The organism is Pseudomonas sp. 22189 (genome assembly GCF_052045635.1).
Lineage (GTDB): Bacteria > Pseudomonadota > Gammaproteobacteria > Pseudomonadales > Pseudomonadaceae > Aquipseudomonas > Aquipseudomonas parakoreensis.
The window spans coordinates 1-115,343 of the sequence record NZ_JBQEPG010000008.1 but is presented as its reverse complement, the minus strand read 5'-3'; the positions used below and the strand labels follow the sequence as shown (position 1 = coordinate 115,343).

The 115,343-nt window shown below is 60.7% G+C and carries 97 protein-coding genes and 1 tRNA gene (1 of these 98 running past the window's edge); 42 read left to right on the top strand and 56 right to left on the bottom strand.

The features are described from left to right. The 7 genes from dgcA to ACTJKS_RS10715 all read left to right on the top strand — a co-directional run. Window positions 1-613: the end of a dimethylglycine demethylation protein DgcA gene (gene dgcA, locus ACTJKS_RS10745; protein WP_047297072.1), read on the top strand. 1,448 nt of this gene lie to the left of the window's left edge; 613 of the gene's 2,061 nt are visible here — the last part of the coding sequence; the start codon falls outside the window, past its left edge; its stop codon occupies window positions 611-613. A gap of 145 nt (window positions 614-758) precedes the next feature. After that, window positions 759-2,708 (top strand): dimethylglycine demethylation protein DgcB, encoded by a 1,950-nt coding sequence (gene dgcB / locus ACTJKS_RS10740; protein WP_262948165.1) that lies wholly within the window; start codon window positions 759-761, stop codon window positions 2,706-2,708. Beyond that, window positions 2,708-3,928: an electron transfer flavoprotein subunit alpha gene (gene etfA, locus ACTJKS_RS10735; protein ID WP_262948166.1), complete on the top strand. Its 1,221-nt coding sequence runs from the start codon at window positions 2,708-2,710 to the stop codon at window positions 3,926-3,928. Before dgcB ends, etfA begins: the two co-directional genes overlap by 1 nt. A gap of 15 nt (window positions 3,929-3,943) precedes the next feature. Continuing rightward, window positions 3,944-4,714, top strand: a complete 771-nt coding sequence (gene etfB / locus ACTJKS_RS10730; RefSeq protein WP_198759139.1) for an electron transfer flavoprotein subunit beta — start codon at window positions 3,944-3,946, stop codon at window positions 4,712-4,714. A gap of 1,040 nt (window positions 4,715-5,754) precedes the next feature. Beyond that, a complete protein-coding gene (locus ACTJKS_RS10725; protein ID WP_262948167.1) occupies window positions 5,755-9,207 on the top strand; it encodes a GMC family oxidoreductase N-terminal domain-containing protein in 3,453 nt (1,150 codons plus the stop codon). A gap of 208 nt (window positions 9,208-9,415) precedes the next feature. After that, the gene (locus ACTJKS_RS10720) at window positions 9,416-11,284 is read left to right on the top strand and encodes a hypothetical protein (RefSeq protein WP_262948168.1); all 1,869 of its coding nucleotides are present in this window, start codon (window positions 9,416-9,418) and stop codon (window positions 11,282-11,284) included. A 25-nt stretch (window positions 11,285-11,309) separates the two neighbouring features. Further along, window positions 11,310-12,554 carry a metallophosphoesterase family protein gene (locus ACTJKS_RS10715; protein ID WP_108184029.1) on the top strand — a complete coding sequence of 415 codons (1,245 nt, stop codon included), beginning with the start codon at window positions 11,310-11,312 and terminating at the stop codon, window positions 12,552-12,554. A 115-nt stretch (window positions 12,555-12,669) separates the two neighbouring features. On the opposite strand, the gene gbcA is transcribed toward ACTJKS_RS10715, so the two are convergent. After that, a complete protein-coding gene (gene gbcA / locus ACTJKS_RS10710) occupies window positions 12,670-13,962 on the bottom strand; it encodes a glycine-betaine demethylase subunit GbcA (protein WP_047297065.1) in 1,293 nt (430 codons plus the stop codon). A gap of 282 nt (window positions 13,963-14,244) precedes the next feature. Here gbcA and gbcB point away from each other — a divergent pair, with 282 nt between their 5' ends. Beyond that, window positions 14,245-15,345 carry a glycine-betaine demethylase subunit GbcB gene (gene gbcB, locus ACTJKS_RS10705; RefSeq protein ID WP_041069889.1) on the top strand — a complete coding sequence of 367 codons (1,101 nt, stop codon included), beginning with the start codon at window positions 14,245-14,247 and terminating at the stop codon, window positions 15,343-15,345. Window positions 15,346-15,409: 64 nt separating this feature from the next. Here gbcB and ACTJKS_RS10700 read toward each other — a convergent pair whose 3' ends face one another. Both ACTJKS_RS10700 and ACTJKS_RS10695 read right to left on the bottom strand, forming a co-directional pair. Further along, window positions 15,410-16,234 (bottom strand): SDR family oxidoreductase, encoded by an 825-nt coding sequence (locus ACTJKS_RS10700; RefSeq protein ID WP_108184027.1) that lies wholly within the window; start codon window positions 16,232-16,234, stop codon window positions 15,410-15,412. Window positions 16,235-16,396: 162 nt separating this feature from the next. Beyond that, the gene (locus ACTJKS_RS10695) at window positions 16,397-17,437 is read right to left on the bottom strand and encodes a threonine aldolase family protein (protein WP_016772826.1); all 1,041 of its coding nucleotides are present in this window, start codon (window positions 17,435-17,437) and stop codon (window positions 16,397-16,399) included. Between the two features lie 126 nt (window positions 17,438-17,563). Between ACTJKS_RS10695 and ACTJKS_RS10690 the strand changes: the two genes are divergently transcribed. The 8 genes from ACTJKS_RS10690 to fdhA all read left to right on the top strand — a co-directional run bounded on the left by ACTJKS_RS10690 (window position 17,564) and on the right by fdhA (window position 27,586). Further along, window positions 17,564-18,274, top strand: a complete 711-nt coding sequence (locus tag ACTJKS_RS10690; RefSeq protein WP_262948169.1) for a conjugal transfer protein TraX — start codon at window positions 17,564-17,566, stop codon at window positions 18,272-18,274. Between the two features lie 273 nt (window positions 18,275-18,547). Then, window positions 18,548-19,801: a serine hydroxymethyltransferase gene (gene glyA / locus ACTJKS_RS10685; protein WP_041069902.1), complete on the top strand. Its 1,254-nt coding sequence runs from the start codon at window positions 18,548-18,550 to the stop codon at window positions 19,799-19,801. A gap of 20 nt (window positions 19,802-19,821) precedes the next feature. Further along, on the top strand, window positions 19,822-21,072 hold the full coding sequence (locus tag ACTJKS_RS10680) for a sarcosine oxidase subunit beta (protein ID WP_003206307.1): 1,251 nt from the start codon (window positions 19,822-19,824) through the stop codon (window positions 21,070-21,072). Between the two features lie 14 nt (window positions 21,073-21,086). After that, entirely contained in the window at window positions 21,087-21,416 is a 330-nt protein-coding gene (locus ACTJKS_RS10675; protein ID WP_003228964.1) for a sarcosine oxidase subunit delta, read from the top strand. Next, window positions 21,413-24,430 carry a sarcosine oxidase subunit alpha gene (locus ACTJKS_RS10670; protein ID WP_142579971.1) on the top strand — a complete coding sequence of 1,006 codons (3,018 nt, stop codon included), beginning with the start codon at window positions 21,413-21,415 and terminating at the stop codon, window positions 24,428-24,430. Before ACTJKS_RS10675 ends, ACTJKS_RS10670 begins: the two co-directional genes overlap by 4 nt. 143 nt (window positions 24,431-24,573) lie before the next feature. Beyond that, the gene (locus tag ACTJKS_RS10665; RefSeq protein ID WP_108184024.1) at window positions 24,574-25,206 is read left to right on the top strand and encodes a sarcosine oxidase subunit gamma; all 633 of its coding nucleotides are present in this window, start codon (window positions 24,574-24,576) and stop codon (window positions 25,204-25,206) included. 122 nt (window positions 25,207-25,328) lie between these two features. Continuing rightward, a complete protein-coding gene (gene purU, locus ACTJKS_RS10660; protein WP_064589552.1) occupies window positions 25,329-26,186 on the top strand; it encodes a formyltetrahydrofolate deformylase in 858 nt (285 codons plus the stop codon). A gap of 200 nt (window positions 26,187-26,386) precedes the next feature. Beyond that, on the top strand, window positions 26,387-27,586 hold the full coding sequence (gene fdhA, locus ACTJKS_RS10655) for a formaldehyde dehydrogenase, glutathione-independent (protein ID WP_027610665.1): 1,200 nt from the start codon (window positions 26,387-26,389) through the stop codon (window positions 27,584-27,586). Window positions 27,587-27,640: 54 nt separating this feature from the next. Here fdhA and ACTJKS_RS10650 read toward each other — a convergent pair whose 3' ends face one another. From ACTJKS_RS10650 to ACTJKS_RS10640, 3 genes are all read right to left on the bottom strand, one after another. Next, on the bottom strand, window positions 27,641-27,949 hold the full coding sequence (locus ACTJKS_RS10650; protein ID WP_430292057.1) for a hypothetical protein: 309 nt from the start codon (window positions 27,947-27,949) through the stop codon (window positions 27,641-27,643). Window positions 27,950-28,159: 210 nt separating this feature from the next. Beyond that, window positions 28,160-28,834: an anti-sigma factor gene (locus ACTJKS_RS10645; RefSeq protein WP_108184022.1), complete on the bottom strand. Its 675-nt coding sequence runs from the start codon at window positions 28,832-28,834 to the stop codon at window positions 28,160-28,162. Continuing rightward, window positions 28,831-29,466 carry an RNA polymerase sigma factor gene (locus ACTJKS_RS10640; protein WP_041069918.1) on the bottom strand — a complete coding sequence of 212 codons (636 nt, stop codon included), beginning with the start codon at window positions 29,464-29,466 and terminating at the stop codon, window positions 28,831-28,833. Before ACTJKS_RS10640 ends, ACTJKS_RS10645 begins: the two co-directional genes overlap by 4 nt. A gap of 148 nt (window positions 29,467-29,614) precedes the next feature. Between ACTJKS_RS10640 and ACTJKS_RS10635 the strand changes: the two genes are divergently transcribed. Further along, entirely contained in the window at window positions 29,615-30,172 is a 558-nt protein-coding gene (locus tag ACTJKS_RS10635) for a DUF2780 domain-containing protein (RefSeq protein WP_041069921.1), read from the top strand. A 1-nt stretch (window position 30,173) separates the two neighbouring features. On the opposite strand, the gene ACTJKS_RS10630 is transcribed toward ACTJKS_RS10635, so the two are convergent. Continuing rightward, window positions 30,174-31,061 (bottom strand): acyltransferase, encoded by an 888-nt coding sequence (locus ACTJKS_RS10630; RefSeq protein ID WP_041069925.1) that lies wholly within the window; start codon window positions 31,059-31,061, stop codon window positions 30,174-30,176. Window positions 31,062-31,306: 245 nt separating this feature from the next. Between ACTJKS_RS10630 and rloA2 the strand changes: the two genes are divergently transcribed. From rloA2 to creD, 4 genes are all read left to right on the top strand, one after another. Next, on the top strand, window positions 31,307-31,810 hold the full coding sequence (gene rloA2 / locus ACTJKS_RS10625) for a retropepsin-like aspartic peptidase RloA2 (RefSeq protein ID WP_041069928.1): 504 nt from the start codon (window positions 31,307-31,309) through the stop codon (window positions 31,808-31,810). 68 nt (window positions 31,811-31,878) lie between these two features. Continuing rightward, complete coding sequence (creB, locus tag ACTJKS_RS10620) at window positions 31,879-32,559, top strand: two-component system response regulator CreB (RefSeq protein ID WP_041070160.1); 681 nt, start codon at window positions 31,879-31,881, stop codon at window positions 32,557-32,559. After that, window positions 32,559-33,977, top strand: coding sequence for a two-component system sensor histidine kinase CreC (creC, locus tag ACTJKS_RS10615; RefSeq protein WP_108184021.1), 1,419 nt, complete (start codon window positions 32,559-32,561; stop codon window positions 33,975-33,977). The genes creB and creC overlap by 1 nt, the downstream gene beginning before the upstream one ends. 171 nt (window positions 33,978-34,148) lie before the next feature. Beyond that, on the top strand, window positions 34,149-35,519 hold the full coding sequence (gene creD, locus ACTJKS_RS10610) for a cell envelope integrity protein CreD (RefSeq protein WP_108184020.1): 1,371 nt from the start codon (window positions 34,149-34,151) through the stop codon (window positions 35,517-35,519). 205 nt (window positions 35,520-35,724) lie between these two features. Here creD and ACTJKS_RS10605 read toward each other — a convergent pair whose 3' ends face one another. The 8 genes from ACTJKS_RS10605 to ACTJKS_RS10570 all read right to left on the bottom strand — a co-directional run bounded on the left by ACTJKS_RS10605 (window position 35,725) and on the right by ACTJKS_RS10570 (window position 44,812). Next, on the bottom strand, window positions 35,725-36,354 hold the full coding sequence (locus ACTJKS_RS10605; RefSeq protein WP_108184018.1) for a glutathione S-transferase: 630 nt from the start codon (window positions 36,352-36,354) through the stop codon (window positions 35,725-35,727). Window positions 36,355-36,487: 133 nt separating this feature from the next. After that, window positions 36,488-36,667: a hypothetical protein gene (locus ACTJKS_RS10600; RefSeq protein ID WP_108184017.1), complete on the bottom strand. Its 180-nt coding sequence runs from the start codon at window positions 36,665-36,667 to the stop codon at window positions 36,488-36,490. After that, entirely contained in the window at window positions 36,664-37,788 is a 1,125-nt protein-coding gene (locus tag ACTJKS_RS10595) for a PepSY-associated TM helix domain-containing protein (RefSeq protein ID WP_047297144.1), read from the bottom strand. The genes ACTJKS_RS10600 and ACTJKS_RS10595 overlap by 4 nt, the downstream gene beginning before the upstream one ends. Before the next feature lie 74 nt (window positions 37,789-37,862). Next, a complete protein-coding gene (locus tag ACTJKS_RS10590) occupies window positions 37,863-40,289 on the bottom strand; it encodes a TonB-dependent siderophore receptor (protein ID WP_108184016.1) in 2,427 nt (808 codons plus the stop codon). Window positions 40,290-40,537: 248 nt separating this feature from the next. After that, entirely contained in the window at window positions 40,538-41,509 is a 972-nt protein-coding gene (locus ACTJKS_RS10585) for a FecR domain-containing protein (protein WP_108184015.1), read from the bottom strand. Further along, a complete protein-coding gene (locus ACTJKS_RS10580; protein ID WP_108184444.1) occupies window positions 41,506-42,024 on the bottom strand; it encodes an RNA polymerase sigma factor in 519 nt (172 codons plus the stop codon). The genes ACTJKS_RS10585 and ACTJKS_RS10580 overlap by 4 nt, the downstream gene beginning before the upstream one ends. Before the next feature lie 149 nt (window positions 42,025-42,173). After that, window positions 42,174-42,881, bottom strand: a complete 708-nt coding sequence (locus ACTJKS_RS10575) for a 3'-5' exonuclease (RefSeq protein ID WP_108184014.1) — start codon at window positions 42,879-42,881, stop codon at window positions 42,174-42,176. Next, the gene (locus tag ACTJKS_RS10570) at window positions 42,878-44,812 is read right to left on the bottom strand and encodes a putative nucleotidyltransferase substrate binding domain-containing protein (RefSeq protein WP_317453244.1); all 1,935 of its coding nucleotides are present in this window, start codon (window positions 44,810-44,812) and stop codon (window positions 42,878-42,880) included. The genes ACTJKS_RS10575 and ACTJKS_RS10570 overlap by 4 nt, the downstream gene beginning before the upstream one ends. A 259-nt stretch (window positions 44,813-45,071) precedes the next feature. On the opposite strand from ACTJKS_RS10570, the gene ACTJKS_RS10565 reads away from it, so the two are divergent. Continuing rightward, window positions 45,072-45,518, top strand: a complete 447-nt coding sequence (locus ACTJKS_RS10565; RefSeq protein ID WP_041069952.1) for a response regulator — start codon at window positions 45,072-45,074, stop codon at window positions 45,516-45,518. 147 nt (window positions 45,519-45,665) lie between these two features. Here the strand turns inward: ACTJKS_RS10565 and ACTJKS_RS10560 are convergent, their stop codons facing one another. After that, window positions 45,666-47,843 (bottom strand): malate synthase G, encoded by a 2,178-nt coding sequence (locus ACTJKS_RS10560; RefSeq protein WP_440828829.1) that lies wholly within the window; start codon window positions 47,841-47,843, stop codon window positions 45,666-45,668. Between the two features lie 636 nt (window positions 47,844-48,479). On the opposite strand from ACTJKS_RS10560, the gene ACTJKS_RS10555 reads away from it, so the two are divergent. Continuing rightward, complete coding sequence (locus tag ACTJKS_RS10555) at window positions 48,480-48,998, top strand: glycine cleavage system protein R (protein WP_007966538.1); 519 nt, start codon at window positions 48,480-48,482, stop codon at window positions 48,996-48,998. 223 nt (window positions 48,999-49,221) lie between these two features. Here ACTJKS_RS10555 and rarD read toward each other — a convergent pair whose 3' ends face one another. From rarD to ACTJKS_RS10530, 5 genes are all read right to left on the bottom strand, one after another. Continuing rightward, entirely contained in the window at window positions 49,222-50,109 is an 888-nt protein-coding gene (rarD, locus tag ACTJKS_RS10550) for an EamA family transporter RarD (protein ID WP_041069958.1), read from the bottom strand. Window positions 50,110-50,314: 205 nt separating this feature from the next. Beyond that, complete coding sequence (locus ACTJKS_RS10545) at window positions 50,315-51,289, bottom strand: serine/threonine protein kinase (protein WP_027610685.1); 975 nt, start codon at window positions 51,287-51,289, stop codon at window positions 50,315-50,317. A 166-nt stretch (window positions 51,290-51,455) separates the two neighbouring features. Continuing rightward, window positions 51,456-53,357 (bottom strand): PhoX family protein, encoded by a 1,902-nt coding sequence (locus ACTJKS_RS10540; protein WP_108184011.1) that lies wholly within the window; start codon window positions 53,355-53,357, stop codon window positions 51,456-51,458. A 70-nt stretch (window positions 53,358-53,427) separates the two neighbouring features. Continuing rightward, window positions 53,428-54,192: a TOBE domain-containing protein gene (locus tag ACTJKS_RS10535; RefSeq protein ID WP_108184010.1), complete on the bottom strand. Its 765-nt coding sequence runs from the start codon at window positions 54,190-54,192 to the stop codon at window positions 53,428-53,430. Between the two features lie 185 nt (window positions 54,193-54,377). Beyond that, window positions 54,378-55,112 carry a ComF family protein gene (locus ACTJKS_RS10530; protein ID WP_108184009.1) on the bottom strand — a complete coding sequence of 245 codons (735 nt, stop codon included), beginning with the start codon at window positions 55,110-55,112 and terminating at the stop codon, window positions 54,378-54,380. A gap of 91 nt (window positions 55,113-55,203) precedes the next feature. On the opposite strand from ACTJKS_RS10530, the gene bioB reads away from it, so the two are divergent. The 9 genes from bioB to ACTJKS_RS10485 all read left to right on the top strand — a co-directional run bounded on the left by bioB (window position 55,204) and on the right by ACTJKS_RS10485 (window position 65,710). Beyond that, window positions 55,204-56,259 carry a biotin synthase BioB gene (gene bioB, locus ACTJKS_RS10525; protein ID WP_027610689.1) on the top strand — a complete coding sequence of 352 codons (1,056 nt, stop codon included), beginning with the start codon at window positions 55,204-55,206 and terminating at the stop codon, window positions 56,257-56,259. A gap of 128 nt (window positions 56,260-56,387) precedes the next feature. Beyond that, window positions 56,388-57,566 carry an 8-amino-7-oxononanoate synthase gene (bioF, locus tag ACTJKS_RS10520; RefSeq protein ID WP_108184008.1) on the top strand — a complete coding sequence of 393 codons (1,179 nt, stop codon included), beginning with the start codon at window positions 56,388-56,390 and terminating at the stop codon, window positions 57,564-57,566. Beyond that, window positions 57,559-58,290 (top strand): alpha/beta fold hydrolase, encoded by a 732-nt coding sequence (locus ACTJKS_RS10515; protein ID WP_108184007.1) that lies wholly within the window; start codon window positions 57,559-57,561, stop codon window positions 58,288-58,290. The genes bioF and ACTJKS_RS10515 overlap by 8 nt, the downstream gene beginning before the upstream one ends. Then, window positions 58,283-59,095, top strand: a complete 813-nt coding sequence (gene bioC / locus ACTJKS_RS10510; protein ID WP_108184006.1) for a malonyl-ACP O-methyltransferase BioC — start codon at window positions 58,283-58,285, stop codon at window positions 59,093-59,095. Before ACTJKS_RS10515 ends, bioC begins: the two co-directional genes overlap by 8 nt. Beyond that, window positions 59,092-59,772, top strand: a complete 681-nt coding sequence (bioD, locus tag ACTJKS_RS10505; protein ID WP_108184005.1) for a dethiobiotin synthase — start codon at window positions 59,092-59,094, stop codon at window positions 59,770-59,772. The genes bioC and bioD overlap by 4 nt, the downstream gene beginning before the upstream one ends. Before the next feature lie 108 nt (window positions 59,773-59,880). Then, on the top strand, window positions 59,881-60,177 hold the full coding sequence (locus ACTJKS_RS10500; RefSeq protein ID WP_047297018.1) for a hypothetical protein: 297 nt from the start codon (window positions 59,881-59,883) through the stop codon (window positions 60,175-60,177). Window positions 60,178-60,453: 276 nt separating this feature from the next. Further along, complete coding sequence (locus ACTJKS_RS10495) at window positions 60,454-62,259, top strand: phenylacyl-CoA dehydrogenase (RefSeq protein WP_108184004.1); 1,806 nt, start codon at window positions 60,454-60,456, stop codon at window positions 62,257-62,259. Window positions 62,260-62,452: 193 nt separating this feature from the next. Beyond that, complete coding sequence (locus ACTJKS_RS10490) at window positions 62,453-63,742, top strand: GGDEF domain-containing protein (RefSeq protein WP_041069989.1); 1,290 nt, start codon at window positions 62,453-62,455, stop codon at window positions 63,740-63,742. Window positions 63,743-63,931: 189 nt separating this feature from the next. Then, window positions 63,932-65,710 (top strand): acyl-CoA dehydrogenase C-terminal domain-containing protein, encoded by a 1,779-nt coding sequence (locus ACTJKS_RS10485; protein ID WP_108184003.1) that lies wholly within the window; start codon window positions 63,932-63,934, stop codon window positions 65,708-65,710. A 227-nt stretch (window positions 65,711-65,937) separates the two neighbouring features. Here ACTJKS_RS10485 and ACTJKS_RS10480 read toward each other — a convergent pair whose 3' ends face one another. Then, window positions 65,938-66,867 carry a LysR family transcriptional regulator gene (locus tag ACTJKS_RS10480; RefSeq protein WP_108184002.1) on the bottom strand — a complete coding sequence of 310 codons (930 nt, stop codon included), beginning with the start codon at window positions 66,865-66,867 and terminating at the stop codon, window positions 65,938-65,940. 169 nt (window positions 66,868-67,036) lie between these two features. Here ACTJKS_RS10480 and ACTJKS_RS10475 point away from each other — a divergent pair, with 169 nt between their 5' ends. After that, the gene (locus tag ACTJKS_RS10475; RefSeq protein ID WP_108184001.1) at window positions 67,037-68,320 is read left to right on the top strand and encodes an aspartate aminotransferase family protein; all 1,284 of its coding nucleotides are present in this window, start codon (window positions 67,037-67,039) and stop codon (window positions 68,318-68,320) included. 196 nt (window positions 68,321-68,516) lie between these two features. Next, window positions 68,517-68,675: a YqaE/Pmp3 family membrane protein gene (locus ACTJKS_RS10470; RefSeq protein WP_003228885.1), complete on the top strand. Its 159-nt coding sequence runs from the start codon at window positions 68,517-68,519 to the stop codon at window positions 68,673-68,675. 148 nt (window positions 68,676-68,823) lie between these two features. Here the strand turns inward: ACTJKS_RS10470 and ACTJKS_RS10465 are convergent, their stop codons facing one another. From ACTJKS_RS10465 to rpsU, 20 genes are all read right to left on the bottom strand, one after another. Continuing rightward, window positions 68,824-70,635, bottom strand: a complete 1,812-nt coding sequence (locus tag ACTJKS_RS10465) for a S9 family peptidase (RefSeq protein ID WP_108184000.1) — start codon at window positions 70,633-70,635, stop codon at window positions 68,824-68,826. Beyond that, window positions 70,601-71,761 carry a pyrroloquinoline quinone biosynthesis protein PqqE gene (pqqE, locus tag ACTJKS_RS10460; protein ID WP_108183999.1) on the bottom strand — a complete coding sequence of 387 codons (1,161 nt, stop codon included), beginning with the start codon at window positions 71,759-71,761 and terminating at the stop codon, window positions 70,601-70,603. The genes ACTJKS_RS10465 and pqqE overlap by 35 nt, the downstream gene beginning before the upstream one ends. Continuing rightward, a complete protein-coding gene (pqqD, locus tag ACTJKS_RS10455) occupies window positions 71,733-72,008 on the bottom strand; it encodes a pyrroloquinoline quinone biosynthesis peptide chaperone PqqD (RefSeq protein WP_108183998.1) in 276 nt (91 codons plus the stop codon). The genes pqqE and pqqD overlap by 29 nt, the downstream gene beginning before the upstream one ends. Continuing rightward, the gene (pqqC, locus tag ACTJKS_RS10450; RefSeq protein WP_108183997.1) at window positions 72,005-72,757 is read right to left on the bottom strand and encodes a pyrroloquinoline-quinone synthase PqqC; all 753 of its coding nucleotides are present in this window, start codon (window positions 72,755-72,757) and stop codon (window positions 72,005-72,007) included. Before pqqC ends, pqqD begins: the two co-directional genes overlap by 4 nt. Before the next feature lie 135 nt (window positions 72,758-72,892). Continuing rightward, on the bottom strand, window positions 72,893-73,804 hold the full coding sequence (gene pqqB / locus ACTJKS_RS10445; protein ID WP_041070011.1) for a pyrroloquinoline quinone biosynthesis protein PqqB: 912 nt from the start codon (window positions 73,802-73,804) through the stop codon (window positions 72,893-72,895). Window positions 73,805-73,885: 81 nt separating this feature from the next. Beyond that, on the bottom strand, window positions 73,886-73,960 hold the full coding sequence (pqqA, locus tag ACTJKS_RS10440; RefSeq protein ID WP_003422658.1) for a pyrroloquinoline quinone precursor peptide PqqA: 75 nt from the start codon (window positions 73,958-73,960) through the stop codon (window positions 73,886-73,888). Between the two features lie 156 nt (window positions 73,961-74,116). Continuing rightward, on the bottom strand, window positions 74,117-76,534 hold the full coding sequence (gene pqqF, locus ACTJKS_RS10435; protein WP_262948172.1) for a pyrroloquinoline quinone biosynthesis protein PqqF: 2,418 nt from the start codon (window positions 76,532-76,534) through the stop codon (window positions 74,117-74,119). Between the two features lie 48 nt (window positions 76,535-76,582). Next, window positions 76,583-77,377, bottom strand: a complete 795-nt coding sequence (locus ACTJKS_RS10430) for a carbon-nitrogen hydrolase family protein (RefSeq protein ID WP_108183995.1) — start codon at window positions 77,375-77,377, stop codon at window positions 76,583-76,585. Between the two features lie 12 nt (window positions 77,378-77,389). Further along, on the bottom strand, window positions 77,390-79,072 hold the full coding sequence (locus tag ACTJKS_RS10425; protein WP_108183994.1) for a flavin monoamine oxidase family protein: 1,683 nt from the start codon (window positions 79,070-79,072) through the stop codon (window positions 77,390-77,392). Window positions 79,073-79,348: 276 nt separating this feature from the next. Further along, window positions 79,349-79,810, bottom strand: a complete 462-nt coding sequence (locus ACTJKS_RS10420; RefSeq protein ID WP_108183993.1) for an Lrp/AsnC family transcriptional regulator — start codon at window positions 79,808-79,810, stop codon at window positions 79,349-79,351. Window positions 79,811-79,934: 124 nt separating this feature from the next. Continuing rightward, window positions 79,935-80,744: a DUF3037 domain-containing protein gene (locus ACTJKS_RS10415; protein WP_108183992.1), complete on the bottom strand. Its 810-nt coding sequence runs from the start codon at window positions 80,742-80,744 to the stop codon at window positions 79,935-79,937. Next, window positions 80,741-80,899: a HipA family kinase gene (locus ACTJKS_RS10410; protein ID WP_332874469.1), complete on the bottom strand. Its 159-nt coding sequence runs from the start codon at window positions 80,897-80,899 to the stop codon at window positions 80,741-80,743. Before ACTJKS_RS10410 ends, ACTJKS_RS10415 begins: the two co-directional genes overlap by 4 nt. Beyond that, the gene (locus ACTJKS_RS10405) at window positions 80,892-81,485 is read right to left on the bottom strand and encodes a HipA family kinase (RefSeq protein WP_262948173.1); all 594 of its coding nucleotides are present in this window, start codon (window positions 81,483-81,485) and stop codon (window positions 80,892-80,894) included. The genes ACTJKS_RS10410 and ACTJKS_RS10405 overlap by 8 nt, the downstream gene beginning before the upstream one ends. An 86-nt stretch (window positions 81,486-81,571) precedes the next feature. After that, entirely contained in the window at window positions 81,572-81,721 is a 150-nt protein-coding gene (locus tag ACTJKS_RS10400; protein WP_411157858.1) for a hypothetical protein, read from the bottom strand. Further along, on the bottom strand, window positions 81,718-81,942 hold the full coding sequence (locus ACTJKS_RS10395) for a DUF3077 domain-containing protein (RefSeq protein WP_411157859.1): 225 nt from the start codon (window positions 81,940-81,942) through the stop codon (window positions 81,718-81,720). The genes ACTJKS_RS10400 and ACTJKS_RS10395 overlap by 4 nt, the downstream gene beginning before the upstream one ends. Before the next feature lie 366 nt (window positions 81,943-82,308). Continuing rightward, a tRNA-Ile gene (locus ACTJKS_RS10390) sits at window positions 82,309-82,385 on the bottom strand. A gap of 15 nt (window positions 82,386-82,400) precedes the next feature. Further along, window positions 82,401-86,147, bottom strand: coding sequence for a bifunctional diguanylate cyclase/phosphodiesterase (locus tag ACTJKS_RS10385; protein WP_262948206.1), 3,747 nt, complete (start codon window positions 86,145-86,147; stop codon window positions 82,401-82,403). A gap of 126 nt (window positions 86,148-86,273) precedes the next feature. After that, complete coding sequence (gene rpoD, locus ACTJKS_RS10380; RefSeq protein ID WP_041070030.1) at window positions 86,274-88,121, bottom strand: RNA polymerase sigma factor RpoD; 1,848 nt, start codon at window positions 88,119-88,121, stop codon at window positions 86,274-86,276. Window positions 88,122-88,188: 67 nt separating this feature from the next. Continuing rightward, window positions 88,189-90,153: a DNA primase gene (gene dnaG / locus ACTJKS_RS10375; protein WP_108183989.1), complete on the bottom strand. Its 1,965-nt coding sequence runs from the start codon at window positions 90,151-90,153 to the stop codon at window positions 88,189-88,191. A 478-nt stretch (window positions 90,154-90,631) separates the two neighbouring features. Then, the gene (gene rpsU / locus ACTJKS_RS10370; RefSeq protein ID WP_002551877.1) at window positions 90,632-90,847 is read right to left on the bottom strand and encodes a 30S ribosomal protein S21; all 216 of its coding nucleotides are present in this window, start codon (window positions 90,845-90,847) and stop codon (window positions 90,632-90,634) included. A gap of 199 nt (window positions 90,848-91,046) precedes the next feature. Between rpsU and tsaD the strand changes: the two genes are divergently transcribed. Further along, complete coding sequence (gene tsaD / locus ACTJKS_RS10365; RefSeq protein WP_041070038.1) at window positions 91,047-92,072, top strand: tRNA (adenosine(37)-N6)-threonylcarbamoyltransferase complex transferase subunit TsaD; 1,026 nt, start codon at window positions 91,047-91,049, stop codon at window positions 92,070-92,072. A gap of 23 nt (window positions 92,073-92,095) precedes the next feature. On the opposite strand, the gene plsY is transcribed toward tsaD, so the two are convergent. After that, window positions 92,096-92,665 (bottom strand): glycerol-3-phosphate 1-O-acyltransferase PlsY, encoded by a 570-nt coding sequence (plsY, locus tag ACTJKS_RS10360; protein WP_041070041.1) that lies wholly within the window; start codon window positions 92,663-92,665, stop codon window positions 92,096-92,098. 74 nt (window positions 92,666-92,739) lie between these two features. Between plsY and folB the strand changes: the two genes are divergently transcribed. Both folB and folK read left to right on the top strand, forming a co-directional pair. Continuing rightward, window positions 92,740-93,096 carry a dihydroneopterin aldolase gene (folB, locus tag ACTJKS_RS10355; protein WP_041070044.1) on the top strand — a complete coding sequence of 119 codons (357 nt, stop codon included), beginning with the start codon at window positions 92,740-92,742 and terminating at the stop codon, window positions 93,094-93,096. Next, entirely contained in the window at window positions 93,087-93,602 is a 516-nt protein-coding gene (folK, locus tag ACTJKS_RS10350) for a 2-amino-4-hydroxy-6-hydroxymethyldihydropteridine diphosphokinase (protein WP_108183988.1), read from the top strand. Before folB ends, folK begins: the two co-directional genes overlap by 10 nt. 91 nt (window positions 93,603-93,693) lie before the next feature. Here the strand turns inward: folK and ACTJKS_RS10345 are convergent, their stop codons facing one another. From ACTJKS_RS10345 to ACTJKS_RS10295, 11 genes are all read right to left on the bottom strand, one after another. Then, window positions 93,694-94,917 (bottom strand): multifunctional CCA addition/repair protein, encoded by a 1,224-nt coding sequence (locus ACTJKS_RS10345; RefSeq protein WP_108183987.1) that lies wholly within the window; start codon window positions 94,915-94,917, stop codon window positions 93,694-93,696. 64 nt (window positions 94,918-94,981) lie between these two features. Then, complete coding sequence (locus tag ACTJKS_RS10340) at window positions 94,982-96,544, bottom strand: SpoVR family protein (protein WP_041070053.1); 1,563 nt, start codon at window positions 96,542-96,544, stop codon at window positions 94,982-94,984. Continuing rightward, window positions 96,541-97,812: a YeaH/YhbH family protein gene (locus ACTJKS_RS10335; protein WP_041070055.1), complete on the bottom strand. Its 1,272-nt coding sequence runs from the start codon at window positions 97,810-97,812 to the stop codon at window positions 96,541-96,543. The genes ACTJKS_RS10340 and ACTJKS_RS10335 overlap by 4 nt, the downstream gene beginning before the upstream one ends. Before the next feature lie 205 nt (window positions 97,813-98,017). Further along, entirely contained in the window at window positions 98,018-99,940 is a 1,923-nt protein-coding gene (locus ACTJKS_RS10330) for a PrkA family serine protein kinase (protein ID WP_003228848.1), read from the bottom strand. A gap of 294 nt (window positions 99,941-100,234) precedes the next feature. Continuing rightward, entirely contained in the window at window positions 100,235-100,564 is a 330-nt protein-coding gene (gene glpE, locus ACTJKS_RS10325; protein WP_041070058.1) for a thiosulfate sulfurtransferase GlpE, read from the bottom strand. A gap of 33 nt (window positions 100,565-100,597) precedes the next feature. Then, window positions 100,598-101,479 (bottom strand): symmetrical bis(5'-nucleosyl)-tetraphosphatase, encoded by an 882-nt coding sequence (locus ACTJKS_RS10320; RefSeq protein ID WP_108183986.1) that lies wholly within the window; start codon window positions 101,477-101,479, stop codon window positions 100,598-100,600. Further along, entirely contained in the window at window positions 101,479-101,859 is a 381-nt protein-coding gene (apaG, locus tag ACTJKS_RS10315) for a Co2+/Mg2+ efflux protein ApaG (protein WP_108183985.1), read from the bottom strand. Before apaG ends, ACTJKS_RS10320 begins: the two co-directional genes overlap by 1 nt. Window positions 101,860-101,973: 114 nt before the next feature. Next, on the bottom strand, window positions 101,974-102,792 hold the full coding sequence (gene rsmA / locus ACTJKS_RS10310) for a 16S rRNA (adenine(1518)-N(6)/adenine(1519)-N(6))-dimethyltransferase RsmA (protein ID WP_108183984.1): 819 nt from the start codon (window positions 102,790-102,792) through the stop codon (window positions 101,974-101,976). Further along, a complete protein-coding gene (gene pdxA / locus ACTJKS_RS10305) occupies window positions 102,789-103,778 on the bottom strand; it encodes a 4-hydroxythreonine-4-phosphate dehydrogenase PdxA (RefSeq protein WP_108183983.1) in 990 nt (329 codons plus the stop codon). The genes rsmA and pdxA overlap by 4 nt, the downstream gene beginning before the upstream one ends. Next, entirely contained in the window at window positions 103,775-105,091 is a 1,317-nt protein-coding gene (surA, locus tag ACTJKS_RS10300) for a peptidylprolyl isomerase SurA (protein WP_108183982.1), read from the bottom strand. Before surA ends, pdxA begins: the two co-directional genes overlap by 4 nt. Beyond that, window positions 105,072-107,867, bottom strand: a complete 2,796-nt coding sequence (locus ACTJKS_RS10295; protein WP_108183981.1) for an LPS-assembly protein LptD — start codon at window positions 107,865-107,867, stop codon at window positions 105,072-105,074. The genes surA and ACTJKS_RS10295 overlap by 20 nt, the downstream gene beginning before the upstream one ends. A 130-nt stretch (window positions 107,868-107,997) precedes the next feature. Between ACTJKS_RS10295 and ACTJKS_RS10290 the strand changes: the two genes are divergently transcribed. Genes ACTJKS_RS10290 through ACTJKS_RS10280 form a run of 3 tightly spaced genes read left to right on the top strand, consistent with a single transcriptional unit; the run spans window position 107,998 to window position 110,454 of the window. After that, a complete protein-coding gene (locus ACTJKS_RS10290) occupies window positions 107,998-109,017 on the top strand; it encodes an aminoglycoside phosphotransferase family protein (protein ID WP_108183980.1) in 1,020 nt (339 codons plus the stop codon). Next, window positions 109,014-109,685 carry an N-acetylmuramate alpha-1-phosphate uridylyltransferase MurU gene (murU, locus tag ACTJKS_RS10285; protein WP_108183979.1) on the top strand — a complete coding sequence of 224 codons (672 nt, stop codon included), beginning with the start codon at window positions 109,014-109,016 and terminating at the stop codon, window positions 109,683-109,685. Before ACTJKS_RS10290 ends, murU begins: the two co-directional genes overlap by 4 nt. A 1-nt stretch (window position 109,686) precedes the next feature. After that, window positions 109,687-110,454, top strand: coding sequence for a TerB family tellurite resistance protein (locus tag ACTJKS_RS10280; RefSeq protein ID WP_108183978.1), 768 nt, complete (start codon window positions 109,687-109,689; stop codon window positions 110,452-110,454). 101 nt (window positions 110,455-110,555) lie between these two features. On the opposite strand, the gene ACTJKS_RS10275 is transcribed toward ACTJKS_RS10280, so the two are convergent. Then, complete coding sequence (locus tag ACTJKS_RS10275) at window positions 110,556-111,545, bottom strand: alpha/beta hydrolase family protein (RefSeq protein WP_041070089.1); 990 nt, start codon at window positions 111,543-111,545, stop codon at window positions 110,556-110,558. A 74-nt stretch (window positions 111,546-111,619) separates the two neighbouring features. Here ACTJKS_RS10275 and ACTJKS_RS10270 point away from each other — a divergent pair, with 74 nt between their 5' ends. Both ACTJKS_RS10270 and ACTJKS_RS10265 read left to right on the top strand, forming a co-directional pair. After that, window positions 111,620-114,016, top strand: coding sequence for a PAS domain-containing sensor histidine kinase (locus ACTJKS_RS10270; RefSeq protein ID WP_108183977.1), 2,397 nt, complete (start codon window positions 111,620-111,622; stop codon window positions 114,014-114,016). A gap of 85 nt (window positions 114,017-114,101) precedes the next feature. Further along, window positions 114,102-114,731, top strand: coding sequence for a response regulator (locus ACTJKS_RS10265; RefSeq protein WP_003228820.1), 630 nt, complete (start codon window positions 114,102-114,104; stop codon window positions 114,729-114,731). Window positions 114,732-114,767: 36 nt separating this feature from the next. Here the strand turns inward: ACTJKS_RS10265 and ACTJKS_RS10260 are convergent. Continuing rightward, a partial coding sequence (locus ACTJKS_RS10260; RefSeq protein ID WP_440828800.1) for a transposase occupies window positions 114,768-115,343 on the bottom strand: 576 nt, incomplete at its 5' end.

Here is a 115,343-nt window from a genome sequence, read left to right as displayed (position 1 = left end):
CGGTCACCCGTACCTGGAACAGAACGAACACTGGGGCGCCGCTGAAGGGCTGGTCGTCAGCAGCTGGGACGTGCTCGACGGCAAGGTCGCGCCGGGCAAGAACGTGCTGGTCTACGACACCATTTGCGAGTTCACCGGGATGTCGGTCGCCGACTTCCTCGCCGACAAGGGCAGCCAGGTCGAGATCGTCACCGACGACATCAAACCGGGCGTGGCCATCGGCGGTACGTCGTTCCCGACCTACTACCGCAGCATGTACCCGAAAGAAGTGATCATGACCGGCGACATGATGCTGGAAAAGGTCTACCGCGAAGGCGACAAGTTGGTGGCGGTGCTGGAGAACGAATACACCGGCGCCAAAGAGGAGCGGGTGGTCGATCAGGTGGTGGTGGAAAACGGCGTGCGTCCGGACGAGGAAATCTACTACGCGCTCAAAGAGGGTTCGCGCAACAAGGGCCAGATCGACGTCGAAGCGTTGTTCGCGATCCAGCCACAACCTTCGCTGAGCAGCACCGGTGACGGCTACTTGCTGTTCCGCATCGGCGACTGCGTGGCGCAGCGTAATACCCATGCTGCGATCTATGACGCCCTGCGGCTCTGCAAAGACTTCTGACGGCTTGCACACAACCCTGTAGGAGCTGCCGAAGGCTGCGATCTTTTGACTTTTGTTGTTCAAAGCAAGATCAAAAGATCGCAGCCTGCGGCAGCTCCTACGCAAAGACCGTGTTTCTCCAGGCTGTACTGGTGGGAGCTTCACCATGTTGAACACCCTTCTTCCAATCCTGTTGTTCGCAGCCCTGGCCCTTGCGGTGCTGGGCGCGTTGCGGCGGGTGGCCATGTGGCGTCGGGGCCGGGCCTCGAAGGTCGATCTGATCGGCGGCCTGTTCGCCATGCCCAAGCGTTACATGGTCGACCTGCACCACGTGGTGGCGCGGGACAAATACATCGCCAACACCCACGTGGCCACGGCCGGTGGTGCGGTGGCGTCAATCGTGCTGGCGATTCTGGTGCACGGTTTCGGCCTGCATAACCGCATCCTCGGCTATGCGTTGCTGCTGATGACGGCGGTGATGTTCGTCGGGGCAATCTTCGTTTATCGGCGTCGACTCAACCCGCCGTCGCGGCTGTCGAAAGGCCCGTGGATGCGTCTGCCGAAAAGTCTGCTGGCGTTCTCGGCGTCGTTCTTTCTGGTGACCTTGCCGGTGGCCGGGATCCTCCCGGAGAACTTCGGCGGCTGGCTGCTGGCGGCGATTCTCGGGATCGGCGTTTTGTGGGGCGTGTCGGAATTGTTCTTCGGCATGACCTGGGGCGGGCCGATGAAGCACGCCTTCGCCGGCGCCCTGCACCTGGCCTGGCACCGTCGCGCCGAGCGCTTTGGCGGCGGTCGTTCCACCGGTTTGAAACCGCTGGATCTCAACGATCCATCGGCGCCACTGGGCGTGGAAAAACCCAAGGATTTCACCTGGAACCAGTTGCTCGGTTTTGACGCCTGCGTGCAGTGCGGCAAGTGCGAAGCCGCGTGCCCGGCCTTTGCTGCGGGCCAGCCGCTGAACCCGAAGAAGCTGATTCAGGATATGGTCGTCGGCCTGGCTGGCGGCACTGACGCGAAGTTTGCCGGTAGCCCTTATCCGGGCAAGCCAATCGGTGAACACAGCGGCAATCCGCATCAACCGATCGTCAACGGTCTGGTCGATGCCGAAACCCTGTGGTCGTGCACCACTTGCCGTGCCTGCGTCGAGGAATGCCCGATGATGATCGAGCACGTCGACGCCATCGTCGACATGCGCCGCCACCTGACGCTGGAAAAAGGCGCGACCCCGAACAAAGGGGCCGAAGTCCTGGAAAACCTGATCGCCACCGACAACCCCGGCGGTTTCGCCCCGGGCGGGCGGATGAACTGGGCGGCGGATCTGAACCTCAATCTGCTCAGCGAGAAGAAATCCACCGACGTGCTGTTCTGGGTCGGCGACGGTGCCTTCGACATGCGCAACCAGCGCACCTTGCGCGCGTTTGTCAAAGTGCTGAAAGCCGCGAAAATCGACTTCGCCGTGCTCGGCCTCGAAGAGCGCGACAGCGGCGACGTGGCCCGACGTCTCGGTGACGAAGCGACGTTCCAGTTGCTCGCCAAACGCAATATCCAGACCCTGGCCAAATACCGCTTCAACCGCATCGTCACCTGCGATCCGCACAGTTTCCATGTGCTGAAAAACGAGTACGGCGCGTTCGACGGCAACTACCTGGTGCAGCACCACAGCACCTACATGGCAGAAATCATTCAGGCCGGTGCGCTGAACCTCGGTCAGCACAAAGGCAACAGTGTGACCTATCACGACCCGTGCTACCTCGGTCGCTACAACGGCGAATACGAGGCGCCGCGTGAAGTGCTGCGCGCCCTCGGCATCGAGGTCAAAGAGATGCAACGTTCCGGCTTCCGCTCGCGCTGCTGCGGCGGTGGTGGCGGTGCGCCGATCACTGACATTCCGGGCAAGCAGCGGATTCCCGACATGCGCATGGACGACATACGCGAGACCGGCGCCGAGCTGGTGGCGGTGGGTTGTCCACAGTGCACGGCGATGCTCGAAGGCGTGGTCGAACCGCGTCCGCTGATCAAGGACATCGCCGAACTGGTGGCCGACGCGCTGCTTGAAGATGCCGCGCCAGACAAGCCTGCCACGCCGGCCAAACGTGAACCTGCGGAGGCCCACTGATGAGCGACATTATCCGCCGCGACCCACGCGCCGAATGGATTGCGCGTAACCGTTTGCATCCGCTGCACGCGGCGATGCAACCGGCGCAACACAGCTGGATGGGCCCCAACGGGATTATCCGCAAGAACCTGCACGGCATCGGTTTCATCGGCCCCAACGGCATCAAGCGTATCGACCGCAGCGGCGCGCAACAGGGCGGGGCGGTGAAACGCTCGGCCACGGTTGAAGTGCAACTGCCGCTGCATCAGGTACCGGCCCCGGCGTTCTACATCAGCGTGGTGCCGGACATGGTCGGCGGCCGCTTGAGCAGTCACGACCGCGACTTGCTGGGCCTGGCGCATCAACTGGCCGGCAGCGACGGCGCGGTGCTGGCGGTGGTATTCGCAGAGCACAAGGAAAACGCTTTCGCCACGGCGGGCGTTGACCGCTTGCTGGTGCTGGAAGGCGAAGAGTTCAGCGGTTATGCACCGGAGCAACGAATCCAGGGCCTGCGGGCTGTGGATAACCAGTTCAACCCGCGCCACTGGCTGCTGCCGGACAGCCGCAGCGGTGGCGGCGAACTCGGTCGGCGTTTTGCTGCTGCGCTGGGCGAACGCCCAGCCACACGGGTTTGGCAAGTCAAGGAACAGGAGTGCATCGGCCGCGCCGGTGCCGGCTTGCAGGATCTTGCCCGTCCGGTCGCTCGGCTGATTCTGGCCTCGGCCGAATGCGCCGAACCGGTCAGCGAAACCCGTCACGAAGCGCTGCCGGTGGAGTTATCCACACCAGTGGCGCGCAGCCTGTCGCGGATCGAAGATCTGGGCGCGGTGGCGGTGGACCCGGCGGCGATTCCGATGGCCGAAGCCGAGTTCATTTTCTCCGGCGGCAACGGGGTCAAGGACTGGGATCTTTTCCACAGGACCGCCGCCGCTCTCGGCGCCACCGAAGGCGCCTCGCGGGTGGCGGTGGACGACGGCTTCATGACCCGCGACCGGCAGGTCGGCGCGTCCGGTACCTGGGTCACCGCACGGGTTTATGTGGCTGTGGGTATCTCCGGGGCGATCCAGCACCTGCAGGGCATCGGTGCCTGCGACAAGGTGGTGGCGATCAACCTCGACCCGGGATGCGACATGATCAAACGCGCCGACCTGTCGGTGATCGGCGAGAGCGCGGAGATTCTTCAAGCCTTGATCGCGGCGGTAGCGGCTTACCGCAACGACGCCAAGCGCGATGCGGCTTAAGGGAAGGACACAGTTATGAACACCAATGTCATCAGCCTGGTCTCCATCGGCGCCCACCCGACCTCGGGCCGGCCACGCCGTGCCGAACAGGACGCGCGCGCCGTGGAACTGGGCCTGCAGCTGGCTGGGGATAACCTGCAAGTGCTGCACGCCGGGGACGTTGCCGAACCGGCGCTGCGCGCCTATCTGGGCATGGGACTCGCGCAGATGCACGTGCTGGAGCAACCCGCTGGCGCCGACGCCTTGCCGGCGCTGACTGCGTATCTGCGCGATGCCGGCGCCCAGGTGGTGCTGACCGGTACACAGGCGGAAACCGGCGAAGGCTCGGGCATGTTGCCGTTCCTGCTCGCCGAAGGACTGGGCTGGCCGCTGGTGGTAGGACTGGCGCAGGTCGAATCGATCAGCGACGGCTCGGCGCTGGTGCTGCAAGCCTTGCCCCGTGGGCAGCGACGGCGGTTGAAGGTGAAGCTGCCGTTTCTGGCGACTGTGGATAACGCCGCACCCAAGCCACGGCAGAGCGCCTACGGCCCGGCGCGGCGTGGTGTGCTCAATGCCGAAGATGTGGCAGTGCTGGACGATGAACTGCTGGCGGTTGCCACGCTGCAACCGGCCAAGCCACGGCCGAAACGTCTGAAGGTGATCAAGGCCAAGAGCGGGGCGGACCGGATGAAAGCGGCGACGGCCAAGGCCAGTGGCGGTGGGGGGCAAGTGCTCAAAGGCTTGACCCCGCAGGCTGGCGCCGAGGCGATCCTCAAACTGCTGATTGAAGAAGGCGTCGTGCGCTGACCCCTGTAGGAGCTGTCGAGTGAAACGAGGCTGCGATCTTTAGATCTTCAAGATCAAGATCAAAAGATCGCAGCGTGCCGCAGCTCCTACAGGATGTGGTTCGACGATTTGGTGCTGTTTACCCACAATCCCTGTTGGCGGATCTGTGGATAACGTGTTCGCCCATCCCTGTACCCCACGCCAATCAAGCCCTCCAGGCCCCAGCTCAAAAAACAACCAGCCTAAGTCACGGTTTTACCGGGCTTTTTCTCCTGAATAACTTCAAGAGTTGCCCCCAATCTCTGTTGGCGCTTCTGTGGACAAGATGTTCGCTGTCCGCTGCAAGGTATATAAACCGTGGCTTTCAGGGATTTGATCAATAAATGATCGATTAAGCGTTTCAGGCTGATAATCCCTGCGCAACGCCCGATTTCCCACAGCCCTCAGCACTTTTCCACAGCAGCCACAAAGTTACCCCCGAACTCTGTTGGCGCTTCTGTGGATAACGTGTTCGCCATCCTCTGCAGCCCATGTGAAACGTGACGTGTAGATATTTGATCAAAAAACAGTCAATCACTCCTGCAAACTATCCTTCTGGATAAGTCACGATTTTTCTTCACAAATCAGGCAGTTATTTTTCCATTCATCCACAGTTACCCCCATTTGCTGTGCATGGCTATGTGGATAACTTGTTCGCTGAACTGCACAGGCCCCGGCCGGCTTAGTCCAAACCGCAATTGATCAGATTTCATACAGTTCTAAATCGTTGCCTTGACTTCGATTCCTGCGCTGTCTTCACTGCAATGGCACAAGGACAGCCGTCACTTATCCACATCAGGTTCTGGGAGAACGCATGATGGATAGCCGCCCACACCGCCATCCCCCCACGCCCCGCAAGCGCACGTTACGTCGTGCGGCCAATCAACACGCTCGCCTGTAGCGACCTTCTGCTCTGACCGTTGTGCTGTCGCCGGGCTCGCCCCGGAGGCCAGGTGCCCGTTCGCCCATTGATTGCAGGCAACCGCAGAGTTGCCCTATCTGCCTGAGAGAGGAACACCCTCATGACACGCATCGCAACGCCCATCAGCGAGATCAAGGAACACTACGACGTCATTGTCATCGGCTCCGGTTATGGCGGCGGCATTGCTGCGTCGCGCCTGTCCCGGGCCGGCAAGCAGGTGTGCCTGCTTGAACGCGGGCGGGAAATTCAGCCCGGTGAATACCCCAACACCATGATTGCCGCGACTGAAGAGTTGCAGGTGCATGACCCGGACGGCCACATTGGCTCGCGCACCGGCCTGTTCGATCTGCACGTGAATGCCCAGCAGAATGTGGTGGTCGGTTGTGGCCTCGGCGGTACGTCGTTGATCAACGCCAACGTGGCACTGGAGCCAGAGCCCGGGGTGTTTGACGACCCGCGCTGGCCGCAAGCGGTACGCGAACACCGCGATACCTTGCTCAAGGACGGTTACGCCCGCGCCCGGGAAATGCTCAAGCCCAATCCGTACCCGAACAGCGCACCGAACCTGCCCAAGCTCGACGCCAACAAAAAGTCCGCGGACTACCTCAAGCAAGGCGCGCATTTCTACAAGCCACCGATCAACGTGACCTTCGACAAACTGCCGAACAATCTCAACCATGTCGGCGTCGAACAGTTGCCGTGCAACCAGTGTGGCGACTGCGTCTCGGGCTGTAACAACAAGGCCAAGAACACCACGCTGATGAACTATCTGCCGGATGCCTGGAACCACGGCGCGGAGATTTTCTGTCAGGCCGAAGTGCGTCATCTTGAGCGCGACGGCGATGGCTGGATCGTGCACTTCCAGTACCTCGACAGCGGTCGCGAGAAATTCGACGCACCGACGCTGTTCGTGAAAGCCGACATCGTGGTGGTGTCTGCCGGCACCCTGGGTTCCACCGAGATTCTGTTGCGTTCGCGGGACAAAGGCCTGGTGATGTCCGGTCAGCTCGGCGAGAACATGAGCGGTAACGGTGACATTCTCGGCTTCGGCCACAACTGCGAGCAGACCATCAACGGCATCGGCTTCGGCGCGCATTCGGCCAAGGAGCTGCAACCGGTTGGCCCGTGCATCACCTCGGTCATCGACATGCGCACCGAAGGTGACTGGCGCAGCCGCATGGTCATCGAGGAAGGTTCAATCCCCGGCGCGCTAGGCCGGCCAATGGTGCCGGCGATGGCCGGGTTTGCCGAGATGATCGGCAAGGCCACCGACGACAGTTTCAGTGGCAAGCTTGGCTACAAGGAGCGCGAGGCCGAAAGCTTCTTGCGCGGCCCGTATTACGGCGCGCTGCACAACATGCAGACCTACCTGATCATGAGCCACGACAGTGGCCAGGGCCGGATGCTGCTCGACAACAAGGACCAGTTGCGCATCGACTGGCCGGGCGTCGGCGAGCAGGAAAACTTCAAGCTCGGCAACGAACGGCTGTACCAGAGCACCAAGGCACTGGGTGGGGTCTGGGTCGAGAATCCGATCTGGACCCAGCTGCTCAAGCACAGCATTGTCTCGGTGCATCCGCTGGGCGGTTGCGTGATGGGTGAAGACGCGGCGCAAGGCGTGGTCAATCACAAGGGCCAGGTGTTCAGCGGCGCGGCCGGCACCGATGTCTACGCCAGTCTTTACGTGACGGACGGCGCGGTGATCCCGACCTCGCTGGCGGTCAATCCGCTGCTGACCATCTCCGCCGTGAGCGAGCGCAACATGGGCCTGCTCGCCGCTGACCGGGGTTGGCACATCGACTACACACTGCCCTCGGCACCGCGCAAACAGGTGGCCCCGCCGACCCTCGGCGTGCAGTTCACCGAGACCATGAAGGGCTATTTCTCCCGCGCTTTCACCGCCGCACAAAGCACCGATCTGAAAGTCTACGAAGCGGCAGCCAAACGCGGTGAGGCGGACAACTCGCCCATCGACTTCACCCTGACCATCACCGCCAACGACCTCAACCGGATGATCAAGGAGCCGGAGCACGCCGCGACCATCGTCGGTACGGTCAATGCCCCGGCGCTGTCGCCGCAACCGCTGACCGCCAGCAATGGCGTGTTCAACCTGTTCGAGCAATTCGAGCAGCAGGTCGACACGCGGCACATGAAATACGACATGAAACTGACCGCCGAGGACGGCACCGACTATTTCTTCAGCGCCTTCAAAACCGTGCCGGAAGACAAAGGCGTGCTGAATATCTGGCACGACACCAGCACCTTGTACGTGACGCTGTATCGCGGGTCGGACAAGTCGGGCGAGGTGATCGGCTCCGGGGTGATGCACATTCATCCGACCGATTTCGCCAAGCAGATGACCACCATGAAAGTGCTCAACGCGCGTAACGAGCGTGAGCGCATCGAAGGCCTGGCGCGCTTCGGCAAGTTCTTCGCCGGGATTCTCTGGGAGAGTTACGGCGGGGTGTTTGCCGGTGACAAATACTTCAACCCTGACGCGCCGCCACGGCTGAAGCGGCCGCTGGATGCGCCGACCCCGGCGGTGCATTTCTTCCCCACCGAGGACGGCGTCGAACTGCGTCTGACCCGTTATAAGGCCGGCAGCAAAGGCCCGGTGATGCTGGTGCATGGCTTGGGTGTCGGTTCGAATATCTTTTCCACCGACACGATCCAGACCAACCTGCTGGAGTATTTGTGCAAGCACGACTATGACGTGTGGCTGCTGGATTTCCGGGTAAGCATTCTGTTGCCGGCGAGCAAGAAGGAGTGGAATGGCGACCAGATCGCCCAGTACGACTTCAAGGCTGCCATCGCGCAGATTCAGCAAGAAACGCAGGCCAAAGACGTGCAATGCGTGGTGCATTGCTACGGCGCGACGACGTTCTTCATGTCGCTGTTGGCGGGGTTGCAAGGCGTGCGTTCGGTGGTCTGTTCGCAGATTGCCGCTGACACCGTGGTCGCCACGGCCACCGGGTTGAAGGCCGGTCTGCACCTGCCGGGGATGCTCGACGCCATCGGTATCAAATCGATGACCGCTTACGCCGACAGCAAGGAGAACTGGTTCAACCGGCTCTACGACAAGGCCCTCAACGGCTACGCGCGGATTGAGGCGCAGGGTTATTGCACCAACCCAGTGTGCCACCGCATCACCTTCATGTACGCCTCGCTGTACCGCCACGACACCCTTAACGAAACCCTGCACGACAACCTGCATGAACTGTTCGGCGAGTCGAACATCGAGACCTTCGAGCATTTGGCGCTGATCGTGCGCAAAGGGCATTTGGTGGATTTCAAGGGCAACGATGTGTACATGCCGCACTTCGAGCGGCTGACGATGCCGATCTGCTTTATCAGCGGCGCGGAGAACCAGTGTTATCTGCCGGAAAGCACCCTCAAGACCTACCAGCGCGTCTGCGCAGTCCACGGGCCGGAACGCTACAGCCGGCACGTAGTGCCAGGTTACGGCCACATCGACTGCATGTTCGGCAAGAACGCGGTGGTGGATGTGTACCCGCTCATCCTTGAACACCTGGAGAAAACGGCCCTCGGTTGAGATCGATTACTGATTTCTGTGTTGAGGAGATTCTCTGTGGCGAGGGGATTCATCCCCGATCGGCTGCGCAGCAGTCGTAAAACCTGAGCGCGCGGTGATCCTGACATGCCGCGCTGGCAGGGTTTGGGGTCGCTTCGCGACCCGTCGGGGATAAATCCCCTCACTACAAGGGACATTGCAGGTTGGTGGTCAGAAGGAAATGGATGATATGGACAGCTACATCCGCTGGTTTCAACGCTTCATCTGGCTCGGCATTGCGATGAACATGGTGTTCGCGATCCCCGCGCTGTTCGCGCCGGGGTTGCTGACATCGGTGGTCGGTCTGCCGCCGCAACTCTCCGACCCGTGGCTGGAAAACGCCGGGATGCTGCTGGTGGGCATCAGCGTGTTTTACATGCCGTCGGGCTTCAATGCGCCGCGCTATGTGGTGCATTCCTGGCTGTGCGTACTGACGCGGCTGATCGCCGTGGTGTTCTGGATTTACCTGATCAACACCAGCAGCCAAGGCTCGGTGTTCGTGCCGATGCTGCTGGGCGATCTGAGCTTTTTCCTGATCCTCGGCATTCTGCTGTACCTCGGCACCACGCCCGCGAACCGGCCATGGGCGCTGCTCTGCGATGGCTGTCGCGAGTGGCGTGCGGCCTGGGCGCGGCAATGGCAGAGCCACGCCTTCAAGGTCGGCACGCTGGTGGTTGTCGCGGTGTTGGGGTTTATCGGTTACGAGACCTGGTACCAGATGCTGCGGGTTGTGCCGGAGCAGGAATACGCGTCCGACGAAGATCACTACAAATACGCCGCGATTGGCCTGGGTATCGAAGCGCGGATCCCGTATTACCTGTTCGCCGTGCTGCCACAGATGTGCCCGGAAAAACTGCCCAAGCCCGGCGGCTGGGAGGTCTTCGGCTTTCTCTATGAGAACGGCAAGGACCTGCCGATCGGCATGGCCAAGCGGCAGATCGGTTACCCGACCGTGGAACCGAACTGCGCGCTGTGTCACACAGGATCCTATCGGGCCAATGCCAGCGACGTCGCGGTCAACGTGCCCAGTGCGCCGGCCAACACCCTGCAACTGCAGGCCTTCCAGTGGTTCGCCTACGATTGCGCCAGCGATCCGACATTCACCACCGACGCGGTGATGGCGGCGATCAACAGCAAATTCCAGCTGGGCTTTTTCGAGAAGCTCTACAACCGCTACCTGATCATCCCGATGGCGAAAAGCGCTTTGCTCAAGCAAAAGCAGGCCTACGCCTGGCAGAAGCTGCGGCCGCAACAAGGCCCGGGCCGCACCGATACCTTCAACCCGACGAAAATGGTGGTGTTCGGCTTTCCGGATGACTCGACCATCGGCACCGTCGACCTGCCGCAAGTCTGGAACCAGAAACCGCGGGAGTCGATGTACCTGCACTGGGACGGCAATAACAACAAGATCCACGAACGCAACTACGCCGCGGCAATGGCCGTGGGCGCAACGCCGGAGTCGGTGCTGCCGCCAAGCTTCAACCGGGTGACCAACTGGCTGCTCGGGCACAAGGCGCCGGCGTGGCCGTGGGCACTGGATCAGGCCAAGGTCGCCCAGGGCAAACCCATCTGGGACGCCAATTGCGCCGCGTGCCACGACTTCGGTCGCGCCGACACCGGGCAAGTGACCACCAACATCGATCAGCTCGGCACCGATCCACATCGGCTGGACTCATTCACCACCGGTCTGGTGACGGCGTTCCACACCTTCAAGAAACCGCCGTTCGACTTCGGCGCTTATCGCAAGACCCAGAGCTACAGCAACACGCCGACCGATGGCATCTGGCTGCGCGCGCCGTACCTGCACAACGGTTCGGTGCCAACCCTGTGGGACCTGCTGCAACCGCCGGAAAAACGCCCGGTGGTGTTTATCACCGGCTCCGACGTCTACGACCCGGTCAACGTCGGTTTCGTCACCACGGGTGCCCAGGCCAAAGCCTCGGCGGATTTCAAATACGACACCCGACTTGAGGGCAACCACAACAGCGGTCACCTGTATGGCACCACGCTGTCGGACGACGACAAACGTGCGTTGATCGAATTCATGAAAACCCTGTGAGCCCTTACGGATAGAGGATTACGCCATGTCAGCGGTCGGTCATCTGAAGCATGAGTACGACAAGGTAAAGGTGCGTCTGCACGGCCTGTTCACGCGAGTGGAAATGGCCTGGATGAAGCTCATCAGCGAACTGGAACCCGAGGAGTTCCAGGCCATCATCAAGTTGCTCCAGCGCGGCCACGATCAGGCGCAATACGTGCTGAAAAATGGCGAGCTGCCGGACGACGAACCGGCGGTGCCGTGGGAGTTGTCCCACGGTCTGTCGATCCTGCGCATCGGCAATGCCACGCCGTTGCCGCAATCGCCCGATCAATTGCAGACCAAGGTGCTCAAGGACGGCACGCTGCTGGGATGTCGCAAATGGGAACTGCTGGATCTGCTGTGGAGCGAGGCGCTGCTCAAGTGGATCGAAAACCTGCGCCATCACGCGACCTTCGGCACTGACCCGGCGATGGTGACCATGGATCGCGAAGTGACGCTGGCGATTGCCGGTGACTGGGGCACCGGGCCGTTCAACAGCCACGCGCCGGCGGTGTCGGTGGCCAACCAGATGCAACTGGCGAACGCTGATTTCACCATTCATTTGGGGGACGTTTATTACGCCGGCAGCCACTCCCAGGAAGACACCGACATGGCGGGCTGGCCGATGGGCACCCACGGCTCGTTCACCCTCAATTCCAACCACGAGATGTACAGCGGCGCCCACGGTTACTTCAAGGAACTGGCCGCGCGTTTTCCGGGGCAGCAGGGCACCAGCTACTTTGCCCTGATCAACGACGACTGGCTGATTGTCGGGCTGGACACCGCGTACGCTTCGGATGTCATGAACCTGTACATGGACGGCACCCTGAACAAACCGCAGATCGAGTGGATGAAGGGCTTGCCGAAACGCAAGAAACTCATGGTGCTCAGCCACCATCAGGGCTTCGACATCACCGGGCACCACAAGACCGCGCTGTATCAACCGGTGTGCGATGCGCTGGGGCGCGAGCCTGATTACTGGTATTGGGGGCATCTGCACAACGGCATCGTTTACGCCGCCCAGGGCGGACTGCATGCGCGTTGTGCCGGCCACGGAGCCATTCCCTATGGCACCACCAGCGAGCTGAACGGCCATTCGCGGGTGCTGTTTTCGGAGACGCAGGACGCGAACGATCCGGACTATCCGCTGCGGGTGCTGAATGGGTACGCGAAAATCCGGCTGGTGGGGGAGGAGATTTTTGAGGAGTTTATTGGGGAGGATGGCAGTTTGAGGTGGTCATCGAAGTGATGCGATGACAGTGATGACGCTATCGCTGGCAAGCCAGCTCCCACAGGTTTTGCGGTGTACACGGTATCTGTAAACACCATCGACCACTGTGGGAGCTGGCTTGCCAGCGATGCTTTTAGCCCTGAACAGGCACGCCTTTGAGGTACGGCGCCGGCTCGGCCCCGAGGTTGTTCAGCATCCGCTCGCTGTACCAGTCCACGAAGTTGACCACGCCAAACTCATAGGTCTTCGAGTACGGCCCCGGCTGATAAGCCGTGGAGTTGATCCCGCGCTGGTTTTCTTCGGCCAGACGCCGGTCCTGGTCGTTGGTCGCATCCCACACCTGGCGCATGCGTTCGACGTCGTAATCCACGCCTTCGACGGCGTCCTTGTGCACCAGCCATTTGGTGGTGACCATGGTTTCCTGGGCGCTGATCGGCCACACGGTAAACACAATGATGTGGTCGCCCATGCAGTGGTTCCACGAGTGTGGCAGGTGCAGGATGCGCATGGAACCGAGGTCCGGATTCTTGATCCGGCCCATCAGCTTGGCGCAGCCCTGTTTGCCGTCCAGGGTCATCGACACGGTGCCCTTGAGCAGCGGCATGCGCACGATGCGGTTGCGCAGGCCGAAACTGGCGTGGGCGTAAGGGATTTTCTCGGCTTCCCAGGCAGCAGCAGACGCGGCAACGTGATCCTTGAACGCCTGATCGGCGCGCGGGTCGGTCACGTCGTCCCATTCCAGCAGGGTTTTCAGCAATTCAGGGTGCGAGCCGCCGCAGTGGTAGCACTCGCGGTTGTTTTCCAGCACCAGTTTCCAGTTGGCCTTTTCCATCAAGGTGGTTTGCACCGCCACCTTGGTGTTCTCCATGTCGTACGGTTCCATGTAGTGGTTCAGCGTCGACAGGAAGTCATCGATGGCCGGCGGATTTTCCGCCAGGCTGATGAAGATGTAGCCGCCGGCCGTCTTCACATTCACCGGTTTGAGGCCGTACTGCTTCATGTCGAAGTCGGCGCCCATCTCGGTGCCGGCGAACAGCAGACGACCGTCCAGCTCGTAGGTCCACTGGTGGTAGTGGCAGACCAGTTTGGCAACCTTGCCCTTGTCGCTGGTGCACAGGCGCGAGCCTCGGTGGCGACAGACGTTGTGGAACGCATGCACCACACCCTCGGCGCCACGAATGACGATGATCGGGTTCTTGCCGATCTGCAGGGTGATGTAGTTGCCCTTGGCCGGGATCTCGCAGGTCATGCCGGCGATCAACCATTCCTTCTGGAAGATTTCCTGCATGTCGATATCGAACAGGCGTTCATCGTTATAGAACGGCTGCGGCAGCGAAAAAGTACGTTCGCGCTCCTGCAGCATCTGTGCGGTGGCCTTGCGTGCGGGTTCCAGCGGGTCGCCCAGGCTGATTTTTGCGGTGTCCATCAATGTGATCCTCAAGGCCATCTGCGTGGCCGGCGAAAGTGGCTGATCAGGGTTGCTACGCAAGGTGTAAAGAATTCGTCTTGGTGTGTGGCGAGTGTGGGGCCGGCGCTGCCCGGAACCTTATCCATGGGCGACATGGTGCAATCTGTTCCCGACGCGCAACCCCCGGTGGTTGGGGGCTGGTCGCGATAAGTATGCCGATGTCGCGGATAGGTAAACGGGCGGTTCACGCTATACGCAGAATCGCCACATGAAGGCCGACAGTCGGCCGTGGAGAACAGCATGTCCAACAGCTTCCTGAATCCGGTCACCACCCAGACCTGGGCCAATGGCCGACACATCGTCCGTTGCGTCAAAGTCATCCAGGAAACCTGGGACGTACGCACCTTCTGCTTCATGGCCGACCAGCCGATCCTGTTCTTCTTCAAGCCTGGGCAGTTTGTAACCCTGGAGCTGGAAATCGACGGTCAGCCGATCATGCGTTCGTACACCATCTCCAGTTCGCCGTCGGTGCCGTACAGCTTCTCGGTGACCATCAAGCGCGTGCCGGGCGGCAAGGTTTCCAACTGGTTGCACGACACCCTGCATGAAGGCCAGGAGCTGGCGGTGCACGGGCCGGTCGGGCTGTTCAATGCCATCGACTTCCCGAGCCCGAAAGTGCTGTATCTCAGCGGTGGTGTGGGGATCACCCCGTGCATGTCGATGGCGCGCTGGTTCTACGACACCAACGCCAATGTCGACATGACCTTTATCCACAGCGCCCGCTCGCCGAAAGACATCATTTATCACCGCGAGCTGGAGCACATGGCGTCGCGGATCGACAACTTCAGCCTGCACCTGATCTGCGAGAAACACGGACTGGGCGAGCCGTGGGCCGGCTATCGCGGCTACCTCAATCACAAGATGCTGGAGCTGATGGTTCCCGACTTCCTTGAGCGCGAAGTGTTCTGCTGCGGCCCGACGCCGTACATGACCGCCGTCAAGCGCCTGCTCGAAGCCGCCGGCTACGACATGTCGCGTTATCACGAGGAATCCTTCGGTGCGACTCCTCCTGAAGCCCGCGCCGACGCGGTGGAGCAAGCCGAACAGGCCGCCGAGGCACCGGAAATCGATGCGGCGGATCTGCATCAGGTCGAGTTCACCGCCTCCGGCAAGAGCATTCGCGTGGCCCCGGGCGAAACCGTGCATGCAGCGGCGGCCAAGCTGGGCCTGATGATTCCGAAAGCTTGCGGCATGGGCATTTGCGGCACGTGCAAGGTGATGAAACTGGGCGGCGAAGTGGAGATGGAGCACAACGGCGGGATTACCGAGGACGACGAGGCCGAGGGATACATTTTGTCGTGCTGCAGCGTGCCGAAAGGCGACGTCAGAATCGAATTCTGAGCCGGATCCCTGTAGGAGCTGCNAAGATCGCAGCCTTCGGCAGCTCCTACAGGAGTAGGTATTTTCAGTCGACGAACAAGTCGGGCATTAGGTGGGCCGTGCTGTCCGGATCAAATCGGTAGTGATCGAATTCGGTCACGCCGTTCTCGCGCAAAATCTCCTCATCAATCAACAGCTGGCCAGTGATCTGCCGTTGGTGGCTGCTCAAAATCACATGCGCCGCATCCGCCATGATCGAAGGCAGGCGCGCATGCTTGAACGACTCGCGGTTCCCCAGCTGAAACTCGATCGCCGCCGTGGCAATCATCGTCTGCGGCCACAGCGAATTGACGCTGATGCCGTAACTGGCGAATTCCTCGCTCATGCCCACCGTCAGCATGCTCATGCCGTACTTGGTCACGGTGTAAGGGCTGTACTGGGCGAACCATTTGCTCGCCAGATTCAGTGGCGGCGACAGGTTGAGGATGTGCCCGGCGGATTTCTTCAGATAGGGCAGGGCGGCCTGGCTGCACAGCAACACGGCGCGGGTGTTGATCTGGTGCATCAGGTCGAACCGCTTGAGTTCGATGTGTTGCACACCGGTCAACTTGATCGCCCCGGCATTGTTCACCAGCGCATCGATGCCACCGAAATGCGCGTTGGCCTGGGCCAGCGCACGGCGCACCGCGTCTTCATCACGTACATCCAGTTGCAGCGCCAAGGCGTTGCCGCCGGCCGCTTCGACTTCTGCGGCGACGCTGTGGATGGTGCCCGGCAATTTCGGATGGGCTTCGGCGCTCTTGGCCGCAATCACGATATTGGCCCCGTCCTTCGCGGCCCGCAGCGCAATCTCACGCCCGATGCCACGGCTGGCGCCGGTGATGAACAGGGTTTTGCCTTGTAGCGACATGCCGATGCTCCTGCTTGTTGTTATGTGAGCGGAGGGCTCGACAGACAATGTAGACCAAGGAACATCGCAATCCCTGTAGGAGCTGCCGCAGGCTGCGATCTTTTGATTTTNAAGATCAAGATCAAAAGATCGCAGCCTGCGGCAGCTCCTACAGAGGAAGAATCAGGCGGACATCACTTCGCGGATATCGCGGGCCAGTTCGCGCACACGTTCTTCTTCGGTGTCCCACGAGCACATGAAACGCGCGCCGCCCTTGCCGATGAAGGTGTAGAAGCGCCAGTTTTTCGCGGTCAGCGCGGCGATGGCCGGTTCCGAGAGTTGCAGGAACACGCCGTTGGCCTGCACCGGGAACATCAGTTCCACACCCGGGATGTCGCTGACCAGCTCGGCCAGCAGTTGCGCGCAGTGGTTGGCGTGGCGGGCGTATTTGAGCCACGCATCGTTTTCGAGGATGCCGACCCACGGTGCCGACAGGAAGCGCATTTTCGACGCCAGTTGCCCGGCCTGTTTGCAGCGGTAATCGAAGTCTTCGGCCAGTTTGTGGTTGAAGAACAGGATTGCCTCACCCACCGCCATGCCGTTTTTGGTGCCGCCGAAGCACAACACATCGACGCCGGCTTTCCAGGTCAGGTCGGCTGGCGAGCAGCCGAGGAACGCGCAGGCGTTGGAGAAACGCGCGCCGTCCATGTGCAGGTGCAGGCCCAGCTCCTTGCAGGTGGCGCTGATGGCGCGGACTTCTTCCGGGGTATAGACGCTGCCGACTTCAGTGGCCTGGGTCAGGGTCACGACCCGTGGTTTCGGGTAGTGGATGTCCTGGCGCTTGAGCGCGACTTCGCGGATCGACTGCGGGGTGATCTTGCCGTTTTCGGTGCCGGCGATCAGCAGTTTCGAGCCGTTGGAGAAGAATTCCGGGGCGCCGCATTCGTCGGTTTCGACGTGGGCGGTTTCCGAGCAGATCACGCTGTGGTAACTCTGGCACAGCGACGACAGTGCGAGCGAGTTGGCGGCAGTGCCGTTGAAGGCGAAGAACACTTCGCAGTCGGTTTCGAACAGCTTGCGGAAATGGTCGGCCGCGCGTGCGGTCCATTCATCGTCGCCATAAGCGCGCTGGTGGCCGTGGTTGGCCTGTTCCATGGCGGCCCAGGCTTCAGGGCAGATACCGGAGTAGTTGTCGCTGGCGAATTGTTGGCTCTTGTCGGTCATGGCCGGCTTCCGTGGTCGAGACTCTTGTGAAGGCTCGTGGTCAATGAGGGTGCGCACTTTACCGAAGATCTTCCGGGGAGCACACGGGATGTCACTGTCAGGAAATTACCAGTTTGTTACCCGATTATGCACGTGACTAAACGCGACGGCGCACTCGATCTGCTCAAGTGGCTGGCGCTGCTGAGCATGCTGCTCGATCACCTGCGATATGTCGGGATCAGCGCCGATTGGCTGTATGTGCCGGGGCGCATGGCATTCCCGTGGTTCTGTCTGGCGATGGCGGCGAACCTGGCCCGTGCCGGTGCGCAGAAGACCGAGTGGCGCTATCTGGGCTGGTTGCTGCTGTTCAGCGTGGTCAGTGAAATTCCTTATCGTTTGTACATTCCTGATCCCGACACCTTGAACGTGATGCCCACCCTGGCGCTGGGGTTGCTGGTGGCGCGGGGCTGGCAGGATCGTACGTCGTTGTCGCGGCTTTTGGGCGTGGGCGCCTTGCTGCTGGCGGCGCTGTTTTCGCAGTGGCTGATGTTCGGCGTGTTTGGCGTGCTGTTGCCGCTGGCGCTGCTGTGGGTGATCCGTCGCCCCTGGTATTTGGGCCTGCTGCCGGGGCTGGTGTGTCTGGCGGGCAATCAGTGGCGGGTGCTGTATGAGGCGGCGGAGTTCGGTAACTACGTGGCGGTGTTTGGCATCGCGGCGTGTCTGTTTGCGCCATTGCTCGGGCTGTTCCTGTTGCGACACGCGCGACATCTCCAGCCGCCACCGATGCGGCGCTGGGGCTACGCCCTCTATCCTGCACATTTCCTCCTGCTGCTACTTATCCGCCAAGTCGCCGCATAACCCTGTGGGAGCTGGCTTGCCAGCGATAGCGGTGGGTCAGCCATCNTGTGCTATCGCCATCGCTGGCAAGCCAGCTCCCACAGGGTTCTTCAGTGTTTTCGAGATCGAGTCTGGCAAGACCATTTCGAGCCATGTCGTAAACGCACCTTTGTGTGGCGTCCGTAGGCATCTGGGCTGTCTGCGCCGGCCATACCATCGCATCAAAGGGCACCTCCGCAAGCCGCGTGCCTGACCAAGACGAAAAGGCGCACCGACGCCGCTGGGAGAGACGCGATGTTCAGCAAGCAAGACCAGATCCAGGGTTACGACGATGCACTGCTGGCGGCGATGAATGCCGAAGAGCAACGTCAGGAAGATCACATCGAGCTGATCGCGTCGGAAAACTACACCAGCAAGCGCGTCATGCAAGCGCAAGGCAGTGGCCTGACCAACAAATACGCCGAAGGTTATCCGGGCAAGCGCTACTACGGTGGCTGCGAGCATGTGGATAAAGTCGAAGCGCTGGCCATCGAACGCGCCAAGCAACTGTTCGGTGCCGATTACGCCAACGTCCAGCCACACTCCGGTTCCTCGGCCAACAGCGCCGTGTATCTGGCACTGATCCAGCCGGGCGACACCATTCTCGGTATGAGCCTCGCTCATGGCGGTCACCTGACCCACGGCGCCAAAGTGTCGTCCTCGGGCAAGCTGTACAACGCGGTGCAGTACGGGATCAACACCGACACCGGGCTGATCGATTACGACGAAGTCGAGCGTCTGGCCGTCGAGTGCAAGCCGAAGATGATCGTTGCCGGTTTCTCTGCTTATTCGAAGACGCTGGACTTCCCGCGCTTCCGCCAGATCGCCGACAAGGTGGGTGCGCTGCTGTTCGTCGACATGGCCCACGTTGCCGGTCTGGTCGCTGCTGGCCTGTACCCGAATCCGCTGCCGTACGCCGACGTGGTCACCACCACCACCCACAAGACCCTGCGCGGTCCACGTGGCGGTCTGATCCTGGCCAAGTCCAACGAAGAGATCGAGAAAAAGCTCAACGCCGCGGTATTCCCCGGCGCCCAGGGCGGCCCGCTGATGCACGTCATCGCCGGTAAGGCGGTGTGCTTCAAGGAAGCGCTGGAGCCCGGTTTCAAGGCCTATCAGCAACAAGTGATCGATAACGCCAAGGCCATGGCCAGCGTGTTTATCAAACGTGGCTACGATGTAGTGTCCGGCGGTACCGACAACCACCTGTTTCTGGTCAGCCTGATCCGTCAGGGCCTGACCGGCAAAGATGCTGACGCCGCCCTTGGCCGCGCGCACATCACCGTCAACAAGAACGCCGTGCCGAACGACCCGCAGTCGCCGTTCGTGACCTCGGGCCTGCGCATCGGCACCCCGGCCGTCACCACGCGTGGCTTCAAGGTCGCCCAGTGCGAAGCGCTGGCCGGCTGGATCTGCGACATCCTCGACAACCTCGGTGACGCCGACGTTGAAGCGAATGTGGCCAAGAACGTCGCGGCACTGTGCGCCGACTACCCGGTTTATCGCTGAGCGGTTTGGAGTAAATGACTATGCAACGCTATTCGGGCTTCGGCCTCTTCAAACACTCCCTCAGCCACCACGAGAACTGGCAGCGCATGTGGCGCACGCCGACGCCGAAGAAGGTCTACGACGTGGTCATCGTTGGCGGCGGCGGGCACGGTCTGGCGACCGCCTACTATCTGGCGAAAGAGCACGGCATCACCAACGTGGCCGTGGTCGAGAAAGGCTGGCTGGGCGGCGGCAACACCGCGCGCAACACCACCATCGTGCGTTCCAACTACCTGTGGGACGAGTCGGCGCACCTGTACGAACACGCGATGAAACTGTGGGAAGGTCTGTCGCAGGATCTGAACTACAACGTGATGTTCTCCCAGCGCGGCGTCTACAACCTGTGCCACACCCTGCAGGACATCCGTGATTCCGAGCGTCGGGTCAGCGCCAACCGCCTCAACGGCGTCGACGGCGAACTGCTCAACGCCAAGCAAGTGGCCGACGAGATCCCGTACCTCGACTGCTCGAAAAACACCCGCTACCCAGTGATGGGCGCGACCGTTCAACGTCGTGGCGGCGTTGCCCGTCACGATGCCGTGGCTTGGGGCTTTGCCCGTGCCGCCGACGCCTTGGGGGTGGACTTGATCCAGCAGACCGAAGTCATCGGTTTCCGCAAGGAAAACGGCGTGTGCATCGGCGTTGAAACCAATAAGGGTTTCATCGGCGCCAAACGCGTCGGCGTGGTCACCGCCGGTAACTCCGGACACATGGCCAAGCTGGCCGGTTTCCGTCTGCCGATCGAATCCCACCCGCTGCAGGCACTGGTGTCCGAGCCGATCAAGCCGATTATCGACAGCGTGATCATGTCCAACGCCGTGCACGGCTACATCAGCCAGTCCGACAAGGGCGACCTGGTGATCGGCGCCGGTATCGACGGCTACAACGGCTATGGCCAGCGCGGTTCGTACCCGGTGATCGAGCACACCATCCAGGCCATCGTCGAGATGTTCCCGGTGCTGTCGCGGGTGCGCATGAACCGCCAGTGGGGCGGCATCGTCGACACCACCCCGGACGCTTGCCCGATCATTTCGAAAACCCCGGTACCGAACATGTTCTTCAACTGCGGTTGGGGCACCGGCGGCTTCAAAGCCACACCTGGCTCGGGCAACGTGTTTGCCGCGAGTCTGGCCAAGGGTGAAATGCACCCATTGGCGGCACCGTTCTCCATCGACCGTTTCCACAACGGCGCACTCATCGACGAACACGGCGCTGCTGCCGTCGCCCACTAACAGGAGAAATCCCCATGTTGCATATCTTCTGTCCTCACTGCGGCGAACTGCGCTCCGAAGAGGAATTCCACGCATCCGGTCAGGCGCACATCCCGCGTCCGCTGGATCCGAACGCCTGCACCGATGAAGAGTGGGGCGACTACATGTTCTTCCGCGACAACCCGCGTGGTCTGCACCACGAGCTGTGGGATCACGTCGCCGGCTGCCGCCAGTACTTCAACGTCACCCGCGACACCGTGACCTACGAGATTCTCGAAACCTACAAGATCGGCACCAAGCCGCAATTCACCGACAAGGCTGATACGGCAAAAACAGCCACGACGGCGCTGGGAGAGAAGGTATGAGCCAGACCAATCGCCTGTCCAACGGTGGACGGATCGACCGCAATAAAGTGCTGAGCTTCACCTTCAACGGTCAGAGCTACAAAGGCTTCGAGGGCGACTCCCTGGCCTCGGCACTGATCGCCAACGGCGTCGACATCATCGGCCGCAGCTTCAAGTATTCGCGTCCTCGCGGGATCTTCGCCGCCGGTGCCGAAGAGCCGAACGCCGTGCTGCAGATCGGTGCCACCGAAGCCACGCAGATCCCCAACGTGCGCGCCACGCAACAGGCGCTGTACCAAGGCCTGGTCGCCACCAGTACCAACGGCTGGCCGAGCGTCAACAACGACATGATGGGGATTCTCGGCAAGGTCGGCGGCAAGCTGATGCCGCCGGGTTTCTACTACAAAACCTTCATGTACCCGCAATCGTTCTGGATGACGTACGAGAAGTACATTCGCAAGGCTGCCGGTCTGGGCCGTTCGCCGACCGAAGTCGATCCGGACACCTACGACTACATGAACCAGCACTGCGACGTGCTGATCGTCGGCGCCGGCCCTGCCGGTCTGGCGGCTGCTCTGGCGGCTGCGCGCAGTGGTGCGCGGGTGATCCTCGCCGATGAGCAGGAAGAGTTCGGCGGCAGCCTGCTCGATTCGCGCGAAAGCCTCGACGGCAAACCAGCGATGGAGTGGGTGGCCAGCGTCATCGCTGAATTGAAGAACACTCCGGACGTGCTGCTGTTGCCGCGCGCCACCGTTAACGGTTACCACGACCACAACTTCCTGACCATTCATGAACGCCTCACCGATCACCTCGGCGACCGCGCGCCAATCGGTCAGGTGCGTCAGCGCATTCACCGTGTCCGCGCCAAGCGTGTGGTGCTGGCGACCGGTGCCCACGAGCGTCCGCTGGTCTACGGCAACAACGACGTGCCGGGCAACATGCTCGCCGGTGCGGTCTCGACATACGTGCGCCGTTACGGCGTGGCACCGGGCAAGAAGCTGGTGCTGACCACCAACAACGATCACGCCTACCGCGTGGCGCTGGACTGGCTCGACGCCAGCCTGCAAGTGGTGGCCATTGCCGATGCACGGAGCAATCCGCGTGGTGCACTGGTTGAAGAAGCCCGCGCCAAAGGCATTCGCATCCTCACCGGCAGCGCCGTGATCGAGGCCCGTGGCAGCAAGCGCGTCACCGCAGCCCGCGTTGCCGCAATTGACGTCAAAGCGCACACCGTGACCAGCCCGGGCGAATGGCTCGACTGCGACGTGATCGCCAGTTCCGGCGGTTACAGCCCGGTGGTGCACCTGGCTTCGCACCTCGGTGGCAAGCCGATCTGGCGTGAAGACATCCTCGGTTTCGTACCGGGCGAAGCACCGCAGAAGCGTGTGTGCGTCGGCGGCATCAACGGCGTTTACGGCCTCGGAGATTCGCTGGCCGATGGTTTCGAAGGTGGCGCACGCGCTGCCAGTGAAGCCGGTTTTGCGGTGGTCGAAGGCACGCTGCCAAAAGCGCTGAGCCGTCTCGAAGAAGCGACCCTGGCGCTGTTCCAGGTGCCGCACGAGAAGGGCACTTCGCGTGCGCCGAAGCAATTCGTCGACCTGCAGAACGACGTCACCGCCGCCGCCATCGAACTGGCGACCCGCGAAGGTTTCGAGTCGGTCGAACACGTCAAACGCTACACCGCGCTGGGCTTCGGCACCGATCAGGGCAAGCTCGGCAACGTCAACGGCCTGGCCATCGCCGCGCGTTCGCTGAACGTGACCATCCCGCAGATGGGCACCACGATGTTCCGCCCGAACTACACGCCGGTAACGTTCGGCGCGGTAGCCGGTCGTCACTGTGGGCATATCTTCGAGCCGGTGCGCTACACCGCACTGCATCAATGGCACCTGAAAAACGGCGCCGAGTTTGAAGACGTCGGCCAGTGGAAACGTCCGTGGTACTTCCCGAAAAACGGTGAAGACATGCACGCCGCAGTGAAGCGCGAATGCAAAGCCGTGCGCGACAGCGTCGGCCTGCTCGACGCTTCGACCCTGGGCAAGATCGACATTCAAGGCCCGGATGCCCGTGAGTTCCTCAACCGCGTGTACACCAACGCCTGGACCAAGCTCGACGTGGGCAAGGCGCGTTACGGCCTGATGTGCAAAGAAGACGGCATGGTCTTCGACGACGGCGTCACGGCCTGCCTGGCCGACAACCATTTCGTCATGACCACCACCACTGGCGGCGCCGCGCGCGTGCTGCAATGGCTGGAGCTGTACCACCAGACCGAATGGCCGGAGATGAAGGTGTACTTCACCTCGGTCACCGACCACTGGGCGACGATGACCCTGTCCGGCCCGAACAGCCGCAAGCTGCTCAGTGCCGTGACCGACATCGACCTGGCCAACGAAGCGTTCCCGTTCATGACCTGGAAAGAGGGTCTGGTCGGCGGTGTGCCGGCGCGGGTGTTCCGTATCTCGTTTACCGGTGAACTGTCGTACGAAGTCAACGTCCAGGCCGACTACGCGATGGGCGTGCTGGAGAAAATCGTCGAGGCCGGCAAACAGTACAACCTGACTCCGTACGGCACCGAGACCATGCACGTCCTGCGGGCCGAGAAGGGTTTCATCATCGTCGGTCAGGACACCGACGGCTCGATGACCCCGGACGACCTGAACATGGGCTGGTGCGTCGGTCGCACCAAACCGTTCTCGTGGATCGGCCAGCGCGGCATGAATCGCGAAGACTGCGTGCGTGATCAGCGCAAACAACTGGTGGGTCTGAAGCCGATCGACCCGAACGTCTGGCTGCCGGAAGGCGCGCAACTGGTGTTCAACACCAAGCAGGCGATCCCGATGACCATGGTCGGCCACGTGACCTCCAGCTACGCGCACAACTCCCTCGGCTATTCGTTTGCCATGGGTGTGGTCAAGGGCGGTCTGAAGCGCATGGGCGAGCGGGTGTTTGCACCGCTGGCCGATGGCAGCGTGATCGAGGCAGAGATCGTTTCTTCGGTGTTCTTCGATCCGAAGGGGGATCGGCAGAACATCTGACGGCCTCAAGAACTGTGGGCGGGCGGCTATTCGCGAGCAGGCTCGCTCCCACATTCGACCGCGTTCCCCTGTGGGAGCGAGCCTGCTCGCGAAAGCGGCAGTTCAGCCACCGCAGGAACCAACAGAATTCAGGAAGGTGCTTTATGACCACAGCCAACGTGTACCAACAACGCCCGACCACCGGTGCCCGTGCCGAGTCGTCGCTGCACCATGCCGACCTCGCCAGCCTGGTCGGCAAGGGTCGCAAGAACGCCGGCGTCATCGTGCGTGAAAAGAAACTCCTCGGTCACCTGACCATTCGTGGCGATGGCCACGATGCAGCCTTCGCCGCCGGCGTGCACAAGGCCCTCGGCGTTGAGTTGCCCGGCGCCCTGAGCGTGATCGTCAAAGGCGAAACCAGCCTGCAATGGATGGGCCCGGACGAGTGGCTGCTGATCGTGCCAAGCGGTGAAGAATTCGCCGCCGAACAGAAACTGCGCGAAGCGCTGGGCGACCTGCACATCGCAATCGTCAACGTCAGCGGCGGCCAGCAAGTGCTCGAACTGAGCGGGCCGAACGTGCGTCAGGTGCTGATGAAATCCACCAGCTACGACGTGCACCCGAACAACTTCCCGGTCGGCAAAGCAGTGGGCACGGTGTTCGCCAAGTCGCAGCTGATGATTCGCCACACCGCCGAAGACACCTGGGAATTGCTGATCCGCCGCAGCTTCTCGGATTACTGGTGGTTGTGGTTGCAGGATGCTTCGGCCGAGTACGGCCTCAGCGTTCAGGCCTGACCTGTTGTGACTGCTTTTGTGGTGATGGGATTCATCCCCCCACCACAAAAGCAGCTCAGTGTAGGTCAGCCCAGTACAGAGTTCACTCTGCTCACAGATGTTGAAACAGGAGTCACCGCACCATGAGCCGCGCACCAGACACATGGATTCTGACCGCCGACTGCCCCAGCGTGCTCGGCACGGTGGACGCGGTGACGCGTTTTCTGTTCGAGCAGGGTTGCTACGTCACCGAGCACCATTCCTTCGATGACCGGCTCTCGGGCCGCTTCTTCATTCGTGTGGAGTTCCGCCAGCCCGACGGCTTTGACGAACAGTCCTTCCGCGCCGGCCTCGCCGAGCGTGGTCAGGCGTTTGGCATGGTCTTCGAGCTGACTGCGCCGAACTACCGGCCGAAAGTGGTGATCATGGTCTCCAAGGCCGATCACTGCCTCAACGATTTGCTCTACCGCCAGCGCATCGGCCAGTTGTCGATGGACGTGGCGGCGGTGGTGTCCAACCACCCGGATCTCAAGCCGCTGGCCGACTGGCACCAGATTCCCTACTACCATTTCCCCCTCGACCCCAACGACAAGCCGTCGCAGGAGCGTCAGGTGTGGCAGGTGATCGAAGAGTCCGGCGCCGAACTGGTGATCCTCGCCCGCTACATGCAGGTGCTGTCACCGGAGTTGTGCCGCAAGCTCGATGGCAAGGCGATCAACATCCATCACTCGTTGCTGCCGGGGTTCAAGGGTGCCAAACCCTATCACCAGGCCTACAACAAGGGCGTGAAACTGGTCGGCGCCACGGCGCACTACATCAACAACGACCTCGATGAAGGGCCGATCATCGCCCAGGGTGTCGAGGCGGTGGATCACAGTCATTACCCGGAAGATTTGATCGCCAAGGGGCGTGATATCGAGGGCCTGACTTTGGCCCGGGCCGTGGGTTATCACATCGAAAGAAGGGTGTTTTTGAACGCCAACAGAACCGTTGTTCTTTAGATCGCCATCGCTGGCAAGCCAGCTCCCACAGGGATTTGTGTCGTACACAATTTTTGAGTTCCACCCGAAACCCGTGGGAGCTGGCTTGCCAGCGATGAGGCCATAACAGGCAACACAACAATCAGCATCTGTACCCGAGCACTTAACGCGCTGCCTGCCTGGGCAACGCGGTTCCATAAAAACAACAGCGAGGTGAAAGCATGTCTGGCAATCGTGGTGTGGTGTATCTCGGCGCTGGCAAGGTCGAAGTACAGAAAATCGACTATCCGAAAATGCAGGACCCGCGTGGCAGGAAGATCGAGCACGGGGTGATCCTGCGTGTGGTGTCCACCAACATTTGTGGCTCCGACCAGCACATGGTGCGCGGCCGGACCACGGCGCAGACCGGTCTGGTGCTGGGCCATGAAATCACTGGCGAAGTGATCGAGAAGGGTTCCGACGTCGAGAACCTGAAAATCGGCGACCTGGTCTCCGTACCGTTCAACGTGGCTTGCGGGCGCTGCCGTTCCTGCAAGGAGCAACACACCGGCGTCTGCCTGACCGTCAACCCGGCCCGTGCCGGCGGTGCTTACGGTTATGTCGACATGGGCGACTGGACCGGCGGCCAGGCTGAATACGTGCTGGTGCCGTACGCCGACTTCAACCTGCTGAAACTGCCGGATCGCGACAAGGCCATGGAGAAAATCCGCGACCTGACCTGCCTCTCCGACATTCTGCCAACCGGCTATCACGGTGCGGTGACGGCGGGCGTTGGCCCGGGCAGCACCGTGTACATCGCGGGCGCCGGCCCGGTCGGTCTGGCCGCTGCGGCCTCGGCGCGCTTGCTGGGCGCGGCGGTGGTGATCATCGGCGACGTCAACACCATCCGCCTGGCGCACGCCAAGGCTCAGGGTTTTGAAGTGGTCGACCTGTCCAAGGACACGCCGCTGCACGAGCAGATCGCTGCACTGCTGGGCGAACCGGAAGTCGATTGCGCGGTGGACTGCGTGGGCTTCGAAGCCCGCGGCCACGGGCATGACGGGGTGAAAGCCGAAGCCCCGGCCACCGTACTCAACTCGCTGATGGGCGTGGTGCGCGTCGCCGGCAAGATCGGTATTCCGGGCCTGTACGTGACCGAAGATCCGGGGGCCGTGGACGCCGCCGCAAAAATGGGCAGCCTGAGCATCCGCTTCGGCCTGGGCTGGGCCAAATCCCACAGCTTCCACACCGGCCAGACCCCGGTGATGAAATACAACCGCCAGCTGATGCAGGCGATCATGTGGGACCGCATCAACATCGCCGAAGTGGTGGGTGTGCAAGTCATCAGCCTCGACCAGGCGCCGGAAGGTTACGGCGAGTTCGATGCCGGTGTGCCGAAGAAGTTTGTGATCGATCCGCATCGGTTGTTCAGTGCGGCGTAAGTTTTACGCATAGGAATAGGCAACCCGATGGGTTGCCTTTTTTGAGTAACCAAACTATTTAAATGCGCACTTGCTGGCATCGCCGTCAGCGGTTGCACAATCTTCACCTTTCCAATTGCTTCCGGTGGCTTTTACCGGAACGCCGAGCCGCAGGCCCGAAGACGCACCCATATCGTTCTTGCCTTCATATCGGCAGATGACAACCGAATCGGCTGTGTCTTTGTCTTTAAGGCGTGCTGAGGTAAAGGTGAGATCTTCAGCGTCTTGAGAGTGAGTGATCGACACCGTCGGGCAAGTGGCTGCGTAAGCGGTGCTCATCATGGCCAGGCTGATTACGATGCCCGTGGCAATTGTCAGCTTCATCATTTGTACTCCGTTACATAAATGGGAGCCGCAATGATCGCGTGCATGATTAGTAACGCCTACTGTCAGATCTGACAGGTTCATGGATCGTTTTGAAATATCGATCAGCCTGACGCGCAACCAATGGGCCTAAAAGATCGCAGCCTTCGGCAGCTCCTACAGGGAGCGATGCAGGAGCTGCCGAAGGCTGCGATCTTTTGATTTTTGCAATCAGAGGGCTGCCAAAGCGCCTTGGTAAAGCACCGGACCGGTCGGCTGTCCGGTCGGCGAACCACCTTTCGGCTCCAGACTCACCGCCAGCGCAATCGGCTGGCCGATCAAGGCTTTCTGCGCCGCGCTCAGTTCAACCTTGCCTTTGCCGCCTGCAGGAATCACCCCCAGCGAAATCGGCTTGCCATCGGCGGGTATCGCCCACAGTTCCAGGCTGCGATCTGGCCCGACTGCCGCCAATGTCAGCGGTTCGACCTGCAGATAGTCCGCATGCGCCTCGACCTTCAGCGCCGGTTGCGCGTCGGCACTCAGCAGGGTTGCGCGATAGCGGGCGTCGTCGCGGTTGTACAGGGAACCGAGGAACACCAGCACCACGATCGAACACAGCGCGGCAGTGACCCGCAGCCAGTTCCAGAACGGACGTTTTTCCGGGACGTGCAGTACTTGCGGTTCGATGCGCGCAGTGATGCCTTGCCACACCCGATCCGGCACCGGTTGCTCTGGAACCGCGTCGGTCAGGCTGGCAAGGCTTTCCTGCCAGTGAGCGAGTTCTGTGCGCAGTGCTGCATCGTCCAGCAGCAATTGTTCAAAGCGCCGACGCGCCGCCGACGACATCAGGCCGATGGCGTAATCGGCAGCGAGGGCGCGGCGCAGGGCAGGGGTCTGGTAGTTCATGATTCAAGGCACCTGCGCAGACGTTCCATGCCACGGCGAATCCACGATTTCACCGAACCCAGCGGCGCGGCCAGGTGTTCGGCGAGTTCCGAGCAGGACAGGCCCTGAAAGTAGGCGACGCTGATCGACTGGCGTTGCATGCCGTCGAGGGTGTCGAGGCAACGGTGCAACGCGCTGGCTTCGCGGCTGCTGTTCAACAGGTCGTGGGCCGAAGGGCCTTCGTCCGGCAGGGTGGCCTGTTCGAAGTCGGTCAGCGGCCGGTCACGCTGTTTGCGTAACTGGTCGATGGCTTGGTGGCGAGTGATGTTGATCATCCAGGTCAGCGGCGCCGACAAATGGGCTTCGTAGCGCGAGGCGTTGTTCCAGATGCGCACGAAGCTTTCCTGCAGCACGTCCTCGGCCAGATCTGCCCGGCCCATGAAACGCAAGGCGACACCGTGCAAGCGCGGGCCGACGCTGCGATAGAGGGTTTCGAATGCACGCCGATCGCCCAGTGAGCACTGGGCCAACAACTGGCGCAACTGATCGGGGTCGGCGGTGGAAATGACGGTTCTCCAGGCAATGGGCGGACGACGAGGGCGCTGCTCGGGCTGTTCACAGGCTAGTTCAGCGACAGCGCTTGTGCCATTCATCTCGGGTTATCCACGGTTTCACGTTTTATATACGTGGCTATCCTGAAAATGGATGCGTCGGCGAGGAACATGCCAGCGCAAACCCGGTCAAATCGGCAGTTTTGCCGCCCCTAGACGGGCGGTTACCACAGTGCAAGAGGATGTCTGAATGAAGATTTCACGCGGTATGGCCTTGGCTTCACTGATGACCCTTGCAGCGAGCCCGGTGTTTGCCGGTTTCAGCTTGAACGATGTCGCCGGTGCAGTCTCGGGTATGCAAGGGGGGGACAAGGCTGCCGCCGCTGCACCGACTTCGGAAACCGCTGGATTGCTGAGTGCCTTGAGTGCGCTGAACGTCACGCCCCAGCAAGCTGTAGGGGGAACCAGTGCGATGTTGGGTCTGGCCAAGAACCAATTGAGCAGCACCGATTATTCGCAGTTGGCCAAAGAAGTGCCGGGCATCGACAAACTGTCGGGCGGTAGCGGCAATCTGGCGGCATTGAGCGGGTTGCTGGGCTCGTCGGGCAAGTCAGCCGGGTTGGAAAATGCGCTGGGCAACGTCAAGACCACCAGCGACCTGAACAACGCTTTCAGTGCGCTGGGCATGGACAGCGGCATGGTGGGCCAGTTTGCCCCGGTGATCCTGCAATACCTGGGTCAACAGGGTGTTGGCGGTTCGCTGTTGAGCAGTCTGGGCAACATCTGGGGCGCCGGCAGCGGCAGCTGATTCAGCCGCGCTCACCGCGCAGTTCGCTGATGCGCTGATCCTTCTCGGTCCAGAGCTGGTTGACCCAGTTCTGGACCTGCTGGCGAAACTGCGGATCGTTCTCGTAATCGCCCTGCGACAGCGCCGGGTCGAGTTCGCGGGTCTGGATGTCGACGATCACCCGCGGCACGCTGCCGCTGATCAGATCCCAGAACCCGGGAATGTTCTCCTGTGGATAAACCACGGTCACGTCGAGCAATGCATCCAGCTGCTCCCCCATCGCCGCCAGCACAAACGCCACGCCACCGGCCTTGGGTTTGAGCAGGTGTCTGAACGGTGACTGCTGCTGCGCACTTTTCGCCGCGGTGTAGCGAGTACCTTCCAGATAATTCACGACCGTTACCGGCTGGCGCTTGAACAGCTCGCAGGCCTGTTTGGTGATTTCCAGATCCTTGCCCGCCAGCTCCGGATGCTTCGCCAGAAACGCCTTGCTGTAGCGCTTCATGAACGGGTAATCCAGCGCCCACCACGCCAGACCAAGGAACGGCACCCAGATCAGCTCTTTCTTGAGGAAGAACTTGAAGAACGGCGTGCGCCGATTGAGGGTCTGGATCAGCGCCGGAATGTCGACCCACGACTGGTGGTTGCTGACCACCAGATACGAGGTGTCACCGCGCAGATCTGCGCCGCCGCGAATGTCCCACTGAGTGGGGATGCACAGACGAAAGATCAGTTTGTCGATTTCCGCCCATGTCTCGGCAATCCACATCACCGCCCACGAGGCGTAATCGCGCCAGCGCCCTGGCGCAATCAGTTTGAGCAGGGCAAAGACCATCAACGGCCCGATCAGGATCAGGGTGTTGAGCAATAGCAGCAGGGTGACGAAACAGCCGGTGAGCAGGCGGCGCATAAGCAACTCTATGAAGGCGGATGGGCGCGCCATGATAAGTGGCTTCGGGCGACAGGCCAAATCGGCAGTGACGAATGTTTCACCTTTTAACCCTTAAGATCAAAAGATCGCAGCCTTCGGCAGCTCCTACCCGATCGCTGTAGGAGCTGCCGAAGGCTGCGATCTTTTGATCCTGATTGAGCCGAACGAATTCAAAGGCCACGGTCTAAAATCCCGTTGCCCAACTCCCCAAGGAAGCCCTCTACGTGAAATCCCTCCTTGCACTGTTTGCCCTCGTCGCCCTGCCGGTCATGGCCGCCGAACCGACCCTGTACGGGCGTTATGAATACATCGCGCTGCCGGAAATCGGTGGTGAGGTGCTCAAGGCCAAGATGGACACCGGCGCGCTGACCGCCTCGCTGTCGGCCAAGGACATTGAGACCTTCACCCGCGACGGTGAAAACTGGGTGCGCTTCCGCCTCGGCACCAAGGACGCCAGCAACAAAGTGTACGAGCACAAGATCGCGCGGATCAGCAAGATCAAGAGCCGCTCGGATGAAGAGGACGAGGGTGACAGCACCGAAGTCGCCAAACGCCCGGTGGTCGATCTGGAACTGTGCCTGGGCAACGTCAAGCGTACCGTTGAGGTCAACCTGACCGACCGCAGCAACTTCAACTACCCGCTGCTGATCGGTGCCAAGGCCTTGCGCGAGTTTGGCGCCGCAGTGAACCCGGCGCGGCGTTTCACCGCCGACAAGCCAGACTGCTGAGTGGTCTCATTGACGTAACGTCAGGCTTGGGGCACCGTTCGCGCACTTAACCCATGGGCTCGGACGCCATGCCTCATATCCTGATTGTCGAAGACGAAGCGGCGATTGCCGATACGCTGATTTTTGCCCTGCAGGGCGAGGGGTTCACGACCACGTGGCTGAGCCTTGGCGCCGCGGCGCTGGAACATCAACGGCAGACCCCGGCCGACTTGATCATTCTCGATATCGGCCTGCCGGACATCAGCGGTTTCGAAACCTGCAAGCAGCTGCGGCGCTTCAGTGAAGTGCCGGTGCTGTTCCTCAGTGCCCGGGACGCCGAGATCGACCGGGTGGTGGGGCTGGAGATCGGCGCCGACGATTACGTGGTCAAGCCGTTCAGCCCGCGTGAGGTGGCGGCGCGGGTACGGGCGATTCTCAAGCGCATGGCGCCGCGTCCTGCGGTTGAAGCGTCCTCGACGCTGTTTCGCATCGATGCCGAGCGTGTGCAGATCGTCTATCGGGGACAGCCGTTGAGCCTGACCCGCCATGAATTTCGCCTGTTGCAATGCCTGCTCGAACAACCGCAGCGGGTGTTCAGCCGCGAGCAACTGCTCGACGCGCTAGGCGTTGCCGCCGACGCCGGCTACGAGCGCAGCATCGACAGCCACATCAAAAGCGTGCGCGCCAAATTGCGTCTGGTGCGGGCCGACGCCGAGCCGATCCAGACTCATCGTGGCCTCGGTTACAGCTACAGCCCGGGGCACAGTTGATGTCGCTGGGGCTGCGGATTTTTCTGGTGTATGTGCTGTTTGTCGGCCTGACCGGTTACTTCGTGCTCAACACGGTGATGGAAGAAATCCGCCCCGGTGTGCGTCAGTCCACCGAAGAAACCCTGGTTGACACCGCCAACCTGATGGCGGAAATCCTGCGTGATGATTTCAAGGCCGGCACGCTCAGCGAGAACCGCTGGCCCGAGTTGTTGCGTGCCTACGGCGAACGCCAGCCGCAGGCGACCATCTGGGGGTTGCCGAAAAATCAGGTCAACCATCGCATCTACGTCACCGACGCCAAAGGCATCGTGGTCCTGGATTCCAGTGGCGTGGCGGTCGGGCAGGATTACTCGCGCTGGAACGACGTCTACCTGACCCTGCGCGGCGCATACGGTGCGCGCTCAACCCGCAGCGATCCGAACGACCCGGCGTCGTCGGTGATGCACGTCGGCGCGCCGATCCGCGACAACGGCAAAATCATCGGCGTGGTCACCGTGGCCAAGCCCAATAGCTCTTTGCAGCCTTACGTCGATCGCACCGAGCGGCGTTTGCTGTTTTACGGGGCCGGGCTGATCGGCCTTGGCCTGCTGTTCGGTGCCTTGCTGTCGTGGTGGCTGAGCCGCGCGTTGCACCGTTTGACCGGTTACGCCAAAGCGGTCAGTGAGGGGCGCCGGGTGGAGGTGCCGCATTACCGTGGCGGCGAACTGGAGCAACTGGCCACGGCGGTGGAGCAGATGCGCACCCAACTGGAAGGCAAGGCTTACGTCGAACGCTACGTGCACACGCTGACCCATGAATTGAAGAGTCCGCTGGCGGCCATTCGCGGTGCCGCGGAGTTACTGCAGGATGAAATGCCAGCGATTCAGCGCCTGCGCTTTGTCGGCAACATCGACAGTGAAAGCGCGCGGATGCAGCAGTTGATCGAGCGCCTGTTGAATCTGGCTCAGGTGGAACAGCGCCAGGGTCTCGAGGAGCGCGTGGCGGTGCCGCTGGCAGCGCTGGTCGATGAACTATTGCGCGCGCAGGCAGCGCGGGTCGAAGGCCGGCGGCTCACGGTCGAGCAGACCATTGCGCCGGATCTGACGCTGATCGGCGAGCCGTTTCTGCTGCGTCAGGCGCTGGGCAATCTGCTGGACAATGCAGTGGATTTCACCCCGATCGCCGGGTTGCTGCGTTTCAGTGCCGAACGTGTCGGGGAGCAGGTCGAGTTGCGCGTGTTCAACGAAGCCGCCCCGATTCCCGATTACGCCTTGCCGCGCTTGAGTGAGCGGTTTTATTCGTTGCCGCGTCCGGACAGTGGGCGCAAGAGCACCGGGTTGGGGCTGAACTTTGTTGAAGAGGTGGTGAAGTTGCATGGTGGGTCGATGCAGATTCGCAATGTCGAGAGCGGTGTGGAAGTGATTTTGCGCCTGCCTTGAAAGCGTAAAAAAGATCGCAGCCTTCGGCAGCTCCTACATGGGATTGCGTTCCCCTGTAGGAGCTGCCGAAGGCTGCGATCTTTTGATCTTTCCACACAAACTCCACAATCGCCCCATATTCCTCCCACACAGCCCAACCAGACTCTGCCCCATCCAAACAGGGAGAGTCCCATGAACAAGAATCTGACCATAAAGCTCGGGGCCATTGCCCTGTTGATCCTGCTGTTGCTGATCCCGCTGCTGATGATTGACGGCATCATCGACGACCGCCAGCAACTGCGCGACGGCGTGCTCGAAGACATCGCCCGCAGTTCCAGCTACAGCCAGCAACTGAGCGGGCCGGTGATGGTGGTGCCGTATCGCAAGGTGGTACGCACCTGGAAGACCAACGAGAAAACCAATCAGCGCTATGAAGAGCTCGGCGAGGAACGCGGTCGTTTGTACTTTCTGCCGGAGCGCTTCGAGCTCGACGGCCAGGTGCAGACCGAGCTGCGCGCCCGGGGCATTTACCAAGCGCGATTGTTCCATGCTGACAATCGCATCAACGGGCATTTCTCCTTGCCGGCGCAGTTAGGCATCAAAGAAGACTTTGCCGATTACCAGTTCGACGCGCCGTTTCTGGCGGTGGGCATCAGTGATATTCGCGGCATTGAAAACGCGCTGAAACTGGAACTCGACGGCCAGCGTCTGGACTTTGTGCCTGGCACCCAGGTGGGCTGGCTCGGCGAAGGCGTGCGGGTCATGTTGCCGACACTGGACACCCGTAACGCCACGGAGCTGACCTTCGGTTTCGACCTGCGTCTGCAAGGCACCGGTTCGTTGCAAGTGCTGCCGGTGGGCAAAACCAGCCGCGTCAGCCTGGCGGCGAACTGGCCGCACCCCAGCTTCATCGGCAACTTCCTGCCGGGCAAACGCGAGATCAGTGATCAGGGTTTCAGCGCCGATTGGCAGACCTCGTTTTTCTCCACCAACCTGCAAGAAGCGATGAATCGCTGTGTGATGGGCAATGATTGCGAGGCGTTCAACGGGCGCAGTTTTGGCGTGAGTTTCATCGACCCGGTGGATCAGTACCTGAAGAGTGACCGTGCGATCAAATATGCGTTGTTGTTTATTGTCCTGACCTTCGCCGGTTTCTTCCTGTTCGAGGTGCTCAAGAGTCTGGCGGTGCACCCGGTGCAATACGCGTTGGTCGGGGTGGCGCTGGCGTTCTTCTACCTGTTGTTGCTGTCGCTGTCGGAGCACATCGGCTTTGCTTTGGCCTACCTGTTGTCGGCCAGTGGTTGTGTGTTGTTGATCGGATTTTATGTCTGTCACGTGCTGCACAGCGTGCGCCACGGCCTGAGTTTTTCCGCGGGATTGGCGGCGTTGTATGGCCTGCTGTATGGCCTGCTGAGCGCCGAGGACTATGCGCTGCTGATGGGGTCGCTGTTGCTGTTCGGCCTGCTCGGGGTGTTCATGGTGCTGACGCGCAAACTCGATTGGTACGGGATCGGGCAGAAACCGGCCAGGCCGCTGGCGTTTGATGTGGAGGCGATGCAATGAGCGGGTTGGGATTGCGTGAAGATCAGCGAGAGGTGGAGGTTTTGGTGACGCTGATTGTTGCAGCACTGCCGCCGCAACCCAGGTGGTGCCATCGCTGGCAAGCCAGCTCCCACAGGATTTGTGCTGAAACAGAGGGTTCTGTCATACCCAAAGCCATTGTGGGAGCTGGCTTGCCAGCGATGAGGCCAGAACAGGCTCCGCCGATTTAAGGCTTGGGCAGGGTGGCGACCATGGACGGTCGCTGACTCACATTAAAGAACCAGTTGGCCAGTTGTGGATTGGCGCTGCGCCAGTCCAGATCCGGATGACGCAGATCAAGGTAACCCAGCGCACAAGCGACGCTGATGGCGGCCACGTCGAAATGGCTGGTCAGCTCGGCGATGGCGTCACTTTCCAGATAGGCCAGGGCGCGGCGGATCTTCTCGCGCTGGGCCTCGAGCCATTCGTCCCAGTGTTTTTCCGGGGCGCGCAATACCAGTTCGTAACGCACCATCACCGAGGCGTCCATGATCCCGTCGGCCAGCGAGGCCAGGGTCAGACGCCGCCAGCGGGCCGAACCTTCGCGAGGGATCAGTGGATTGCCGACGTGTTGCTGGTCGAGGTATTCGAGGATCACGCGGCTGTCATGGATCACGCTGCCGTCGGCCAGACGCAGGGCCGGGATCTTGCCCAGCGGGTTGTCGGCGTTGAGCGCAGCGTCCGGGCTGACCGGGCTGAGCACGCAGTCTTGCAGAGCGACGCGATCCTGCTGGCCGGTCTCATGCAGCAGCACCATCACTTTGCGCACGAACGGGGAGAGCGTGTTGTGGAACAGGGTCATGCTGGGGGCGGACATTGGCAAACCTCGGTGGTCATCGAAGAACAGCAGGTTAGCCGTAGGAGCTGCGGAACGCTGCGATCTTTTGATCTTGATATTAAAAAAAGGATCAAGAGCAAAAGATCACAGCATTCGCAGCTCCTTCAGGTGTTCAGTTTCGCGGCAACAAACCTCTAATGGCCAGATACGCCGGAACGCCCAGCCCGATCCAGCTCAACGCATCCCAGATTCCATCGCCCAACAACGCCGCAAACAACCCCGCCGCACTCAGCAGCGCAATCACCAGCGGCGTGCTGAAGACCTTCCAGAAATTACTCTGACGCGGCTTCATGCGGCAGCCTCCACCGTCACCGGTTTCGCCGCTTTACGCCGCACCATCCACAGATACACGCCACTGCCAAGGACGATGATGGTCAGCACGTCGAGGGTCGCCCAGAGGATTTTCATCGGCATGCCGCCGTAGTCACCGAAGTGCAATGGCTGCGACAGGCCCATGGCGTCCATGTACCACGGGCGCTCGGCCACGGCGGTGACCTGCAGGGTGCCGGCGTCGATCAGCACCGGCGTCAGCAGGTGCGAGGTCAGGTGCGTGCCGCCCTTCATGAACACCGCGTAATGATGCTCGCTGGAAAACCGCGTGCCGGGGAAGGCGATGAAGTCCGGGTTCATCCCCGGCGCCACGTCCCGGGCGATGTCGAGCAGGCGGGTGGCCGGGGCCAGTCGGGTCAGCGGCGGGGCATCGCGGTAGGGCGCGACCATGGCGGTCAGCGAGTCATTGCGCCACGCGGCGATGATCAGATCGGCACAGGCGCTGATCACTCCGGTGACACCGACCACCAGCGCCCAGGTCAGCGTAACCACGCCGATCAGGTTGTGCAGGTCGAGCCAGCGCAGCCGGGAGGACTTGTCCTGGCGCACGGTGCCGAACTGCAAGCGGCGCATGAACGGCAGGTACAACACAGTCCCCGAAATGATCGCGACCACGAACAGCAAACCCATGAACGCCAGCAGCAACTTGCCCGGCAGGCCGGCGAACATGTCCACATGCAGGCGCAGGATGAACAGCATCAGCCCGCCATTGGCTGACGGGGTTTCCAGCGCTTCACCGGTGCGCGCATCGAGCATGAACGTGTGCGACGAGTTCGGTTCGGTACCGGCGGTTTTCGCCATGATGGTCAGCACGGCGTTGGGCTCGTCGTCCTCGAAACCGAAGTACTGCACCACTTCGCCGGGACGATGCTTTTCTGCGGCCTCGACCAGTTGCGCCAGGTTCAGGCGCGGGGTGTCGGCGGGCATTTCGCGCACTTGCGGGGCATCGCCGAGCAGGTGCTCGATCTCGTGATGGAAAATCAGCGGCAGACCGGTCAGTGCCAACAGCAGCAAAAACACGGTGCAGATCAGGCTGGTCCAGGTGTGGATGAACGACCAGCGGCGAATTGTTTTACTTTTCATTTCATGACCTTCAAAAACACCGAAGCCGTCCACGGGGGACGGCCTGGTGACAGGACCTGTTTCAGCTCAAGCGATTACCACTTGTAGGTGGCGCTGGCGACGACGCTGCGCTGGTCGCCGTAGTAGCAATAGAAGCCGTCGCAGGTGGAGATGTAGTCCTTGTCGAACAGGTTGGTGGCATTGACCGCGACCGATGCACCTTTGAGGCTGTTGTCCAGGCGGCCGAGGTCGTAGTGCACGGAGGCATCGAACACGGTGTAAGCATCGGCCTTGCCCAGCCAAGTGTTGCCCTGATCGCCGTAGGTGTTGCCGGTGTAACGCACGCCACCGCCGATACCGAAGCCGTCGAGTACGCCGTTGTGCCAGGTGTAATCGGTCCACAGCGAGGCCTGCTGGTTCGGCATCAGCTGCAGGCGGTTGCCTTTGTAGTCGCCTTTCTGCACTTCGGACTTGGCCAGGGTGTAGGCGGCAATCACTTTCAGGTTATCGGTGACGTCCGAGGTCGCCTCCAATTCCAGGCCTTTGACTTTCACTTCGCCGGTCTGGCTGGTGATCGGGGTGTTGCCGACGGTGGTGGTGACTGCGACGTTTTTCTGCGTCAGGTCATACACGGCGGCGGTCAGCAGGGTCTTGCTGCCCGGTGGCTGGTACTTGACGCCCATTTCCCACTGCTTGCCTTCGGTCGGCTTCAGCGAACCGGTGGAGGAGGCGTCGGCGCCGGTGGTGGGCTGGAAGGATTCGGCGTAGGAAATGTACGGGACGAAGCCTGAGTCGAACACGTAGCTGAGCGCTGCGTTACCACTGAAGTTCTTGTCGCGCTGGGTGTTGGTCGCGTCGGCCTTGTTGAAGAATTTGGTGCCGGTGTGGACCCAGTCTTCACGACCGCCCAGTGTCAGGCGCCATTGGTCGAGGGCCATCTGGTCCTGCACGTAGAGGCCGGTCTGGTAGGTCTTCTGGTCGTAGTCGTAATACGCGGTCGAGCGATCCGGACGAACGATCGGCTGGCCGTAGATCGGCTTCAGCACGTTGGTTTTCAGACCGTCACCGTAGATCGACAGGTAGTTGGTGTTGCTGCGCTGGTGATCCAGCCCCAACAGCACGGTGTGGCGAATGTCACCGGTGGCGAAGTCGGCCTGGAAGTTGTTGTCCACCGCGAACTGGCTGATGTCTTCGTCAACGCTGGTGCTGGTGCGCCCGACGTTGCCTTGATCGTCCACCTGGGTGTACGGGTAAGAACCGACGGTCAAGGCCTGGAACGACAGATCCGACTTGGTGTAACGCAGGTTCTGCTTGAACTGCCAGACATCGTTCAGCCGGTGTTCAAACGCATAACCGAGCGCGTAGTAGGTGCGGTCGTAGTATTCCCAATCCGGGTCGCCGAGATTTTTGTGGTGCGAGACGCTACCGAACGGCATGTCGATCTTGGTGCCCTGCACCGGCAGGAACTGGCTGGTAATGCCGGTATCGTCGCGGGTGAACTGGCTCAGCAGGGTGAACCTGGTGTCGTCGTCGATGTTCCAGGTCAGGCTCGGCGCGATGTTGTAGCGCTTGTTTTCGATGTGATCGATCTGCGTGTCGCTGTCGCGCACCACACCGCTGATGCCGTAGAGAAACTGGCCGGCGTCGTCGATCTTGCCGGTGCTGGCGAAGTTGATCTGGCGATGGTTGTCGCTGCCGTACTGCAACTGGATTTCGCTGCTGGCGTCGCTGCTCGGGCGCCTGCTGACCATGTCCAGCAGGCCGCCCGGCGGGGTCTGGCCGTAGACGGAAGAGGCCGGGCCGCGCAGCAGGGCAAGGCGATCGAGGTTCCAGGTTTCCTGTTTCGGGTTGGCGTACACGCCTTTTGGCAGTGGCAGGCCATCGAGGAACTGGGTCGGCTCGAAGCCACGCACGCGCAGCCAGTCGGCGCGGGTGTCGCTGCCGTAGCTGCTGGCGGTAATGCCCGGCATATAACGCACGGCGTCATCGAGGCTGTGCACGCTGCGGTCGTCCATTTGCTGACGGGTGGCGACCGAGATCGAGCGCGGTGCTTCGACCAGCGCGGTGTCGGTCTTGGTGCCGGCGGCGGTGCGGGTGGCGGTGTAGCCTTCGACCGGGCCCCAGGCCGTTTCCAGGTTTTCCACGCCGATCACGGCGGTTTCCGGCAGCGCCAGTGTCCCTTCAGGCACGGCAACCAGGCTGTAGGTGCCCGTGCTGCTTTGTTCCAGTTGCAGACCGGTGCCTTGCAGCGCTGCGCGCAGAGCGCCGGCGGCGTCGTATTGCCCGTTGACCGGCGCCGAGGTCTTGCCCGCCGCCAGCGACGGATTGAGCGACAGCGCGAGGCCACCCTGGCTGGCGATCTGGTTCAGCGTCGTCGACAGCGGCGCCGCCGGCAGGTTGTAGGCACGCACGCTGGACGCCTGTTCAGCGGCGAGCAACGGGTTGCTGATCAGCGGCGCGCTGAGGGCAATGGCAACGGCCAGCAGACTGGGGCGCAACAAGGTGTCTAGCGAACGGGACATGCGAAGGCTCCTGAATGGAAATATTTCTCAATTGCCTGTGTGCCGGACGAGAATTGAAAAGTGATAGGGCTGGATGAAAATAATGTCGATTAACTGAAAAGTGACTGAGAACCTGTGGCGAGGGAGCTTGCTCCCGCTGGAGCGCGAAGCGGTCCCTGCTGTCTTTCAGATAAATCGCATTGACTGCTTTGACGACTGCTGCGCAGCCGAGCGGGAGCAAGCTCCCTCGCCACAGAGTTCGGTCGCTCTTAAGGTTTGGTATCAGCCTTGGCCACCGTGACCCAATACGGGGTGTGCTGCTCGATCTGTACCGGCAGGCTCGGCAGCAGGGCGCTTAGGGCCTTGTCGGTGTCGTGCAGCGGGAAACTGCCGGTGATGCGCAGGTCAGCGACTTCCGGCGCCACGCCCAGATGCCCTCGGCGATAACGACCCAGTTCATGCACCAGGTCTTCCAGTCGCGCGTTGTCCACCACCAGCATGCCGCGGGTCCAGGCATCGGCGCCGGGCGTGAGCGCGGCGACCGCGTCGAGGCCGTCATTGCGGATCAACACCTGCTGGCCTTCGCGCAGGATCTGTTCTTCAGGATGGCTTTGCGGATGCGCCGCCACCGCCGATTGCAGGACGCTCAGACGCGTGCCCTGGTCTTCACGCTTGACCAGAAACCGTGTCCCCAATGCGCGCATGCTGCCTTCGCGGGTTTCGACGATGAACGGCCGCGCATCACCGTGACCGGTCTCGACCATGATCTCGCCTTCCTGCAATACGATCAGCCGCTGCCTGGCATCGAAGCGCACATCTACCGCGCTGTGGGTGTTGAGATTGAGCACGGTGCCATCGGCCAGCCGCACCGTGCGCTGTTCGCCGGTGGCGGTGCGTTGATCGGCGAGCCAGTAATCCAGCGGCAAGTAGCGATCACCGGCAAACAACGCCAGACCGACGAGTGCCAGCACGCTGGCCAATCCGCTGCCGAGCTTGCGCACACGCCGCCGAATGCCTTCGCGCGATTGCAGCAAGGCCGCGCGGGCCGGGCCGTTGGCGACGCTGAAGCGCTGATCGAGCATGCCCAGTTGGCGCCAGGCGCGGGCGTGTTCTTCATGGGCCGCGTGCCACTTGGCGAACTCTTCGCGCTCCAGCGGACTGCCGGAATCCAGCGACAACTGCCAGGCAATCGCCGCGTCCAGCACCTGAGCCGAGACCGGTTTGGAACTGGCCGGGTTCATGTCGGCTCACCGTACAGGGCGATGTAGCACTGGCGAATGCCTTGCGCGAGGTACTGCCGCACGCGGGGCACCGAGACGCCAAGCTTCTCCGCGATCTCGGCATGGCCGAGGCCGTCGAGGCGGTTATAAAGAAACGCGGCGCGGGCCTTGGTCGAGAGTTTGCCGAGCAGTCGGTCGATGGCCTTGAGGTCCTCGAGGATCAACTGCTGTTCCTCCACCGAAGGTTGTTCGCCTTCGGGGATCAGCATCAACTCTGCGAGGTAGGCTTGCTCCAGCGCGGCGCGGCGGAAGTAGTCGAACAACAGGCCCTTGGCGATCGCCACCAGAAACGCCCGGGGTTCGCGCGGAGTCAGCAGTTGATCGCGACCGAGCAGGCGCACGAAGGTGTCCTGGCTCAGGTCTTCGGCCCGTTGCGGGCACGCCACATTGCGCCGCAGCCAGCTCAGTAGCCAACCGCGATGGTCGCGATACAACGCACCGACGATTTCACTGTGAGGGCTTGGGACTGACGACACCAGACGCACCGATTGGGAAATGTTAACCAACGAGAATTGTTCGCGATTCTCGCAGAGGTGGGAATGGTTAGCAATTGGCCACTGGTCAGATGGAACGTTTGGATAGCCCCTGTGGAGCTGCCGCAGGGGGATATGGTTCGGCCGGAAATCTAGAAGGAGGGCGCCTGCTGACGGCGTTTCCATTGACTCAAGCGCTGCTGCAAATTCAACGGACTATGAATCTGCTGCTGCCGCGCCCGGCTGAACAGGATCAACGCCAGCTCCGCCGTGGCCAGCGCATCGGCGCTCGCGTTGTGCCGCTCGAACACCTCAAGCCTGAACCAGTCGATCCATTCATCCAGCCCGGCCTCGCGAATATTCGCCTGCGGGCACAACAGCGGCGCCATGTCCGCGACATCCAGAAACACGTTCTGCAGCTTGTAGCCCAGGTGTTCCTTCAGTGCGCGTCCGAGCATGTGCTGATCGAAGGGCGCATGAAACGCCAGCACCGGACTGTCGCCGATAAACTCCATGAGTTCCAGCAGCGCTTCGGCCGGGTCGCTGCCGGCGGCAATCGCGTTCGGCCCCAGGCCATGAATCAACACACTGGGGCTGAGCTTCAGCTCCCGGCATTGCAGGGTGCGTTCGAACTGCTGGCTGAAGTCGATTGCGCCGTCCTCGATGACCACTGCACCGATCGACAGCACGCGATCCTTGTTCAGGTTCAGCCCGGTGGTTTCCAGATCGAGCACCACCCAGCGCTGCTCGCGCAGGCTGCATTCTTTCAGTTCGCCAATGGTCGACAGTTTTGCCAGGCGCTGTTGCAGGTCTGCCGACAGCAGTGGGCTGGCCGGCCGCAGCCACGAAAACAGGCTCATAACTGATACCGCAAGGCCAGGCTGCTTTGCAGGCGCTGCGCCTGGCGCAGCGACTCACGCAGGATGCGCCGGTCCAGATGGTTGAGGCTGTCCGGGTCGACGCGGTTGGACCACGGCAGATTCTCACGGGTCTGGATCTGATGCTGCTGCATGCGCGTCTGTTGGATGAAGTGGTAGGCCTCTTCATACGCCGCGCCGTCGAGCCGTTCGATGACTTGTTTTTCGACCAGCTGACGCAAGCGTTCGAGGGTGTTGTTGGTTTCGATGCCATGCGCCAGCGCCAACAGGCGTGCACCGTCGACGAAGGGCGTCAGGCCCTGGACCTTGAGGTCGAGGGTGGCTTTCTCGCCGTTTTTGCGCGCCAGCACAAACTCGCGGAAACGCCCCACGGGCGGGCGATTGCGCAGCGCGTTCTCGGCCATCATGCGCTGGAACAAACGGTTGTCGCCGACCTGGTCGAGAATCCCGCGGCGCAGTTGCGCGCAGCCTTTCTCGTCACCCCAGACCACCCGCAGGTCGAAATAGATGCTCGAACCGAGCAGGTTCTCCGGCGTCGCCTCGCGAATGAACGCTGCAAAGCGTCGCGCCCATTCTGCCCGGGACAGGCACAGCTCGGGGTTGCCGGCCATGATGTTGCCCTTGCACAGGCTGAAGCCGCACTGCGCCAGACTCTGGTTGATCTGCTGGGCGATCGGCAGCAGCTTGCCGCGAATCTCCGCCGCCTGCGCCGCGTCCCTCGCTTCGAAGAGAATGCCGTTGTCCTGATCGGTGTGCAGCGTCTGTTCGCGCCGGCCCTCACTGCCGAAACACAACCAACTGAACGGCACGCCGGGGTCACCTTTTTCGGCGAGGGTCAGTTCGATCACCCGGCACACGGTGTGGTCGTTGAGCAGGGTGATGATGTGAGTGATCTGCGTCGAAGACGCACCGTGAGCCAACATGCGTTCGACCAGTTGGCCGATCTCGCCGCGCAGACTCACCAGTTGCTCGATGCGCTGGGCACTGCGGATGGTCCGGGCCAGATGCACCAGATCGACCCGTTGCAGGGAGAACAGATCGCGCTCGGAGACCACGCCACACAAGCGCTGATCCTTGACCAGACAGACGTGGGCGATGTGCCGTTCGGTCATGGCGATCGCCGCGTCGAAGGCGCTGTGATCCGGCGACAGAAAGAACGGCGAGCAGGTCATGTGGCGCTCGATGGCTTCGCTGAAATCACCGCTGCCATTGGCGACCACTTCGCGCAGATCGCGCAGGGTGAAGATCCCCAGCGGCGCCTTGTGTTCATCCACTGCGACGATGCTGCCGACTTGTTGCTCGTGCATCAGCTTCACTGCTTCGCGCAGTGGCGTGTCGGGGCTGCAGGTCACCGGATGGCGCATCGCCAATTCGCCGAGGCGGGTGTTCAGCGAATACTGGGTTCCGAGGGTTTCCACGGCTTTCTGCTGGACTTGCTGGTTGACCTGATCGAGCAGGCTGCTGACCCCGCGCAGAGCGAAATCGCGGAAACTGCCGGACAGGGCAAACAGCTTGATGAACGCCGGTTTGTTCAACTGCAGACAGAAGGTGTCTTCGCCGGCCAGGTGTTCGGTGCGGGTGGCCCGTTCGCCAATCAGTGCGGCCAACGGGAAGCATTCTCCGGTGGTGATCTCGAAGGTGGTTTCGGTGCCGGGCCGGGTGATGTGCTGACGCTCGCCGATCACGCGGCCCTGTTTGACGATGTAGAAATATTCGACCGGCCCGTCGGCAGGTTTGATGATGCTTTCGCCCTGGCCATAGAAGCGCAGCTGACATTGCTCCACCAGAAAAGCCAGGTGAGCGTGTTCCATCTGATTGAAAGGCGGGAAGCGCTGGAGGAATTGCAGGGTGCCCTGAATGTTCTGCAACACCGCGGTCTTCCCTGCCTGGGTGAAGGCGTCCGCTTTACTCATAACCATTACCGCAGTCTTTTTTGAATTGTTGTTGTCGGATCGTTGCAGCCATGGTCGGCCCCTGCGTGCAGGGTGCCCATTGGACGTAAGTCTAGGTTGGGGTTGCCGTTCGGCACATTTGGGAAGAACCCTACAAAAACAGTCGGAAATTCTCGCGTCAGCCTCTTGGAAAAAAATCCGACGAAGTGCACATTGAAGCTGTGCTTAGCGATGTCTGACGACTGTGCCAGGTGACTGAATTGAAAACGTAGAGAGTGCCATGTCCGACCACGATATTTTGAGCGACGCCGAGCGTGAAGCGCTCAGCGCTGTCATGCTCGAACCCGACTTGCCGCCGCAGCGTGTGCTGATCGTCGATGACGACAAGGACGCCCGGGAGCTGTTGTCGGAGATTCTCGCGTTGGACGGTATTCACTGCATGACCGCCGCCAGCGGTGAAACCGCACTGAAGATGCTCGCGGAAAAACCCTCGATTGGTCTGGTGATCACGGATCTGCGCATGGGCAACGTCGATGGTCTGGACTTGATCCGCCAGGTACGCGAATCGGTGCGGGCAGCGATGCCGATCATCATTGTTTCCGGCGATGCCGATGTAAAAGACGCGATTGCCGCGATGCATCTGAGCGTGGTGGATTTTCTGCTCAAGCCGATTGATACGGCCAAGTTGCTGGGCCTGGTCAAACACGAATTGGGCATTGAGCCCTGACTTTTTGCAGATCAAGAGATCGCAGCCTTCGGCAGCTCCTACATGAGATCACTTGTAGGAGCTGCCGAAGGCTGCGATCTTTTGATTTTGCTTTCCAAAGAAAAAGCCCTGATCTCTCGACCAGGGCTTTTTCACATCAGCGCAAATTTACAGGCCGTTGGCCTTCTTGAACTCGCGACGACGACGGTGCAGAACCGGCTCGGTGTAGCCGTTCGGCTGTTTGGTGCCTTCGATCACCAGTTCGACCGCCGCCTGGAAGGCGATATTGCTGTCGAAGTTCGGTGCCAGCGGACGGTACAGCGGGTCGTTGGCGTTCTGCCGGTCAACCACCGGCGCCATGCGCTTGAGGCTTTCCATCACTTGCGCCTCGGTGACGATACCGTGGCGCAGCCAGTTGGCGATGTGCTGGCTGGAGATCCGCAGCGTCGCACGGTCTTCCATCAGGCCCACGTCGTTGATGTCCGGCACTTTCGAGCAACCCACGCCCTGGTCGATCCAGCGCACCACGTAACCGAGAATGCCCTGGGCGTTGTTGTCCAGTTCGTTCTTGATCTGCTCCGGCGTCCAGCTCGGGTTGACCGCCAGCGGAATGGTCAGGATGTCGTCCACCGAAGCGCGGGCACGCTTGGCCAGTTCGGCCTGACGGGCGAACACGTCAACCTTGTGGTAGTGCAGCGCGTGCAGCGCAGCAGCGGTCGGCGACGGTACCCAGGCGGTGTTGGCGCCGGCCAGCGGGTGAGCGATTTTCTGTTCGAGCATCGCTGCCATCAGGTCGGGCATCGCCCACATGCCTTTACCGATTTGCGCACGACCTTGCAGGCCGGTGCTCAGACCGATATCGACGTTCCAGTTCTCGTAGGCGCCGATCCACTTTTCGGCCTTCATGTCGGCCTTGCGCACCATCGGGCCGGCTTCCATGGAGGTGTGGATTTCGTCACCGGTGCGGTCGAGGAAGCCGGTGTTGATGAACACCACGCGCTCGCTGGCAGCCTTGATGCAGGCCTTGAGGTTGACCGTGGTGCGGCGCTCCTCGTCCATGATCCCGACTTTCAGCGTGTTGCGTTTCAGGCCCAGCACGTCTTCGATGCGGCCGAACAGCTCGTTGGTGAACGCCGCTTCTTCCGGGCCGTGCATCTTCGGTTTAACGATGTAGACCGAGCCGGTGCGGGTGTTCTTGCGCGAGGTGTTGCCGTTGAGGTTGTGCATCGCCGCCAGACAGGTCACCAGACCGTCGAGGATGCCTTCCGGCACTTCGTTGCCGTGCTTGTCGAGGATCGCATCGATGGTCATCAGGTGACCGACGTTACGCACGAACAACAGCGAGCGCCCTTGCAGGGTCAGTTCACTGCTATCGACCTTGGTGTAGGTGCGATCAGGGTTCATGGTGCGGGTGAAGGTCTGGCCGCCCTTGGCGACTTCTTCGGACAGGTCGCCCTTCATCAGGCCGAGCCAGTTGCGGTAGATCACCACTTTGTCGTCGGCATCGACGGCAGCCACGGAGTCCTCGCAGTCCATGATGGTGGTCAGTGCCGCTTCCATCAGAATGTCTTTGACGCCGGCGGCGTCGGTCTGGCCGACCGGGGTGCTGGCGTCGATCTGGATTTCGAAATGCAGACCGTGGTTTTTCAGCAGGATCGCGATCGGGGCATTGGCATCGCCCTGGAAACCGATCAGCTGAGCATCGTCGCGCAGGCCGGTGTTGCTGCCGCCCTTGAGGGAGACCAGCAGTTTGCCGTCAGCGATCTTGTAACCGGTGGAGTCGACATGAGAGCCGGCAGCCAGTGGCGCCGCTTCGTCGAGGAACGCACGGGCAAAGGCGATGACTTTGTCGCCACGCACCTTGTTGTAGCCTTTGCCTTTTTCCGCGCCACCGTCTTCGCTGATCGCGTCGGTGCCATACAGGGCGTCGTACAGCGAACCCCAGCGGGCGTTCGAGGCATTGAGGGCGAAGCGGGCGTTCATCACCGGCACCACGAGTTGCGGGCCGGCGGTGCGGGCGATTTCATCATCGACGTCTTGCGTCGTTGCCTGGAAATCAGCCGCTTCTGGCAGCAGATAACCGATTTCTTGCAGGAAGGCTTTATAGGCCACGGCGTCGTGCGCCTGGCCGGCGTGTTCCTGATGCCAGGCATCAAGACGAGCCTGGAAGTCATCGCGTTTGGCGAGTAGGGCTTTGTTCTTCGGCGCCAGGTCATGAATGACCTTGTCGGCACCTTCCCAGAATTTTTCGGCGGTGAGGCCGGTACCGGGAATGGCTTCGTTGTTCACGAAGTCGAACAGGACTTTGGCGACCTGCAGGCCACCGACTTGAACGTGTTCAGTCATTGCTTGCCTCACTCTGCTCAGCTATTTCGCTTTTCAGCTCTTCAATTTAACAATGAAGCCTCTGGCCATTTAAACCACAAACCTTCCGACCAGTACATGCCATTGCTGGCGGCTGGGCTGGGACCAATCAACGGCTTGGGGGCCTTGCTGACGGGGCTTTCAGGATTGCGAACGTGCCTTGGGCAGACATCGATCCAGCGTTATGTAGTGCGCGCTGCGGCATACTACATGATGAGTTGCGCTTGTGAAAATCAGACTAATTACGTCGTTCTGCGACCTCATGACGCATTGCGGTCACGTCGCGGAACGGGATGTTCTCAAAAAACCAACAGATTGTTCCAGTTAAATATAAAAAGTTGTACACATAAATGCTTTCTGCCTGCTATGGCATCCCCCTGCGGTGCACACTGCTGTAGTGAGGGGATTTATCCCCGATGGGTGGCGAAGCCGCCCCCTGCGCGCTGACAGGTAGACCGAGCTGACAGGGTTTACGGCTGCTGCGCAACCGATCGGGGATAAATCCCCTCGCCACAGGTTGCATCCAAAACCAGGACACAGGTCTGCTGCCTGGGCTGAATCAAACCCTTGCCTATACTTGCCTTTCTATAACAAAAGTCATGACAAGAGGGCTGCGCCATGGACCATCTCGTACTCACTGTCTTCGCCCCGGACAAGCCCGGGCAGGTCGAGCGCATCGCCCAATGCATCGCCGAGCATGGCGGTAACTGGCTGGAAAGCCGCATGTCACGGATGGCCGGGCAGTTCGCCGGGATTCTGCGGGTGGGCGTGCCGGCGGAGGCTTACGACGAATTAGTCGATTCCCTACAAGCACTGTCGGCGCAGGGCATTCGTGTGCTGATTGCCGAGAGCGGCATCGAGCAGTCCTGTACCTGGAAACCGATCGCCATGGAGCTGGTGGGCAACGACCGTCCGGGCATCGTGCGCGACATTACCCGTTTGCTCAGCGAGCAGGGGGTGAACCTCGAACGGCTGGTGACCGAAGTGCGCCCGGCACCGATGAGCAGCGAGCCGTTATTCCACGCCGAAGCAATTCTCGCGGTGCCGCTGACCCTGTCGCTGGACGTGCTGCAATCGCGCCTGGAAACCCTGGCCGATGATCTGATGGTCGAACTGGTGTTACGCACAGACGTTTAAGCGCCGCCAGGGTTATCCAGTTTTAACGTGCACCTGCCTGTGGATAACCTGTAGAGACCGGGCGCAACGCCACGCAGGCTGTGGCTTGCCGGGAACTGATCAAAAAACCGCCAGCATTCAGTGACTTGCGCACAAACGGCGGGGATCACGCTGTGGATAACCTTGGGAAGGAACGTTGCAGGCCACGAGAATCGTGGCCTGCAAAGCTTTGTGCGTTTTTTGATCAGCTGCGACGACGCAGACTGATCACCGCATCGACGCTATAAACGGCCAGACCTGCCCAGATAAAGATGAACGCGATCAGCGTGCTCGACGACAGATGCTCACCAAACAGCAACACCGCCTGCAGCAGCACCAGCGTTGGTGCCAGGTATTGCAGGAAGCCGATGGTGGTGTAAGGCAGGTGGCGCGTGGCAGCGTTGAAGCACACCAGCGGCACCAGTGTCACCGGGCCGGCGGCTACCAGCCACCAGGCTTGCGAGGTGGTCCAGAACTCCGGTTGCGCGCTGGTTGCGGTCTGGTTGAACAACAGCCAGGCAATGGCGATCGGCACCAGCATCCAGGTTTCCACTACCAGCCCCGGCAAGGCTTTGACCGGCGCCTGTTTGCGGATCAAACCGTAAAAACCAAAGGTCAGCGCCAGCACCAGCGACACCCACGGCAGACTGCCGACCTGCCACACTTGCTGCGCCACGCCGATGGCCGCCAGCCCCACGGCGATCCACTGCATGCGCCGCAGGCGTTCGCCGAGAATCAGCATCCCCAACAGCACGTTGACCAGCGGGTTGATGTAGTAACCGAGACTCGCTTCGAGCATGCGTCCGTTGTTCACCGACCACACGTAGGTCAGCCAGTTGGCCGCGATCAAGGTACCGCTCAGGGCCAGAATCGCCAGGCGTTTGGGGTTGTCGAGCAATTCACGCAACCAGCCCGGATGCTTCCACACCATCAGCAACAGGGCGCCGAACAGCGCCGACCACAGCACCCGGTGAATGATGATCTCGACAGCGGGTACTTCGGCGATGGCTTTGAAGTAGATCGGGAACAGGCCCCAGATGATGTAGGCACTCAGGCCCAGAATGTACCCGCGACGCGGGTTGGCGGCTTGCATGCAGAATCCTTGCTTAGGCAGCTAACAAAGGAGGGATTGTAAGGAGGTTTGTCGACGAATGCCGTAGCGCAATGATCAAGAAATTGTGAACGGCGGACAATTGTGGGAGCGAGCCTGCTCGCGAAGGCGTCGTTTCAGTCGACATCAGTGTTGATTGTCTGTCCGTATTCGCGAGCAGGCTCGCTCCCAGAAGGATTTTGGTGAATCAGAACAGCTTCAAGGGTTCTTCGTTGAGCGCCGAAAGCTGTTCACGCAGCGCCAACACCTGATCGCCCCAATACCGTTCGGTGCCGAACCAAGGAAAGCTGTGCGGAAACGCCGGGTCGTCCCAGCGCCGCGCCAGCCACGCGCTGTAGTGCATCAGCCGCAGGGCGCGCAGCGGTTCGATCAGCGCCAGTTCGCGCGGATCGAAGTCGTGGAATTCGTTGTAGCCATCCATCAGTTCCGAGAGCTGGCCGAGGCATTCCTGACGATCGCCCGCCAGCATCATCCAGATGTCCTGCACGGCCGGGCCCATGCGGCAGTCGTCGAGGTCGACGATGTGGAACATTTCATCGCGGCACATCATGTTGCCGGGGTGGCAGTCGCCGTGCATGCGGATGTTCTGGTGCGGCGTGGCGGCGTAGACGTCTTCGACACGCTTGAGCAAGTCGCGGGCCACAGACTCGTAGGCTGGCAGGAGGCTCTTGGGGATGAAGTTGCCTTCAAGCAATGTTGCCAGCGAGGCATGGCCGAAGTTCTGCACGCCGAGTGCTTCACGGTGTTCGAACGGCTTGGTCGCGCCGACTGCATGAATGCGCCCGAGCAACTGGCCGAGGCGATACAACTGATCGAGATTGCCCGGCTCCGGCGCACGGCCGCCGCGACGCGGAAACAGGGTGAAACGGAAACCGGCGTGTTCGTGCAGGGTCTGGCCGTTGTGGATCAGCGGCGCCACCACCGGGATTTCGACGTCGGCCAGTTCGAAGGTGAACTGGTGTTCTTCGAGGATGGCTTCGTTGGTCCAGCGTTGCGGACGGTAGAACTTGGCGATCAGCGGTTCGGAGTCTTCGATGCCGACCTGATAGACGCGGTTTTCGTAGCTGTTGAGCGCGAGAATGCGCGCATCGCTGAGGAAACCGATGCTTTCGACGGCATCGAGCACGAGATCGGGTGTAAGGGTTTCAAACGGGTGGGCCATGCTGACTCCTGCGCGCAGCAGGCTGCCGCGTCCGGCCCAGCATGGTAGCGCAGATGGCAGCGGGGGAGTGGGTTGGTGTCTGGTTGGACTTCTTCGCGAGCAGGCTCGCTCCCACATTTGGAATGCAATCCCCTGTGGGAGCGAGCCTGCTCGCGAAAGCGATTTGTCAGGCGCCGACGATTCCACCGTCCTCACGGGTAATCGCCATCACCGATGAACGCGGCTTGCCATTCGGCAGATGCTCGGGGAAGGTCGAACCACCGTTCTCGCCCGGGTGCTGAATCCCGACAAACAGGGTCTTCTGGTCCGGCGAGAAGCTGATCCCGGTGACTTCGCAACCAATCGGCCCGACCATGAAACGGCGAATCTCGCCGGTCTTGGGGTCGGCACAGAGCATCTGGTTGTTGCCCATCCCGGCAAAGTCGCCGGCATTGCTTGAGTCGCCGTCCGTCAGAATCCACAGGCGCCCGGCCTTGTCGAAGCCCAGCCCGTCGGGGCTGTTGAACATGTTCTGCGAGGTGATGTTCGACGAACCGCCCTTCGGCGTACCGGCATGGACGCCTGGATTGCCGGCGACCACAAACAGATCCCAGGCGAAGGTCTTCGAGGCGTGATCGTCGCGGTCGGTGCGCCAGCGCAGGATCTGCCCGTAGACGTTCTTCGCGCGCGGGTTCGGCCCGCCCACCGGCTGTCCGTCTTCGCCGCGCTTGGCGTTGTTGGTCAGGGTGCAATAAACCTGGCCGTCCTTCGGACTGACCACGATCCATTCCGGGCGGTCCATGCGCGTGGCGCCGACCACGCTGGCGGCGAGGCGGGCGTGGATCAGCACTTCGGCCTGATCGGCGAAACCGCTGCTGGCGTCGATGCCGTTCTTGCCATGGGTTAGTTCGATCCACTGGCCCTGGCCTTTCGGATGATCCGGGTTGCCGTCACCGGCATCGAATTTCGCCACGTACAAAGTGCCGTGGTCGAGGATGTTGCGGTTGGCCTTGGCGTTGCGGTGGTTGATGCGGTCGCGGCTGACGAATTTGTAGATGAACTCGCCCCGTTCGTCGTCGCCCATGTACACCACGGCGCGGCCGTCGTCGGTCTCGGCCAGTGCGGCGTTTTCATGTTTGAAGCGACCCAGCGCGGTACGTTTGACCGGGGTCGATTGCGGATCGAACGGATCGATCTCGACCACCCAGCCGTGACGGTTGAGCTCGTTGGGGTTCTTGGCCATGTCGAAGCGTGGATCGAACGGATGCCAGTTGATCTCGCGGCTGGCCGCCGACACACCGTAACGCTTCTGCGCCGGGTCGAACTGCTGCTGGGCGTTACTGCTGCCAAAGCAGTCGGTGAAGTTTTCTTCGCAGGTCAGATAGGTGCCCCACGGTGTCTTGCCGTTGGCGCAGTTCTGGAAGGTGCCGAGGACTCTCTTGCCGTGCTTGTCGGCGGCCGTCTTCATCAGCTCGTGACCAGCCGCCGGGCCGCTGATGCGCAACGGCGAGTTGCCGTGGATGCGCCGGTTGTAACGCGAGCCCTGGACGAACTGCCATTGGCCGTTCTTGCTCTGCACTTCGATCACCGATACACCTTCGCAGGCCAGCGCCTTGCGCACGTCTTCGGCCGATTGCGGCATGCCGCCGTGCGGGTAGAGGTAGCGGTAGTTGGTGTATTCGTTGTTGATCGCCATCAACGCGCGGTTTCTGTCGTCGGGGAATTCGAACAGGCTCATGCCGTCGTTGTTGTCACCGAACTGCACTTCCTGTGCGACGGCGGTGCCATTGCCGCTCGGGTCGAACGCCGGGCCGTTCTTGTGCAATGGCTGACCCCAACTGATCAGCACCGAGGACTTGTAGCCCTTGGGCAGGCTGATGACGTCTGTGGTGGCGGCGGGAATGCTCTCGAAACCGAGCAGGCGGCTGTTGCCGGCGCTGATGCCGGTGGCCAGCGCGCTGCGACTGAGCAGGTTGCCGCCGAGGAACATGGCGGCGCCGCACAGCGCACCGGCGCTGATGAAACCGCGACGGCTGAGGCCGACCATTTTTTCCAGGTCTGTCGATTGGTTTTCTTCTAATAGGCTCACATCAGGCTCCCTGCTTGGTTTTGGCAGCCACCTTAATGAGCGTCGATTACGCTTTCGTTGCAGCGTTTGATTACAGTGGCGTGCCGATCAGCACATTGGACGGCGAAAACTGTACCTGTACCGGTTGCCCGACACTCAGCCCGCGGGTGCGCAGTTGCAGCGGCTCAGCCAGAGCGCAGAGCGTCTGGCCGTTGGGCAAAGCGATGCGCACTTCGCTGGGGCCGTCCTCGGCATCGAGAATGGCTTCGAGGGTGCCGCTTAGTAGATTGTGTCCAGATGTTGCAGCTTGGTCCGCCGCCAGCAGTTCAAGCCAGCCGGCCTTGATCAATGCCACCACTTCAGTGCCCGGTTGCAGTTCCAGATGCACGGTGCTGTCGTGGGTGATCTGTGCATTGATCCACAGGCCTTCAGCCAGTTCGAGGCGGATCATGTCATTGCGGCCCTGACCTTCGATGTTCACGACTTTGCCGTGCAGTTGATTGCGGGCGCTGGTTCTGAGCATCAATCGCCCGAGCAGATCCAGATCACTGGCGTCTTCAGCGGCTTCCAGTACCTGCGCCTGCAAGGCCTGCAGCTTTTGATAAAGGCGCAACACCCGCTCGCCTTCGCTGGACAATCTGGCGCCACCGCCGCCCTTGCCGCCGACCGCACGTTCCACCAGTGGCTTCTGCGCCAGGTTGTTCAGCTCATCAATCGCATCCCATGCCGCTTTGTAACTCAAACCGGCGCTTTTTGCGGCGCGGGTGATCGAGCCCTGTTCGGCAATGTGTTGCAGCAGGGCGATGCGCTGCGGACGGCGGACGATGTGCTGGGAGAGCAGGGTGGGCAGGGACATGGATGGGGGCTTTTTCACGGTGGCGGTGGGGGGAAATTGGCGGCTTGCAACGCCGGAGTCAAGCCTGACACATAACCCTGTGGGAGCGAGCCTGCTCGCGAAGGCGTCAGCATATTCAACGCTGATGATGACCGACACTGCGCTTTCGCGAGCAGGCTCGCTCCCACAATGGGATTGTGCTGACTTCAATTCCCTGGTTTTGGCGTGCGCGCCAGGCAATACACGTCAATCCGCGCTGCGCCTGCATTTTTTAGCAGTCGCGCCAATGCTTGGGCCGTGGCGCCGGTGGTCAGCACGTCATCGACCAATGCGAAGTGCCGACCTTTCACATCGGTGTCAGGGTTCAGCGCGAAGGCATGACGCAAATTGCGCTTGCGCGCCTTGGCGTCGAGATCCTGCTGGGCGCTGGTGTCGTGGACCCGCCGTAGCGCCTGTTCCTCAAAAGGCAGATCCAGCTGTTGGCTCAACCATCGCCCGAGCATCGCGGCTTGATTGAACCCGCGTTGGCGCAGTCGTTTGCTGGCCAATGGCACCGGCACCAACGCGTCGGGTCGTGGCAATCCCTCATCGAAGCGATGTTGCAGGTATTGTCCGGCAACATCGGCGAGCAGGTGACCAAACGGCCATTTCGCCTTGTGTTTAAAGCGTGTAATCAGACTGTCCACCGGGAAGTCATAGCGCCACGGCACGACCACCTGTTCGAACGCCGGCGGCTCTAGCAGGCACTCGCTGCAGGTCAGACCGACAGCCGGCATCGGCAACGCGCACGTCTGGCACTGGTCGCCGAGCCAGGGCAGCTCGGTTTCACAGGCGACGCACATTGGCAATTCTGCTTCTGCGGGCTCATCGCACAGCAAGCAGGTCTGTACGTTTTTTAAACAGATGTAAACCTGTTGTGCGTATCGTGGTTGACAGCGCATGACTCTTCCTTAAATATGCCGAACATCCGTGTCGCGCCTGTGGGTATTCCGTTCCCGCAGCCGCCAGCCAAGCATAACCAAGGAACTGCCCATGAGCGCCAGCACCTCTGCCACCCTGCGTCACGACTGGTCTTTAGCCGAAGTTAAAGCGCTCTTCGTACAGCCATTCAACGACTTGCTGTTCCAGGCGCAGACGGTGCACCGTGCACATTTCAACGCCAACCGGGTGCAGGTTTCCACGCTGCTGTCGATCAAGACCGGCGCCTGCCCGGAAGACTGCAAGTACTGCCCGCAGTCCGGTCACTACAACACCGGCCTGGAAAAAGAAAAGCTGATGGAAGTGCAGAAAGTCCTCGAAGAGGCTGCCCGCGCTAAGGCCATCGGCTCGACCCGTTTCTGCATGGGGGCCGCGTGGAAGCACCCGTCGGCCAAAGACATGCCGTATGTGCTGAAGATGGTCGAAGGCGTGAAAGCCATGGGTCTGGAAACCTGCATGACCCTTGGGCGTCTCGATCAGGAGCAGACCGAAGCGCTGGCCAAGGCTGGCCTGGATTACTACAACCACAACCTCGACACCTCGCCGGAGTTCTACGGCAGCATCATCACCACCCGTACTTACAGCGAGCGCCTGCAGACCCTGGCCTACGTGCGTGAGTCGGGGATGAAGATCTGCTCCGGCGGCATCCTCGGCATGGGCGAGTCGCTGGACGACCGCGCCAACCTGCTGATCCAGCTGGCCAACCTGCCGGAGCATCCGGAGTCAGTGCCGATCAACATGCTGGTGAAAGTGGCCGGTACGCCGCTGGAAAACGCCGACGACGTCGATCCGTTCGATTTCATCCGCATGCTTGCCGTGGCGCGCATCCTCATGCCGCAATCCCACGTGCGCCTGTCCGCCGGCCGCGAAGCGATGAACGAGCAGATGCAGGCGTTGGCATTCTTTGCCGGTGCCAACTCGATTTTTTACGGCGACAAACTGCTGACCACTGCCAACCCGCAGGCCGACAAGGACATGCAACTGTTCGCGCGTCTGGGTATTCAGCCAGAAGCCCGTGAAGAGCATGCCGATGAGGTGCATCAGGCCGCGATCGAGCAGGCGCTGGTGGAGCAGAAGAGCAGCGAGCAGTTCTATAACGCTGCGGTCTGATCACTTTACGGATTCCATGTAGGAGCTGCCGCAGGCTGCGATCTTTTGATCTTGTCTTTAAAAACAACATCAAAAGATCGCAGCCTGCGGCAGCTCCTACACAGTCATTTTTCAGATGTGAGGCCTGCATGTCTTTCGATCTCGCCGCACGCCTTGCTGCCCGCCGTGCTGAAAATCTCTATCGCCAGCGTCCGTTGCTCGAGTCCCCGCAGGGGCCTGAAGTGGTGGTCGACGGGCAGCCGTTGCTGGCGTTCTGCAATAACGACTACCTTGGTCTGGCCAATCACCCGCAGGTGATCGAAGCCTGGCGCGCCGGTGCCGAGCGCTGGGGCGTGGGTGGCGGAGCGTCGCATCTGGTGATCGGCCACAGCGGCCCGCATCACGCACTGGAAGAAGCGCTGGCTGACCTCACCGGCCGGCCGCGTGCGTTGCTGTTCACCACTGGCTACATGGCCAACCTCGGTGCGGTCACGGCACTGGTCGGGCAGGGCGATACGGTGTTGGAAGACCGCCTCAATCACGCCTCGTTGCTGGATGCCGGTCTGTTGTCCGGCGCGCGTTTCAATCGTTATCTGCACAACGACGCCGACAGTCTGGCCACGCGTCTGGAGAAAGCCACGGGCAACACGCTGGTGGTCACCGATGGCGTGTTCAGCATGGACGGCGACATTGCCGATCTGCCCGCGCTGGCCCGGGAAGCCAAGGCCAGGGGCGCGTGGCTGATGGTCGATGATGCCCATGGCTTCGGCCCGCTCGGCGCCAATGGCGGCGGGATCGTCGAGCATTTCGGCTTGAGTCAGGACGATGTGCCGGTGCTGGTCGGCACCCTCGGCAAGGCGTTCGGCACGGCGGGTGCTTTTGTCGCCGGCAGCGAAGAGCTGATCGAAAGCCTGATCCAGTTTGCCCGGCCGTACATCTACACCACCAGCCAGCCACCGGCGCTGGCCTGCGCAACGCTGAAAAGTCTGGAATTACTGCGCACGGAACACTGGCGTCGTGAACATTTGCAGACGCTGATCCGCCAGTTCCGCCACGGCGCCGAGCAGATCGGCCTGCAATTGATGGACAGCTTCACCCCGATCCAGCCGATTCTGATCGGCGATGCCGGTCGCGCCGTGCGCCTGTCGCAGATGCTGCGCGAGCGCGGCTTGATGGTCACGGCAATCCGTCCGCCGACCGTCCCGGCGGGCAGCGCACGCCTGCGCGTGACCCTGACCGCTGCCCACAGCGACGCGCAGGTGCAGCTATTGTTGGAAGGACTGGCCGATTGCTTTGCCCAACTGCCGCCGGAGCCAAGCCATGCGTGATCGTCTGATTCTGCTGCCGGGCTGGGGCCTTGGTATTTCGCCGCTGGAGCCTTTGACCGCAGCGTTACAGGGACTCGACGAGCATCTGTATGTCGAGATCGAGCCGTTGCCCGAGCTTGATTCGAGCGACTTGCAGGAGTGGCTCGACGATCTCGATGAACGTATTCCTCAGGATGTGTGGCTGGGCGGCTGGTCGCTGGGCGGCATGCTTGCCTCTGAGTTGGCAGCACGGCGCGGCGAGCGTTGCTGCGGTCTGCTGACGCTGGCGAGCAATCCTTCTTTCGTGGCCCACGAGCATTGGCCGAGTGCGATGCCGGACGAGACGTTCGATGCATTTCTTGCCGGCTGCCAGGCCGATCCGCGGCTGACCCTCAAACGGTTCTCGTTGTTGTGTGCTCAGGGCGCGCAAGAGCCGCGCGGCTTGTCGCGGCTGATGCTGGGCGGCGCGCCGAATGCGGCCCCCGAAACCTTGTTGGCCGGGCTGGAACTGCTCGCCCAACTGGATACCCGTGAAGCGTTGCAGGCGTTTCGCGGCCCCCAGTTGCACTTGTTCGCCGGGCAGGACGGTTTGGTGCCAGCGGAAGCGGCGGGGGCGTTGTTCGCGCTGTTGCCGGATATCGAAATTGGTCTGATCGAACAGGCCAGTCATGCGTTTCTTCTGGAAGACCCCCATGGCGTGGCGGGTGCGATCCAGGCTTTTCTACACGAGTGCGGTGATGACTGATTTGTCTCTTGTTGCGCTGCCCGGCGGCTTGCCCGACAAGCGCCAGGTCGCGGCCTCTTTCTCCCGTGCGGCGGCCAGTTACGACAGTGTTGCCGAATTGCAGCGTGATGTCGGCTCACAGTTGCTGCAGCGGTTGCCGGAAGATTTTCTGCCGTCGCGCTGGCTGGATCTTGGCTGCGGCACCGGCTATTTCACTCGCGCATTGGCCGAGCGATATGTCGAGGGGCAGGGTCTGGCACTGGATATCGCCGAGGGCATGCTCGGTCACGCACGGCCACTGGGCGGCGCGCAGCATTTCATCGCGGGTGATGCGGAGCGTCTGCCATTGCAGGATTCGACCTGCGAGCTGATCTTCTCCAGCCTCGCGGTGCAGTGGTGTGCGGACTTCGAATCGGTGCTCAGCGAAGCTTTTCGTGTGCTCAAGCCGGGCGGGGTTTTCGCGTTTGCTAGTCTTTGTGTCGGGACGTTGTACGAATTGCGCGACAGTTGGCGGCAGGTCGATGGGCTGGTGCACGTCAACCGCTTCCGCGAATTCGCCCGGTATGAGCAGTTGTGCGCCGCCAGTGGCTTGCGTTCGGTGAGTCTGCAGAATCAGGCGCATGTGCTGCACTACCCGGATGTGCGCAACCTGACCCACGAACTCAAGGCGCTCGGTGCGCACAATCTGAACCCCGGGCGGCCGGGTGGTTTGACCGGGCGGGCGCGGATCCTCGGCCTGATTGAGGCGTATGAACAGTTCCGTCAGCCGCAGGGATTGCCGGCGACTTACCAGGTGGTTTACGCGGTGTTGGAGAAACCCTTATGAGCGCAGCCTATTTCATCACCGGGACTGACACCGATGTCGGCAAGACCACCGTGGCAGCCGGATTGCTGCATGCTGCGCGCTCGGCGGGGCTGAGTACGGCGGCGGGCAAACCGGTGGCTTCGGGGTGCGAGGTAACCGCCAAGGGTTTGCGCAATGCTGATGCGTTGGCGCTGCTGGCCGAAAGCTCGGTGCCGCTGACTTATCAACAGGTCAATCCGGTCGCGTTCGAGCCGGCCATCGCGCCACATCTGGCGGCGCGCGAGGCGGGTATCGCGCTGACCGTGCAATCGCTGTTGGCGCCGATGCGCGAAATCCTGGCGCTGAATGCCGATTTCACCTTGATCGAAGGGGCGGGTGGCTGGCGGGTGCCGTTGGCGGATCAGGACAATCTGTCGGATCTGGCCATCGCGCTGAAGCTGCCGGTGATTCTGGTGGTGGGCGTGCGGCTGGGCTGTATCAGTCATGCCTTGCTGACGGCCGAGGCAATTGCCCGCGATGGCCTGCAACTGGCCGGTTGGGTGGCGAATATCATCGACCCGAAGACGTCGCGGCTGGAAGAGAATCTGGCGACGCTGGCCGAGCGGCTTCCCGCGCCGTGTCTGGGGCGGGTACCGAAACTTAAGTCGCTCAGCGCCGAGGCGGTGGCTGCCCACTTGCAACTCGATCTGCTGGACTAATGCTTTTGCTATGACAGGGCACTGTGCCATCAGTATTTTTGACGGGTGTTTTTCTGGCACCTCTGCTTCAATGGCAACCATTGATCCTTCCCAAGGATGAGAACTCCCATGGAAATCACCGGTAACACAGCTTTTTATGCGGGTTTGAGCACCATTCAAACCGGGCAGAATCGTGTCGATCAGGCCGCCAGCCAGATCGCCAATAATACGATCGAGCGTTCGGTTACCAGCCAGTCTTCCGAGGCGCAGATCGATCGCCTGCGCGGTATCGATCGCAGTCAGCAAATGGATCCGGGCAGCGCCATGGCCGAAATGGCTCAAGGCAAGTTTCAGGTGGAGCTGGGCACCAAGGTCGCCAAGGCTTCCGATGAAATGCTCGGTACGATCATTGATACGTTTGCCTGATTTTTTGTGGTCCCTGCCTGCTGAACGCCGCGCTTTGTCGCGGCGTTTTTCGTTGTAAGTCCTTCTCCCTCAACTAATCTTTTTTCATTGCCCGTGGCGCTTTGCAGCCCATGGCCGTTTGCTGTGTCCGGCGTTTGAAAAAAGTCATGACGAACGGCAAAAGATCGACGCTTGACAAGATTTCGGCGTAAACGTATGTTTCAAACAACTGTTTGACCGTCATAACAAATCAACACGGTCGTTCATTCCCGGTTACATCAGCAGAGGTTTATCGCTATGCCTGACTACAAGGCCCCCTTGCGTGATATTCGCTTCGTTCGTGACGAACTGCTCGGCTACGAAGCGCACTATCAGAGCCTTCCAGCTTGCTCCGAAGCAACGCCGGACATGGTTGACGCCATCCTCGAAGAAGGCGCCAAGTTTTGTGAGCAGGTATTGGCACCGCTGAACCGCGTGGGCGACCTCGAAGGCTGCACCTGGAGCGAGTCCGGTGTGAAAACCCCGACTGGCTTCAAAGAGGCTTACAAGCAATTCGTTGAAGGCGGCTGGCCGAGCCTGGCGCACGACGTCGAGCACGGCGGCCAAGGCCTGCCGGAGTCGCTGGGTCTGGCTGTGAGCGAAATGGTCGGTGAAGCCAACTGGTCGTGGGGCATGTACCCGGGCCTGTCGCACGGCGCGATGAACACCATCTCCGAGCACGGTACCCCTGAGCAGCAAGAAGCCTATCTGACCAAACTGGTCTCCGGCGAGTGGACCGGCACCATGTGCCTGACCGAGCCGCACTGCGGCACCGACCTGGGCATGCTGCGCACCAAGGCCGAGCCTCAGGCCGATGGCTCCTACAAGGTTTCCGGCACCAAGATCTTCATCTCGGCCGGTGAACACGACATGGCCGACAACATCGTCCACATCGTACTGGCCCGCCTGCCGGACGCACCGGCTGGCACCAAAGGCATTTCCCTGTTCATCGTTCCAAAATTCCTGCCGAACGCCGATGGCACCATCGGTGCGCGTAACGCAGTGAGCTGCGGCTCGCTGGAACACAAGATGGGCATTCACGGCAACGCCACTTGCGTGATGAACTTCGACGGCGCCACCGGTTTCCTGATCGGCCCGGCGAACAAAGGCCTGAACTGCATGTTCACCTTCATGAACACCGCACGTCTGGGTACCGCGCTGCAAGGTCTGGCCCACGCCGAAATCGGCTTCCAGGGCGGCCTGAAATATGCTCGCGATCGTCTGCAAATGCGTTCCCTGACTGGCCCGAAAGCGCCGGACAAGGCCGCTGACCCGATCATCGTGCACCCTGACGTACGTCGCATGCTGCTGACTATGAAGGCCTTCGCCGAAGGCAACCGCGCGATGGTGTACTTCACCGCCAAACAGGTCGACATCGTCAAGTACGGCGTCGACGAAGAAGAGAAGAAGAAGGCCGACGCACTGCTGGCGTTCATGACGCCGATCGCCAAGGCGTTCATGACCGAAGTCGGTTTCGAAGCCGCCAACCACGGCGTGCAGATCTACGGTGGTCACGGTTTCATCGCCGAGTGGGGCATGGAGCAGAACGTTCGCGACAGCCGCATTTCGATGCTGTACGAAGGCACCACCGGTATCCAGGCACTCGACCTGCTGGGCCGTAAAGTGCTGATGACTCAAGGCGAGGCTCTGAAAGGCTTCACCAAGATCGTTCACAAGTTCTGCCAGAACAACGAAGGCAACGACGCCGTCAAAGAATTCGTTGCACCGCTGGCTGCACTGAACAAGGAATGGGGCGAGCTGACCATGAAGGTCGGTATGGCAGCCATGAAAGACCGTGAAGAAGTCGGCGCGGCCTCCGTGGATTACCTGATGTACTCCGGTTACGCCTGCCTGGCCTACTTCTGGGCTGACATGGCGCGCCTGGCTGCTGAAAAACTGGCTGCCGGCACCACCGACGAGGCGTTCTACACCGCCAAGCTGCAAACCGCGCGCTTCTACTTCCAGCGCATCCTGCCACGTACCCGTACCCACGTGGCCACCATGCTGTCGGGCGCCAACAACCTGATGGACATGAAAGAAGAAGACTTCGCACTGGGCTACTAAGCCTCAACGCGGTCTGACCAAACCGCTGCTCTTCCGGGGGCAGCGGTTTTTTTTTGTTGCTGAATCGCTCAGCAACCCGGCTTTTCTGCCGTTAAAGAGACTGCCTGTGATCTGGATCACATTGTGTGTGCTTAACTGGCCACATTGCAGGCACAATGCCATCTCTTTGATATGACGGGTCGGAGCTTTACCCTTGCCGCGTTCTTCCGCTGTACGTTTCAGTCATTTCCTGCCTTCACTGCTGTTATTGCTTGCGGGGTTGGCGGCTGCGTACGTCAAAGACCTCAATGTGTTCTTCACTTCGCTGTTCAACGTGCTGCCGACCCTGGTGCTGCTGTTGGGCGGCGCTTACTGTGCGGTTTACCGACGTCAGCGCGAACTGTTTCTGATGCTCACGGTATACATCGCCTACTTTCTGCTCGACACCCAGACTGACTATTACCGCGATAACGGCAAAGTGCGCGAAGACGCCGCGGTGGTGTTTCATCTGGTCTGTCTGCTGTTGCCGCTGTTGTTCGGCCTGTTCGCCGCGTGGCAAGAGCGCACCCATCTGTTTCAGGACATGGTCGCGCGGTTCGCCGTGTTGCTGGCCTTTGGCAGCGTCGCCCTCGGTCTTGAGCAAAGTTATCCCCAGGCGTTGCTGATGTGGCTCTCGGAAATCCGCTGGCCTGCACTGCACGGCGCCTGGATGAGCCTGATCCAGATGTCCTATCCGGTGTTTCTCTCGGCGTTCCTGCTGCTGGCCTGGCAATACTGGCGCAACCCGCGCCCGTTGCATGCGGCGCAACTGGTCGGCTTGCTCGGGTTGTTCTGGATGCTGCCGAAAACCTTCATCCTGCCGTTCACCCTGAACATCATGTGCAGTCAGGTGATGCTGATGATTGCCGCCGCCGTGGCGCATGAGGCCTACCAAATGGCCTTCCGCGATGAACTCACCGGTCTGCCGGGGCGTCGTGCGCTCAATGAACGCATGCAGCGTCTGGGGCGCAACTATGTGCTGGCGATGAGCGACGTCGATCACTTCAAGAAATTCAACGACACCCACGGTCACGACGTCGGTGACCAAGTGCTACGGCTGGTCGCGAGCAAACTGTCGAAAATCAGCGGTGGCGGTAGGGCATATCGCTATGGTGGTGAGGAATTCGCCCTGGTGTTTGCGGGCAAAACCCTCGAGGAATGCATGCCGCACCTGGAAGTGATCCGCGAGTCGATTGCCTCCTACAACATCCAGTTGCGCAATCAGGAGAACCGCCCGCAGGACGACCAGCAAGGTCGCCAGCGGCGTGGCGGCAGCGGTGCTTCCAGTGTCTCGGTCACGGTCAGTATCGGTGTCGCCGAACGCGTCGAGCAGCGAACGCCGGAAGAAGTCCTCAAGTCTGCCGACCAGGCGTTGTACAGCGCCAAGGGCGCCGGGCGTAACTGCGTCATGGCGTTCGGTCAGAACCGTCGCGGCGCGGTGCGCATGGACAGCGCCGCTGGCTGACTCAAGCCACACGTCATCACTCAAAAGCCCGCTGATTGCGGGCTTTGTTTTATCGCTGAATGCTGGTGACCAAAAATAACAAATCAGTCACCGGTTGACCCTATGTGTCGCAAAAGTTGTTGAGGTACACTCGGCCTCAACGAAAACACTCTTCCACGAATCACCTGTTTAGATCTTGCGAGGTTTGCCATGGCTGACTACAAAGCGCCGCTGCGCGATATGCGCTTCGTCCTCAATGAAGTATTCGAAGTCGCCAAACTCTGGGCCGAACTGCCGGCCTTGGCCGAGACTGTCGATGCAGAAACCGTAGAAGCCATTCTCGAAGAAGCCGGTAAGGTCACCAGCAAAAGCATCGCCCCCCTGAGCCGCGCAGCCGACGAAGAAGGCTGCCACTGGAAGGACGGTGCCGTCAGCACCCCGGCCGGTTTCCCACAGGCCTATCAGACTTACGCTGAAGGCGGCTGGGTCGGTGTCGGTGGCGATCCGGCCTACGGCGGCATGGGCATGCCCAAGGCTGTTTCGGCTCAAGTAGAAGAGATGGTCAACTCCGCCAGCCTGTCGTTCGGTCTGTACCCGATGCTGACCGCCGGTGCCTGCCTGTCGATCAACGCCCACGCCAGCGAAGAGCTGAAGGCCGCCTACCTGCCGAACATGTACGCCGGCATCTGGGCCGGTTCCATGTGCCTGACCGAGCCGCACGCCGGCACCGACCTGGGCATCATCCGCACCAAGGCCGAACCGCAGGCCGACGGTTCCTACAAGGTCAGCGGCACCAAGATCTTCATCACCGGCGGAGAGCACGACCTGACCGAGAACATCATCCACCTGGTGCTGGCGAAATTGCCGGACGCCCCGGCTGGCCCGAAAGGCATCTCGCTGTTCCTGGTGCCGAAGTTCATGGTCAATGCCGATGGCAGCCTGGGCGCGCGCAACCCGGCCAACTGCGGTTCGATCGAACACAAGATGGGCATCCAGGCGTCCGCGACCTGCGTGATGAACTTCGACGAAGCCGTGGGTTATCTGGTCGGCGAGCCGAACAAGGGCCTGGCAGCGATGTTCACCATGATGAACTACGAACGTCTGGGCGTCGGCATTCAAGGCCTGGCCAGCGGCGAGCGCTCCTATCAGAACGCCGTCGAATACGCGCGCGATCGTCTGCAGAGCCGTTCGCCGACCGGCGCGCAGAACAAGGACAAGGTTGCCGACCCGATCATCGTCCACCCTGACGTGCGTCGCATGCTGCTGACCATGAAAGCCTCGAACGAGGGCGGTCGCGCCTTCTCCACTTACGTGGCGATGCAACTCGACACCGCCAAATTCAGCGAAGACGCCACCACCCGCAAGCGCGCAGAAGATCTGGTCGCGTTGCTGACGCCGGTGGCCAAGGCATTCCTCACTGACCTGGGCCTGGAAACCACCGTCCACGGCCAGCAGATTTTCGGCGGCCACGGTTACATCCGCGAGTGGGGTCAGGAGCAACTGGTGCGTGACGTGCGCATCACCCAGATCTACGAAGGCACCAACGGCATTCAGGCCCTGGACCTGGTCGGGCGCAAGATCGTCGGCAGTGGCGGCGCGTTCTACAAGCTGTTCGCTGACGAGATCCGCCACTTCACCGCAACCGCCAGCGCTGACCTCAGCGAATTCACCAAGCCATTGAACGATGCCGTCAGCACCCTCGACGAGCTGACAGCGTGGCTGCTGGATCGGGCGAAAACCAATCCGAACGAAATCGGCGCGGCCTCGGTCGAATATCTGCAAGCGTTCGGCTACACCGCTTATGCCTACATGTGGGCATTGATGGCGAAAGCCGCGCTGGGCAAAGAAGCGCAGGACGATTTCTATGCCAGCAAACTGGGCACTGCGCGCTTCTATTTCGCTCGTCTGCTGCCGCGTATCCACTCGTTGAGCGCATCGGTGAAGGCGGGCAGCGAGTCGCTGTTCTTGCTGAACGCTGAACAGTTCTGATGATGTAACGTCATGTAAGCATTCTCTTACATGACGTGCTGCTGTTCTCCCATAGGCGTAGATTGGATCCACAGCTAATCTACAACTCATGGACGTCGCGCAGGAAGCGCAAAGCAACAACACGGACACGTAGGATTCTGCCAGGGTGGCGGAGTGAAATGGATGTCAGGGAAACAGTCTGCAAAGCCCCGCTTCGGCGGGGTTTTCTTTTGCCTGAAGAAAAGTTCTCAGGGCAGCGGATCCAGTGGCAGCGCGGCTTTCAGCGGTTTGTGTTCACGCTGAATCACCTCTTCCAGCAACGTGCGCAGCAATGCCAAAGACGCCTGCTGGCGCTGCACATCGCGACACACCAGGCCAACCTGCAGGGGCACCCGTGGCTCGCTCAGCGGTTTCCACAGCAGATCCTGATCGTCGTATTCCCTCTGTGAGCGCCCGGGCAGCACCGTCGCCAGTTTGGTGTGCGGCAAACTGTCGAGAATCCCCAGCATATTGTTCAGCTCGGCCTGCACTTGCGGGCGTCGCCCCAGGCTGGTCAGTTGCGCCTGCCAGATCTGCCGGATCTGAAACTCTTCGCCCAGCAGCAACATCGGCAATTCCGCCGCCTGACGCATCGAAACCTTTTTGAATTCACGCAGCGGATGATCCGCCGGGATCACCAGCGTCAGCTCATCTTCATACAGCATTACGCCATGCAGACCGGGTTGCCGCGGTGGCAGGTAGCTGATGCCGATATCCAGCGAGCCGTTGAGCAAACGGCGCTCGATCTCCAGCCCCGTCAGTTCATAAATCTGCACCACAAGATGCGGCTGCGCCTTACGCACCCGTTCGAGCATTTGCGGCACGAGACTGGTGTGCACGGTTTGCAGTACGCCGATCGCCAGCGTGCGCAAGGCCTGCCCCTTGAAGTTCCCCAGCGCTTCCCGCGCCCGCTGCAAACCGTCGAGCAGTGGCAGGGCGTGGTTGTACAGCGTATGCGCGGCGAGGGTCGGCAGCAGGCGTTTGCTGCTACGTTCGAACAGGGTGACGTCGAGGTTCTGCTCGAGCTGGCGGATCTGTTGCGAGAGCGCCGGTTGCGAGATCGACAGACGCTCAGCGGCCCGGCCCACATGGCCTTCTTCGTAGACCGCGACGAAATAACGCAGTTGTTTGAAATCCATAAGTAATGCTTATCGAAAATGCTGGTAAATCGAAATGGCTCGAAGCCCGCTGTGAGCCTAGTCTAACCGCAATCACAAGGCTTACAGGGCCAGAAAGCGCGATGAATAGCGTTTGCTTCGACAGTGTTTGCATAGGCAGTTCAAAAAACCTCAAACGAGGTTTCTTTCAATGAATCTGTTCAGTTTGCGGCGCCAGGCGCCGAGTCTTGATGACCTCGCGTTCGAGCCCAATCCCGCCGGGGCAGGCGACAGTCCGAATGCCGAGCGCTTGATGCCCAGCGTCGAGCGCCCGCTGCAGGTGTTCGTTCGTGGTCAGGGTTCCTGGCTGTGGGACAGTCATGATCGCGCCTACCTCGACTTCTCCCAGGCCGGCGGTGCCAACAGTCTGGGGCACAGCCCCTCGGCGCTGGTCAAAGCGATTGCCAGTCAGGCCCAGGCGCTGATCAATCCCGGTTTCAATCTGCACAATCGCGGCATGCTCAACCTTGCCGAACGTTTGTGTGCCAGCACTTCCAGCGACCAGGCTTACTTGCTCAACAGTGGCAGCGAGGCCTGTGAAGCGGCAATCAAACTGGCGCGCAAGTGGGGCCAACTGCATCGTGGCGGCGCGTCGCGGATCATTGTTGCCAGACAAGGTTGTCACGGCCGTAGTCTGGCGACGATTTCCGCGTCAGACAGTTGCAACCTGCACAACCGCTTCGCTCCGCTGCTGCCAGGTTTCGATCTGGTGCCGTTCAACGACTTGCCGGCGCTGCACGCGGCTGTCGATGCGCAAACCGTGGCGATCATGCTCGAGCCGATTCAGAGCGATGCCGGGGTGATTCCGGCCACTGAGCATTACCTCAAAGGCGTTGAGCGGCTGTGCCGCGAACTGGGCATTCTGCTGATCCTCGACGAAGTGCAGACCGGTATCGGCCGCTGCGGCAGTTTGCTCGCCGAGCAATCCTACGGTGTGCGCGCCGATATTGTCGTACTCGGCAAGGGCCTGGGTGGTGGTGTGCCGCTGGCAGCGCTGCTGGCCCGAGGCAAAGCCTGCTGCTTTGATGCGGGTGAACTGGGCGGCACTCATCACGGCAATGCACTGATGACCGCGGCCGGTCTGGTGGTGCTCGACAGCGTGCAGGACCGGGCATTTCTCGAACAGGTCAAAGACCACGGTCAGCACTTGCGCGAGGGACTTGCGCGCCTGGCGCACCGTTACGGCCATGGCGAACTGCGTGGTCAAGGCCTGTTCTGGGGGCTGAGCCTGTCAGAGGATTGCGCCGATGCCGTAGTCAGTGCCGCCCTGCACGAAGGCCTGCTGCTCAACGCGCCGCAAGCCGATTGCCTGCGTTTCACCCCGGCACTCACCGTCAGCAAGGCCAACATCGACGAAATGCTCCTGCGCCTGGCCCGCGCTTTCTCGCGGGTGCGCACCGCGCAACTGCAATGCCGCAAAGGGATTGCCGTCTGAACTGAAGTTTCCTGCCCGATTTCAAGAACCGTCTCGCGGTATAACGCACGCCTCACGCCTGATTCTTTTGGCGTGGGGCGTTTTTTTATGCCCGATAGTGGCGATCAAATGGCGTTTGCACTGAACCCTGACGAACGGCGCAGGTCGATTAGCTTGTATGGCTCATGTGAGCCAACCCCCATTCAGGAGCTGACCCATGGACTTCATTCGTATCATCATCGCCATTCTGTTGCCGCCACTGGGTGTGTTTCTGCAGGTCGGGTTCGGCGGGGCGTTCTGGCTGAACATCCTGTTGACGCTGTGTGGTTATATCCCGGGGATCGTGCATGCGGTGTACATCATCGCCAAGCGCTGAGTTCAGCGGCGCGCGATAGATTGCTATCGCGGGCAAGCCCGCTCCCACAGTGTTTTCGGTAGGTCACACATTTTGTGTACACCAAAGAACCTGTGGGAGCGGGCTTGCCCGCGATGGGGGCGGCGCCATTTTGAAAGAAGTGCGATATTCAGTCCGCCAACTCCATCACTCGTCGATAAAACCTCCACTCCTGCTCCAGTGCATGCGCCTGATTCACCGCCCGGCGAAAACCATGGCGCTCTTCTGCGTAATAATGCGCCTCGACCGGGATGCCATTGCGTTCCAGCGCCGTGACCATGTCGCGGGTCTGTTGCGGCACCACCACGGCATCCAGTTCACCCTGAAAGAAAATCACCGGCACCCGGATGTTATTCGCGTGCAGCAATGGCGTGCGTGCGGCGTAGCGCTCGGCGTCCTGTTGGGGATCGCCGATCAGCCAGTCGAGATAATCGCCTTCGAACTTGTGGGTCGCGCGGGCCAGTGCTACCGGGTCGCTGACGCCGTAGAGGCTGGCGCCGGCGCGGAACACCTGGTGAAACGCCAGCGCACACAACGTGGTGTAACCCCCGGCGCTGCCGCCGCGGATAAACGCGCGCTCGCCGTCGATCAGACCTTGTCTGGCCAGATACGCCACCACCGCGCAGGCGTCCTCGACGTCCACCTCGCCCCAGCTCAGATGCAACGCTTGACGGTATTCGCGGCCATAACCGCTACTGCCGCGGTAGTTGAGGTCGGCGACAGCAAAGCCGCGTTGCGTCCAGTACTGGATGCGCGGGTCGAGCATCGGGTAGCAGGCCGAGGTCGGGCCACCGTGGATGAACACCACCAGCGGTGGCTGTGCTTCGTCGTTCATTGCCGGATAAAAGAACCCATGAGCCTCACCGCTGCCGCTCGGGTAGCGCAAGGTCTGTGGACGACTGATGCGCTCCGCCGGCAGTGGCGCAATACCACCGGCCAGCACGTTCACTTCGCGGCTGGAACGATCAATGGCAATCACCGCCGAGGGGCTGATTGGCGAGGCGGCGATGCAATAGATGAGTTGCTGATCCAGCGCCAGGTGCCGGAAACGACTGTAGTCGCCGGTGAAGTCGTCGCCGTCGAGCGCCAGGCGACCAAAACCGCCCTCGGTCAAGCTCGCCAGAAACGAATCGCCCACCGGCAACCAGGTGCAGCCACCCATTTGCCAAGGGGCGGGCGCATGATCGGCCTCGGCGCAAGGCAGTCGCTGCAAACCGTCAGACGTTTCGCCCCACGGCTGCCAGAAGCCGCCGCGATCGGTCAGGCAGTACAGGCGATTTTCAGTGTCGAATCGCGGTTGCTGGATCGACTCTTCACGCACGATGCCAGCCACGCATACCGGGGGCGCAAATGCGTCGTCGGTCAGACGCTCAGTCACCATCAAGCGAGTTGAAGTCCACGGCTGATGCGGTCGGCTCCACTCGATCCACGCCAAACGTCGGCCATTCGGGCTGATGGTGGGCGCGGCATAGAAATCCGCGCCTTCAGCCAGCAAATGCCGGGTACCGTCAGCCAGATCAATGGCGACGAGTCGATGCTGATCTTGTTGCTCCTCAACCGCCAGAACCTGCCCGCATGCAAAATGCAGATCACCATAACGACACTCGCCTGACGTCAGCGCTTCAGGCGTACCCTGCAACGTCTGCCGATACAACTGCTGATCCGCCTCATTGACGAAAACCACCCCGTCCGGCGTCAGACAAAACGCGCCACCGCCATATTCGTACACCCGGCTGCGCACGCTGAAGCCATTCGGCGTCAGACATATCGCCACGCCGTCGCGCCAGTGCCAGATCCGGCACGCGGCGTCTTCGGGGCGATATTCATTCCAGAATAAACCGTTGGCACCGAGTTGCAGTTCGGCGAAGTCCATTCCGGCGGCGACGGCCTGGGTGGCGCTGAAAGGCTCAGCCCTTGGCGATGAGGCGTGAGTTTCGTTCATTACGGAAGGCCAGTTGTTCGATGGTCTGGGTGGCGGTCTCGGCTTCTTCGCGGGCCTTGAGAATCACGCCGTGATGTTCGGACTTGCTGCACACCGGATCGGCGTTACTCGCGTCCCCCGTGAGCATGAACGCCTGACAGCGGCAGCCGCCGAAGTCCTGTTCCTTCTCGTCGCAGGAGCGGCACGGCTCGGGCATCCAGTCATAGCCGCGAAAGCGGTTGAAGCCGAACGAGTCGTACCAGATGTGCTGCATGCTGTGGTCGCGCACATTGGGAAATTGCACCGGCAGCTGTCGGGCGCCATGACAGGGCAGGGCGGTGCCGTCCGGGGTAACCGTCAGAAAGATGCTGCCCCAGCCGTTCATGCAGGCTTTCGGGCGTTCTTCGTAGTAATCCGGGGTGACGAAAATCAACTTGCAGGGATGCCCTTCGGCTTCCAGTTTGGCGCGGTATTCGTTGGTGATGCGTTCGGCGCGCACCAACTGTTCCTTGGTCGGCAGCAGGCCGACACGGTTGAGCTGCGCCCAGCCGTAGAACTGGCAGGTGGCAAGCTCGACGAAGTCCGCTTCGAGCGCGATGCACAGCTCGATAATGCGGTCGATCTTGTCGATGTTGTGCCGATGGGTGACGAAGTTCAGCACCATCGGATAGCCGTGGGCCTTCACCGCGCGAGCCATTTCCAGCTTCTGCGCGAAAGCCTTTTTCGAGCCGGCGAGCAGGTTGTTCACTTGCTCGTCGCTGGCCTGGAAACTGATCTGGATGTGATCGAGGCCGGCCTTCTTGAAGTCACTGATCTTCTGTTCGGTCAGGCCGATGCCCGAGGTAATCAGGTTGGTGTAGAAACCCAGCTGCCGCGCTTCACGGATCAGTTCGGCGAGGTCCTGACGCACCAGCGGTTCGCCACCGGAAAAGCCCAGCTGTGCCGCGCCCATCTCCCGCGCTTCGCGGAACACCTTGATCCACTGCTCGGTGCTCAGCTCTTTGCCCTGCTCGGCGAAATCCAGCGGATTGGAGCAGTACGGGCATTGCAGCGGGCAGCGGTAGGTCAGCTCGGCGAGCAGCCACAGCGGCAGGCCGACCTCGGGCCTGGACGGCACATCAGTCAAGGGTGATCCAGTGTTGCGCACGGGCAACCTCCATGAATTGCTCGATGTCGTCACCGAGTTCGGGCACGTCGGGGAACTGCTCATCGAGTTTGGCGATGATCGCCGCGACATCGCGCTCACCGTCGATCAAACCGCCGATCAGCGCGGCGCTGTCGTTGAGCTTGATCATGCCCTCGGGGTAGAGCAGCACGTGGCCTTTTTGCGCCGGTTCGTACTGGAAGCGGTAGCCGGGACGCCAGGTCGGGATCTTGCTGCGATCGAAACTCATAAGGTGATTCCTTTGTGCCAGACCCGTTGTTCGGTGACGCTGTGGTACGGCGGGCGGTTAAGTTCGTAAGCCATGCTCATGGCATCGAGCATGCTCCAAAGAATGTCCAGTTTGAACTGGAGAATTTCCAGCATGCGCTCCTGACCCTCGCGGGTCTTGTAATGCTCAAGCGTGATCGCCAGACCATGCTCGACATCGCGCCGCGCCTGACCGAGGCGGGTGCGGAAATATTCGTAACCGGCCGGGTCGATCCACGGGTAATGCTGCGGCCAGCTGTCGAGGCGCGACTGGTGGATCTGCGGCGCGAACAGCTCGGTCAACGAGCTGCTGGCGGCTTCCTGCCAACTGGCGCGGCGGGCGAAGTTGACGTAGGCATCGACAGCGAAACGTACGCCGGGCAGCACCAGCTCCTGGGAGCGCAACTGATCCGGATCGAGGCCGACCGCTTGCCCGAGACGCAGCCAGGCTTCAATCCCGCCGTCTTCACCGGGGGCGCCGTCGTGGTCGAGCAGGCGTTGAATCCACTCGCGACGGATCTCGCGATCCGGGCAATTGGCGAGGATCGCCGCGTCTTTCAGGGGGATGTTCACCTGATAGTAAAAGCGGTTGGCGACCCAGCCCTGAATCTGCTCGCGGGTGGCGCGGCCTTCGTACATCGCCACGTGATACGGGTGGTAGATGTGGTAGTAGGCGCCTTTGGCGCGCAGGGCGGCTTCGAATTCGGTGAGGGACAGCGGGGTGTCGGTCATTGCGGTTCTCCGGGGAACAACCGTTAAAATCTTGGGTGTCTGGTCGGACGTCATCGCTGGCAAGCCAGCTCCCACAGTTTTTGTGAACGCCACAGAACCCTGTGGGAGCTGGCTTGCCAGCGATGGGGCCATCCGCTACAGCACAATACTCATGCCATCGAACGCCACTTCAACATTACGCCGCGCCAGCTCCGCGCGCTCCGGCGAATCCTCATCGAGAATCGGGTTGGTGTTGTTGATGTGGATAAGCACTTTGCGTTGCTCAGGCAACTGCTCCAGCACTTCGAGCATGCCGCCGGGGCCGTTCTGCGCCAAGTGGCCCATTTCACGACCGGTGCGGGTGCCGACGCCACGGCGCTGCATTTCATCGTCATCCCACAGCGTGCCGTCCACCAGCAGGCAGTCGCTGCCGGCCATGATTTCCAGCAGCGGCGCGTCGACCTTGCCCAGGCCCGGTGCATAGAACAGTTTGCCGCCGGTGTTGAGGTCTTCGACGATCAGCCCGATGTTGTCGCCCGGGTGCGGGTCGAAACGGTGCGGCGAATACGGCGGGGCGGCGCTGCGCAACGGCAGCGGCGTGAAGCGCAGGTTCGGGCAGGCAGCGACGGTGAAGCTCTGGTCGAGTTCGATGCGGTTCCAGTTCAACCCGCCGTTCCAGTGGGTGAGCATCTTGAACAGCGGGAAACCGGTGCTCAAATCCTCGTGAACCATGTCTGTGCACCAGACCTGATGCGGGCAGCCTTCGCGCAGGCTGAGCAGGCCGGTGGTGTGGTCGATCTGGCTGTCCATCAGGATGATCGCGCTGATGCCGGTGTCGCGCAGGGCTCGGCCCGGTTGCATCGGGGCGAAGCTCTGCAGCTGCGCGCGGATGTCCGGCGAAGCGTTGCACAGCACCCAGTTCACGCCGTCATCGGAAATCGCGATGGACGACTGGGTGCGGGCCTTGGCATTCAGGCTGCCGTCGCGAAAGCCTGCGCAATTGACGCAGTTGCAGTTCCACTGCGGAAATCCGCCACCGGCGGCCGAACCCAGAATCTGGACGAACATGAACGCTCCCATCTTTCAACGCTGAAAATAAAACGCCTCGGCGGGCCGAGGCGTTGCACTGCAAGTCTGCGTAGGCAGAACTCAGCGGCTGGCGAAGTACATGGTGACTTCGAAGCCGATACGCAGGTCGGTGTAAGCCGGTTTTGTCCAGGACATGGGTGTCTCCTTCAGGGTGGGTGGGATAGCGCTGTCCATAGTTATAGTCCACGGCAGCGCAGGGATGTTCCAAATAGTTAGGCTGCTATGTTACTCAAAATTTCAACGGTATTGCCCGTGAATCTTTGAGAAAGCTCCTTGCAGCCTTGGTAATGATCATTTTGTCGCTCGCCACGGTGCGCCGGGTGACGATTCGCTGGCCAGGCAGCGCCAGCCGCCCTCGGCGTTGAGCAAGCGCTGCGCTGCCGCCAGCAATGCCGAGCGTTGCAGTTGACCAATGGCCGTGTGCAGTTGTGCCAGATAATCCGACGAGTGGCCCGCGAGTCTGGCCTGCCACAACAATTCGGCGGCGTCTTTGCCGGACAGCTGACGCTCATCGAACTGATCGGCGAGTGACTGGCGTTTCTGGGTGAAATGCACGTCGTCGAGGTTTTCGATCAGCGCAGGAATGTCTTTGAGGAACTGCTGGATATGGCCGAGCAGCTCAACGGGCGCAGTCTCTGGCGACTGCACACCGAACAGCAATCCACTCTGACCATGCACCTGCCGCAAGGCACTGAACACCGCGTAGCCCAATTGCAATTCGACGCGCAGGCGCTGATAGAACGGGGTCTGGCACAGCTGCGCGAGCAGTTGCCAGGCGGCTTCGTCAGCGATTTCGTGGCCTGCGGTCGGGCAGAACAGCAGCAGCGCATGCTCGCTGGAGGCGGTGTCGATGTGGCTCCACAAATGTTGCGTAGTGATCGTCGGCACTGTCGGCAGTTGATTGTCCGGTGTGCCGGGGATGCGGCTCAGGGCCAGACCCATGGCCGATTGAGTTTGTGCGTTGAGACCAAGCGCCAGTCCGTCCCAGCGCGACGTTGTCCACACCTGTTTGGCGTCGTTCGACTCGACGGCCGATGGCAGGCAATGTTCAGGCAACGCCTTGAGCAACTGACGGATTGGTATCAACGGCGCTTCCGGTCCTGCGTTGGCTGAATCGGCGTCAATTTGCGTCAAACATTTCAGCGCATGTTCCAGGACACCGGGCATCGGCTCCTGCAGGCCCGTCAGTTTCAGCAGCCACTGAGTGCCGGTGGCACTGAACGCGATTTCGACGCCGGCCTGCCGTGCATCTTCCTGAGTTTCCTGCAGACTGCGTTGCAGCTTGCCTTGCAGATCGACGCCAGCCTGCGCTGCGGTTTGCCAACGCAAGTAGATCGCGCCGTGATCAGTGTGGTCCGGCAGCGCCTGACTGAACTGCATCGGTGAACGCTCACGCCGCCCGCGCGAGCGATCCTGAGCGAAAGTGCGCAATCCACGATGGGCGCTGGTCTGGCCGCGGATCAGCCCGGCGTTGGCCAGCGGTTGGCTGGAACCGAGGAATGGGTTGGCGGCAGGCCGATGCCAGTGCGCGCTGAAGTTATCCACAACACCGATGTCGCGCAGGATGTGTTTGAGTGCGGCCACGCCGTTTTCCGACAAGCCGCGTTCAAGCTGTTCGCTGTCGCGGCGCGCCAGTTGCAGTGCGCCACTGACTTGCTGCTGGCGTTCCAGCAATTTGGCGTATTCCTCGCGTAGCGCTGCCCAATCCTGTTGCGCGGCGAAGAAGCTCAACCAGTCCAGCAGCTGTTCACGAATGGCGCTGAGGGATTCGGCGGGGGCGGTGAATTGCAGGTGCAGCAACGCTTGCCCGGCGAACTGATACAGCGGCACCGCTTTCAAACCGTCCGCGAGGCGTTGTTGCTGCAAATGGGCGAGCAAACCGCCGGGCTTGGCGCTGCTCAGCCAATGGCAGAGAAACACCAGCGCTTCGGCGGACGAGTCGGGCAGCGCTTCGAAAGCGAACAACAGATGGCTGCTCCGCTCGCCGACCTGTTGATAACTGTTCACCGCCAAGGGCACGGTCGCTGCCTGTTCGAGCTTATCCCCAACCGGCAGCGCGGCGGCAAACTGCTGCGCCAGTATGCGTAACGCCTCAATGCTCTGCGGTCCGACCAGGCTCAGCGTCATTTGCCCGCTGCGATAAAACTGCTGATGGAAATCCTTCAGCGCCTGTTGAAACGCTGGTAACTCAACTTTCAGGCTGTCGCGATTCCCCGCATGAAATCCGCGCAGCGGATGTGTTGCCGGCAAACCGTCGTATAACGCCAGTTCCTGCTGAGCTATGGGATCTTGCGACCACGCGACAAATTCCGCGTCCAGTACTTCCCGTTCGCGCAATTGATCGTCCGGATTCATACGCGGCTGGGCGAGCATGTCTGACAGACGCTCAAGCCCGGCACTGAAGGCCGAGGTCGGCAGTTCGAAGAAGAAGTCGGTGGTGCGTTCACGGGTGCTGGCGTTCACTTGGCCACCGTGACTTTGCACATAGGCCATCAGCGCCTGACTCGCAGGAAATCGCTCGGTACCGAGAAACAGCAAATGCTCGAGAAAATGCGCCAGTCCCGGCCACTCCAGCGGCACGTCATGACTACCGGCGGCCACCCGCAATGCAGCGGCACTGCGCTTCAAACCGGGCACCTGACGCAGGGTCACGCGCAAGCCGTTGGCCAGGGTTTCAGTGTGGGGGCGGGTGTGAGTCGGCGCAGGCATGGGCACTTCCAGAACAGTGAAGTGCCCATGCTAGCGGATTGCGTGGGGTCAGCGCTTGTTCAGCGCGTGGTAAAGCTCGGGGCGACGGTCGTTGAGGTAGTGATTGGCCGCGCGGGAATCGGCCATCAATTGCCGATCCAGCTCACCGACGATCAACGCTTCATCGAGGCCGGCCTGGGCGATACGGCTGCCGTCCGGCGCAGCGATGCTGCTTTGCCCGCAATAGTGGATCTCGCCTTCCTGTCCGCAGTAATTGGCGTACGCCACGTAGCATTGGTTTTCGAAGGCGCGGGAACGCACGGTGACGTCGGCGACGAAATCGAACGGAATCATGTTCGCCGTCGGTACCAAAATCAGCTCGGCACCGGCCAACGCCAAACGCCGCGCATTCTCCGGAAACTCGAGGTCGTAGCAGATCAGGAAACCGATTTTCCAGCCGTTGAGTTCGACGATGGGAAAGTCATCATCCCCCGGGCTGAACATCGACCGATCGAGATCGCCGAACAGGTGGGTCTTGCGGTAATTGCACAGGCGCTCGCCGTGCGCGTCGATCAACTGCACGGCGTTGTAGATCTGCCCGTCGGCCGTGCGCTCGGGGTACCCGTAAGCGATCGCCAGCCCGGCGGCTTTGGCGATTCGACCGATCTGTTGCGCCCATTCGCCGTTGTAGACCTCGGCCAAGGTGCTGACCGCTTCCTTGCCGATGTTGTAGCCGCTCAGAAACATTTCCGGCAGCACCAGCAGGTCGGCACCCTTGGCCTCCATCGCCAGTTGCTGCAGGCGATGCAGGTTGGCGGCGGGTTCCAGGGGCAGCGGTGGACATTGGTAAAGGGCGACACGCATCGGGGAATCCTCTTACTCGGGCAGGGCGATAGGGCCGATGTCTTTGAACACATCACCCGGGCCCGGGTTCTCTTTATGTGTCGAACCGTCGAAGTGTTTCATGATGCCCCACACCGCGTTGAGTGAAGTCTGCACCGCGCCTTCGACCCACGCCGGCGTCCACGACACATCGTCGCCGGCGATGAAAATCCCGCGCTGCTCCGCTGGCATGTCGTCCTGCATGAAGTGCGCGTACATCCGCTGGTTATAGCGATAGTGGCCGGGCAGGGCGCCTTTGAATGCGCCGAGGAAGTACGGATCGGCTTCCCACGACACGGTGATCGGATCACCGATGATCCGTGCGGCGATGTCGACTTTCGGGTAGATCTTCTTCAGCGCGTTCAACGCCAGCTCCACGCGTTTTTCTACCGGGTGCGGCAGCATCTTCAGCGCGTCGCTCATCCACGAATAGGACAGGCAGATCACCCCCGGCTTGTCGTCACCGTTGTCGAACAGATAGGTACCGCGGGTCAGGCGATCGGTGAGGGTCATGCTCATCAGGTCGCGGCCGGTTTCCGGATCCTTGTCCTTCCAGAACGGGCGGTCGACCATCACGAAGGTCTTCGACGACTGCATGTAGCGCGTGCGGTCCAGCGCCATCCACATTTTTTGCGAGAACAGGGTTTCGTCGCATTCGATCTGCGTGGTCAGCAACCAGCTCTGGCAGGTGGTCAGCACGGCGGCGTATTCGCGGGTGTCGCCGTTGTTGTCGGTGACAGCGAAACGGCCGTCCGGCGCGTGAGCGATTTTCTTCACGCCGGAGCGCGGCGCGCCACGGTGCAGGGATTTCAGACTGGTGCCTTGCGGCCAGTGCACGCAACGCTCCGGTACATGGCGCCAGATGCCTTGCGGCACTTGCTCCACACCGCCCACCACCAGGTGCTGGTGATCGTCGCAGTTGGTCATCACCACGCGGAAAATTTCCAGCATCGAGTTGGGGAAGTCCGAATCCCAGCCGCCGGTACCGAAACCGACCTGACCGAACACTTCGCGGTGATGAAACGACAGTTTGGCGAAGGCCTTGGAGGTGGCCACGAAGTCGTAGAACGTGCGGTCGTCCCACAGCGGCACGAGTTTGTTCCACAGTTCTTTGAGGCGTGGCACATCGCGGTCACGGATGGCTTGCTGGATATCAGCGAACTGCGAGCCCGCCTCCAGCGCATCCGCCCAGGCGTCAGCCACTTCCTGAAACAGTGCAGGAAGATCCTTCAGGCTTTGTGCGTAATGGGTTTTGCCTTCCAGATCGATCACCGTGCTGCCGGAGGCTGGCGTCAGCGGGTTCGGGAACGGTTTGGTCTCAAGCCCGAGTTTGTCGACGTAGTGGTAGAACGCCGTGGAGGAGACGGGGAAACGCATGCCGCCCAGTTCCGCGACGATGCCGTCGGTACCGTTGAACGCCTGCGAACGCAGGCGCCCACCGAGCTTCGAAGCTTCGTATACCACCGGTTTCAGGCCGAGCTTCATCAGCTCGTACGCGGCCACCAGACCAGCGATACCCGCGCCGACAATCGCCACTTCAGCGCCATGGTGGTGCTCAGGAATGCTGCCGAGACCGGCCGGGTGTTCGATCCAGTCGTCAAACGCGAACGGAAAGTCCGGGCCGAAAATGGTGACGGGTTTCTTACCGTCTGCAGGATGGCGATTGTTCTTGTTCATGGCTGACCTTGCTGGCGACCCGACGCAGGATGCGCGTCTGAGTATAGGAAAAGATGCCAGCCATTCTAGGGAGCCTGGAATACGTTAATAAGACGCAATCTGTCGTCGTTTTGCCATTTAACTGATCAATATGACGATAGGTGGCTGCATACTGACCAAGTTTAGGAGATTAGTCCGTTCCCACAGTGGATTTGTACCTGACGCAGGTTCTGCGCGCGCCCCAGTCAAAATGTGGGAGCGGGCTTGCCCGCGAAGAGTCCCTCTCAGCCAACACATTTAAACCGGCTGCCCCCGATCGATCTTGCTACTCAAAATGATCGACGTCGTCGTCTTCTCCACCCCATCCACACTGCCAATCTGATCCAGCAACTGATCGAGCTGCTCCGGCGAGTCGGTGCGCAACCACGCCACATAATCAAATTCGCCACTCACCGCACACAACTGCTGCACCTGCGCCATCGCGCTCAGCCGGCGCAACACTTCCTTGCCGGAACGCGGCTGCACCTTGATCCCGACATACGCCTGCAACCCGCCATCGACCACGCGCTGCCCCAGACGCACGCCATAACCGGTGATCACCTTGGCCTTCTCCAGCCGCGCCAACCGCGAAGTCACGGTGGTGCGCGCAATGCCCAAGTGTCGGGCAAGCATCGCCACGCTTTCGCGGGCGTTGATTTGCAGGGCGGCGATCAGCTGGCGGTCGATTTCGTCGAGGGCGGGGGGGCGGGTGTCGGGCAAAGGGGCGGCTCCAAAGGCGCGGGTTGGTAGGCCAGAACATGTTACAGACTCTGCCAGTGAGATATAGAGGTCACGCAAAGACGGAAAAGCCGCACAATTGCGCGGCTTATTGAGCGAAAAGCAACTATTGAGCGTAGCGCTGTGCGAAGTCGGCAATTTTCTGTGTTGCCTGGAAATCAACCAACTGCAGGCCACGCGCCTCAATACTCTCCTTCGCAACTTCCACCGCTTTGTGGTGGCGAGGTGATTCGTTCTCTGCAGGAGTGCTCACGGGGATGAGCACGTTTTGCAACTGAATTATGCCTTCCTGCTCCGCTCTCACGAATTTCATCAGCCACTGATCGCAGTGGTCGAGTATCGCGCTGGGCTCTGACTGGTCAAAAGCCAAGGGTTTAATAGCCGCCACGACCTTATTGCGATGCACCAGGGGGAGATGCAATTTGGTGAGATCGCCGGCCAGCGTGTCATCACGGAAATTGCGAATCGATGCCTGCGAAAACATTTCCCGGATCTCTCGAACCATCACCTCTTCACGACGCTCACGGCCAACGCCTTGACGATCAATGTAGCGGTTGAACAGCGCAGCGAGCGTATCGTCGAGATTTTCCACCAGTATCGAGCGCATGGGGCTGAAGCGAATCATCGACTCCTTCGGTTCCGTCATGAATCGGAAGTGGTTAACGATCTGCGACTCTTGAGCGCCTGCTGTCATGAGGCGGATGCTGTCGAGTTCGTTTTGGGCTATTTCCATCGCCTTGGCAAAAAGGTTACTGCACTCAAAGAAATGATTGACCCGTTTCAGATTTTTACGAGCGAGTTTGTACTCCATGCGGCCGATAGCGGGCGCCGAGAGAACGATGCCCACATTGGCAAACTCTTCGGTCTCCGCAAAAGGCGCGAAGCGCACAATGCTGTAAAGACAGGTGTATTTCATTTCAGGACGCTCCAGAATTCGTCCGATTGGCAAAGCATCAGGTTGTGTTCGATTTCTTCAAGCAGAGTTTCCAGCCCGAGTGCTCCGATGGCCTCACGCCACTCGTCAGGAATATCTGAGCATAGGTCACGAAATCGTCCAGCAGTGTCATGCATCCGCTGATGCGTATTCAACTTTATCCACCAGATCCAAACGCCATGCCCGATTTTCGGGGCCAAACACATGGCTTTCAGCGAACCTTGAAGCGTCCAGTGGCCATTGGAATGCCTGGTTGTGATCGATCAGCTGTAGCTGATTGTTGGTACTGCACATAAGCAGATTCGGACGCCCACCAAGTGGTCCCAATTGGCGATCACTGTTACCGACCCAGTAATCAAATGCGAAGACGGCTTTTTGAAGGTTGCTCGGAACCTGCAGTGCTTGTGAATACAGTAGGTCAGCAGCGTCGGCGACGTAAGCAAGGGCATAGCTGTCCCCTGGTCCGAGATCACTACGAGCTTCCGGGTTATAACGCAACAAAGCTGGATCGACATAGATACAGCCATGCTCGGGGATCGGTAAGCCGAACTGAGCAGCCAATCGGGCGCAGAGTAGTTCGGCAATGCGTTCGGCGGGCGGCAGTTCCAAACCTTTGACCACATAGTGTTTGTCATTGTTTGCCCGACACAGGAATGGGCGTGTGATGCCTCCTTCCAATCGACGAATGATCTCCACCGCTTCTATGTAGTTAACGACGGCCATTCATGGCTCCCTCATAAATCTGCTTGGAAGACAATACTGGTCTGTCTCTCGATGCACCATGTCTCGTAATCATTTCCGGGCGACATTCAGTGGGTATTAGGGTGAAAAGGCATCGACGTCCCGATTTGCCGGAGCGCGTATCTAGGAAAGTAGCGACAAACCTGCGTTTGATTCCGTGTCGTAATTCTCTGATGGTTGATGACTTTCACCACATCATCAATCACCGCTTTGCTCATCGGCGCCAGGAAATGAGCGCCCTAGGTATAGCGGGCGGTTTTTTGTCGTAATCGACATTTTCAGCGAAGGGCTTGATCAGAAACAGCAGGTCGGAGGCTTGAGCCAGTGCGTCGCCGATCGGGACGTCGGCGCTGACGGGAAGAGGGGGTGGTTGGCGCAGTAGATGAAGGGGGTGAGGCCAATGTTTTTTTGAATCTGCGGGCGAGTCTGTTTCAATCATGGTGATAATCCCTGGTTCAAGGAGCCGGTCCATCCGTTTCCAAGCGAATGAGTGGCGGCTGTACGCAGGTTGGAAAACCGGGAACCAAGGAACCGGCACGCCCGAAGACGTCCCACGCTCAGCCACCATAAAAAGAGCAGGTGCGTTTTGATTCGACGGGTTTCAAAGCCCGACCGCTGATAAGCAGCGACGCCTCGAGAGTATCCCGCCAAAGACCAGCCCAACAGACATCAAAGCCTTTAAAATCACAGCTTCGGAACTTGCCTACAGACTCCGAGGAAGTCTTCCGAACATTGCGCTCGCAGAAATTGTTCCCCCAACCGATCGCCCAAGAAAAAGCCGCGCATGTAGCGCGGCTTTCAAATGTGGTGGGCCCACACGGACTTGAACCGTGGACCAAAGGATTATGAGTCCTCTGCTCTAACCAACTGAGCTATAGGCCCTCAGTAGGTCGCGGATTATAGCGACGGTTTCTCGGCTGTGCTATCCGAATAATCCGATACGGTTACACGAAGAAACGTTGCGGCGAATTCTTCTGGGGGCAGTGGCAGGCTGACGATGTAGCCCTGAATCTGCTCGCAGCCCTCAGCCGCCAGAAATTGTTGTTGCGCCTGGGATTCCACGCCTTCGGCAATCACGGTGAATTGCATGCTCCGGCCCAGTGCGATGATCGCCCGCACAATCGCCGCGTCGTGCGGGTCGTCGGGCAGCCCGCGAACAAAAGACTGGTCAATCTTGAGGATGTCCAGCGGCAGGCGTTTCAGGTAACTGAGCGAAGAATAACCGGTACCGAAGTCGTCGATCGCCAGTTGTACACCCAGATGTTTGAGCTGGTGCAGCACCGCCAAGGCCTCTTCAGCCTGACTCATGATGAAGTTTTCGGTAATTTCCAGTTGCAGTAAATCCGGCTGCAGACGGTTGTCCCTGAGCAGTTGTTCGATACGCCCGAGCAGATTCGGCTGGCGCAGTTGCGCACCGGCGAGGTTGACTGACAGCGGGCCGAGGCTGTCGTAGATCTGATTCCACTCGAACATCTGCCGGCAGGCGGTCTCGAGCACCCAATCACCGATCTGCAAGATCATGCCGTTCTCTTCGGCCAGCGGGATGAAGTGCTCGGGCGGCACTTCGCCGAAGGTCGGGTGGCGCCAGCGGATCAGTGCTTCGGCGCCGACCAGGCGATGGTCGTCGAGGCTGATTTTCGGTTGGTAGTAGAGGAACAACTCTTCGCGTTCGATGGCCCGGCGCAGTTCGTGTTCCAGTGCCACGCGTTCGCTGGCTTGGGCGGTGAGATCGCGGGTGTAGCTTTCGACGCGGTTGCGGCCCTTGGCTTTGGAGCGGTACATCGCGGCGTCGGCGTTTTTCACCAGGGTGGCAACGTCGCAGCCATCCCGTGGGTAGAGGCTGGTGCCGATGCTGGCGCTGATGAAAAACTCGTGCTCACCGGCCTGAAACGGTGCGCCAAAGCAGTTGAGCAGTTTGATAGCGATATTGTCGGCATCACTGGCTTGTTGCAGGCCCGGCAGCAGGATAATGAATTCATCCCCGCCCAGTCGGGCGACGGTGTCGATATCGCGCAATTGCTCCTTCAGGCGTACGGCAATGCCTTTGAGCAACAGGTCGCCAACCGGGTGCCCGAGGCTGTCGTTGATGTGTTTGAAACGGTCGAGATCGAGAAACAGCACAGCGCCCTGACCGCCATTTTCCTGCTGACTGTTCAGCGCGGTGAGCAGGCGACTTTCGAACAGGGTGCGATTCGGCAGGCCGGTGAGTGGGTCGTGGTGCGCTTGATAGTCGAGTTTGGCTTGTGCGTGTTTGAGGCTGGAGATGTCAGCAAACACCGCGACGAAGTGGGTGATGAATTTGTCGCGGTTGCGCACGGCGCTAATGGTCAGCCAGCTCGGGTACAGCTCGCCGTTCTTGCGCCGGTTGGAAATCTCGCCTTGCCAGTGACCCTCGGCGGTCAATTGGTGCCACATCGCCGCGTAAAACGCGCTGTCATGCAGGCCGGAGGCGAGCAGGCGCGGGGTGTGGCCGAGGGCTTCGCTTTCGCTGTAGCCGGTAATTTCGGTGAACGCACGGTTCACCGCGCTGATATGCTGCTGGGTGTCGGTGATCAGCACGCCCTCGGCGGTGCTCTCGAAAACGGTGGCGGCCTGTTGCAGCTTTTCCTGCATCAGATGGCGTTCGGTGATGTCCCGGGCGATGGTCAGCATGCAGTCTTCTTCGCCGATCGGCAGCGGTCGGCTGGACACTTCGCACAGGCGGATCTGCCCGTCGCTGCGGCGGATATGGCAGGTGAAGTCGCGCACGAAGCCGTCGCGGTGCAACAGGTCGAGCATCTGCTTGCGTTCGTTGAGGTTGACCCAGATCCCCAGGTCCAGCGCCGAGCGATCCACCGACATCGCGCTATTGAATCCGGTGATGCGGCTGAAGCCCTCGTTGACTTCCAGCAGCAAGCCATCGCTCTGACGCGACAGCAGCAAGCCGTCCGGTGAGGCATGAAAAGCCTTGGCGAACTTCTCTTCGGAGGTTTGCAGTTGTTGTTGGGTTTCCTTGAGCTGAGTGATGTCGCGCACCACCACCACCAGCGCTGGAGTGGTGTCGAGGTCGAAGGGTTCGGCGGAGATCAGGCCGGTGAATACCTGACCGTTGTTGCGGCGAAAGGGCATCTCCAGGTTGCGGATGCTGCCGGCCTGCAAGCGCTGGAGCAGTCCTGGCCCGACCCCGGGAATGCCCCAGATGTTGAGTTCCGTGGCGGTCTGGCCTATGACTTCTTCGGCCTTCAAGCCGATCTGTTCTTCAAAGGCTTCGTTGACCTCCAACAGGCAGCCATCGGACAGCCTCGCGATGACCAGAATGTCCGGGCATTGCTGGAACACTGAAGCGAACTTCTGCTCCGACAGCCGCAATGCTTCTTCTGTACGTTTGGTCTCGCTGATGTCGATCATCAGCCCGCGCATCACCGGCTCATGGCCGTGCTCGATCAGGCTGACAATATCGCGCACCCACAGGCAGCGCCCGTCTGCGGTAATCACCCGATAATCGAGGGTGTGATCGCGCCCTTCGCGCACCGCCTCATCGCAGATGGCCTGGGCACGCGTCAGGTCGGCGGGGTGGATGATGTTGCGCCAGAAACCCGGAATCAGCCAGTGCGCCTGTGGATAACCGAGCAGATCCTCGGCATGCGGCGACACATAGCTGTAGGTGAAGTCGCTCATGCGCGCTTCCCAGGCGATGGCCGACAGGCTCTCCACCAGTCCGCGGTAGTGGTATTCGCTGCTGCGCAATTCCTGTTCGAGGTCGACGCGGCGGGCGATTTCCGAACTCAGGCGGCGATTGATGCGAATGACCACGGCCAGGATGATCATCAGCAATAACAGGCCCGGCAGGCCGTAAATCAGCAAATCCGACCAGAATGTCCGATGATCGAGGACATTGCCGACCCAATGTTCCTGAATGCTGCTGATTTCCTCCGGGCTCATGTCCGCCAGGACCTTGTCCAGAATGCCCACCAGCATTTTGTTGTCACGGGGCACGCCCATGGCCAACTGGTAGCGATACGGGGTTTCGCCGCTTACGTATAAACCGTCGAGCTTGAGCTGGCGCAGGCTCCAGACGCTGGAGGCGAGATCGCCGACGACCGCATCTACTTCATCGGTAGCCAGGGCCTGCAAGGCTGAGCTGACATTGGGCATGGCCACCAGATTCAGATCCGGATGGTGGGTGCGCAACAGTTCGTGGGGGGCGTAGTTTTCCACCACGGCGATCTTCAGTCCGTACAGGTCTTCGATTTTGCGCGGTTGCGCGCCGCCGATATGGGCGAGGATCACGATCGGGAAATCGAGATAAGGGCGAGTAAACGACAGATAGTTCTGGCGTTCGGGCGTGGACATGATCCCGGGCAGCAGATCAATCTTGCCGGTTTTCACCTGCGCCAGCACCTCAGTCCAGCTCGACGGCTCGACCGGGGTGAGTTTGACGGCCAGGCGCTGGCGGATCACGTCGATGTAATCAGCGGCCAGGCCTTGATAGCGATTCTGTTCATCACGGAACTCGAACGGCGGCCACGAGGCATCGACACCCAGGCGCAAGTCCGGGTGAGCCGCGAGCCAGCTACGTTCTTCATCGGTCAGAGTCAGCGCGTTAGCCGTTGCGGTCCAGATCATCAGTGACAGCAAGAAAAGCACGGGCGCCAGTCTGGGCATAACCGTCTCGTTAGGGCACGGGATTGATTGTTTCGAGTGTAGACGGGGTATGCGGGGGAGGGGCGGTGCGAGGGATTTAATCTGCCGTATAAACAAAACCCCCGGCCTGGGCCGGGGGTTCTGGTATCACTCGTCGAGGAAGGAGCGCAGATGCTCGCTTCGCGTCGGGTGGCGCAGCTTGCGCAGCGCCTTGGCTTCGATCTGACGGATCCGCTCGCGCGTTACGTCAAACTGTTTGCCCACTTCTTCGAGTGTGTGGTCGGTGTTCATGTCGATACCGAAGCGCATGCGCAGTACTTTGGCTTCACGGGCTGTGAGGCCGGACAGCACTTCGCGGGTTGCTTCTTTCAAGCTTTCAACGGTTGCCACATCGATTGGCGACTGCATGGTCGAGTCTTCGATGAAGTCACCCAGATGAGAGTCTTCGTCATCACCGATCGGGGTTTCCATGGAGATCGGCTCTTTAGCGATCTTCAACACCTTGCGGATCTTGTCCTCAGGCATTTCCATGCGTTCGCCAAGCTCTTCCGGAGTCGGTTCGCGACCCATTTCCTGCAGCATCTGGCGGGAAATGCGGTTGAGCTTGTTGATCGTCTCGATCATGTGCACCGGAATACGGATGGTGCGAGCCTGGTCGGCGATCGAGCGAGTGATCGCCTGACGGATCCACCAGGTGGCATAAGTCGAGAACTTGTAACCACGACGGTATTCGAACTTGTCCACCGCTTTCATCAGACCGATGTTGCCTTCCTGGATCAGATCGAGGAATTGCAGGCCGCGGTTGGTGTACTTCTTGGCGATCGAGATCACCAGACGCAAGTTCGCTTCAACCATCTCTTTCTTCGCGCGGCGGGCCTTGGCCTCACCGATCGACATGCGACGGTTGATGTCCTTGATTTCAGCGATGGTCAGACCGGTCTCGGTTTCCAGCGCGATCAGCTTCTGCTGGCAACGGATGATGTCTGGCTGCACGCGACCAATGGCTTCGGCGTATTTGCTCTTGCCTTTGGCCAGGGCGTCGGACCAGCTTTCATCGACTTCATTGCCCGGGAACTGACGCAGGAAATCGGCGCGTGGCATACGTGCATCACGTACGCACAGTTGCATGATCGCGCGCTCTTGCTGACGCAGACGATCAAGGGCACTGCGAACACGCTCGACCAGGGCTTCGAATTGCTTCGGCACCAGTTTGATCGGCATGAACAGTTCGGCCAGGGCCAGCAACTCGGCAACGGCGGCCTTGTTGTGACGACCGTGCTTTTTCAGGGCCTTGCGGGTGATTTCCATCTGGTCGGACACAGCGCCGAAACGCTGGGCAGCGATGACCGGATCCGGACCGCTTTCGGCTTCCTCTTCGTCATCCGAAGCTTCGGCGTCATCGTCGTCGGTATCGTCGTCAGCCTTGGCGGCTTTCGCGTCGATCGGCGGTGGCACTTCGGCAGCAGGCGGCGCAATGCCGTCGTCCGGGTCGATGTAACCGCTCAGAACGTCGGACAGGCGACCACCTTCGGTGGTGACGCGAGTGTACTCGGAGAGAATGTGGTCAACCGTGCCTGGGAAGTGCGCGATAGCGCTCATCACCTCACGGATGCCTTCTTCGATACGCTTGGCGATTTCGATTTCGCCTTCACGAGTCAGAAGCTCGACCGTACCCATTTCACGCATGTACATGCGCACCGGGTCAGTGGTGCGACCGATATCGGTCTCCACCGCGGCCAACGCGGCGGCTGCTTCTTCCGCAGCGGCCTCGTCGGTATCGGCGTCGGCCAACATAAGGGCGTCCGCATCCGGAGCACTCTCGTGTACGGGGATCCCCATGTCGTTAATCATGCGGATGATGTCTTCCACCTGCTCCGGATCTGAAATATCCTCGGGCAGGTGGTCGTTGACCTCGGCGTAAGTCAGATACTTCTGCTCACGACCCAGTTTGATCAACTCAATAATACGAGACTGCTGTTGCGCTTTTCCGGACATAACACCCTATCCACTGAAGGTCTTGGCGGGCAAAAAACAAGCCGAGGATTATACCTGAGCTATGACCTCACGCGCCAGTTGAGGTCGGGTTTGATGCGGAAACATTGCGACTTAGTAGGTCGCGCAGTTGATTTTTCTCTTCGGCGCTCAGTTCGCTTTGACGCGCTTTCCTGAGCAACTGTTCCAGATTTCGCTCGCGTTGGCGGGCTGACAAGCTAGTAATGGTGTCGAAAAACTGTTGTTCAAGGTTTTCTCCGTCAATCAGCCACTCCTTTTCCGCCAGCGCCTTGAGCAAGCGACCCTGTTCAGTGCCATGCCATCGCGCGATCAACTGAAATGAGTTTAGCTTGGGATTCTTCTGTACGGCTTCAAGCAGCGCCACGAGCAACTGGGCATTGGTCTGATTTTCGTCCGCAATGTGCCCGGCGTCTTCGACACGTTCGGCCAGTTGCGGGTGGTGCAGCAACGTACGCAGGGCGGTCAGCGTCGGGGACTCGACGCCAATCGGCGTGCGCGGGCGCTGTTGATCGCGATCGCCGCCACGCTTGCCGTTCTTGTCCCAGGGTTTCTTGTCCCATTTCTTGCCGCCGGCGCCGGGTTTCTTTGGCGTCCACTCCTGCTGCGGCACATACATGTCCTGTGTCTGCGGCTGATGGTAGTCGCTGTAGTCCGGCATTGCGTCGTAATCAATGCCCGGATCGTAGGCCGGAGGAGCTTCCTGCGGCGCACTTTGCGCGAGCTGGCTGACCGTTTCGCTGCTCAGGCCGGTGATTTCGGTCAGGCGCTGGCGCATCAGAATACGCAGGTTGGCGCCCGGCACTTTGTCGATCAGCGGCGCGGCGAGGGTGGCCATGTGGGCCTTGCCTTCGAGCGAGCGCGGATCGGCTTCCTCGGTCAGTTGCTGGAAGAAATAATCTGCCAGCGGCTGGGCATGCTGATTGATGCGGGCCTTGAAGGCGTCAGTGCCTTCGGCGCGAACCAGCGTATCCGGATCTTCGCCTTCGGGCAGGAACAGGAAGCGCGCACGGCGCCCGTCCTGCAGGCACGGCAGTGTCGCCTCCAGTGCGCGCCATGCAGCATTGCGGCCGGCCTGGTCGCCATCGAAGCAGAACAGAACGTTGGGCACGACGCGAAACAGGCGCTTGAGGTGCTCTTCGCTGGTCGCTGTGCCCAAGGTTGCGACGGCATTGCGCAAGCCTTGCTGGGCGAGGGCGATGACGTCCATGTAACCCTCGACGACGATGATTTCGTCGAGGTTGCGGTTGTTCTTGCGTGCTTCATAGAGGCCGTAGAGTTCCTGGCCTTTATGGAAGACCGGGGTTTCCGGCGAGTTCAGGTATTTCGGCTTGTCGTCACCCAGTACCCGGCCACCGAAAGCGATGATCCGGCCACGGGTATCGCGGATCGGGAACATCACGCGATCGCGGAAGCGGTCATAGCGCTTGCCGGTTTCGGCGTTCTCGATCAGCAGGCCGGCGTCGATCATGGCCTTCTGTTGCAAAGTGTCGCTGCTCAAGTGCTTGAACAGATTGTCCCAGCCCGGCGGCGCAAAGCCGAGACCGAAGTCCCGGGCGATCTCGCCGGTCAGGCCGCGGCCCTTGAGGTAATCCACCGCAGCCTTGCGCGCCGGATGGCTCTTGAGCGCCTGGCGGTAGAAGTCGGCGGCGGCGCTGAGCAGCGGATACAGCGGCGAGTCGGTTGGCTGTCGCGGTTTGTGCGGACGGCCGCTTTCTTCGCGGGGGACTTCCATGCCGGCGGCTTTGGCCAGGTCCTCGACGGCCTGGGGGAAATCCAGGTTGTCGTGGTCCATGAGAAAGCCGAGGGCGTTGCCGCCGGCGCCGCAGCCGAAGCAGTAATAGAACTGCTTGTCGGGGCTGACGCTGAACGACGGGGTTTTCTCTTTATGGAACGGGCAGCAGGCGGTGTAGTTCTTGCCGGCCTTTTTCAGTTGCACGCGCGAGCTGACCACGTCGACGATGTCGGTGCGGTTCAGGAGGTCGTCAATAAAGCTCTGGGGAATCAGCCCGGCCATGGCGTTCTCGTATGCGCTGTAATGAGTCCGATGCGAAGGGCGGCCGGGCACAGGTCTTGAGTGAAGCGCACAAAGTGGGCGGTTCGACCGGTCGGTGCATATTCGCTGTCGGGAAGTGTATCTGCCGATAATCCACTGACGTTAGTACCCATCAGTCGTCGACTATTTGAAAGTGTTGCGCTGAATCCGCTGGCGGCCGATAAATGGCCTCGGATAGCTCAATAAAGCGGGCACGCATGGCGGTGCCTTGGGCTGATCGTCGTAAGAGGAATCAGTGGGTGTGCTCGTCAGTAGCCTTGAAAGACTCGTCAGAAAAGACGTGCACCGCTGGCAAAAGAGCCAGGTCTGACGCGTGAAGCAGATTTGTCTCGGTCGCGTGTGCGGCTTCGACGGTGAAGCATCAAGCGTTTTACGCAAATGCCATTAGCCCGGCTGAAGGCCGGGCTTAGGCAAGAAGCTTGCTACGAACGTCTGTGTATTAGTACAGACGAACGGCGCGGCGCTGTTCGCGCTGAACTTTCTTGGCGTGACGCTTAACAGCGGCTGCTGCTTTGCGCTTACGCTCAGAAGTTGGCTTCTCGTAAAATTCGCGGCTACGAACTTCAGCCAGTACACCGGCTTTTTCGCAGGAGCGCTTGAAACGACGCAGAGCTACGTCGAAGGGTTCGTTCTCTTTAACTTTGACGGCTGGCATCCAGAGCTACCTTCATTCATTACCGGGGTCAACATCCTCGCGGCAAAAGAGCACTTGAAGACGTCGGTTTTTAAGGGTTGCGGATGTTAACCCCTCATCGCTCGGAATGCAAAGCCTCTGATCGAAAACCGCTAGTCGGGGCATCGCGTGGCGACTATTATGCGCGCCTTCGAATTCAGCCTAAACAAGGCGCAAACCCATGCTAGTACTGGGATTAGAAACCTCCTGCGACGAAACCGGCGTCGCGCTATACGACAGTGAACGCGGCCTGCTGGCCGACGCGCTGTTCAGCCAGATCGACCTGCACCGCGTCTATGGCGGCGTGGTGCCGGAGCTGGCCTCGCGTGACCACGTCAAACGCATGCTGCCCTTGATTCGTCAGGTGTTGGCCGAGGCCGACTGCGTGCCGACCGAGATCGATGCGATCGCCTACACCGCGGGCCCGGGCCTGGTCGGGGCGCTGCTGGTCGGTGCCTCGTGCGCTCAGGCGCTGGCGTTTGCCTGGGGTATTCCGGCACTCGGTGTGCACCACATGGAAGGCCACTTGCTGGCGCCGATGCTGGAGCCAAAACCGCCGGAATTCCCGTTCGTCGCTTTGTTGGTGTCCGGTGGGCACACGCAACTGGTTCAGGTCGATGGAATTGGCCAATACAGCCTGCTCGGCGAGACCCTCGACGATGCCGCCGGTGAAGCGTTCGACAAAACCGCGAAAATGATGGGCCTCAATTATCCGGGCGGGCCGGAAATCGCCAAGCTGGCCGAGAAGGGCGTTGCGGGACGTTTCACCTTCCCGCGTCCGATGTGTGATCGCCCGGGCCTGGATTTCAGCTTCAGCGGCTTGAAGACCTTTGCCCTCAACACCTGGCAGCAATGCGTCAGCGCCGGGGACGACAGCGAGCAAGCCCGTTGCGACATTGCGCTGGCGTTCCAGCAGGCCGTGGTGGAGACTTTGACCATCAAATGCAAGCGCGCCCTGAAACACGCAGGCATGAAACGTCTGGTGATCGCTGGCGGCGTCAGTGCCAACAAGGCGTTGCGCGCTTCGCTGGAAAAGATGCTCGGCGATATGAAGGGCGATGTGTTTTACGCCCGTCCCGAGTTCTGCACCGACAATGGCGCGATGATCGCGTTTGCCGGTTGTCAGCGTTTGCAGGCCGGTCAGCAGGAAAGTCTGGCGATCAGCGTGCAGGCGCGCTGGCCGATGGAGCAGTTGTCGGCGCTGTAATGTGCGGCGCTCATGGGCGGTATTTAAAAATGCCGTTCGCGCCCGGCAAACAGGTCGCGTAGATTGCCGCGGTGGCGCCAGACGATCAGAAGCGTCAGCGCGCTCATCGGCAGCAGCGCCTCCGGCTCTTGCCAGGCAAGTAAGGGCAAGGTCAGGGGCGTGGCGATCAGCGCCGCCAGCGAGCTGGTACGGGTCAGGTAGAACGTCAGCAGCCAGGCGCACACCGCCAGCAGCGCGGCGGGTGGATACAGGCCCAGCAGCATGCCGGCAGCCGTGGCGACGCCTTTGCCGCCGCGAAAACGGAAATACAGCGGGAACAGGTGACCGATCACGGCGCACACGCCGATCCAGGCCTGATCCTGCAGCGAAAGGCCAGCGGCTGCTGCGATCAGCACCGGCAGCAGGCCTTTGCACAGATCACCGAGCAAGGTCAGGATCGCCAGTTTGCGACCGGCCAGGCGCAGCATGTTGGTGGCGCCAGCATTACCCGAGCCACTCATTCGCGGGTCCGGATTTCCGGTCAGGCGGCTGAGCAAAATGGCGAAGGACAGAGAGCCGAGCAGGTAGGCGAGAGTCGCCAGTAACCAAAACATGCTAACTATTCCGGGCGAGGACGCCCTGATTCTAACGGCGCATTGCGCCCTTGTCGTGCAGCGGAGAGAAGTGCTTGGACAGAGTGTTTATCGAGGGCCTGGAAGTCGACACCGTGATCGGTGCCTATGACTGGGAGCGCGGCATCCGTCAGTGCTTGCGTCTTGATCTGAGCTTCGCCTGGGACAATCGCCCGGCCGCCGCCGGTGACGACCTGACCCTGGCGCTCGATTACGCCAGCGTTTCCACGCGCATCCAGGCCTTTGCCGAACAAGCGCAATATCAATTGGTCGAGACCTTTGCCGAGCGTCTGGTCGAAGTGCTGATGACCGAGTTCAAGATTACCTGGGTTCGCCTGAAACTGACCAAGCCGGGCGCCGTGCCGGCCGCCAAGGGTGGCGTGGGTGTGGAGATCGAGCGCGGATGTCGCTGACTCAGGTGTACCTCGGGCTCGGTAGCAATATCGAGCGCGAAACCCATTTGCGCGCCGGGCTCGACGCTTTGGCGACATTTCTGGTGGATATCCGCTGTTCGGCGGTGTTCGAGAGCCAGCCAGTGGGAATCAAGAGCGGGCCGTTCTTCAATTTCGTAGTCTCGGCATTGACCGATCTGCCGTTGATGGAACTGGATCGACGCCTGAAATTCATCGAGGCCGATAATGGTCGCTATGCGCCGGATCGCAAGGGGCTGCCGCTGGATATCGACGTGCTGTTATACGGCGATCTGACCGGTAACTTCGACGGCTTGATCCTGCCGCGTGCCGAAATTCTGAAAAACGCCTTTGTGCTGTGGCCGCTGTCGCTGATTGCGCCGGACCGGGTGCATCCGGGTGTGGGAAAAAACTTCGCGACGTTGTGGGCCGAGGCGCAGATTGATCAGGTGTTGGCACCGGTGGGATTTGAATGGCGGGGCGAGCAATTGACCCCGCCGAGTCTTTAAAAGCAAAAGATCGCAGCCTGCGGCAACTCCTACACAGGGATTCGCGTTTCCATGTAGGAGCTGCCGCAGGCTGCGATCTTTTGATCTTGTTTCAAGCGTTCTCTTTGTACGCCTTCAACGCCTTGAGCCGCTCACGCTTGAGCGCTTCCCCAAGCTCCGGCCCTTTAAAACCCTTCTCCAGCAGCGGCTGCACCGCCACCCCGCGTGCCACATTGGCTGCTCCACGCAGATAATCGGCCTGTGGATAACTGCGCTGTTCCAGCCCCTTGCGTCCGCGCGCATCCATCTCGCACGCGACGATGAACTCCTCGAAACGCTGCGGGCGACGATACACGTCAAAGCTCTGCAAAAGCTCCAGCAAGGTCGATGCCTTCAGCTCCAGGGCGCGGTGGCCGTGGGTGTGGTACTGGCCGACCAGCAACGCCAGTTCCTGACAGTCCTTTGGCGCCTTGAAGCGTTCGTTGACCGCTTTGATCAGTTTCAACCCCGTGTGTTCATGGGCGATGTGCCTAGGCCACGCTTCTTCAGGAGTCAGGCCTTTGCCAAGATCGTGCAGCAGACAGGCCCAGCGTACGGTGAGCGGTTGTTTGTGCAGCGCCGATTGTTCCAGCACGCTGAGTGTGTGGAGCCCGGTATCGATTTCCGGGTGATGCGCTTCCGGTTGCGGCACGCCAAACAGCGCGTCAACTTCCGGCATCAGTACTTTCAGCGCGCCGCAGTCGCGAAGCACCTGAATGAATACCTGTGGCTGATCCTCCATAAGCGCGCGGGAGATTTCTTTCCAGCTGCGCTCGGCGGTCAACGCTTCCAGCTCGCCGGATTCGCTGAGCTGACGCATCAATTCCAGCGTTTCTGAGGCAACGGTGAAACCCAGTCCGGCATAACGCGCGGCAAAGCGCGCAACGCGCAGTACCCGGAGCGGATCTTCGGCAAATGCGGGGGAAACGTGACGCAGAATGCGCGCTTCGAGATCGCGCTGGCCATGGTACGGATCCGTCAGGTTCTGCTGATCATCCTCGGCCATTGCATTGATGGTCAGGTCGCGGCGGATCAGGTCCTCTTCAAGGGGGACTTCGGGGCTGGCGTGAAAGGTGAAGCCGCCATAACCGCGACCGCTTTTGCGTTCGGTGCGGGCGAGAGCGTATTCCTCGCCGGTTTGCGGGTGAAGGAATACCGGAAAATCCGCGCCAACCGGGCGATAACCCTTGGCGAGCATCTCGTCCGCCGTGGCGCCGACCACTACCCAATCAATATCGGTCACCGGTAACCCGAGCAAGCGATCGCGTACCGCACCGCCAACCTTGAAAATCTGCATAAAAAACCTCCGTTAGCCCGACAGGATAAACCTTGTGCCGGACTTTCGGAGGTCAGAACCGCAACTAGAGATGAATCACGGCCAGGTCGAGCCGGCCGTAATCACCCTCGCTGTGTTCACTGCGGGGCGGCACGTGATGGGTTTTCATGATCTGGTCGCCCTGCAGGGTTTCCAGATGAATGTCGAAGCCCCACAGCCGGTGCAGATGCTTGAGTACCTCATCGGTGGAGTCGCCCAGCGGTTTACGGTCGTGTTGCTGGTGACGCAAGGTCAGCGAGCGGTCGCCGCGTCGGTCGATGCTGTAGATCTGCACGTTCGGCTCACGGTTGCCGAGGTTGTACTGCGCAGCCAGGGTTTCACGGATGATCCGGTAACCGGTTTCGTCGTGGATCGCCGGCACCAGCAAATCGTCCTTCTGGTCGTCATCGAGGATGCTGAACAGCTTGAGGTCGCGGATGACCTTGGGTGACAAGTACTGCAGGATGAAGCTTTCGTCCTTGAAGCTGCTCATGGCGAACTTGATGGTCGAGAGCCAGTCGGAACCGGCAATGTCCGGGAACCAGCGCCGGTCTTCCTCGGTAGGGTTTTCGCACATGCGGCGAATGTCGCGATACATCGCAAAGCCCAGTGCGTAGGGGTTGATTCCGCTGTAATACGGGCTGTCGAAACCTGGCTGGAACACCACGCTGGTGTGCGAGGTAAGGAATTCCATCATGAAGCCGTCGGTTACCAGGCCTTCGTCATACAGATCGTTCATCAGCGTGTAGTGCCAGAACGTGGCCCAGCCTTCGTTCATCACCTGCGTCTGACGCTGTGGATAAAAATACTGGGCGATCTTGCGCACGATGCGCACGATCTCCCGTTGCCACGGCTCCAGCAACGGCGCGTGCTTCTCGATGAAATACAGGATGTTTTCCTGCGGCTCGGCCGGGAAGCGGGCGTTGTCCTTGTCGCTGTATTTGTCTGCGCCTTTGGGAATGGTGCGCCACAGATCGTTGATCTGCTTCTGCAGGTGCTCTTCGCGGTCCTTCTGCCGCCGACGTTCCTCTTCAGCAGAAATCGGATAAGGACGTTTGTAGCGGTCGACGCCATAGTTCATCAGCGCATGGCAGGAGTCGAGCAGGTCCTCCACCGCATCGATACCGTGGCGCTCCTCGCACTGCATGATGTACTGCTTGGCGAACACCAGGTAATCGATGATCGAGCTGGCGTCGGTCCAGGTGCGGAACAGATAGTTGCCCTTGAAGAAGCTGTTGTGGCCATAGCACGCGTGCGCCACAACCAGGGCCTGCATGCAGATGGTGTTTTCCTCCATCAGATAGGCGATGCACGGGTCGGAATTGATCACGATCTCGTAAGCCAGACCCATTTGCCCGCGGCTGTAGGATTTCTCGGTGCTGAGGAAGTGTTTGCCGTAGGACCAGTGGTGATAGCCCAGTGGCATGCCAACCGAGGCATAGGCGTCCATCATCTGCTCGGCGGTGATCACTTCGATCTGGTTGGGGTAAGTATCCAGAGCATACCGGGCCGCAATCCGGGCGATCTCGCGGTCGTAGGCCTGAATCAGCTCGAACGTCCATTCGGAGCCGGTGGAAATGGGTTGGCGCTTCTGCTCTTTGGCGGTCATGTCACTAACCTGCGCTGGAAGAGTTCACGGAAGACCGGATAAATATCCCCGGCCGAGACCAGCTGCTGCTGGGCAAACGTGTCGGAAAAGGCTTCGGCGATGCGTTCGTATTCGTACCAGAGGGCCTGGTGTTCGCGTGGGGTGATCTCCACATAAGTGTAGTACTGCACAAACGGCATGATCTGGTTGATCAGGATGTCGCGGCAGATCGGTGAGTCGTCGTTCCAGTTGTCGCCGTCGGAAGCCTGCGCTGCGTAGATGTTCCACTCGTTGCTCGGATAACGCTCGGCCATGATCTCCTGCATCAGTTTCAGGGCGCTGGAGACGATGGTGCCGCCGGTTTCCCGCGAGTAAAAGAACTCTTCCTCGTCCACTTCCCGGGCGCTGGTGTGGTGGCGAATGAACACCACGTCGATCTTGTCGTAGTTACGTTTGAGGAACAGGTACAGCAGGATGAAAAAGCGTTTGGCGATGTCCTTGGTGGCCTGGGTCATCGAACCGGAAACGTCCATCAGGCAGAACATCACCGCTTTGGAGCTGGGGTTGGGCTGCTTGACCAGCAGATTGTATTTGAGGTCGAACGTATCGAGAAACGGCACACGGTGGATGCGCGCACTGAGTTTCTCTATTTCGGCTTCGAGTTCCTGAATATCGCCGAAGTTGTCCGGCTCTTCGCGCTTTAATCGCGCCAGTTCCTCTTTGGCCTCGCGCAGCTTGGCGCGGCTGCTGCCGGACAGCGCAATGCGCCGGGCGTGGGCCGAACGCAGGGTGCGGATGATGTTGATCCGCGACGGGTTGCCCTCGTTGCTGATCCCGGCGCGCACGGTCTTGAACGTGTCAGTCCCGCTGAGATTGCGTTTCACCAGATTCGGCAGTTCGAGGTCTTCGAACATGAATTCGAGGAATTCTTCCTGAGTGATCTGGAAAACGAATTCGTCCATGCCCTCGCCGGAATTGCCAGCCTTGCCGGGACCGCGTCCGCCGCCACCTCCCGGTGGCCGGGCGATGTGTTCGCCGGCAGTGAATTCCTTGTTGCCGGGGTGAACCACGGTCTGTTTGCCGCCGCGACCGTGGTGAAGCACCGGTTCGTCGATGTCGCGACCGGGAATGCTGATCTGCTCACCGTGTTCCATGTCAGTGATGGAACGCCGGCTGACCGCCTCTTCGACAGCCTTCTTGATGTGATCACGGTAACGCCGCAGGAAGCGCTGGCGGTTCACCGTGCTCTTGTTCTTGCCATTGAGACGTCGGTCGATCACATAACTCATGACTGCTCCTTAGAAGCTGTCCTGCAAAGGCGGGAGCGGTCATGCAGCATTGAGCCGAATGCCAAGGGACGTACACGCTCCCCCAAGCGCTCTGGATGCTGCCTATACCTCGCTACCGACTTGCGAACACCTTCCAGAGGCCTGTGTAGCAGAAAATGCGGGCACAGGCCTCGGGCTGACGACAACCGGTCTGACCGGCCGCGGTTTACTGTGACTTTCTGACCCGCAGGTACCACTCGGACAGCAGTCGTACCTGTTTGTCGGTGTAGCCGCGTTCGACCATTCGAGTAACGAAGTCGTTGTGTTTCTGTTGATCCTCTTTGCTGGCCTTGGCATTGAAGCTGATGACTGGCAGCAGGTCTTCGGTGTTGGAGAACATTTTCTTCTCGATGACCACCCGCAGTTTTTCGTAGCTGAGCCAGGTCGGGTTTTTGCCGTTGTTGTTGGCTCGGGCGCGCAACACGAAGTTGACGATCTCGTTGCGGAAATCCTTCGGATTGCTGATGCCGGCCGGTTTCTCGATTTTCTCCAGTTCTTCGTTCAGGGCGACGCGGTTGAGAATCTCGCCGGTTTCCGGATCGCGGTATTCCTGATCCTGAATCCAGAAGTCCGCATACAGCACGTAGCGGTCGAAGATGTTTTGCCCGTACTCGCTGTAAGACTCCAGGTAAGCGGTCTGGATCTCCTTGCCGATGAATTCGATATAACGCGGCGCCAGGTACTCCTTGAGGTAGCGCAGGTAGCGTTCGCGGGTTTCAGCCTGGAACTGTTCCTGTTCGATCTGCTGCTCCAGCACATACAACAGGTGCACCGGGTTGGCGGCGATTTCATGCGGATCGAAGTTGAACACTTTGGACAGGATCTTGAAGGCAAAGCGGGTCGACAGACCGTTCATGCCTTCGTCGACGCCCGCCGAATCGCGGTATTCCTGGATCGACTTGGCCTTCGGATCGGTGTCCTTGAGGTTTTCCCCGTCGTAGACGCGCATCTTCGAATAGATGTTGGAGTTTTCCGGCTCCTTGAGGCGCGACAGCACAGTGAACTGCGCCAGCATCTTCAGGGTGTCCGGCGCGCAGTGAGCCTTGGCCAGCGAACTGTTGAACAGCAACTTGTCGTAGATCTTCACTTCGTCACTGACCCGCAGGCAGTACGGCACTTTGACGATATAGATCCGGTCGATGAAGGCTTCGTTGTTCTTGTTGTTGCGGAAGGTGTGCCATTCCGATTCGTTGGAGTGGGCGAGCAGGATCCCGGTGAACGGAATCGCACCGAGGCCTTCGGTACTGTTGTAGTTGCCTTCCTGGGTGGCGGTCAGCAATGGGTGCAGCACCTTGATCGGTGCCTTGAACATTTCGACGAATTCCATCAGGCCCTGGTTGGCCCGGCACAGCGCGCCGGAGTAGCTGTAGGCGTCGGCGTCGTTCTGTGGGTATTCCTCGAGTTTGCGGATGTCGACCTTGCCCACCAGCGCGGAGATGTCCTGGTTGTTCTCGTCGCCCGGTTCGGTCTTGGCCACGGCGATCTGATTGAGGATCGACGGGTACAGCTTGACCACGCGGAACTGGCTGATGTCGCCGCCAAATTCAGCCAGGCGTTTGGTCGCCCATGGCGACATGATGGTGTTCAGGTAGCGCCGTGGGATGCCGAAGTCTTCCTCGAGGATCGCGCCATCTTCGGTGGCGTTGAACAGACCCAGAGGCGATTCGAATACCGGCGAGCCCTTGATCGCGTAGAAGGGCACTTTTTCCATCAGCTGTTTCAGCTTCTCGGCCAGGGACGATTTACCGCCACCGACGGGGCCGAGCAGGTAGAGAATCTGTTTCTTCTCTTCCAGGCCTTGGGCGGCATGGCGGAAATACGAGACGATCTGGTCGATGCATTCTTCCATCCCGTGGAAGTCTTCAAAGGCCGGATAGCGACGAATCACCTTGTTGGAGAAGATCCGCGACAGCCGCGAGTTGGTCGACGTATCGAGCAGCTCGGGTTCGCCAATAGCCATCAGTAGACGCTCGGCGGCGGAAACGTAAGCGCTGCGATCCTTTTTGCACAGCTCCAGGTACTCCTGCAGCGAGAGTTCTTCCTGGCGTGTGGACTCGAAGCGTTGTTGGAAGTGGCTAAAGATACTCATGACGTCACCTCGCTCGATACGTGGAGCCGACGCCGGATCACTCAGTCGATGCTGGCAAGCAGCCGTGGTGGCCGCTTGTTTACCCCCCAGAACACTTTCGCGGTCGACAACCTTGAAAGTCACTCCCGATGACCCGTGCGCCGGTGTACCGGCTCTCCCCTGTTTTGGATGGCCTGCGCTTAAGGATAGTTGGGAATTCGAGAGGTAAAGGCGAGATACGTAATTAGTTGTGGCAGACCGTTCGTCTGTCACGCGCAGGCCCGCGTGAGCCGGGGCCTGCGCGTGACAAAAAAATTATTCGGCGCCGCCTTGCGCGGTTTCCGCAGGATAAGTCGTACGCCACAGCTCGAAGCCGCCGTCCATGCTGTAGACGTCGGAGAAGCCCTGGCTGATCAGGTAAGCCGCAGCGTTCTGGCTGGAGTTGCCGTGATAACAGACCACCACCAACGGTGCGTCGAGATCGGCGTTACGGATGAATTCCGAGATCGAGTGGTTATCCAGATGGGTCGAGCCGGCGATGTGCAGCGCGGCATAGGTTTGCGGGTCGCGGATGTCGACCACCACTGCGCCTTGTTCACGCAGGGCCTGGGCCTGTTCCGGGGGGATTCGTTTGAATTCGCTCATGGCGGGTTCCTGTAGCTCGGCAGAATGCGCAGTCTAACGCGGGACGCTGACTGGCGACGTTTCGGGGATAAGTGGGGCGACGGTCGGGGCAAGCCCGCCGTGCTCATCGCATTTGCACGACACGCGCTCGCCGCTGTCGACGTTCATCAGGGTCAGGCTGCCGCCCCAGACACAACCGGTGTCCAGTGCCGAGACGCCCGGTTCGCGGACATCGCCTTCCAGTGCGGCCCAGTGGCCGAAAATGATCCGCAGGCCACGGGTTTTACGCTCCTTGTGCTGGAACCATGGCTTGTAGCCGGGCGGGGCAGTATCCAGGCCTTCCTTGCTTTTAAGATCGAGCTTGCCGTCGGCGGTGCAGAAGCGCATGCGGGTGAAATAGTTGGTGATCACGCGCAAACGGGTCACGCCGGTGAGATCACTGTCCCACTTCGCCGGCTCGTTGCCGTACATGCCATCGAGGTACAACGGAAACAGGTTGTCGTCACGCAGCGCGGCTTCGGCTTCGGCGGCGTACTTCAAGGCCTTGCGCAACGACCACTGCGGGGGGATGCCCGCGTGCACCATGGCGACTTCGCGTTGTTCGTCGTAGTGCATGAGTTTCTGTTGGCGCAGCCATTCGAGCAGGTCAGCCGCATCGGGGGCTTCGAGAATCTCGCGCAGGGTGTCGGATTTCTTCAGGCGCTCGATATTGTTGGCGGCGGCGAGCAGATGCAGATCGTGGTTGCCGAGTACGCAAACCAGTGAGTCGCGCATGCCGTAGAGAAACCGCAGGGTTTCCAGCGATTGAGGACCACGGTTGACCAGATCGCCGACCAGCCACAGCCGATCAAGCCCGGGGTCGAACGCGACTTGCTTGAGCAGGCATTTGAGCGGTGCAAGGCAGCCTTGCAGGTCGCCGACGGCGTACGTCGTCATCAGTGCAGGGCTCCAGGCACGGCGAGGCGGAAAGGCTTGATGATCGCGTCGAAATGCTTGCCATCGTCGGCGACCATTTCGTAGGTGCCCTGCATGGTGCCGACCTTGGTGGTCATCACTGTGCCGCTGCTGTAGGTGTGGCTTTTGCCGACCTCGATCAGCGGTTGCTGGCCGACAACGCCGGCGCCGCGAACCTCTTCGACATGCCCGTCACCGTCGGTAATCACCCAATGTCGTGACATCAGCTGGGCAGGGCGCTCGCCATTGTTCTGCACGGTGATGGTGTAGGCGAAGGCGAAGCGGTGGTGCTCGGGTTGCGATTGGTCTGCCAGGTAGCGGGTAACGACACTGACATCGACCTGATAACGAGGATCGGACATGCAAAAGGGCCTTAAGCAAAGCGGAACGCGAGGCGTAGCTGATGGGGAATCAGTCTAGGCAAGTATCGGGCAGTAAACCAGAGTGGCGTCCTGCCCGATAGCGTTCATCGCCGGTCAGTCGGCGGCGGGGGCGGCAGCAACCTGCTCGGCGAGCTTGTCGGCCAGGCGCACGAATGCGGCCAGGTCCAGTTGTTCGGGACGCAGGCTGCCATCGACGCCGGCGGCTTCGATCTCGGCGGCGGTCATCAATTGCTTGAGGGTGTTGCGCAGGGTCTTGCGACGCTGGTTGAAGGCTTCGCGAACGACGCGCTCCAGCAGGCGATGATCCTTGGCCGGGTGCGGCAGCACCGCGTGCGGCACCAGACGGACGATGGCCGAGTCGACCTTCGGCGGCGGATTGAACGCGCCCGGGCCGACGTTGAACAGGTGTTCCACGCGGCAGTGGTACTGAACCATGATCGACAGACGACCCCAGTCGCCGCCGCCCGGGCCTGCGGCCAGACGCTCGACCACTTCCTTCTGCAGCATGAAGTGCATGTCGCGAATGATGCCGGCGTTGTTCAGCAGATGGAAAATCAGCGGCGTGGAAATGTTGTAAGGCAGGTTGCCCACCACACGCAGACTGTTCGGCGCGGCGTTGAGGCTGTTGAAGTCGAACTTCAGCGCATCGCCCTGATGCAGGTTGAAGTTGCTCTTGCCGGCGAACTGCTGGTTGAGAATCGGGATCAGGTCCTTGTCCAGTTCCACCACGTCGAGTTGCGCGCCGGAGTTGAGGATGCCGGCGGTCAGTGCGCCCTGGCCCGGGCCGATTTCCAGCATGCGGTCGTCAGGCTTGGCGCTGATGGAGCGCAGGATGCGGTCGATGACGCCGGCATCGTGCAGGAAGTTCTGGCCAAAGCGTTTGCGCGCCTTGTGTTGGTATTGCTCGGTCATAAACGGGTCTCGGCCATCTGGTAGGCGGTTTCCAGGGCGACCTGCAGGCTGCCGGTGTCGATCTTGCCGCTGCCGGCCAGATCCAGGGCAGTGCCGTGGTCGACCGACGTGCGGATGATCGGCAGGCCGAGGGTCACGTTGACCGCCGCGCCGAAGCCTTTGTACTTCAGCACGGGCAGGCCCTGGTCGTGGTACATCGCCAGCACTGCGTCGCAGTGCTCCAGATATTTGGGGGTAAACAGAGTGTCGGCAGGCAGCGGGCCACGGAGGTCCATGCCCTCGCCGCGCAGGCGCTCCAATGTCGGTTCGATGATGTCGATTTCTTCATGGCCCAGGTGTCCGCCTTCACCGGCGTGCGGGTTGAGTCCGCAGACCAGAATGCGTGGCCGGGCGATGCCGAATTTGTCTTGCAGGTCGGCGTGCAGAATTCGCGTGACCCGCTCCAGCCGCTCCGGGGTGATTGCATCGGCAATCTCGCGCAGGGGCAGGTGAGTGGTCACCAGGGCCACGCGCAAACCGCGAGTAGCGAGCATCATCACCACTTGGGCGGTGTGGGTCAGGTCGGCCAGGAATTCCGTGTGTCCGGAGAACGGGATACCGGATTCGTTGATCACGCCCTTGTGTACCGGAGCGGTGATCATTCCGGCGAAGTCGCCGTTCAGGCAACCGTTGCCGGCACGGGTCAGGGTTTCGAGGACGAAGGCGGCGTTAGCCTTGTTCAGTTGTCCAGCGAACACGGGAGTGCTGAGTGGAGTGTCCCAGACATACAGGCTACCAGCGGGGGCTGGAACAGCCGGCCAGTTGTCAGGCGCAACCTCAAGCAAAGTGACGGCCAGCCCCAACTGCGCTGCCCGCTCGGTGAGCAGGTCGCGGCTGGTGATGGCAATCAGGGGATGTGGCTGGGCTTGCGAGGCGAGCAGCAGGCACAGGTCGGGACCGATGCCGGCTGGTTCGCCGGGTGTCAGCGCGAAACGCTTGGGTTTCACTGCGCTGCCTGGTCTGCACCAGGGAGTTTGATTTCTACGTAGGCTTCTTCACGAATCTGACGCAGCCAGTTTTGCAGCTCTTCATCGTATTTTTTGTTACGCAGAACATTCATTGCCTGTTGCTCGCGTGCCGATTCGGTGCTGTCGGTGGCGCGGCGGCCAAGGACTTCCAGCACGTGCCAGCCGTACTGGGTCTGGAACGGCTTGGACAGCTGACCCTGTGGGGTCTTGGCCATCACTTCGCGGAATTCCGGTACCAGTGCGTTCGGGTCAATCCAGTTCAGGTCGCCGCCGTTGAGCGCCGAGCCCGGGTCTTCGGAGTAGTTCTTCGCCAGTTCAGCGAAGTCTTCACCGGCGAGGATGCGCTCGTACAGCGATTGCACCAGGGCTTTGGTCTTGGCTTCGTCGCGGATCGGGCTTGGCTTGACCAGAATGTGGCGCACATGCACCTCATCACGCATCTGGGTTTCGCCACCCCGTTTGGCCAGCAGCTTGAGAATGATGAAACCACTCGGCGTGCGGGCAGGCTGAGTGATGTCGCCCACCGCCATGCTGCTCAACTCGCGGTCGAACGGCGGTGGCAGTTGCGCGGCTTTACGCCAGCCCATGTCGCCGCCTTCCAGCGCGTTGTCGCTGCCGGATTTGGCCACGGCCATCTGACCGAAGTCAGCGCCTTGCTTGAGTTGCTGGTAAACGTCCATCGCCTGACGGTAAGCGCTCTGAATCGCTTCAGAACTGGCGCTTTCCGGCGTCGGGATCAGGATGTTGGCCAGGTGCAGTTCTTCGGACAGTTGCATTTTGCCCAGGTCGGAAGCGAGGAAGTTCTTCACTTCCTGCTCGGAGACCTGAATGCGTTCTGCCACGCGGCGCTGACGCACACGGCTGATGATCATCTCGCGCTTGATCTGGTCACGGGCGTCGTCATAGGACAAACCGTCGTGAGCCAGGGCGGCGCGGAATTGATCCACGGTCATGTTGTTGCGCTGGGCGATGGTGCCGACTGCCTGGTTCAGCTCTTCGTCGGTAATGCGGATGCCGGAACGCTCGCCGATCTGCAGTTGCAGGTTTTCGACGATCAGGCGCTCGAGCACCTGCTGATCCAGCACGCCCGGAGGCGGCATGCCGCCGCCACGCTTGGCGATGGTCTGCTGAACTTCATGGACACGCTGGTCCAGCTGGCTCTGCATGACCACGTCGTTATCAACGATCGCAACCACTTTATCGATGGACTGTACTGCGGCGTTGGCCGCAGTACCCAGGAACAGCGCGCCCAGCAACAGCGGGCGCAGAGAATCAGAAAGCTTGGTCTTCACGTTGACGATAACCTTGGATGCCTTTGTCGAGGAAGCTCTCTACCTTGGCGCCAGTCAGGCCGCCGAGTCCCTTCAGAACAATTTGGAGGAAGACGCCGTGGTCGCCTTTTTCGTTTTGCGGAGCTTCCTGACTGAATTCGTCGTAGGAAACCCAGTAACGGTTGATCAGGCGCAGTTTCCAGCAGCAGTTGTCGTACTCGAAACCACCAAAGGCTTCCAGCGTACGGTTGCGGTTGTAGTCGTACTGCCAGCGGCTGATCGCGCTCCATTGTGGAACGATCGGCCAGATGACCGAGAAGTCATGCTGCTGGATCTTGTAGTAGTCCTTCACGTAGCCAGCCTGGCCCGGAGTGCCGTAGTCGCCACCCGTCTGCCATTTACCCGTGGTCTGGTCGTAACGGATCTGGTCGTTACGATAGCGATAACCGACGTTGACCACCTTGTTCGGGTTGTCTTCAGGCTGGTAGTGGAACATCGCGCTGCCGGAGCGTGGGCTGCGGCTGTCCGGGTCCCAGTTGTAATCGGCCGTGGTGCGCCAGTCGCGGTTCCAGCGGTATTCGTATTCCAGCGCGTATGGCGATACGTCGGACTGGGCATCCTTGCGATCCTTGAACACAATGCCTGGCAGTTGGACTTCACGATCCTTGAAGTAGTAAGCCTGACCGACGCTGATACGTTGACGCTCGAATCCATCGTCTTCGATCCAGCGGCTGGTTACACCCAGCGAAAGTTTGTTCTCGTCACCGACACGGTCGGAACCGGAGAAGCGGTTGTCGCGGAACAGCGACGCGTAGTTGAAGGTGTATTCGCTGGTGTCGAATACTGGAATGTCCTTCTGGTCTTTCTCAGGTACATAGAGGTAGAACAGGCGAGGTTCCAGCGTTTGGCGATAATTTTTGCCGAAGAACGACGTATTGCGGTCGAAGTACAAGCCACTGTCGATGCTCGCGATCGGTACACCGCGGTTCTGCGAACTGCTGAACGATTCGCCGAGAGCGGAGGCGTCGTTACGGTTTGTCACCAGATCATTTTTGCCCTGGCCATCAAGATCGAGATCGTACTGAGTGTATTGATACTTGAGCGATGGCTTCAGGAAACCATAGGTCCAGTTCATTGGCAGACTGACACCTGGCTTCAGGTTCAAGCGTGTGCCATTGGCGCGGGCCAACCCGGAAACGTTTGTGTCGAGTCGATCCGACAGATTGCCGTTTTCATCAGAGAACTGGCCCGTTTTCAGATCACGATCAAACCGCACAAGCTCGGTCTCGTAATCGAAGTTCAAACCTTCCGGGTGATACGGCAGCTGACCGTTGAAGGTGATCTGTGGCAGACGACCGTAAGGCGTGATGTTCGAAACGGTCGCGAGTTGGTACTGCTGAGCGTTCAACATGGCGGTATACGAGTCGCCACGATAGGTCACCGAACCCTGCTGGTTCACGAAGTCAGCGCTCTTCACACCGATCTGATCGGTGGTCAGGTCCTGGAAGTAGTACGGGTCGCTGATCTTGGTGTAGTCAACCTGAGTCATCACACGGGAGTCGAGACCGCCCTTGTGCTGCCAGTTGTACATGTAGCGATTTTTTTCGTAATCGGTCTGTTTGCTGCGATCGGTATCTTCGTCGTTCAGATACGCCGCACCGAACTGGCCTTCGCTGGACTTGGTCAGGTAACGGAACTCGCCTTCGACCAGCATGCCGCGCTTGCTCATGTAACGCGGGTACAACGTGGCGTCGTAGTTCGGTGCCAGGTTGAAGTAGTACGGGGTGACCAGCATGAAGCCGGTATCGCTGCCGGTGCCGATGGTCGGCGGCAGGAAACCCGATTGGCGACGGTCGTCGATCGGGAAGTAGATGTACGGCGTGTACAGGATCGGAATGTCCTTGACCCGCAGTGTCACGTTGGTCGCGGTACCGAAGCCGGTGGCAGGGTTCAGGGTGATGTTGTTGCCCTTGAGCTGCCAGGCGTTGCTGTTCGGTTCGCACGTGGTGTACGTGCCGTCCTTCAAGCGGATGATCGCGTTCTCGGCACGCTTGGCGTATAGCGCGTTACCGCGGATGCGCGATTTGTGCATCACGTATTCGGCGTTGTCGACCTTGGCTTCACCGGTGTCGAGCTGCACATCGGCGTGGTCGCCGACGATCAGTGCACCGTTGTCGCGAATGCGCACGTCGCCATTGAGTTCGGCACGGCTCTCGGCCTGATACAGGCTGGCCTCGTCGGACTCGACCTGCATGCTGCCCTGACGCAGGACCACGTCGCCGGCCAGCGTACCCACCTGATCTTCGGTGTTGTAGCGCGAGGCCTTGGCGCCGATAAAGGTCGGTGCGTCACTTTTATTCGTCTTGTCATTCATGCCAGGACGAATCGGTTCGATATAGGAACCAGAGCAGTAAGGACCGGTCTCGGCCAATTGGGCGGCGGTGAGCTTCTCGCGCGGAACCCAGTCGAGGTGACTGTAGTCTTCGCTACGGGATTTCAGGCCGCGGCCCTTGGCTTCGGTGACCAGCACAGGCTTGGCGCCGCTGTCGGCAGTCGAACCGTTCTGGGCCGGGGCTTCGCCGGTGGCGCTGACAGCGCTGCCGTCATGCACCGGACGCGGCGGCAATGCCGCTGCCGGCGTCTTGGGCGCACAGGCCCAGCCACCCGTTGCCGAGACGGCGCAGTCATACTGCTCGGCGGCAACAACGAATTGACTGGCCAGAGGTTGCATAGCCAGCAGACTGCCGGTTACCAACAACGGAAATTTTTTACGAAACGCGGGGGATTTCAATGCCATCTTATTAGTCCGGGCTTCCTGCGTGCCATCTGCCCGCGGTGTGGGCCGCACGCCTCTCGATGGTCTGAAAAAGATGCTGGATAATAAAGCATGACCCGCTTGACGGCTAGCGCCGTCGGAGACCCTTGCAATGCCTGACCAAGATGTACGCTTGCAACACCTGAAAGTTTGGCTCGATGAGCAGTTGGCAATCCTGTTTGCAGATCAGGGCTGGGGCGCCGTGCCCCCGGCCACGTTGACCGCGGCCAGCAGCGACGCGAGTTTCCGCCGGTATTTCCGTTGGGAAGGCGCGGGCCGCAGTTTCGTCGTGATGGACGCGCCACCGCCCCAGGAAAACTGCAAACCGTTCGTGGATATCGCCTTTTTGCTGGCGAAATCCGGAATTAACGTGCCGAAAATTTATGCAGAAGACCTCGAACGCGGATTTCTTTTGCTCAATGACCTGGGCAACAAGACCTATCTCGACGTAATCGACGGCGAAAATGCCGATGCTTTGTTCAGCGATGCCTTGCAGGCACTGTTGGCTTTTCAGCAACTGCCGATGGTTGCACCGCTGCCGAGCTACGACGTCGCGCTGCTGCGCCGTGAGCTGGAATTGTTCCCCGAGTGGTACGTGAAACGCGAGCTCGGCATCGAGTTCGACGCGGCACAGCAGCAACAATGGCAGTCCATCAGCGAACTGCTGATCGACAGCGCACTGGCCCAGCCGAAAGTCCTGGTGCACCGCGACTACATGCCGCGCAACCTGATGCTCAGCGAGCCGAATCCCGGCGTGCTGGACTTTCAGGATGCGGTCTACGGCCCGGTCACCTACGACATCACCTGCCTGTTCAAGGACGCCTTCCTCAGTTGGCCTGAAGAGCGCGTGCGTGGCTGGCTGGAAAGTTACTGGCAGCAAGCCTCGGCGCTGGACATCCCGGTGCAGGCCGACTTCGAAGACTTCCTGCGTGCCAGCGACCTGATGGGCGTACAACGCCACCTGAAAGTCATCGGCATCTTCGCCCGCATCTGCCATCGCGATGGCAAGCCGCGCTACCTGGCCGATGTGCCGCGTTTCTTCGCCTATATAGAAGCGGTGATTGCACGTCGTCCTGAACTGGCGGATCTGCAGGCATTGCTCGCCAGTCTGCGTGGCGGAGTGGCCGCATGAAGGCGATGATTCTGGCGGCAGGCAAGGGCGAGCGCATGCGCCCGCTGACCCTGAGCACCCCGAAACCGCTGGTGCGTGCCGGCGGCGTGCCATTGATCGAATACCATCTGCGCGCACTGGCGGCGGCTGGTTTCAGTGAAATCGTGATCAACCATGCCTGGCTCGGTCAGCAGATCGAGGATTACCTGGGCGACGGTTCGCAGTTTGGCGTGAGCATCCAGTACTCGCCGGAAGGCGAGCCGCTGGAAACCGGCGGCGGGATTTTCCGTGCTTTGCCGTTGCTCGGTGACGACGCCTTTTTGGTGGTCAACGGCGATATCTGGACCGACTACGACTTCAGCGTACTGCACCAACCGATCAACGGTCTGGCGCATCTGGTGCTGGCGGACAACCCGGCCCACCACCCGCAAGGCGATTTCACCTTGACCAACGGTCAGGTGATCGATGGCCAACCGAACGCGGCGACCCTGACCTACAGCGGCATCGCCGTCCTGCATCCGCAGTTGTTCGATGGTTGCGCGGACGGCGCATTCAAGCTTGCACCGTTGCTTCGCAAAGCCATGGCAGACGGGCAGGTCAGCGGTGAACGTCTGAAAGGGCATTGGGTGGATGTCGGCACGCATGAGCGTCTGGCCGAAGCCGAAGCATTGATAGAAGCGAGTCGTTGATATGTTGTGGCCAGGGACTCTGATTGGAGCCGGAGCGGGTTTTGCGATCGCCAGCATTCCGGGGGCCATGCTTGGGGCATTGTTGGGGCAGGCGCTGGATCGGCGCCTGCACTTGCAGAGCTGGGGGCATCTGCGGGAAAAGCTCGGCGGACGGCCGATGTTGCGCAACGACGAATTGTTGTTCGTGTTGCTCGGGCGTCTGGCCAAGAGTGACGGACGGGTGACGGACGGCCATATCCAGCAGGCGCGCAATGAAATGAACGCGCTGGAAATGAGCGAGCCGGCGCGGCGGCGGGCGATTGCGGCGTTCAATCGTGGTAAGTCCGGCGGTGATCGCCTGCGCGGTTATCTGCGGCGCCTGAGTGCTCAGCCGCATGCCGCCGAAGGCGTGTTGCGCGCCTGCTGGCGGATGGTCTGGGCCGACGGTCGCGCGGGCGTCAGTGAGCGTGAATTGTTGGCGCAGTGGGGCAAGTGGCTGGGTTGGACGACGCACCAGATCCAGGCGCTGGCCAATGATTACGAGCCGAATAAACGGCCGATTGTCAGTGCGGCGGTGAGTTATCAGGAAGCGATGCGCCTGCTCGGCGTGTCGGCGACCAGCGAGCCGGCACAGATCAAGCGCGCCTACCGACGTCTGCTCAGTCGTCATCACCCGGACAAGATCGCTGGCAGCGGTGCGACGCCTGAGCAGGTGCGCGATGCGACCGAGAAAACCCGTGAGCTGCACAACGCGTTTACCCTGATTCGGGCGCGGCGGGATTTTCGCTAGCGATCAAAAGAGCAAAAGATCGCAGCCTGCGGCAGCTCCTACAGGAAAGGCATTCCGAGGTAGGAGCTGCCGCAGGCTGCGATCTTTTGCTTTTGTTTCTATCAGTCAGTCTTTTGCGGGTTCAACCAGCCACGCACCCGCCGAAACAGCTGTTCCTGCTCAGCCTTTTTGTCCGGCAACGCCTTGAGCGCCACCTGGCTGAACGCCGAAGTCTTCAGGCGCTTGCTGGCCTGCATGCGCTCCAGTGCCGCGTTGCGATCCAGCGCCTTGTCCATGTAGAAAATATCCGCCGTCGGCAACTTCAGGGTCGGCGTCAGCTCGGCCAATTGTGGCTTGGCCTTGCTCGGCGTTTGCGCATCGACCATCAGTAGTTTCTCGACTTGAGCAGTCTGCCGCTCGCTGAGGAAGCGTGCGGCCCAGTAGGCACCTGTGCCGTGACCGAGGACCACGACCCGGCGTGCGCTTTGTTGCTCGGCGTAGGCAATGGCCGCGTCGATCCGCGCAAAGATTCGCTCGGCATCGGCCTTGGATTGTTCTTCAGTCGTTTCGGCCACGACCTGATCCGCCACGTCCGCTTCGCCGCCCGCGGCCTGTTCGATCGGTTGCGCGGTGGTGGCATCCTTGCTGCCACTTTCCGCGGCTTTCGGCGCGGCGGCGGGCGCAATCACGCGTGGAGCGATGACATCGCTTTGCAGATCCGGCAGGGTGATACTCAGGCTGCTCCACTCGACATCGGGCAATTTGTTGCGCAGCGGGCCGATCACTTGCGGCCAGTCAGCGGTTTCGCCGGCGCCAGGGACAATAATCACTGCACCTTTGGGTTCGGCAGTGTTGGCCGGTTTCCACAGGGCGAGGAAAGTGTCGGCGCCGGCCTGCAGTTGCTGCTGTTCTTGTGCCGGGACTTTGCGTTCGAGTGCTGCGGCTTCTTCCTGACTACGCTCAAGCAGTGGCTGGCGTTCGGCGGGTTTTTCGGCGGCCGGTTGCTCGACGGAGGAGGCGGGCGCCGGATCGGCGGCTTCGACGGAAAACGCACAAGGCAGGATCAGCGACAGGCACAATGCTGGCATTGCCAGGCGATAGACAGAGGGCATCGGTTATTCCAGGCCAGAAAAGTATCCCGGCAGCCTAATGGGTTGGTCAGAATTTGTCAGTGTACGAGACTTCAATGATGCGTTTTTGCTGCCTGTGGGTTATCGGCGGGTTGTGTTTTCCCTTGATGGGCTGGGCGGCGTCTGCGCCGGCGGCGCATGCAGCGCTGTTGACGCCCGCCGAGCAGCAATGGCTGGCGCAGCACCGTGAGTTGCGTGTGGGCCTGGTGCTGCAGGCGCCGTACGCGCAATACGACCGACGTCTGCAGCGCTTGTCCGGGGCCAATGTCGAATTGATGAAGTCACTGGCCAAGACCTTGAACGTCGAGTTGAGCTGGCGCAATTTTCAGGATCTGGCGCAACTGGAGGAGGCCGCCCGCGACGGCGAAATCGACATCGCCCCGGGCCTGACCCAGACCCCGGGTGCACTGCGTCTGTGGCAGTTTTCCGATCCCTACATGCGGGTGCCGCAACTGGTGGTCAGCGACCAGAAGAGCGGCGGCGTGGTCGAGCTGGAAAAACTCGACAGCCTGTCGCGCGTCGCCGTGCGCATGCCCAGCGTGACGGCAGACTATTTGCGCAGCACCTATCCCCATCTGAATCTGCAAGGCGTGCCGCTGGAGCGTCAGGCGCTACAACTGCTGTTGACCCAGCAGGCGTCCTACGCCGTGGTGGATGAAGCGCAACTCGGACGGTTGTCTGCCGAACCTGAGTTCGCCGGGTTGGTGGTGGTCGGCGATATCGGCTTGCCGCAGCTGTTGCGGATTGCCACACGGCGCGACTGGCCGGCGTTGGCCGGCATTGTTGAAAGTGCTCTGCGGGCGATTCCTGCGAAGGATCTGGAACGCCTGCACACGCAATGGCTGCAACCCAAATACCCGCGTCTGTCGGAGTCGCCGGGGTTCTGGCAGAACCTCAGTTTGCTGTTTGCGGTGTTGTTGCTCAGTTGTGTGGCCATTGTGGTCTGGCAACGACGCCAGCAACACAGTCTCGAACACCGCCTGCTGGCCGCCCGGGAAGACATCGCCCTGCGCGCGGCCAGCGAAGAAGCCTTGCGCCTGACCCAGTTTTCCATCGATCAAAGTACTGTCGGCATTCTTTGGGTCAACTGGGACAGCCATGTGCGTTACGCCAACCGCGCGGCGGAAAGCATGCTCGGTTATCCACAGGACGCGTTGATCGAACGGCCGCTGATCGATTTCGAACCCGGTCTGCACATGGACCGCTGGCTCAACCTGTGGAAACGCGCGCGGGCCAGTGAAGAAGGACCGCTGAGCTTTGAAACCAGCTGCGTGCGCGCTGATGGCAGCGTGCTGCCGGCGGACGTTTCGCTGAGTTTTCTGCGCTTTCGCGACAGCGAGTATCTGGTGGTTTATCTCACCGACGTCACCGAGCGTCGCCGCGCGCTGGCCGCGTTACAGGAAAGTGAAGCGCGCCTGCAAGGCATCGCCGCCAACGTACCGGGGCTGGTGTTTCGCCTGGAGCGGGCGCCAGTGACCGGGCAGATCGATTTCGCCTACATCAGCGAGGGCAGCGAGACTCTGGTCGGCTACGCGCCGGCCGCCATTGCGCACCGCGACATGGGCTTGCGCAGCCTGGTGCACCCGGACGACAAGGCCAGTTACCACCAGACCCAGGATCAGGCACTGGACACCGACAGTGACTGGTCGTGGCAGGGCCGCATCCTCACCCGTCAGGGTGAACAGCGCTGGGCCGAGATCAAGGCAATCACCCGCCAGCTGGAAGATGGCGCCTATGTCTGGGATGGCATCGTCTGGGACATCAGCGAAAGCAAGCGCATCGAACTGGAACTGGCGGCGTCCCGCGAGCAGCTGCGTGAGCTGTCGGCGCACCTGGAAAGCGTGCGCGAAGAAGAGAAGGCGCGCATTGCCCGCGAAGTGCACGATGAGCTGGGGCAGATGCTCACGGTGCTGAAACTGGAAACCTCGATGTGCGAGCTGGCCTACGCGCAACTCGATCCGGGCCTGCACGAACGGTTGAACAGCATGAAACGCCTGATCGCCCAGTTGTTCCAGCTGGTGCGCGATGTGGCGACGGCGCTGCGCCCGCCGATCCTCGATGCCGGGATTGCTTCGGCGATCGAATGGCAGGCGCGGCGATTCGAGGCGCGCACGCAGATTCCATGTCTGGTGCAGGTGCCGGACAATCTGCCGGTGCTCAGCGACGCCAAGGCGATCGGGCTGTTCCGCATCCTGCAGGAAGCGCTGACCAATGTGATGCGCCACGCCCAAGCGCATACTGTGGAGCTGACGCTGGCGCTGAAAGGCGACGAGTTGTGTCTGACGGTCAGCGACGATGGCGCAGGCTTTGTCGCGACGGCGCAGCGGCCGACATCCTTTGGCCTGGTCGGCATGCGCGAGCGGGTGTTGATCATGGGCGGGCGGCTGGTGCTTGAGAGTGAGCCGGGTGAGGGCACCAGTCTGAAGGTGTGGGTGCCGGTGAGTGAGGTTTGAAGGTTTGTGGTGTTTGAGCTGACGCTATCGCGAGCAGGCTCGCTCCCACAGGGTTTGGTGTGTACCTGAAATCTGGAGAGAAAATTTGATCCGTGTACTGGTAGCCGAAGACCACACCATCGTCCGGGAAGGCATCAAGCAATTGATCGGCCTGGCCAAGGACCTGCAAGTGGTGGGGGAGGCGAGCAATGGCGAGCAGTTGCTCGAAACCCTGCGCAGTGTGCCGTGCGAGGTGGTGCTGCTGGACATCTCGATGCCTGGCGTCAACGGCCTGGAGGCGATCCCGCGGATTCGCGCGTTGAACAATCCACCGGCGATTCTGGTGTTGTCGATGCACGATGAAGCGCAAATGGCCGCCCGCGCACTGAAGGTCGGCGCTGCTGGCTATGCGACCAAAGACAGTGATCCGGCGTTGCTGCTGACGGCGATTCGCAAGGTCGCGGCGGGTGGGCGCTACATTGACCCGGAGCTGGCCGACCGGATGGTCTTCGAGGTCGGCCTGACCGACACGCGACCGTTGCATTCGCTGCTGTCCGAGCGCGAATTCTCGGTGTTCGAACGCCTGGCCCAAGGCGCCAACGTCAACGACATCGCCCAGCAACTGGCGCTGAGCAGCAAGACCATCAGCACGCACAAGGCGCGGCTGATGCAGAAACTCAACATCACCTCGCTGGCCGAACTGGTCAAATACGCGATGGAACACAAACTCCTCTAAGCACATGGATCCCGTGTGTAGATACCGTCTTGCCCCTCACCGGGCAAGTGCCAATTTCGGGTCAAATGGTTGGCCCGATTTGAGCACTCCGTAGACGAAGTGCAACAACTTGCGCATGGCTGCACAGATGATCTGTTTGGGGGCTTTGCCATTGGCCTTCAAGCGTTCCTTCATGGCGATGATCGCCTCGTTGTGCCTCAGCGCTACCAGGCCTGGCATGTACAGACCCGCCCGAACGCGAGCCGAGCCGACCCTCGAAATAATTGTTCTGCCTTTGAGTTTTCCTGACTCCTGCAGCTTAGGGTTCAACCCTGCAGCAGCGACCAGTTTGCGAGGGTCGTCGTATTTGCGCAGGTCGCCCAGCTCGGCCAGCAGCCGCTCAAGGGTTTTCTGCCCGATACCGTCGATGGTCACGATCAAGTCGCGCATCTGGCGCATGTCCGGATCATCATCGATGTGTTTCTTGATCGCTTTGTGCGTTTCAGCGATCTCTTTTTCGATGTGGCGCAGAACGGAGTTGATCGAGTCTTTGACCTTTTCGTCGGACACATCCAGACGATTGAGCTCCATCTGCTCCATTTCCTGAAGATCATCCAATCGACGCACCATCGC

Excerpts from the sequence above, each read along its gene's own strand:
- ACTJKS_RS10330 (WP_003228848.1), bottom strand. The coding sequence starts at position 99,940 with ATGAGTATCTTTAGCCACTTCCAACAACGCTTCGAGTCCACACGCCAG.
- ACTJKS_RS10295 (WP_108183981.1), bottom strand. The coding sequence starts at position 107,867 with ATGGCATTGAAATCCCCCGCGTTTCGTAAAAAATTTCCGTTGTTGGTA.
- creB (WP_041070160.1), top strand. The coding sequence starts at position 31,879 with ATGCCTCATATCCTGATTGTCGAAGACGAAGCGGCGATTGCCGATACG.
- ACTJKS_RS10725 (WP_262948167.1), top strand. The coding sequence starts at position 5,755 with ATGACACGCATCGCAACGCCCATCAGCGAGATCAAGGAACACTACGAC.
- ACTJKS_RS10650 (WP_430292057.1), bottom strand. The coding sequence starts at position 27,949 with ATGAAGCTGACAATTGCCACGGGCATCGTAATCAGCCTGGCCATGATG.
- ACTJKS_RS10395 (WP_411157859.1), bottom strand. The coding sequence starts at position 81,942 with ATGATTGAAACAGACTCGCCCGCAGATTCAAAAAAACATTGGCCTCAC.
- ACTJKS_RS10475 (WP_108184001.1), top strand. The coding sequence starts at position 67,037 with ATGAATCTGTTCAGTTTGCGGCGCCAGGCGCCGAGTCTTGATGACCTC.
- fdhA (WP_027610665.1), top strand. The coding sequence starts at position 26,387 with ATGTCTGGCAATCGTGGTGTGGTGTATCTCGGCGCTGGCAAGGTCGAA.
- ACTJKS_RS10405 (WP_262948173.1), bottom strand. The coding sequence starts at position 81,485 with ATGGCCGTCGTTAACTACATAGAAGCGGTGGAGATCATTCGTCGATTG.
- ACTJKS_RS10720 (WP_262948168.1), top strand. The coding sequence starts at position 9,416 with ATGGACAGCTACATCCGCTGGTTTCAACGCTTCATCTGGCTCGGCATT.
- gbcB (WP_041069889.1), top strand. The coding sequence starts at position 14,245 with ATGTCCAACAGCTTCCTGAATCCGGTCACCACCCAGACCTGGGCCAAT.
- pqqD (WP_108183998.1), bottom strand. The coding sequence starts at position 72,008 with ATGAGTTTCGATCGCAGCAAGATCCCGACCTGGCGTCCCGGCTACCGC.
- ACTJKS_RS10565 (WP_041069952.1), top strand. The coding sequence starts at position 45,072 with ATGTCCGACCACGATATTTTGAGCGACGCCGAGCGTGAAGCGCTCAGC.
- ACTJKS_RS10690 (WP_262948169.1), top strand. The coding sequence starts at position 17,564 with ATGCACGTGACTAAACGCGACGGCGCACTCGATCTGCTCAAGTGGCTG.
- murU (WP_108183979.1), top strand. The coding sequence starts at position 109,014 with ATGAAGGCGATGATTCTGGCGGCAGGCAAGGGCGAGCGCATGCGCCCG.
- etfB (WP_198759139.1), top strand. The coding sequence starts at position 3,944 with ATGAACACCAATGTCATCAGCCTGGTCTCCATCGGCGCCCACCCGACC.
- rarD (WP_041069958.1), bottom strand. The coding sequence starts at position 50,109 with ATGCAAGCCGCCAACCCGCGTCGCGGGTACATTCTGGGCCTGAGTGCC.
- ACTJKS_RS10340 (WP_041070053.1), bottom strand. The coding sequence starts at position 96,544 with ATGACCGCCAAAGAGCAGAAGCGCCAACCCATTTCCACCGGCTCCGAA.
- ACTJKS_RS10280 (WP_108183978.1), top strand. The coding sequence starts at position 109,687 with ATGTTGTGGCCAGGGACTCTGATTGGAGCCGGAGCGGGTTTTGCGATC.
- ACTJKS_RS10425 (WP_108183994.1), bottom strand. The coding sequence starts at position 79,072 with ATGAACAAGAACAATCGCCATCCTGCAGACGGTAAGAAACCCGTCACC.
- ACTJKS_RS10600 (WP_108184017.1), bottom strand. The coding sequence starts at position 36,667 with ATGAAGCCGCGTCAGAGTAATTTCTGGAAGGTCTTCAGCACGCCGCTG.
- ACTJKS_RS10590 (WP_108184016.1), bottom strand. The coding sequence starts at position 40,289 with ATGTCCCGTTCGCTAGACACCTTGTTGCGCCCCAGTCTGCTGGCCGTT.
- bioC (WP_108184006.1), top strand. The coding sequence starts at position 58,283 with ATGACTGATTTGTCTCTTGTTGCGCTGCCCGGCGGCTTGCCCGACAAG.
- pqqC (WP_108183997.1), bottom strand. The coding sequence starts at position 72,757 with ATGACCGACACCCCGCTGTCCCTCACCGAATTCGAAGCCGCCCTGCGC.
- dgcB (WP_262948165.1), top strand. The coding sequence starts at position 759 with ATGTTGAACACCCTTCTTCCAATCCTGTTGTTCGCAGCCCTGGCCCTT.
- rpoD (WP_041070030.1), bottom strand. The coding sequence starts at position 88,121 with ATGTCCGGAAAAGCGCAACAGCAGTCTCGTATTATTGAGTTGATCAAA.
- ACTJKS_RS10570 (WP_317453244.1), bottom strand. The coding sequence starts at position 44,812 with ATGAGTAAAGCGGACGCCTTCACCCAGGCAGGGAAGACCGCGGTGTTG.
- ACTJKS_RS10415 (WP_108183992.1), bottom strand. The coding sequence starts at position 80,744 with ATGAAATACACCTGTCTTTACAGCATTGTGCGCTTCGCGCCTTTTGCG.
- purU (WP_064589552.1), top strand. The coding sequence starts at position 25,329 with ATGAGCCGCGCACCAGACACATGGATTCTGACCGCCGACTGCCCCAGC.
- ACTJKS_RS10595 (WP_047297144.1), bottom strand. The coding sequence starts at position 37,788 with ATGAAAAGTAAAACAATTCGCCGCTGGTCGTTCATCCACACCTGGACC.
- ACTJKS_RS10675 (WP_003228964.1), top strand. The coding sequence starts at position 21,087 with ATGTTGCATATCTTCTGTCCTCACTGCGGCGAACTGCGCTCCGAAGAG.
- bioB (WP_027610689.1), top strand. The coding sequence starts at position 55,204 with ATGAGCGCCAGCACCTCTGCCACCCTGCGTCACGACTGGTCTTTAGCC.
- ACTJKS_RS10500 (WP_047297018.1), top strand. The coding sequence starts at position 59,881 with ATGGAAATCACCGGTAACACAGCTTTTTATGCGGGTTTGAGCACCATT.
- ACTJKS_RS10430 (WP_108183995.1), bottom strand. The coding sequence starts at position 77,377 with ATGCGTGTCGCCCTTTACCAATGTCCACCGCTGCCCCTGGAACCCGCC.
- ACTJKS_RS10555 (WP_007966538.1), top strand. The coding sequence starts at position 48,480 with ATGGACCATCTCGTACTCACTGTCTTCGCCCCGGACAAGCCCGGGCAG.
- ACTJKS_RS10320 (WP_108183986.1), bottom strand. The coding sequence starts at position 101,479 with ATGACGACGTACGCCGTCGGCGACCTGCAAGGCTGCCTTGCACCGCTC.
- ACTJKS_RS10480 (WP_108184002.1), bottom strand. The coding sequence starts at position 66,867 with ATGGATTTCAAACAACTGCGTTATTTCGTCGCGGTCTACGAAGAAGGC.
- ACTJKS_RS10275 (WP_041070089.1), bottom strand. The coding sequence starts at position 111,545 with ATGCCCTCTGTCTATCGCCTGGCAATGCCAGCATTGTGCCTGTCGCTG.
- ACTJKS_RS10545 (WP_027610685.1), bottom strand. The coding sequence starts at position 51,289 with ATGGCCCACCCGTTTGAAACCCTTACACCCGATCTCGTGCTCGATGCC.
- folK (WP_108183988.1), top strand. The coding sequence starts at position 93,087 with ATGTCGCTGACTCAGGTGTACCTCGGGCTCGGTAGCAATATCGAGCGC.
- ACTJKS_RS10400 (WP_411157858.1), bottom strand. The coding sequence starts at position 81,721 with ATGAGCAAAGCGGTGATTGATGATGTGGTGAAAGTCATCAACCATCAG.
- ACTJKS_RS10290 (WP_108183980.1), top strand. The coding sequence starts at position 107,998 with ATGCCTGACCAAGATGTACGCTTGCAACACCTGAAAGTTTGGCTCGAT.
- glpE (WP_041070058.1), bottom strand. The coding sequence starts at position 100,564 with ATGAGCGAATTCAAACGAATCCCCCCGGAACAGGCCCAGGCCCTGCGT.
- ACTJKS_RS10485 (WP_108184003.1), top strand. The coding sequence starts at position 63,932 with ATGGCTGACTACAAAGCGCCGCTGCGCGATATGCGCTTCGTCCTCAAT.
- ACTJKS_RS10605 (WP_108184018.1), bottom strand. The coding sequence starts at position 36,354 with ATGTCCGCCCCCAGCATGACCCTGTTCCACAACACGCTCTCCCCGTTC.
- dnaG (WP_108183989.1), bottom strand. The coding sequence starts at position 90,153 with ATGGCCGGGCTGATTCCCCAGAGCTTTATTGACGACCTCCTGAACCGC.
- ACTJKS_RS10645 (WP_108184022.1), bottom strand. The coding sequence starts at position 28,834 with ATGAACTACCAGACCCCTGCCCTGCGCCGCGCCCTCGCTGCCGATTAC.
- ACTJKS_RS10335 (WP_041070055.1), bottom strand. The coding sequence starts at position 97,812 with ATGAGTTATGTGATCGACCGACGTCTCAATGGCAAGAACAAGAGCACG.
- ACTJKS_RS10495 (WP_108184004.1), top strand. The coding sequence starts at position 60,454 with ATGCCTGACTACAAGGCCCCCTTGCGTGATATTCGCTTCGTTCGTGAC.
- ACTJKS_RS10560 (WP_440828829.1), bottom strand. The coding sequence starts at position 47,843 with ATGACTGAACACGTTCAAGTCGGTGGCCTGCAGGTCGCCAAAGTCCTG.
- creC (WP_108184021.1), top strand. The coding sequence starts at position 32,559 with ATGTCGCTGGGGCTGCGGATTTTTCTGGTGTATGTGCTGTTTGTCGGC.
- ACTJKS_RS10410 (WP_332874469.1), bottom strand. The coding sequence starts at position 80,899 with ATGCATGACACTGCTGGACGATTTCGTGACCTATGCTCAGATATTCCT.
- ACTJKS_RS10680 (WP_003206307.1), top strand. The coding sequence starts at position 19,822 with ATGCAACGCTATTCGGGCTTCGGCCTCTTCAAACACTCCCTCAGCCAC.
- creD (WP_108184020.1), top strand. The coding sequence starts at position 34,149 with ATGAACAAGAATCTGACCATAAAGCTCGGGGCCATTGCCCTGTTGATC.
- ACTJKS_RS10695 (WP_016772826.1), bottom strand. The coding sequence starts at position 17,437 with ATGACCGACAAGAGCCAACAATTCGCCAGCGACAACTACTCCGGTATC.
- ACTJKS_RS10585 (WP_108184015.1), bottom strand. The coding sequence starts at position 41,509 with ATGAACCCGGCCAGTTCCAAACCGGTCTCGGCTCAGGTGCTGGACGCG.
- etfA (WP_262948166.1), top strand. The coding sequence starts at position 2,708 with ATGAGCGACATTATCCGCCGCGACCCACGCGCCGAATGGATTGCGCGT.
- tsaD (WP_041070038.1), top strand. The coding sequence starts at position 91,047 with ATGCTAGTACTGGGATTAGAAACCTCCTGCGACGAAACCGGCGTCGCG.
- ACTJKS_RS10270 (WP_108183977.1), top strand. The coding sequence starts at position 111,620 with ATGATGCGTTTTTGCTGCCTGTGGGTTATCGGCGGGTTGTGTTTTCCC.
- bioF (WP_108184008.1), top strand. The coding sequence starts at position 56,388 with ATGTCTTTCGATCTCGCCGCACGCCTTGCTGCCCGCCGTGCTGAAAAT.
- ACTJKS_RS10470 (WP_003228885.1), top strand. The coding sequence starts at position 68,517 with ATGGACTTCATTCGTATCATCATCGCCATTCTGTTGCCGCCACTGGGT.
- ACTJKS_RS10700 (WP_108184027.1), bottom strand. The coding sequence starts at position 16,234 with ATGTCGCTACAAGGCAAAACCCTGTTCATCACCGGCGCCAGCCGTGGC.
- ACTJKS_RS10635 (WP_041069921.1), top strand. The coding sequence starts at position 29,615 with ATGAAGATTTCACGCGGTATGGCCTTGGCTTCACTGATGACCCTTGCA.
- plsY (WP_041070041.1), bottom strand. The coding sequence starts at position 92,665 with ATGTTTTGGTTACTGGCGACTCTCGCCTACCTGCTCGGCTCTCTGTCC.
- gbcA (WP_047297065.1), bottom strand. The coding sequence starts at position 13,962 with ATGGACACCGCAAAAATCAGCCTGGGCGACCCGCTGGAACCCGCACGC.
- bioD (WP_108184005.1), top strand. The coding sequence starts at position 59,092 with ATGAGCGCAGCCTATTTCATCACCGGGACTGACACCGATGTCGGCAAG.
- glyA (WP_041069902.1), top strand. The coding sequence starts at position 18,548 with ATGTTCAGCAAGCAAGACCAGATCCAGGGTTACGACGATGCACTGCTG.
- ACTJKS_RS10670 (WP_142579971.1), top strand. The coding sequence starts at position 21,413 with ATGAGCCAGACCAATCGCCTGTCCAACGGTGGACGGATCGACCGCAAT.
- ACTJKS_RS10535 (WP_108184010.1), bottom strand. The coding sequence starts at position 54,192 with ATGTCCCTGCCCACCCTGCTCTCCCAGCACATCGTCCGCCGTCCGCAG.
- ACTJKS_RS10345 (WP_108183987.1), bottom strand. The coding sequence starts at position 94,917 with ATGCAGATTTTCAAGGTTGGCGGTGCGGTACGCGATCGCTTGCTCGGG.
- pqqB (WP_041070011.1), bottom strand. The coding sequence starts at position 73,804 with ATGTTCGTCCAGATTCTGGGTTCGGCCGCCGGTGGCGGATTTCCGCAG.
- ACTJKS_RS10630 (WP_041069925.1), bottom strand. The coding sequence starts at position 31,061 with ATGCGCCGCCTGCTCACCGGCTGTTTCGTCACCCTGCTGCTATTGCTC.
- ACTJKS_RS10665 (WP_108184024.1), top strand. The coding sequence starts at position 24,574 with ATGACCACAGCCAACGTGTACCAACAACGCCCGACCACCGGTGCCCGT.
- ACTJKS_RS10715 (WP_108184029.1), top strand. The coding sequence starts at position 11,310 with ATGTCAGCGGTCGGTCATCTGAAGCATGAGTACGACAAGGTAAAGGTG.
- ACTJKS_RS10515 (WP_108184007.1), top strand. The coding sequence starts at position 57,559 with ATGCGTGATCGTCTGATTCTGCTGCCGGGCTGGGGCCTTGGTATTTCG.
- ACTJKS_RS10465 (WP_108184000.1), bottom strand. The coding sequence starts at position 70,635 with ATGAACGAAACTCACGCCTCATCGCCAAGGGCTGAGCCTTTCAGCGCC.
- rsmA (WP_108183984.1), bottom strand. The coding sequence starts at position 102,792 with ATGACCGAGCAATACCAACACAAGGCGCGCAAACGCTTTGGCCAGAAC.
- apaG (WP_108183985.1), bottom strand. The coding sequence starts at position 101,859 with ATGTCCGATCCTCGTTATCAGGTCGATGTCAGTGTCGTTACCCGCTAC.
- ACTJKS_RS10385 (WP_262948206.1), bottom strand. The coding sequence starts at position 86,147 with ATGCCCAGACTGGCGCCCGTGCTTTTCTTGCTGTCACTGATGATCTGG.
- ACTJKS_RS10640 (WP_041069918.1), bottom strand. The coding sequence starts at position 29,466 with ATGAATGGCACAAGCGCTGTCGCTGAACTAGCCTGTGAACAGCCCGAG.
- rpsU (WP_002551877.1), bottom strand. The coding sequence starts at position 90,847 with ATGCCAGCCGTCAAAGTTAAAGAGAACGAACCCTTCGACGTAGCTCTG.
- ACTJKS_RS10530 (WP_108184009.1), bottom strand. The coding sequence starts at position 55,112 with ATGCGCTGTCAACCACGATACGCACAACAGGTTTACATCTGTTTAAAA.
- pqqF (WP_262948172.1), bottom strand. The coding sequence starts at position 76,534 with ATGCCTGCGCCGACTCACACCCGCCCCCACACTGAAACCCTGGCCAAC.
- ACTJKS_RS10575 (WP_108184014.1), bottom strand. The coding sequence starts at position 42,881 with ATGAGCCTGTTTTCGTGGCTGCGGCCGGCCAGCCCACTGCTGTCGGCA.